This is a genomic window from Stenotrophomonas sp. 62841_Sma (assembly GCF_056482945.1).
This window is the reverse complement of sequence record NZ_CM151224.1, coordinates 4,363,239-4,477,187: the sequence shown is the minus strand read 5'-3', so window position 1 is coordinate 4,477,187 and position 113,949 is coordinate 4,363,239. Positions and strand designations below refer to the sequence as shown.

The 113,949-nt window shown below is 66.1% G+C and carries 99 protein-coding genes, 2 tRNA genes and 1 pseudogene (2 of these 102 running past the window's edge); 50 read left to right on the top strand and 52 right to left on the bottom strand.

Annotated features, from left to right (window positions below; genetic code table 11):
- The 3 genes in view from ACZK5G_RS20860 to ACZK5G_RS20850 are tightly spaced (each overlapping or abutting the next) and all read right to left on the bottom strand, a layout consistent with a single transcriptional unit that may run on beyond the window.
- Positions 1–992 carry the 5' portion of a sensor histidine kinase gene (locus ACZK5G_RS20860; RefSeq protein ID WP_478464649.1) on the bottom strand. It extends 328 nt beyond the left edge of the window, so 992 of the gene's 1,320 nt are visible here — the first part of the coding sequence; the start codon lies at positions 990–992; the stop codon falls past the left edge of the window.
- On the bottom strand, positions 989–1,648 hold the full coding sequence (locus ACZK5G_RS20855) for a response regulator transcription factor (RefSeq protein ID WP_478464647.1): 660 nt from the start codon (positions 1,646–1,648) through the stop codon (positions 989–991). The genes ACZK5G_RS20860 and ACZK5G_RS20855 overlap by 4 nt, the downstream gene beginning before the upstream one ends.
- Entirely contained in the window at positions 1,648–1,938 is a 291-nt protein-coding gene (locus ACZK5G_RS20850) for a PepSY domain-containing protein (protein WP_005411366.1), read from the bottom strand. Before ACZK5G_RS20850 ends, ACZK5G_RS20855 begins: the two co-directional genes overlap by 1 nt.
- 151 nt (positions 1,939–2,089) lie before the next feature.
- Here ACZK5G_RS20850 and ACZK5G_RS20845 point away from each other — a divergent pair, with 151 nt between their 5' ends.
- Complete coding sequence (locus tag ACZK5G_RS20845; RefSeq protein WP_032127132.1) at positions 2,090–2,524, top strand: PepSY domain-containing protein; 435 nt, start codon at positions 2,090–2,092, stop codon at positions 2,522–2,524.
- A 143-nt stretch (positions 2,525–2,667) separates the two neighbouring features.
- On the opposite strand, the gene ACZK5G_RS20840 is transcribed toward ACZK5G_RS20845, so the two are convergent.
- The 8 genes from ACZK5G_RS20840 to ACZK5G_RS20805 all read right to left on the bottom strand — a co-directional run bounded on the left by ACZK5G_RS20840 (position 2,668) and on the right by ACZK5G_RS20805 (position 12,369).
- On the bottom strand, positions 2,668–3,036 hold the full coding sequence (locus ACZK5G_RS20840; RefSeq protein ID WP_478464646.1) for a hypothetical protein: 369 nt from the start codon (positions 3,034–3,036) through the stop codon (positions 2,668–2,670).
- Positions 3,037–3,180: 144 nt separating this feature from the next.
- Complete coding sequence (locus tag ACZK5G_RS20835) at positions 3,181–6,384, bottom strand: hypothetical protein (protein WP_478464644.1); 3,204 nt, start codon at positions 6,382–6,384, stop codon at positions 3,181–3,183.
- Between the two features lie 8 nt (positions 6,385–6,392).
- A complete protein-coding gene (locus ACZK5G_RS20830; protein WP_107432605.1) occupies positions 6,393–7,832 on the bottom strand; it encodes a hypothetical protein in 1,440 nt (479 codons plus the stop codon).
- A gap of 24 nt (positions 7,833–7,856) precedes the next feature.
- Complete coding sequence (locus ACZK5G_RS20825; protein WP_478464642.1) at positions 7,857–8,912, bottom strand: helix-turn-helix transcriptional regulator; 1,056 nt, start codon at positions 8,910–8,912, stop codon at positions 7,857–7,859.
- Between the two features lie 591 nt (positions 8,913–9,503).
- A complete protein-coding gene (locus tag ACZK5G_RS20820; RefSeq protein ID WP_049400799.1) occupies positions 9,504–9,986 on the bottom strand; it encodes a hypothetical protein in 483 nt (160 codons plus the stop codon).
- Positions 9,987–10,112: 126 nt separating this feature from the next.
- Positions 10,113–11,321, bottom strand: a complete 1,209-nt coding sequence (locus ACZK5G_RS20815) for an NAD(P)/FAD-dependent oxidoreductase (protein WP_478464640.1) — start codon at positions 11,319–11,321, stop codon at positions 10,113–10,115.
- Positions 11,322–11,324: 3 nt separating this feature from the next.
- Positions 11,325–11,753 (bottom strand): SMI1/KNR4 family protein, encoded by a 429-nt coding sequence (locus tag ACZK5G_RS20810; protein WP_478464638.1) that lies wholly within the window; start codon positions 11,751–11,753, stop codon positions 11,325–11,327.
- 121 nt (positions 11,754–11,874) lie between these two features.
- Positions 11,875–12,369, bottom strand: coding sequence for a lipocalin family protein (locus ACZK5G_RS20805; RefSeq protein WP_478464636.1), 495 nt, complete (start codon positions 12,367–12,369; stop codon positions 11,875–11,877).
- Positions 12,370–12,551: 182 nt separating this feature from the next.
- On the opposite strand from ACZK5G_RS20805, the gene ACZK5G_RS20800 reads away from it, so the two are divergent.
- Both ACZK5G_RS20800 and ACZK5G_RS20795 read left to right on the top strand, forming a co-directional pair.
- Complete coding sequence (locus ACZK5G_RS20800) at positions 12,552–12,800, top strand: hypothetical protein (protein ID WP_006399378.1); 249 nt, start codon at positions 12,552–12,554, stop codon at positions 12,798–12,800.
- Positions 12,801–12,947: 147 nt separating this feature from the next.
- The gene (locus ACZK5G_RS20795) at positions 12,948–15,311 is read left to right on the top strand and encodes a DUF3772 domain-containing protein (RefSeq protein ID WP_478464635.1); all 2,364 of its coding nucleotides are present in this window, start codon (positions 12,948–12,950) and stop codon (positions 15,309–15,311) included.
- A gap of 541 nt (positions 15,312–15,852) precedes the next feature.
- Here ACZK5G_RS20795 and ACZK5G_RS20790 read toward each other — a convergent pair.
- Together ACZK5G_RS20790 and ACZK5G_RS20785 are read right to left on the bottom strand one after the other, a co-directional pair.
- Positions 15,853–17,958 (bottom strand): phosphoglycerol transferase I, encoded by a 2,106-nt coding sequence (locus ACZK5G_RS20790; RefSeq protein WP_412703564.1) that lies wholly within the window; start codon positions 17,956–17,958, stop codon positions 15,853–15,855.
- Between the two features lie 244 nt (positions 17,959–18,202).
- Positions 18,203–19,849: pseudogene (locus ACZK5G_RS20785) on the bottom strand (ABC1 kinase family protein); the annotation flags it as partial.
- Positions 19,850–20,057: 208 nt separating this feature from the next.
- On the opposite strand from ACZK5G_RS20785, the gene ACZK5G_RS20780 reads away from it, so the two are divergent.
- A complete protein-coding gene (locus ACZK5G_RS20780) occupies positions 20,058–20,984 on the top strand; it encodes a DUF808 domain-containing protein (RefSeq protein WP_049463103.1) in 927 nt (308 codons plus the stop codon).
- Between the two features lie 687 nt (positions 20,985–21,671).
- Here the strand turns inward: ACZK5G_RS20780 and ACZK5G_RS20775 are convergent.
- Positions 21,672–23,210, bottom strand: coding sequence for a GGDEF domain-containing protein (locus tag ACZK5G_RS20775; protein ID WP_478464633.1), 1,539 nt, complete (start codon positions 23,208–23,210; stop codon positions 21,672–21,674).
- 105 nt (positions 23,211–23,315) lie between these two features.
- Here ACZK5G_RS20775 and ACZK5G_RS20770 point away from each other — a divergent pair, with 105 nt between their 5' ends.
- The 3 genes from ACZK5G_RS20770 to ACZK5G_RS20760 all read left to right on the top strand — a co-directional run bounded on the left by ACZK5G_RS20770 (position 23,316) and on the right by ACZK5G_RS20760 (position 25,369).
- Positions 23,316–23,951, top strand: a complete 636-nt coding sequence (locus tag ACZK5G_RS20770) for a Rossmann-fold NAD(P)-binding domain-containing protein (RefSeq protein ID WP_478464632.1) — start codon at positions 23,316–23,318, stop codon at positions 23,949–23,951.
- On the top strand, positions 23,951–24,658 hold the full coding sequence (locus ACZK5G_RS20765; RefSeq protein WP_121504220.1) for a helix-turn-helix transcriptional regulator: 708 nt from the start codon (positions 23,951–23,953) through the stop codon (positions 24,656–24,658). The genes ACZK5G_RS20770 and ACZK5G_RS20765 overlap by 1 nt, the downstream gene beginning before the upstream one ends.
- A gap of 324 nt (positions 24,659–24,982) precedes the next feature.
- On the top strand, positions 24,983–25,369 hold the full coding sequence (locus ACZK5G_RS20760; protein ID WP_180846923.1) for a VOC family protein: 387 nt from the start codon (positions 24,983–24,985) through the stop codon (positions 25,367–25,369).
- A gap of 36 nt (positions 25,370–25,405) precedes the next feature.
- Here the strand turns inward: ACZK5G_RS20760 and ACZK5G_RS20755 are convergent, their stop codons facing one another.
- The 5 genes from ACZK5G_RS20755 to pdhA all read right to left on the bottom strand — a co-directional run bounded on the left by ACZK5G_RS20755 (position 25,406) and on the right by pdhA (position 30,540).
- Complete coding sequence (locus ACZK5G_RS20755; RefSeq protein ID WP_478464629.1) at positions 25,406–26,389, bottom strand: hypothetical protein; 984 nt, start codon at positions 26,387–26,389, stop codon at positions 25,406–25,408.
- A 271-nt stretch (positions 26,390–26,660) separates the two neighbouring features.
- The gene (locus ACZK5G_RS20750; protein WP_032127143.1) at positions 26,661–28,046 is read right to left on the bottom strand and encodes a dihydrolipoamide acetyltransferase family protein; all 1,386 of its coding nucleotides are present in this window, start codon (positions 28,044–28,046) and stop codon (positions 26,661–26,663) included.
- Positions 28,043–28,396, bottom strand: a complete 354-nt coding sequence (locus ACZK5G_RS20745) for an SH3 domain-containing protein (protein ID WP_005411349.1) — start codon at positions 28,394–28,396, stop codon at positions 28,043–28,045. The genes ACZK5G_RS20750 and ACZK5G_RS20745 overlap by 4 nt, the downstream gene beginning before the upstream one ends.
- Position 28,397: 1 nt before the next feature.
- Positions 28,398–29,465 (bottom strand): alpha-ketoacid dehydrogenase subunit beta, encoded by a 1,068-nt coding sequence (locus tag ACZK5G_RS20740; RefSeq protein WP_019338598.1) that lies wholly within the window; start codon positions 29,463–29,465, stop codon positions 28,398–28,400.
- A complete protein-coding gene (gene pdhA, locus ACZK5G_RS20735) occupies positions 29,458–30,540 on the bottom strand; it encodes a pyruvate dehydrogenase (acetyl-transferring) E1 component subunit alpha (RefSeq protein WP_478464628.1) in 1,083 nt (360 codons plus the stop codon). The genes ACZK5G_RS20740 and pdhA overlap by 8 nt, the downstream gene beginning before the upstream one ends.
- A 335-nt stretch (positions 30,541–30,875) precedes the next feature.
- On the opposite strand from pdhA, the gene ACZK5G_RS20730 reads away from it, so the two are divergent.
- From ACZK5G_RS20730 to ACZK5G_RS20715, 4 genes are all read left to right on the top strand, one after another.
- The gene (locus ACZK5G_RS20730) at positions 30,876–31,751 is read left to right on the top strand and encodes a tryptophan 2,3-dioxygenase (protein ID WP_478464626.1); all 876 of its coding nucleotides are present in this window, start codon (positions 30,876–30,878) and stop codon (positions 31,749–31,751) included.
- 181 nt (positions 31,752–31,932) lie between these two features.
- The gene (locus ACZK5G_RS20725; RefSeq protein ID WP_014038761.1) at positions 31,933–33,432 is read left to right on the top strand and encodes a peptide MFS transporter; all 1,500 of its coding nucleotides are present in this window, start codon (positions 31,933–31,935) and stop codon (positions 33,430–33,432) included.
- Positions 33,433–33,451: 19 nt separating this feature from the next.
- Positions 33,452–34,057, top strand: a complete 606-nt coding sequence (locus tag ACZK5G_RS20720; RefSeq protein WP_336685333.1) for a thioredoxin family protein — start codon at positions 33,452–33,454, stop codon at positions 34,055–34,057.
- A gap of 226 nt (positions 34,058–34,283) precedes the next feature.
- Complete coding sequence (locus ACZK5G_RS20715) at positions 34,284–35,423, top strand: hypothetical protein (RefSeq protein ID WP_478464624.1); 1,140 nt, start codon at positions 34,284–34,286, stop codon at positions 35,421–35,423.
- 31 nt (positions 35,424–35,454) lie between these two features.
- Here the strand turns inward: ACZK5G_RS20715 and ACZK5G_RS20710 are convergent, their stop codons facing one another.
- Positions 35,455–36,510, bottom strand: coding sequence for a PDDEXK nuclease domain-containing protein (locus ACZK5G_RS20710; RefSeq protein WP_478464623.1), 1,056 nt, complete (start codon positions 36,508–36,510; stop codon positions 35,455–35,457).
- Between the two features lie 382 nt (positions 36,511–36,892).
- A complete protein-coding gene (locus ACZK5G_RS20705; RefSeq protein ID WP_005411341.1) occupies positions 36,893–37,450 on the bottom strand; it encodes a MarR family winged helix-turn-helix transcriptional regulator in 558 nt (185 codons plus the stop codon).
- A 66-nt stretch (positions 37,451–37,516) separates the two neighbouring features.
- Between ACZK5G_RS20705 and hppD the strand changes: the two genes are divergently transcribed.
- Together hppD and hmgA are read left to right on the top strand one after the other, a co-directional pair.
- Positions 37,517–38,629 carry a 4-hydroxyphenylpyruvate dioxygenase gene (gene hppD / locus ACZK5G_RS20700; protein ID WP_014038757.1) on the top strand — a complete coding sequence of 371 codons (1,113 nt, stop codon included), beginning with the start codon at positions 37,517–37,519 and terminating at the stop codon, positions 38,627–38,629.
- 85 nt (positions 38,630–38,714) lie between these two features.
- The gene (hmgA, locus tag ACZK5G_RS20695) at positions 38,715–40,022 is read left to right on the top strand and encodes a homogentisate 1,2-dioxygenase (protein WP_478464621.1); all 1,308 of its coding nucleotides are present in this window, start codon (positions 38,715–38,717) and stop codon (positions 40,020–40,022) included.
- 81 nt (positions 40,023–40,103) lie between these two features.
- Here hmgA and ACZK5G_RS20690 read toward each other — a convergent pair whose 3' ends face one another.
- The gene (locus ACZK5G_RS20690; RefSeq protein ID WP_478464619.1) at positions 40,104–40,637 is read right to left on the bottom strand and encodes a hypothetical protein; all 534 of its coding nucleotides are present in this window, start codon (positions 40,635–40,637) and stop codon (positions 40,104–40,106) included.
- 125 nt (positions 40,638–40,762) lie between these two features.
- Here ACZK5G_RS20690 and ACZK5G_RS20685 point away from each other — a divergent pair, with 125 nt between their 5' ends.
- Together ACZK5G_RS20685 and ACZK5G_RS20680 are read left to right on the top strand one after the other, a co-directional pair.
- Complete coding sequence (locus tag ACZK5G_RS20685) at positions 40,763–41,416, top strand: hypothetical protein (RefSeq protein ID WP_478464618.1); 654 nt, start codon at positions 40,763–40,765, stop codon at positions 41,414–41,416.
- Positions 41,417–41,489: 73 nt separating this feature from the next.
- Entirely contained in the window at positions 41,490–42,455 is a 966-nt protein-coding gene (locus ACZK5G_RS20680) for a sodium:calcium antiporter (protein ID WP_478464616.1), read from the top strand.
- A 736-nt stretch (positions 42,456–43,191) separates the two neighbouring features.
- Here the strand turns inward: ACZK5G_RS20680 and ACZK5G_RS20675 are convergent.
- From ACZK5G_RS20675 to ACZK5G_RS20640, 8 genes are all read right to left on the bottom strand, one after another.
- Entirely contained in the window at positions 43,192–43,581 is a 390-nt protein-coding gene (locus ACZK5G_RS20675) for a Na+/H+ antiporter subunit G (protein WP_049401677.1), read from the bottom strand.
- On the bottom strand, positions 43,578–43,862 hold the full coding sequence (locus ACZK5G_RS20670) for a K+/H+ antiporter subunit F (RefSeq protein WP_005411334.1): 285 nt from the start codon (positions 43,860–43,862) through the stop codon (positions 43,578–43,580). Before ACZK5G_RS20670 ends, ACZK5G_RS20675 begins: the two co-directional genes overlap by 4 nt.
- Complete coding sequence (locus ACZK5G_RS20665) at positions 43,859–44,365, bottom strand: Na+/H+ antiporter subunit E (protein WP_032127154.1); 507 nt, start codon at positions 44,363–44,365, stop codon at positions 43,859–43,861. The genes ACZK5G_RS20670 and ACZK5G_RS20665 overlap by 4 nt, the downstream gene beginning before the upstream one ends.
- The gene (locus ACZK5G_RS20660; protein ID WP_049401675.1) at positions 44,362–45,897 is read right to left on the bottom strand and encodes a monovalent cation/H+ antiporter subunit D; all 1,536 of its coding nucleotides are present in this window, start codon (positions 45,895–45,897) and stop codon (positions 44,362–44,364) included. The genes ACZK5G_RS20665 and ACZK5G_RS20660 overlap by 4 nt, the downstream gene beginning before the upstream one ends.
- Positions 45,894–46,286, bottom strand: a complete 393-nt coding sequence (locus tag ACZK5G_RS20655) for a Na+/H+ antiporter subunit C (RefSeq protein WP_180845044.1) — start codon at positions 46,284–46,286, stop codon at positions 45,894–45,896. Before ACZK5G_RS20655 ends, ACZK5G_RS20660 begins: the two co-directional genes overlap by 4 nt.
- Positions 46,286–49,117: a monovalent cation/H+ antiporter subunit A gene (locus ACZK5G_RS20650; protein ID WP_329894204.1), complete on the bottom strand. Its 2,832-nt coding sequence runs from the start codon at positions 49,115–49,117 to the stop codon at positions 46,286–46,288. Before ACZK5G_RS20650 ends, ACZK5G_RS20655 begins: the two co-directional genes overlap by 1 nt.
- 333 nt (positions 49,118–49,450) lie before the next feature.
- A complete protein-coding gene (locus tag ACZK5G_RS20645) occupies positions 49,451–49,936 on the bottom strand; it encodes an Mpo1 family 2-hydroxy fatty acid dioxygenase (protein WP_032127158.1) in 486 nt (161 codons plus the stop codon).
- Between the two features lie 296 nt (positions 49,937–50,232).
- Complete coding sequence (locus tag ACZK5G_RS20640; protein WP_032127159.1) at positions 50,233–51,159, bottom strand: phosphoribosylaminoimidazolesuccinocarboxamide synthase; 927 nt, start codon at positions 51,157–51,159, stop codon at positions 50,233–50,235.
- A 141-nt stretch (positions 51,160–51,300) separates the two neighbouring features.
- Between ACZK5G_RS20640 and ACZK5G_RS20635 the strand changes: the two genes are divergently transcribed.
- From ACZK5G_RS20635 to yegS, 4 genes are all read left to right on the top strand, one after another.
- Entirely contained in the window at positions 51,301–51,630 is a 330-nt protein-coding gene (locus ACZK5G_RS20635; protein ID WP_005411327.1) for a J domain-containing protein, read from the top strand.
- Positions 51,631–51,660: 30 nt separating this feature from the next.
- Positions 51,661–52,335, top strand: coding sequence for a ribulose-phosphate 3-epimerase (gene rpe / locus ACZK5G_RS20630; RefSeq protein ID WP_478464614.1), 675 nt, complete (start codon positions 51,661–51,663; stop codon positions 52,333–52,335).
- Between the two features lie 59 nt (positions 52,336–52,394).
- Positions 52,395–52,877 (top strand): GNAT family N-acetyltransferase, encoded by a 483-nt coding sequence (locus ACZK5G_RS20625; protein WP_032127161.1) that lies wholly within the window; start codon positions 52,395–52,397, stop codon positions 52,875–52,877.
- Positions 52,878–53,157: 280 nt separating this feature from the next.
- Positions 53,158–54,093, top strand: coding sequence for a lipid kinase YegS (gene yegS / locus ACZK5G_RS20620; protein WP_032127162.1), 936 nt, complete (start codon positions 53,158–53,160; stop codon positions 54,091–54,093).
- Positions 54,094–54,108: 15 nt separating this feature from the next.
- Here the strand turns inward: yegS and ACZK5G_RS20615 are convergent, their stop codons facing one another.
- Positions 54,109–54,972 (bottom strand): ankyrin repeat domain-containing protein, encoded by an 864-nt coding sequence (locus ACZK5G_RS20615; RefSeq protein ID WP_230080636.1) that lies wholly within the window; start codon positions 54,970–54,972, stop codon positions 54,109–54,111.
- A 105-nt stretch (positions 54,973–55,077) separates the two neighbouring features.
- On the opposite strand from ACZK5G_RS20615, the gene ACZK5G_RS20610 reads away from it, so the two are divergent.
- The 7 genes from ACZK5G_RS20610 to ACZK5G_RS20580 all read left to right on the top strand — a co-directional run bounded on the left by ACZK5G_RS20610 (position 55,078) and on the right by ACZK5G_RS20580 (position 63,156).
- Positions 55,078–57,435: a Tle-like phospholipase domain-containing protein gene (locus ACZK5G_RS20610; protein WP_478464612.1), complete on the top strand. Its 2,358-nt coding sequence runs from the start codon at positions 55,078–55,080 to the stop codon at positions 57,433–57,435.
- A 178-nt stretch (positions 57,436–57,613) separates the two neighbouring features.
- Positions 57,614–59,089 carry an anthranilate synthase component I gene (gene trpE, locus ACZK5G_RS20605; protein WP_049401669.1) on the top strand — a complete coding sequence of 492 codons (1,476 nt, stop codon included), beginning with the start codon at positions 57,614–57,616 and terminating at the stop codon, positions 59,087–59,089.
- Positions 59,090–59,156: 67 nt separating this feature from the next.
- The gene (locus tag ACZK5G_RS20600) at positions 59,157–59,936 is read left to right on the top strand and encodes an SIMPL domain-containing protein (RefSeq protein ID WP_478464610.1); all 780 of its coding nucleotides are present in this window, start codon (positions 59,157–59,159) and stop codon (positions 59,934–59,936) included.
- A gap of 2 nt (positions 59,937–59,938) precedes the next feature.
- The gene (locus tag ACZK5G_RS20595) at positions 59,939–60,526 is read left to right on the top strand and encodes an anthranilate synthase component II (RefSeq protein WP_049401668.1); all 588 of its coding nucleotides are present in this window, start codon (positions 59,939–59,941) and stop codon (positions 60,524–60,526) included.
- Between the two features lie 16 nt (positions 60,527–60,542).
- Positions 60,543–61,574, top strand: a complete 1,032-nt coding sequence (gene trpD / locus ACZK5G_RS20590) for an anthranilate phosphoribosyltransferase (protein ID WP_049401667.1) — start codon at positions 60,543–60,545, stop codon at positions 61,572–61,574.
- Positions 61,575–61,648: 74 nt separating this feature from the next.
- Positions 61,649–62,443: an indole-3-glycerol phosphate synthase TrpC gene (gene trpC, locus ACZK5G_RS20585; RefSeq protein WP_049401666.1), complete on the top strand. Its 795-nt coding sequence runs from the start codon at positions 61,649–61,651 to the stop codon at positions 62,441–62,443.
- Positions 62,440–63,156, top strand: coding sequence for a haloacid dehalogenase-like hydrolase (locus ACZK5G_RS20580; RefSeq protein ID WP_032127168.1), 717 nt, complete (start codon positions 62,440–62,442; stop codon positions 63,154–63,156). The genes trpC and ACZK5G_RS20580 overlap by 4 nt, the downstream gene beginning before the upstream one ends.
- Positions 63,157–63,262: 106 nt before the next feature.
- Here the strand turns inward: ACZK5G_RS20580 and ACZK5G_RS20575 are convergent, their stop codons facing one another.
- Together ACZK5G_RS20575 and crp are read right to left on the bottom strand one after the other, a co-directional pair.
- Complete coding sequence (locus tag ACZK5G_RS20575) at positions 63,263–64,024, bottom strand: sulfite exporter TauE/SafE family protein (protein WP_014038735.1); 762 nt, start codon at positions 64,022–64,024, stop codon at positions 63,263–63,265.
- A gap of 62 nt (positions 64,025–64,086) precedes the next feature.
- Positions 64,087–64,776 (bottom strand): cAMP-activated global transcriptional regulator CRP, encoded by a 690-nt coding sequence (crp, locus tag ACZK5G_RS20570; RefSeq protein WP_010482649.1) that lies wholly within the window; start codon positions 64,774–64,776, stop codon positions 64,087–64,089.
- Between the two features lie 149 nt (positions 64,777–64,925).
- Here crp and speD point away from each other — a divergent pair, with 149 nt between their 5' ends.
- Together speD and ACZK5G_RS20560 are read left to right on the top strand one after the other, a co-directional pair.
- Entirely contained in the window at positions 64,926–65,720 is a 795-nt protein-coding gene (gene speD, locus ACZK5G_RS20565; RefSeq protein ID WP_006473908.1) for an adenosylmethionine decarboxylase, read from the top strand.
- A 168-nt stretch (positions 65,721–65,888) separates the two neighbouring features.
- Positions 65,889–66,209 carry a DMT family transporter gene (locus ACZK5G_RS20560; RefSeq protein ID WP_005411314.1) on the top strand — a complete coding sequence of 107 codons (321 nt, stop codon included), beginning with the start codon at positions 65,889–65,891 and terminating at the stop codon, positions 66,207–66,209.
- An 87-nt stretch (positions 66,210–66,296) separates the two neighbouring features.
- Here the strand turns inward: ACZK5G_RS20560 and coq7 are convergent, their stop codons facing one another.
- Complete coding sequence (gene coq7, locus ACZK5G_RS20555; RefSeq protein WP_049401665.1) at positions 66,297–66,941, bottom strand: 2-polyprenyl-3-methyl-6-methoxy-1,4-benzoquinone monooxygenase; 645 nt, start codon at positions 66,939–66,941, stop codon at positions 66,297–66,299.
- 197 nt (positions 66,942–67,138) lie between these two features.
- Between coq7 and rplM the strand changes: the two genes are divergently transcribed.
- Both rplM and rpsI read left to right on the top strand, forming a co-directional pair.
- Positions 67,139–67,567 (top strand): 50S ribosomal protein L13, encoded by a 429-nt coding sequence (rplM, locus tag ACZK5G_RS20550; RefSeq protein ID WP_005414692.1) that lies wholly within the window; start codon positions 67,139–67,141, stop codon positions 67,565–67,567.
- 2 nt (positions 67,568–67,569) lie between these two features.
- Positions 67,570–67,962 (top strand): 30S ribosomal protein S9, encoded by a 393-nt coding sequence (gene rpsI / locus ACZK5G_RS20545; RefSeq protein ID WP_005411311.1) that lies wholly within the window; start codon positions 67,570–67,572, stop codon positions 67,960–67,962.
- 280 nt (positions 67,963–68,242) lie between these two features.
- Here rpsI and ACZK5G_RS20540 read toward each other — a convergent pair.
- Positions 68,243–68,317 (bottom strand) — tRNA-Gln (locus ACZK5G_RS20540).
- A 55-nt stretch (positions 68,318–68,372) separates the two neighbouring features.
- Positions 68,373–68,449, bottom strand: a tRNA-Met gene (locus tag ACZK5G_RS20535).
- 120 nt (positions 68,450–68,569) lie between these two features.
- Here ACZK5G_RS20535 and ACZK5G_RS20530 point away from each other — a divergent pair.
- The 3 genes from ACZK5G_RS20530 (at position 68,570) to bfr (ending at position 70,122) form a co-directional block, all read left to right on the top strand.
- Positions 68,570–69,190: an RNA pyrophosphohydrolase gene (locus tag ACZK5G_RS20530; RefSeq protein WP_032127170.1), complete on the top strand. Its 621-nt coding sequence runs from the start codon at positions 68,570–68,572 to the stop codon at positions 69,188–69,190.
- Between the two features lie 108 nt (positions 69,191–69,298).
- Positions 69,299–69,508 carry a (2Fe-2S)-binding protein gene (locus ACZK5G_RS20525; RefSeq protein WP_005411309.1) on the top strand — a complete coding sequence of 70 codons (210 nt, stop codon included), beginning with the start codon at positions 69,299–69,301 and terminating at the stop codon, positions 69,506–69,508.
- 143 nt (positions 69,509–69,651) lie between these two features.
- The gene (gene bfr, locus ACZK5G_RS20520; protein ID WP_005419804.1) at positions 69,652–70,122 is read left to right on the top strand and encodes a bacterioferritin; all 471 of its coding nucleotides are present in this window, start codon (positions 69,652–69,654) and stop codon (positions 70,120–70,122) included.
- Between the two features lie 58 nt (positions 70,123–70,180).
- Here the strand turns inward: bfr and ACZK5G_RS20515 are convergent, their stop codons facing one another.
- The 3 genes from ACZK5G_RS20515 to ACZK5G_RS20505 are packed head-to-tail and all read right to left on the bottom strand — an operon-like array spanning position 70,181 to position 74,947.
- Positions 70,181–72,397, bottom strand: coding sequence for a hybrid sensor histidine kinase/response regulator (locus ACZK5G_RS20515; protein ID WP_478464608.1), 2,217 nt, complete (start codon positions 72,395–72,397; stop codon positions 70,181–70,183).
- Between the two features lies 1 nt (position 72,398).
- Positions 72,399–74,285: an EAL domain-containing protein gene (locus tag ACZK5G_RS20510; protein WP_478464606.1), complete on the bottom strand. Its 1,887-nt coding sequence runs from the start codon at positions 74,283–74,285 to the stop codon at positions 72,399–72,401.
- Positions 74,286–74,329: 44 nt separating this feature from the next.
- Positions 74,330–74,947 (bottom strand): DUF4126 domain-containing protein, encoded by a 618-nt coding sequence (locus ACZK5G_RS20505; protein WP_005411305.1) that lies wholly within the window; start codon positions 74,945–74,947, stop codon positions 74,330–74,332.
- A 179-nt stretch (positions 74,948–75,126) separates the two neighbouring features.
- Between ACZK5G_RS20505 and ACZK5G_RS20500 the strand changes: the two genes are divergently transcribed.
- From ACZK5G_RS20500 to ampE, 5 genes are all read left to right on the top strand, one after another.
- Positions 75,127–75,870: a DUF6776 family protein gene (locus ACZK5G_RS20500; RefSeq protein ID WP_019336613.1), complete on the top strand. Its 744-nt coding sequence runs from the start codon at positions 75,127–75,129 to the stop codon at positions 75,868–75,870.
- A 4-nt stretch (positions 75,871–75,874) separates the two neighbouring features.
- On the top strand, positions 75,875–76,339 hold the full coding sequence (locus ACZK5G_RS20495; protein ID WP_006398829.1) for a bactofilin family protein: 465 nt from the start codon (positions 75,875–75,877) through the stop codon (positions 76,337–76,339).
- A gap of 31 nt (positions 76,340–76,370) precedes the next feature.
- Entirely contained in the window at positions 76,371–76,763 is a 393-nt protein-coding gene (gene erpA / locus ACZK5G_RS20490) for an iron-sulfur cluster insertion protein ErpA (protein WP_005419789.1), read from the top strand.
- A gap of 146 nt (positions 76,764–76,909) precedes the next feature.
- The gene (gene nudC, locus ACZK5G_RS20485) at positions 76,910–77,815 is read left to right on the top strand and encodes an NAD(+) diphosphatase (protein WP_049424057.1); all 906 of its coding nucleotides are present in this window, start codon (positions 76,910–76,912) and stop codon (positions 77,813–77,815) included.
- A 134-nt stretch (positions 77,816–77,949) separates the two neighbouring features.
- Positions 77,950–78,837, top strand: a complete 888-nt coding sequence (gene ampE, locus ACZK5G_RS20480; RefSeq protein WP_032127176.1) for a regulatory signaling modulator protein AmpE — start codon at positions 77,950–77,952, stop codon at positions 78,835–78,837.
- Between the two features lie 509 nt (positions 78,838–79,346).
- Here the strand turns inward: ampE and ACZK5G_RS20475 are convergent.
- The 10 genes from ACZK5G_RS20475 to ACZK5G_RS20430 all read right to left on the bottom strand — a co-directional run bounded on the left by ACZK5G_RS20475 (position 79,347) and on the right by ACZK5G_RS20430 (position 96,027).
- Positions 79,347–79,772 carry a DUF2752 domain-containing protein gene (locus tag ACZK5G_RS20475; protein ID WP_006473646.1) on the bottom strand — a complete coding sequence of 142 codons (426 nt, stop codon included), beginning with the start codon at positions 79,770–79,772 and terminating at the stop codon, positions 79,347–79,349.
- A gap of 43 nt (positions 79,773–79,815) precedes the next feature.
- Positions 79,816–80,094: a CD225/dispanin family protein gene (locus ACZK5G_RS20470; RefSeq protein WP_049401660.1), complete on the bottom strand. Its 279-nt coding sequence runs from the start codon at positions 80,092–80,094 to the stop codon at positions 79,816–79,818.
- Positions 80,095–80,128: 34 nt separating this feature from the next.
- Entirely contained in the window at positions 80,129–80,416 is a 288-nt protein-coding gene (locus ACZK5G_RS20465) for a CD225/dispanin family protein (protein ID WP_005419784.1), read from the bottom strand.
- Positions 80,417–80,598: 182 nt separating this feature from the next.
- Positions 80,599–82,488 (bottom strand): MFS transporter, encoded by a 1,890-nt coding sequence (locus tag ACZK5G_RS20460; RefSeq protein WP_182266809.1) that lies wholly within the window; start codon positions 82,486–82,488, stop codon positions 80,599–80,601.
- A gap of 139 nt (positions 82,489–82,627) precedes the next feature.
- Positions 82,628–83,422: an SDR family NAD(P)-dependent oxidoreductase gene (locus ACZK5G_RS20455; protein WP_049461643.1), complete on the bottom strand. Its 795-nt coding sequence runs from the start codon at positions 83,420–83,422 to the stop codon at positions 82,628–82,630.
- A gap of 140 nt (positions 83,423–83,562) precedes the next feature.
- Positions 83,563–85,740 carry a YccS family putative transporter gene (gene yccS / locus ACZK5G_RS20450; protein WP_478464604.1) on the bottom strand — a complete coding sequence of 726 codons (2,178 nt, stop codon included), beginning with the start codon at positions 85,738–85,740 and terminating at the stop codon, positions 83,563–83,565.
- Positions 85,741–85,902: 162 nt separating this feature from the next.
- A complete protein-coding gene (locus ACZK5G_RS20445) occupies positions 85,903–87,960 on the bottom strand; it encodes a TonB-dependent siderophore receptor (protein WP_478464602.1) in 2,058 nt (685 codons plus the stop codon).
- Positions 87,961–88,323: 363 nt separating this feature from the next.
- Complete coding sequence (locus tag ACZK5G_RS20440; RefSeq protein WP_478464600.1) at positions 88,324–91,446, bottom strand: efflux RND transporter permease subunit; 3,123 nt, start codon at positions 91,444–91,446, stop codon at positions 88,324–88,326.
- Positions 91,447–91,477: 31 nt separating this feature from the next.
- Positions 91,478–94,711, bottom strand: a complete 3,234-nt coding sequence (locus tag ACZK5G_RS20435) for an efflux RND transporter permease subunit (RefSeq protein WP_100437674.1) — start codon at positions 94,709–94,711, stop codon at positions 91,478–91,480.
- 74 nt (positions 94,712–94,785) lie between these two features.
- Entirely contained in the window at positions 94,786–96,027 is a 1,242-nt protein-coding gene (locus ACZK5G_RS20430; RefSeq protein WP_478464599.1) for an efflux RND transporter periplasmic adaptor subunit, read from the bottom strand.
- Between the two features lie 186 nt (positions 96,028–96,213).
- Here ACZK5G_RS20430 and ACZK5G_RS20425 point away from each other — a divergent pair, with 186 nt between their 5' ends.
- From ACZK5G_RS20425 to ACZK5G_RS20375, 11 genes are all read left to right on the top strand, one after another.
- Positions 96,214–97,533 (top strand): M20 family metallopeptidase, encoded by a 1,320-nt coding sequence (locus tag ACZK5G_RS20425; RefSeq protein ID WP_111202799.1) that lies wholly within the window; start codon positions 96,214–96,216, stop codon positions 97,531–97,533.
- 551 nt (positions 97,534–98,084) lie between these two features.
- Positions 98,085–98,903 (top strand): NADPH-dependent 7-cyano-7-deazaguanine reductase QueF, encoded by an 819-nt coding sequence (gene queF / locus ACZK5G_RS20420; protein WP_478464597.1) that lies wholly within the window; start codon positions 98,085–98,087, stop codon positions 98,901–98,903.
- A 219-nt stretch (positions 98,904–99,122) separates the two neighbouring features.
- Positions 99,123–99,416, top strand: a complete 294-nt coding sequence (locus ACZK5G_RS20415; RefSeq protein WP_049401651.1) for a LysM peptidoglycan-binding domain-containing protein — start codon at positions 99,123–99,125, stop codon at positions 99,414–99,416.
- A gap of 45 nt (positions 99,417–99,461) precedes the next feature.
- Entirely contained in the window at positions 99,462–99,971 is a 510-nt protein-coding gene (locus ACZK5G_RS20410) for a hypothetical protein (protein WP_478464596.1), read from the top strand.
- Positions 99,972–100,334: 363 nt separating this feature from the next.
- Positions 100,335–102,557, top strand: a complete 2,223-nt coding sequence (locus ACZK5G_RS20405) for an NADP-dependent isocitrate dehydrogenase (RefSeq protein ID WP_478464594.1) — start codon at positions 100,335–100,337, stop codon at positions 102,555–102,557.
- Between the two features lie 308 nt (positions 102,558–102,865).
- Positions 102,866–103,831 carry a hypothetical protein gene (locus tag ACZK5G_RS20400; protein WP_049401648.1) on the top strand — a complete coding sequence of 322 codons (966 nt, stop codon included), beginning with the start codon at positions 102,866–102,868 and terminating at the stop codon, positions 103,829–103,831.
- Entirely contained in the window at positions 103,824–104,372 is a 549-nt protein-coding gene (locus ACZK5G_RS20395) for a GTP-binding protein (protein WP_032130283.1), read from the top strand. Before ACZK5G_RS20400 ends, ACZK5G_RS20395 begins: the two co-directional genes overlap by 8 nt.
- Positions 104,365–104,781, top strand: a complete 417-nt coding sequence (locus tag ACZK5G_RS20390; protein WP_006398057.1) for a roadblock/LC7 domain-containing protein — start codon at positions 104,365–104,367, stop codon at positions 104,779–104,781. Before ACZK5G_RS20395 ends, ACZK5G_RS20390 begins: the two co-directional genes overlap by 8 nt.
- A 53-nt stretch (positions 104,782–104,834) precedes the next feature.
- Entirely contained in the window at positions 104,835–105,194 is a 360-nt protein-coding gene (locus ACZK5G_RS20385; protein WP_005419760.1) for a hypothetical protein, read from the top strand.
- Positions 105,195–105,340: 146 nt separating this feature from the next.
- Entirely contained in the window at positions 105,341–107,071 is a 1,731-nt protein-coding gene (gene aceK, locus ACZK5G_RS20380) for a bifunctional isocitrate dehydrogenase kinase/phosphatase (RefSeq protein ID WP_049400768.1), read from the top strand.
- 61 nt (positions 107,072–107,132) lie between these two features.
- Entirely contained in the window at positions 107,133–108,023 is an 891-nt protein-coding gene (locus ACZK5G_RS20375) for an energy transducer TonB (protein WP_478464591.1), read from the top strand.
- A gap of 34 nt (positions 108,024–108,057) precedes the next feature.
- Here ACZK5G_RS20375 and ACZK5G_RS20370 read toward each other — a convergent pair whose 3' ends face one another.
- The 3 genes from ACZK5G_RS20370 to trxA form a co-directional block, all read right to left on the bottom strand.
- Positions 108,058–109,632: a sensor domain-containing diguanylate cyclase gene (locus tag ACZK5G_RS20370; protein WP_032130287.1), complete on the bottom strand. Its 1,575-nt coding sequence runs from the start codon at positions 109,630–109,632 to the stop codon at positions 108,058–108,060.
- Between the two features lie 210 nt (positions 109,633–109,842).
- Positions 109,843–111,585 carry a transcription termination factor Rho gene (rho, locus tag ACZK5G_RS20365; protein ID WP_029379723.1) on the bottom strand — a complete coding sequence of 581 codons (1,743 nt, stop codon included), beginning with the start codon at positions 111,583–111,585 and terminating at the stop codon, positions 109,843–109,845.
- 228 nt (positions 111,586–111,813) lie between these two features.
- Complete coding sequence (trxA, locus tag ACZK5G_RS20360; protein WP_005411275.1) at positions 111,814–112,143, bottom strand: thioredoxin; 330 nt, start codon at positions 112,141–112,143, stop codon at positions 111,814–111,816.
- Positions 112,144–112,653: 510 nt separating this feature from the next.
- Between trxA and rhlB the strand changes: the two genes are divergently transcribed.
- On the top strand, positions 112,654–113,949 hold the 5' portion of the coding sequence (gene rhlB / locus ACZK5G_RS20355; protein ID WP_032129537.1) for an ATP-dependent RNA helicase RhlB. Its footprint extends 429 nt past the window's final position; 1,296 of the gene's 1,725 nt are visible here — the first part of the coding sequence; it begins with the start codon at positions 112,654–112,656; its stop codon lies off the right edge, out of view.

The window sequence follows — 113,949 nt, the reverse complement described above, 5'->3', positions numbered from 1 at the left end:
AGTGCCGGATCGATACCAGCCGCCGTGAACGTGATGCCACGTTCGCCATGCACGCGTGCCATCAGCCGGCACATCGCCTGTGCGACTGCCGCCACGTCGGTGCGCTGGCGATGGTCGGCGGCCAACCCTGCGGCCAGGTAACGGTCGACGCTGGCCTGCATACGCGCACTCTGCTCGCGTACGGTGGCGCGCCAGTCCGCGCCGTCGCCGTCGGCCTCAGTGGCCAGCACGCTCAGCGGGGTTTTCAGCGCATGCGCCAGATCCTGTGCACTGGTGCGCGCGCGCGCGACCATGCGTTGCTGATGCTCCAGCAACGCGTTGAGCTCCTCGCCCAGCGGTGCAACCTCCGCACCCAACCTCCGTGTATCGATGCGCTGCGCGTCGCCGCGCCGCACCCGTTCCAGCTGTGCACCGAGGCGATGCAATGGACGCAATCCGAAGTGCACCTGGCTGGCCAGCACCGCCAGCCACGCCGCGACCAGCACACCCAGCGCGATGGCAGTACGCTGGCGGAACGCGGCAACGTCTGCATCCAGCGCGCTGCGATCGGTTGCGACCACGGCCACGAACGGTTCGTTGGCGCGTGGCAGGCGCACCTGCTGCACGCGTGCGCGCAGGGATTGCTGCAGCGGCCCACTCAGATTGCGCGTGGCCGGCCCGCTGGCTGTGACGGGCAGGGTTTCATCCCACAGCGAGCGCGATTGCAGCAGTACGCGGCCATCGGCGCCGGCGATCTGCCAATAGGCACCGGAGAACACACGCTGGAAGCGCGCGTCATTGGGTTCCTGGCGCAGGCGCAGCTGTCCGTCCGCATCCACTTCGGCCTGCGCCAGCAGGGTCAGCATGTCCTGCTGCAGTTCATGGTCGAAGCGATCGCGCGCGCTGCGCTTGAACAGCTCGCCCAGCAGTGCACTGGCCAGCAGCGAGACCAGCAGCAGGCCGACACCGCCAGCCAGCAGCAGGCGCCGTCGCAGCGAGGGTTGCCGGCTCACGGCGCGGCCAGCCGCCAACCCTGGCCGCGTACGGTCTGGATCAGATCGATGCCGAGCTTGCGGCGCACCCGCCCGAGCAGCACGTCAAGTGCGTTGGAGTCCGGGTCATGGCCGCAGTCGAACACCTGTTCACCCAGCCGGTCGCGGCCGATCACCTGGCCGCTGTGGTGGATGAAGTAGCTGAGCAGGCGGAACTCCTGCGGGCTCAGCGCCAGCGCCTGCCCATCCAGTTCAAAGCGGCCGGCGTTGACGTCCAGCTGCAGCGGGCCGCAGTGCAGGCGCGGGCTGGCGTGGCCGTGGCTGCGGCGGATCAGGGCGCGCAGGCGCAGCACCAGCTCATCGGCCTGGAACGGCTTGGTGAGATAGTCATCGGCACCGGCATCGAACCCAGCCAGCTTGTCGTGCCAGCGCCCGCGCGCGGTCAGCACCAGCACCGGGAAGCTGCGGCCGTTGCCGCGCCAGCGCTCGATCACGCTCAGTCCGTCCAATCCGGGCAGGCCCAGGTCGACGATGGCGGCCTGCAGATCTTCGATCTGGCCGATCTCCTCGGCCTGGCGGCCGTCGGCGACCACGTGCACCACGTAGCCGGCCTGCTCCAGCAGGGGCAGCAGGCGCTGTGCCAGCGCGGCATCGTCTTCGGCCAACAGGATGCGCATCAGTCGTCGAGCTCCGTCTTCAGCAGCTTTCCGCTGCGCGCATCATAGTCCAGCTCCACTACCACGCCGTCGCCGCGCAGGATCTCCACTTCGTAGACGCCGTCGTCCAGCTCCACTTCCAGCAGCTGGCCCGGAAAGCGCTTGAGCGCATCGCGCACCACGCTTTCCAACGGCACGTAGCGGCCCTGCTGCACGGCGCGGCGCGCGACCTGCTGCGCCGGGTCCTGTGCCGGTGCGGCGGCGGTGGGGGCGCTGGCCAGGGCCAGCAGCAGGGGCAGGGTGGAGAGCATCGGGGCGCAGGGCGGGCTGTAGGAACAGGCGTGAGTGTGCCGGGGCTGACTAACAGCTGGCTAACAGTGCCGGCTAAGGAGCTGTTAACCACGGGGTGCATTGTGGCGTTGCCGGGATGGTCCGGCCACGAACACGAACAGGAGAACCCCCATGTTGAAGTCGCTCACCCTCGCCACTGTTGCTCTGCTGGCCATCGCACCGGCCGCACAGGCTGCACCGCTGGGCATGGCCCAGGTCGAACAGACCCTGCGCAAGGCCGGCTACACCCAGATCCACGAGATCGAACGCGATGATGGCCTGTGGGAGGCTGACGTGAGCCGCGCCGATGGCCGCTTCAGCGAGGTCTACGTTGACCCCAAGACCGGCGAGATCTTCGACGAGCACAGCGGCCGCGCGCTGTTGACCACCGAGCAGGTGCTGGCACGGGCACAGGCGCATGGCCTGCGCGAGATCCATTCGCTGGAACGCGATGGTGCGACCTGGTCGCTGGAAGCCCGCAATGCCCGCAACCAGAAGGTGGACGTGCGCCTGAGCGGCTATGACGGCCGCATCCTGCACAGCGAGCGCGACGGCTGGCTGGATTGATTCGCGTGCCGGTAGGTGCCGGCCGCTGGCCGGCACACGGGGAGAAAGCGTGTCGACCAAGGTCGACACCTACCGGTCGGATGGCGTGGGTTGGAATATGCTAATTTTGGTCGGCGGAAAAGGTACATCCGGCCCAAGCCTTTTCAGCCATCGGCCTCCCCACGTTCAGCCTCGATGATTGGCAGTTGAGCCGCAAAGAAGTTCGCTGCTACAAGTGCATTGATGAGCACGTAGCTGCAGATGGCAGTGTCCAGCCAGGCTCCCGAAAACAGTGAGATCGCCAGGCCCATCGACGCGAGAATGACCGTGGCAAGGAAGTTGCCACCCCTGGCTGCGCGCGATCTGGCCAGAGCGGTGGCCTGACGCCACCAGAATCCATCGGCGTAGCGGCGGCCCTTTGCTATACCGAGATTGTAGCGCTGGACATTGATACCCCGGATAAGGGCGTACATTTCCAACGGCAGCAGGATGAGCAGATTGAAAGCGATCAACAGCGGCGATAGTTCTTCCACGTAGTTTCCTTACCAAGCTGCGGGATTGCAGCGACAAACCAAGCTTGCTGGGTCGCTGCGACACATCCTGTCGCTCGTTCGGAACCTATACGTGGTCCGGACGTTGACGCTGGCCGGAAGGCCAGCGTCTTGTCTTATGGTCGGTCAGTGCTGCGGCTGGACGCGCCAGCGTCCAGTACGCAGCCAGGTCTCATGCGAATTGGGTGAGTACACGCTCAGAAGTCCCTGGTCGTTGGCGCACAGGTAGTTCCAACAGCCGTCTTCAAGGGTCAGATCCGCGAACGTCCGGCCATCCTGGCTGAGCAGGAGCTTGCTGTGGCTTGTGTGCCAGAAGACGCTCATGTTCTCCAAGTGGAAGGCGTCTCGTACGGAAATACTGTCCTTGTCCCGGCTCCATTCGTAGGCTTTGGTAGCACGGAACAACTCGTTGGATCCAAAGCACAGCAGATGATCGGCCATCCGAGTGACCAATACACCGGAACCATGGTTCATCCGTCCCTCCCACGTGCAATTGCGCCATCCTTTGCCGGGCACGAAGTACTTTACAGCGGGCTCGAGTTCAGTCTTCTTCTTGTCATTGCCGTAGATCCAATTGTAGGTGCAGAAGATCAGCAATGAGTGATGGCCCGGAAGTGCACGCAGGGCGTCAACCTCCATACCCTCTGGCAAGTTGGGTGTGCCTTCCCAGCGGGACCAAGGGCTGTCCAACGACTGAGTGGCAAACAGCACCGTCTCGCGATAGCTGCCAGTCTCCTCTGAATCGAACACCAACCCCTTCTTGGTGTACTTGTAACTACAGTCGCGGAGGAATCGCCAGATCCAGATGCCTTCGAACTGTACGATGTCATCTGTAGGCGAACAGGAATAATCCCCTTCGTTGATGGGATACGACGTTCGATTCCAGTGACGGCCGTCGGACGAGTATGCAAAGCCTTCGCTGTACCCGGTGAGAATCCAGGTGCCGCTGACCACGAGGATATTCTTGGTCGAAGTGGTTTCCACGCCAAAGGGGTGGACCTCCTCCCACTGCACGCGGTCATCACTGAGGTAGTAGCGGCCTTCTTGCGTGGCAACCAGCCAGCGGTCACCGTTGGTCTTCATATCCCGGATCTGCTCCGGGTCGCAGGGTGGGGAGGTGATATCTTCCCAATCGATGCTGACAAGCAGCACCTGACCGTCCTTCTCCACCGTAGCCGAACGGCTGGCCAGGTTCTTCTCGCGCTGCTTCTGGAGTGCAAGCTCCCGTTCACGCAAGCGCCGTTCGAGTACAGGTGTGGAGAAGTCTCCTTCTGCGAACAGTCCCAGCTGGCAGTCGGCATCGTCGCAGGCGCTCGAGAAGCTATCCAGTGTTTTCTCCAAACGCCGCTGATAGTGCTCGAACTGATCGCTCCACTGCTCATTTTCTGCAGAGTTGTCGAGATCAAAGTCCGCGTATCCGGAATCGTTCTCGAAGTCGAATCTGGGGAGTCCGAACCGACTTACCAGCGCATTGGCTGAAGACAAGGCACCGGCGTGGGTGGCGAGCAGATCAACCACCTTGCCGCGCATCTGGTTCAGCGTATTGGCACAGGACTTTCGACCCACCGAGAAGGCCGTAGATCCCACCGCGTTGGTGAATTTGCTGAAAATCCCTTCATCAAAGGGAGAGGCGCCAAGGAAGTAGCTGTAATCGATGGCCTTCATGCCGGCCTTGCTCAGGTCACCGGAGAGGTTGATGGCCGCCAGGCTTGCTGCGTGGAGCTCTCGCCTGGCATCAGTGAAGGTGTCAACGAGGCTGAATTCACGATAGCGCAGAACGTTGGACCAGCCAGCAGTCAGCCGCGACAGCCGCGCGCCTGCCTGCAGCACACGTTCGTGATCCTCATCCGCGAGTACCGACTGGATGGCTGCAAGCTGCTCCTTGAACTGTGCTGGCTTGAGCACTCCGAGGATGCGCATTACCTGCGGACTCTCAATTTTTCGTCCTTCAATGGAGAGCAGGAAGAATGCATCCAACAGCCAGCAGTACACGCGATTGTCATCGGTCAGCAGCACGCGCAGCTCTTCCAGCTGTTCAGCCTGCATGTGGCCGCGGGTGTCCCTCGAGAGGAAGCGCGACACTGCCGTAGGCGTATCAGCCTTGGCGGCCAGGTGGTTGATGAAGTCGCGGCCGAGTGGTCCGCACTCCGAAGCATCCGGCAGGCAGAGCGACAGCAACTCGATGTAGGTGCGCCGCTGGTCTGCGTCCTCGGCTGCATCAAGGAAGCTGTGCTGCTTGATGTCCGGTAGCCGGGAAACCAGCGAGATCTGCTCTTGCTGCTCTTCAGGGGGCGGAAATACGTCGGCCTGGACGTCAAGCCCATTGATGTCGCGGTAAATGGCGATGGCCAGCAGGCCCCCGCCCACGATCTCTGCGACCAGGTCACGCAACGTGTACGTCGTTGCCAGGCCGTCGAACTCGTCACCAAAGATGCGGGAGATGATTTTCTCACGCGCGGCATCTGAATTGCACAGCTCATCGTCGCTGATCAGCGCCATGATCCTGCTGTGCTGGTCGGACAGATAGTAGAGCGCATTGAATCCGATGCCGGAAACATTGGACTGGATGAACGCGGACTCGATCTCAATGTCTTCGGTGACGATTTGGATGTTGCGTCGGTAAAGATCGATGCCAGTAACATCCATCTGGTCGATGAGGTCGATGATGAAGTCAAGCAGGCGGGCCTCGTCATCACAGTTGACGCCAAGATTCTCAAGCGTCACCACCAGGTGATTGATGTCCTCCAGCGTCAGCTCGATATCCTGGTGCTTGAGCATGAAGTCATAAGCGAGCTGTACGACAAGAAGCGAGCGCGGGAGTGAGCGATAGCGCCGCTTGTTTGCCTCGATGTTCAGCGACCACTTGTTGAGCCGGACATTGTTTTCAAGGGGGCGAAGCCGGTTGCCAATCCTGTCGATTGCCTCGTCGAGGAAACAGCGGGTTTCGATGATGAACTCATTCATCGTCCCGAGATTGTTGCGGATGACGGCGATGGCCTGAGCGTTGATCAGGTTCTGCTGCTGAAGCTGTTGGAGATAGTACCAGGCAATCTTCTGGATCTTCAGCGTGTCATGTTGGTTGGCAAGCGCATTGTTGCGGGTCGAGCCGCTGATGGCGCCGAGCAGACGTTTGCAGAAGCCGGCCCCAGCCTGCTTCTGCAGCCGGTCCTGGCTGCTGGTCAGCAGTCGGGACGCATCCAGCGCCAATCGCTGGGTCATGGCCGCATTGCCGCGGTGACGTTCAACAAGATCTGCGACTGCTCGCTGTTCGTCCGCGTCGAGCGACGAATGGAAAACGTCCATGGATGTGTCTTCGATGATGCTGTTCATGGCTGGCCTTACAGACGGTTGAGTTTTTCGCGAAGTTGACGACTTTGGGCTTTCAGGGTCGCTATCTGCCCTGAAAAGTGCTTTTCAGAGAGCACCAGTCCCTTGTGGAAATCGGCATAGAACAGTTGGGATTCCTGCAGCAGCTCAAGGGATTGCTGCAGTGACAGCCCGTTCTCAACGACCTCGCGGGTTCCTTCCAGCGTCAAGCGGAATGCTTTTTCGACGTGGTTGTCCACGGCGATGGTCATTGCCATCGAGGCAATGATGCCGCCGATGATGCCGCCGACAAGGGCACCCGGTGGCCCGCCCACCATGCCCAGCGTCGCGCCGATGGAGGAGCCCAGGACGCCCGCGCTGGTCTGCAGGATGTTGGTGCCGGTCCGTGTCTCCAGCTCTGCAAACGTCATGCGGCCAACCCCGACCATCACCAGGCACTGGACCAAGTCGACGGCGCACACGGCCGCGCCGGCGACACCACCGCGGGCAAGGACGCTGGTGAAGCCAGCACCTGCAAACAGGGCCGGCATGGCGCGGGTGGCCAGTGCAACGCTTGCGGTCGCCGTGCCGGCTTTGAGCGCCGCATCGCCAGCGGCTATGACGGTGTTCTGCAGGATCCGGTGTACGGCTTGTTCGGTAGTGATCTTTCCATCGCGGACGTGCTGCAGGTGCTGGAAGGTGTTGATGCTGCCGGCGATCACCGAGGTAACCAGTGCGGCGGAGCCAGCGGCACGCATGCTCTGCTGCAGCGTCGCCCTGTTCAGGTAGCCATCCTGCATCTGTTTGTGAGCAGCTTTCCCCTCTGCGCTACCCGTGCCAAGCTGTTCGGCATCGCGCTTGCTGAGTGGAGTTGAGGCGGCTCCATCGACCTCTATGCTGTCTGCAGCTTTGTCGCGGACCTTGGCCGCAGCCTCGGACACGGCGGGACGCTTCTGCTGGTTCTTCAACACGTCGCGCTGGGCGGACTGACGGATACCCTCTATCTGGTCGGACGGCCCTACGAACAGATCGCTGTCTTGGTAACGATGAATGCCGTCCTTGCTTGAGCGGAAGGCCTTCTGGGTTGCATCAGCATCTTTGAAGTACTTGAGCTGCGCACCCAGCAGCTGCTCATCCCCTTTCATCACAACGATATCGTGGGTCGTGTGATTGCGTGATAGTGGGCTGTTGCTGAACGTGTCGGTGAACGCACGGACATCCTTGTCTTTCAGGATCGCATCAAGATTGAACGTTTCGGCATGCCACGCTTCGGCCGCAAATCCGCCTTTGATCGCTTTATTCTGGGCAGTCGAAGCAATTCGTTGCATGAGCATGGTGCTCTGATCAATCTGGTGGATCATCTGGCCGACCTTCTCGGCAGCGGCTCCCGTCCAGATTGGACAGACACTGACAGCGGCCGGGATTGCTTTTCTGGTTTGATCTTCCATGGAATTTCTCTCGGTAATCAGCATGCTCTGTGCGGGATCGCACAATGATCAGTAAAGGGAAATGACGCGTTGGTTGCGGTCAAGAATGGCTTCGCGAAGCCCACTGGGCTCAAGGACCCGGATGTTGTCCCCCAGGCTGTACAGCCACCAGAAATTCTCCTGGTCGTCTGGCAGGTGTGCGTGGATACGGACCCAGTCCGTAGCCTCCAGCGCTTCAAGATGCTGGTCTTCGCACAGTGGTGTTTCCCGGAGCGTCCAAGCAAGCTGGGGATGGATGTCGGCAATCAGTTCGATGTTTCCCGAGCCTTGCCGCGGCGTGAACGCTGCACCAGGCAGATAGTGGTCCATCTCGAACCCATCATCATCGGAGCGAATATCCAGAAGCGACGCCTGAGCGATGCGATGCAGTGCAAAGTGGCGTACATCCTGGTAGCCGGACACGCTTGCTATCAGATAGCTCGCTGGTCCGCGCGAAACGAGACCCTTGGGATGAAGGGTCATGCGTTTGCTCTCGCCTTTTGTGCGACTGAGATAATCTACTTGTAGCTGGCGTTGATGCAGCAGTGCCTCGGCAACCGTGTTCCAGACGGTTCCATCCACCACCGCGGGCAGCAGCGCCTTGCCATTGGGTATGCTGCGCACTCGCTGGGCCCAGCGACCGTGACCACCCGATATCTGGCCATTGATACGAGAGTGTGCATCCGAGAAGTGCGGCCCGAGCAGGGCCATGACATCAGGGGGAAGAAGGTGCCGCAGGTGATTCTCAGACAGGCAAAGGGCCAGTGCTTCAGCCGAGCTCATTACTGGAGCTCCTGCCCGCGCATGCGGCTCGTATGACCAGCGATAGGGCCGTTTTCGCCTGATTGCTGCGTCCTCGTGGTCCTTCGAACACATGAGGTTGAAACGGCCATTGAGCATTCCTTCCAGGTCGCGCTGCAATGATCGTGGGCTGATATCGAAGTCAGGATCCTCCTGAAGCAGCGCATCACGCAGCTGCACCGTCGAGATGCTTGCGGGGTAACGGGGAATCAGACGTAGCAGCACGACGTTGCGTCGTGTTGGGTCTTTCTTCTTGCGGGAGCTCATTTTCTGATCGACGCTCATGGCGGTGGTGCGACGTTCAGCGACGCCGTTGCCTTGAGCTTGATCGATGAATGCGACACAACCTGTCGCACGCCACAGAAGCCGGTGCGACGCCGCGCTGCTTCGGCGGGGAAATCGCCCGCCATTCGAAGGCTTGTATTGATCGTGTCAGCAAAGACGCCGCAGACGGCGGTCGGCCAAACTGGAAATCGAGGGGGGCGGTGTCGGTCGAAAAGCGACAATGCTTCTTACGCCAACGGCTCTTCTGCCGCTGACGCAACAACCAGCGTGCGACGTGAGGCCTCGCGATGCCGAGTCCAATGCTCATTGAGCCGTGCTTCCTTGTACGGTACTTCGTCCAACCTCGCCCAGCTTCTGGCGAGCCCCTGATGGCGACGATGACCTGAGCCGCGCAGATTTGCAATACAACCCATAGCAAATCCATTGCCGTCAAATTAATGGCGTTGGTGGTCTGCCTTGCCCTTATCGGTCACTGCGCATTTAGATTCGCAGGTGCGGGTGATGACGGCCTGGATCTGCGTGAAACCCAGAGCGTGTCGACCAAGGTCGACACCTACCAGCCGAGGGATGTCCCAATCGATGGGTCGGCGCTTACCAGCCAAACGGCGGCGGGTAATCCCAGTAGCCCGGGCCGCGGCCGTAGTAGCCGCCGTACGGGCCGTAGAAGCCCGGGCCCTTGCCTTCGCTCACGTGGATGTTGACGTTGACCCCGTGGGTCTTGCCTTCATCGGTGGTGTAGTTCTTGCTCAGGTTCAGCGTGGCGGCGTTGTAGTGGCTGTTGCCACCGTTCTTGGAATAGCCGATGCCGGTAGTGAAGCTGCCGGACACTTTGACCTTGTCGTCGGTGACGTCGGCTATCTTCGCGTCGTCGTGCACGCGCGGGCCGCTCTTGTCACCGTAGTACGTGCCCGGCGGGTCCTGCTGCAGGGCCGGGTCGTTGAGGTAGCGCATCGGCGCCTGCGGCAGCGTCAGGTCCAGGCCGGCGGCCTGCGGCGCGGTGGCGCCAGCGGCGGACTGGGCCAGCACGGTTCCCGGCAGGGCCAGGCACAGCAGCAGGGTCAGGGGGCGGATCATGACGGCGCTCCAGCGGACAGGTGGCCACGCAACACGCGGCGGTACAGGCCGACGCTAGCAGGGGTTGCTTGAATGATGCCTGTCGGCGCCGGATTGGGGTAGAGCCAGGCCATGCCTGGCTGCAGGTCACAGCCGCCCGAACCCGAACAGCCCTTCCAGCGCATGCCTGCGCCGCTCGATCCGGGCCCGCAGCAGCTGGGCGCCGATCATCGAATAAGTGATGCCGTTGCCGCCGTAGGCCATGGCGAAATGCACCCGTGGCCCCCACTGATCGTGCGGGCCGAAGAAAGGCAGGCCGTCGGCGGTTTCGGCGAAGGTGCCGGCCCAGGAGAAGGCGGGCACCGGATCCAGCCGCGGGAACCAGTGCTGGAGCTGTTTCATCAGCTTGTCGGCCTTGCGCTCTACGCGCCGATCGCGGCGGGCGGGGATGTCGATGGCGTCGTCCAGCCCGCCCACCAGCAGGCGGCGGTCGCCGGTGGCGCGCAGGTAGAGGTACGGGCGTGCGCTCTCCCACACCATCGTGTTGCGCAGCCGGCCCAGCACGTCCGCATCGATCGGGTCGGTGATGAAGGCATAGCTGCTGCGGTTGCGTGCGACGCGCTGATGCAGCCAGCGTTGGTTGGCATAGCCCATTGCCAGCACCACGTGGCGGGCGTGGATCGTGGCGCCGTCCTCGGTGAGGGCGCTCACGCCGCGTGCGGAGGGAGTGAGCGTGTGCAGCACCGTGCGGTCATGCACCTGGCCGCCGCGCCGGCGCACGCGCTGCAGCAACCCATAGGTCAGGCGATAGGGATCGACCCGCGCCGCCTGGCGCGTGAGCAGGGCACCGCCGGCGTCCACGTCGAAGCGTTCCTGCAGTGCCTCCGAGCCGAGCCAGCGGGCATCCAGACCGATGCCGCGCCGCGCCTCACCCTCGGCCATCAGGCGCGGCACGTCGCGATGGCGGCTGGCCAGGTACAGGCTGTCCATGCGCTGGAAATCAACGTCTTTCAGGCCGCGAGCCACGTCGCCCAGGGCCGGAATCGCCTCGGCACACGCCCGATAGGCAAGCGCGGCGGCGTCCTGGCCATGGCGCTGCGCCAGTTCCAGCAGATGGGTATCGATCTCGTACTGCAGCAACGCGGTGCTGGCAGCGGTGCTGCCCCAGCCGATGTCGCGCTGCTCGATCACTGCCACGTCGTGGCCATGCCGGGACAGTTCGTTGGCAATCAGCGCACCGGTGATGCCGCCGCCGACCACCAGTACGTCGCAGCGCAGGTCCTTTTCCAATGGCGGAAACGCCTGGATCAATCCATTGCGTACCGCCCACCACGGGTAGCCACTCTTGAGGTCCATGCGTCAATTCGCCGGATCGATTTCATGCTCGTCCGCAGGCTGATCTACAAGCAATCGAGCGAACAGGTCGGGAAGGTCACTCGCTACCGGGATGGCGTACTGACGTTCCATGCCAATGAATGGAATCCGCACTACCGGCATTGCTGCGTCCAGTGTGTCGAATCCATAGCCCTCCCCGCCGCCGTCCGAAGCGAACAGGAATATGCCCGGCGCGTATGATTCAACCTCATACTCACGATTGAAGTCGATGACCTCTTCTGCTTCCCAGAAGACAATGTAGTTGTCACCAATAAATCCTTCGCCGCCGTTGTGCGCCCTAAGGAATTCAAGGTAATTCTCGGGAAGTGCCACTCCCACGCGGGCTGACAGACCAGCAGTGGCCGACATTTCAGCCGGGCCATTGAGCTGTCCCTCTGTCAGGTGATATTCCATGGCTGCTCTTCCATGTCTCTCGGGGACTGGTTAAACCAGAAGTTTGCCTGCTGCTGATGAATGTCGCGATGGGGGATAACGTCATTGGCGGAGTCGGTTGGCGTCCACCATTGCCCGTAGATCAGGCCGTGGGACGGCCGGTATGCGGGGTCTGGATCAGTTCGGACAGATCGAAGCCCTGCAGGCGGGCGGCCGCCAGATAATGGTCCTGCACGGTCGCGTCCAGGCGCGGCTCGCGGGCCAGCAGCCACAGGTACTTGCGATCGGGGCTGCCGACCAGTGCCACGCTGTAGTCCGGCGCGACCTGGATCACCCAGTAGTCGCCCTTGGCGAACGGCAGCCAGCGCAGGCCCTTGGGCAGGAAGCTCACCTCCAGGCGCGCGCTGTCGTTGTCGACGGCGCAGGCCTCGCCGGTGGCTTCCTCGACCTCGCCGTCCATACGGCAGCGGTTGGTGACGCCGACGTTGCCGTTGTCGAGCAGGGTGTAGTGCGCCGACACGTCGGTGCAGCCTTCCGGTTCATGGCGCATCGGCAGGCGCGCGATCTCGTACCAGGTGCCCAGATAGCGGGGCAGCCTGAGGTCGGCAACGGTCTTCAGCGGCGGGTGCTCGGTCATCGGCGGTCGTGGCAGGGGTGGGCCTCCACGATGCCGATGGCCTTGCCATGGGCGGGTGAAGCCGGGGCGATGGCCGTGTCCAGAACGTTCCGTCGCCCCGGCGGAGCGCCCGTTGTCACCGGCGTGGCGGTATCCTGCTGCCAGCGCCGTGTTTTCCTGATCTAACCGAGGTGGAGGTGCCGATGTACCAGGTGATCCTGTTGAAGAGTGAATCCGCGTTCGCACGCGAACAGTGGCCGCAGGTCGATGACCTGGTCGACTACGAAGGCGTGGCCTACAGCCTGCGTGCCGGCCCGCGCCAGCCGCTGCCGACCGACCACGACTGGCACCCGGTGGCGGTGTATGCGCCCGATGAGATTACCGAGGAAGAGTTCCAGGACTGGTACGCGCTGCAGCAGCCGACGGTGGAAGAGCTGCGCCTGAAGTACTGATGCTCGACGCTGCCAGGGCCGTCCATCCGCCCTTGACCGGCTCTGCCGTATAGTCGCGCGCAGGCGCGGTGGTCCGCGCGAACCGGTGTGGCTGGCTTGTCTTCTTTCCTGCGATCGATCCGTGCACGGGGGCCCTGGTGGGTCCTGATGCTGTGCACTGCCCTCCTGCTGTCCGCGCCGGTGCTGGCACAGGATGATGAGCCCACGCCGAAGCAGCAGCTGGCAGATATCGATGCAAGGCTGAAGGAGGTCGACCGCAAGCGTGGTGATGCGGCCGCCATCGAGACGCTGGCGATGCTGTCCGAGAATGCCTCGCAGGCGCGGCGGGATGCTGAGGCACTGGAAAAGGAGCTGCAGCCACAGCTGGTTCGCCTCGACGAACAACTGGCGCAGCTGGGCACACCTGCCGAAGGCACCACCGAGCCGCCTGAACTGGCGGCACAACGGCGCACCATCAACAAGCAGCGCGACGGCCTGGCCGCGTCCTTAGCGCAGGCCAAGACCAGTGCCGTGCGTGCCCAGCAGCTGGCAGCCGACATCGACCAGCAGCTCACTGCGCAACGCGCCGAAGACATGGGGAAGAAGGTCGCCTCGCCGTTGTCTCCAGCACTGTGGAGCAAGGTGGCCGAACGCCTGCCGATCGATATCGCACGCGTCGCGCCGTTGGCCGAGCAGGGGCGCGATACGTTTGTCGCTGGCGTCCGGGCCAATGGCTGGGGCACGCCGTTGCTGGGCCTGGTGGCCGCGCTGGTGATGATGTTCCCGCTGCGGCTGTGGCTGCGCAGGCTGGGGCGGCGCTTTGCGGAGTCCGAGCGCGCGCCGGACGGTCGCCTGCGCCGTTCCGGCCTGGCCATGTGGCTGCTGCTGGTGGGGACACTGCTGCCCGGCTATGCCGTGGTTGTACTGATGGCAGCGCTTGATGCGATCGATGCCATCGCGCCGCGCCTGCAGGTGGTGGCCGATGGGTTGGAGACCGCAACGTTCCGCGCTGCGTTCATTGCGGCACTCAGCGCCTGCATGCTGGTTCCCAAGCGGCCGTCGTGGCGGTTGCTGAATCTGGATGACACCGCCGCGCTCAAGCTGCGCAAGTACGCGTGGGGCGCGGCGGCGCTGGCCTGGCTGAGCACGGTGCTGGTGGCCCTCGATCAGGCCACGCGTACCAGCGACGTCACCACGGTGGCGCTGGATGGCCTGATTGCGCTGACTTACCTGGGCCTGATCATGGCCATGCTGGTGACCCTGGCGCGCCTGCATCGCCGGCAGACCGCCGAGGCCGAGGCCAAGCTGGAGGCGCAGGCCGATGGCGTGGGCGCGGCCACTCCGGTGCGCCGCAGCAGCTGGCTGGTATTGGCACGCGTGGCGGGCAACGTCGCGGTGGTGGCCGCCATCGTCGCGACGTTGATGGGCTACCTGAACTTCGCCAAATTCGTGAACCAGCAGCTGATCAACGGCAGCATTGTGGTGCTGGCCGCGACGCTGCTGTTCAAATTCGTCGATGACCTGAGCACGTGGATGCTCAATGCCGACAGCAAGGTGGGCCAGACCATTCTGCTCAGCACCGGCCTGAGCGTATCGCGGCTGGAGCAGGCCGGCGTGCTGCTGTCGGCGGCGCTGCGTACCGTGGTCGTGCTGCTCACGCTGCTTGCCCTGGTGGCACCGTTCGGCAACATCGGTGCGGTGGTGGAGCGATTCACTTCGCTGCTCACCACGGGCATTCCGTTGGGCGGAACCACCCTGAAGCCGATGCAGATCGTGCTGGCGGTTGTGGTGCTCCTGGCCGGCCTGGCGATCACCCAGCTGGTGCAGCGCTGGCTGACCGATACCTACCTGCCCAAGACCGAACTGGACCTGGGGGCGCGCAACTCGGTCAGTACCGTCACCCGCTACGTCGGCATCATCCTCGCCGTGATCTGGGCGTTGACGGCGATGGGGCTGGAGCTGACCAAGCTGGCGCTGCTCGTCAGTGCGTTGTCAGTGGGTATTGGTTTCGGTCTGCAGGTGATCACACAGAACTTCGTCTCCGGCCTGATCCTGCTGGCCGAGCGTCCGGTGAAGATCGGCGACTGGGTGAAGCTGGGCGACCAAGAGGGCGACATCCGCCGCATCAGCCTGCGCTCGACCGAGATCCAGGTGGGCGACAAGTCCACCCTGATCGTGCCCAACTCCGAGCTGGTCACCAAGACCGTGCGCAACATGACGATGGGCAACAACCAGGGCCGCATCCAGATCCAGTTCGCGGTGCCGCCAAGTACCGATGTCGGCAGCCTGCGTCAGGCGCTGCTGGATGCGTACACCGCGCACACCAACGTGCTGAAGCAGCCGGCCCCGACGGTTTACATCGACAGCATTGCCGGTGGCCAGATCACCATCAACAGCTTCGCGTACGTGGCCAGCCCGCGGCAGGTCTACGCGACCCGCAGCGATCTGTACTTCAGCCTGCTGCAGATCCTGGCGGAGCGGAACATTCCGCTGTCGACCCCGACCGACATCCACATCACCCGCGATCCGTAGGAGTAGGGGTTTTTTTGCAGGGCTGCGCCCTGCACCCGCTACGAGCAGAAGCAACGGCAACAGCAACAGCAACAGCAACAGCAACAGCGTGCATTCCGTGGATTGGCGGGGCGGTGTCGGAGTGCGGGGACGCCGTAAATCCGTCCATGGAGGCTTGGCAGCCGCATCCATGCGGCTGACACCCCGCACTCCGACACCGCCCCACCTCTGACAGATTCCTGCGGCTGTCAGTGGGTGTCGACCTTGGTCGACACTTCTGTCAGATATCGAAATCAATCTGGGGTCAGATCCGTTTTCCTCCGGAAAACGGATCTGACCCCATCGGCATGTCCAACAGACCGCAGCAAACTGTCGAAGGCGGGGTGGGTCCGGTTGCGGGGGCGTGAGCCGCATGGATGCGGCGACCGAGCTTACATGGACGTACTTGCAGCGTCCCCCGCAACCGGGCCCACCCCGCCAAACCACGGAATGCCCGCTGTTGCCGTTGCTGTTGCTTCGGCTGTTGCTTCGGCGGGTGCAGGGCGCAGCCCTGCAAAGAACCCTATCCTCGTGGTCGGCTGCGCGAGGGCACCAGTGCGAACGTATCCACCGCCAGCTTCTCGGCGTGGTTCAACCACGCGCGGATCTCCAGATCATCCACTTCGTGATCCAGCCCGAACGACACGTTGATCTTGCCGTTGGCATCGGGCTGCACCCACTGCTGCGCCAGCACCACCTTGCGCTGCGAGGACACCGCCTCGATCCAGAAACCACGATCCGGGCGCGTGCTTGCCACCAGCTGCAGCATGTACTGGCCGGCACGGGTACGGCGGCCCTTCTGCGTAATCATGTGCGCCTGGCGCACGCTCGGGCGCGGGCCTTGGAACGCGTCCAGCGGTGCATCCACCGCGATGCCGCCACGCAGGTCGTTGTCGCGGTACAGCTTGATGCCGTTGTCGCGGTTGACCAGCAGGGCGCACCAGTCACCGTCGGCCGAGCCGTCCTCGAACGCGGTGCACCGGTCGACGTAGGCCAGGGTGTTGTCCGGGTTGGCATCGTCGAACTGGCGCGAGGTGTTCTCCAGGTATACCGACTTCAACCCCCAGTCCTTGTCGTACTCCAGCAGCACCGGCGGCTGCACGTGCTGCAGGCCGACCACCACCTGGTCATCGCCGTCGATCTTCAGCTCGCGGGTCGGTTCGCCCAGCCACAGCGAACGGGCGAAGGCCAGGTACTGTGGGTAATCGCGGCCGCCATCACGCTGGGTGGCCACGCTGGCGCTGGGCGCGCGCTGGGTATCGATCAGTGAACGCCCGAAGCCCATCGTCTTCAGGTTCGGGTCCAGCAGGCTGAGCAGGGTCGCACCCGAATCCAGGGTGGTGCCGGCATCGGCGCTGAGCTGCTGCGGAGCAATGCCATCGCCCAGGAACAGCAGCAGGTTCTCGCGCTTCTGCCGGGTCAGGATGTGGGTGAGATCGTTGGGCATCGCCAGGTGGTCGGAGGCGATCACGATCAGCGTGTCCTTGCCGTACGGGCTGGCCTGGATGCGCTGCACCAGCTGCGAGATCAGCCGGTCGCTGCACTTGAGCGCGTTGAGCATGTTGATGTTGCCGTACTGGCTCTGGTAGCGCTCGCCCTTGCACGACACCGGCAGATGACCGGCCGGGTGGTGGGTGTCCATGGTCAGCGTGGTCAGCATGAACGGTGAGCCGGCGCGCGAGAGCTGCTCGAAGCGCTGGTAGGCGGTGTCAAGCAGCACGTCGTCGTGCACGCCCCAGGCCGAGTAGTGGATGCGACCGATCTTCTTCTGCTGCTTGAACCACGCAAGGTCGTGCACTTCGTCGAAGCCGTGGCTGGCCAGGAACTGGCCCTTGCCGGCGAACTGGCCGTTGGCACCGCCCAGATAGTGGTTGGTATAGCCCTGCTGCTTCAGGTAATCGCCCAGGCACACGGCCTTGGGCAGGAAGCTGCCCATGCGGTCCATGCTGTTCTCATCGCCCTGCGAGGTGGTCAGCGGCACGCCGCACATCGACGACACCAGGCCGGCGATGGTCCAGCCGCTGCCCTCGGCCGAGGCCAGGTTGCGCACGTCCAGTGACTCGGACGCCAGGCGGTTGAGGTTGGGCATCAGGCCGGGAAACACGGCCTCGTCCAGGTAGGTACGTTCCAGGCTCTCGCCGTAGATCCAGACGATGTTGCGCGGGCGCTGCAGCGGCTGCGTCGGCACCTGGTACTCGGGGGCGATGCGGGCGAAGTCGACCGGACGCAGCTGCTGGTAGAGGCGTTGGCCGTCGCGGGCCAGCGGACTGATCATGATCGTGGCCACCCACACGGCCGCGAAACCGGCGAACAACGCGCCACCGTGGCCGGGCCGGCGCCAGCGCTTCACCCGCGTGGCGAACAGCGGTAGCAGCGAGACCAGCGCCAGCACGATGAAGCCGGCGATATAGCCCTTGAAGTCGGAGACACCGGCGCCTTCCATGTCGGCGCCGAGGTGGTACAGGGTGGCGGCATTGAGCCCATCACCGGACAGCTTGTCGATCAGCCACCACGCGCTGAGCATGAGCAGCAGCAGCGAGAACGCACCAGCCTTCCACCACACCCACTTGTCGGACGCGAGGAACAACCAGCACAGCAGCAACAACGACAGCAGCAGTATCCAGAGCATAGGCAGCTTCGGCAGTGACGGGGTGGTGGTGATGGACGTCGTACCGACGCGTGTCCATCCGACCGACGCTGCCACAAGCACATGCACATGACAGGCCGATGACCCGATAGTGCATGCACGAACCTGACTGAAATGTTTGTTGAAACAACACGCGCGCAATCGCGCTCAGAAGGTAAAACGAGCGTGAAGGGCTTCGTTGGATTGCATTAAAAACCGCATGAATACGGCGGTTTTCGCTGATGCGCTAGCGATGCCCGCGTTCTTCGCGTGCCCGCGCACGACGGTCGAACAGCAATGCACTGGTCACGATGCCAAGGCCGAGCACCACGCCGATGAACAGCAGAATCAGCGCAATGAGTGGGTAGCCGAACAGGTGCCAGCCGGTGTCGATCTTCATCATCATCGCCGCAGCCATGATCAATGCGGCGCTGATGATGCCGGCAGCCACGCGGTTGGCGATCTTCTGCAGGTTCTCCATCAACCGCGATTCTTCCAGGCCGGTTACCTTCATCTGCAGGCGGTTCTCGGCCAACAGCGCCATGATGTCCGACAGCTTGCGCGGCCCATCGCGCAGCAGCTGCTGCAGCTCCATCGCCTCGCTGGCGAGGTTGGCGGCTGACAGCGATTTCTTCAGGCGCGCACGCATCACGTGCTGCAGCTGGCGCTCGACGATGCGGCGGGTTTCCAGCTCGGGTGCCAGCAGCCGGCACACGGTTTCCAGGTTGAGCAGGGCTTTGCCCAGCAGGCTCAGTTCCGGCGGCGTGCGCAGGCCGCAGGCGGTGGCGATGCGCACCATGTCCAGCACCACGCGGCCTTCCGAGAAGCTGCCACTGGCGGCGTAGCGCGCGATCAGCTGGCCGGTCTCACGCAGGTAGCGCTCTTCGTCGAAGGCTTCCAGCCGCGTGCTGATGCTGATCAGGTCGTCGGCCACTTCTTCGCCACGGCCATCGACCGCGGCGAAGAGAATCTTCAGCAGTCGCTCGCGCAGGCGCGGCGGCATGTGCGCGACCATGCCCAGGTCGAAGATCGCCAGCCGTCCATCTGGCATCACCCGCAGGTTGCCCGGGTGCGGGTCGGCATGGATCTCGCCATGCACGAAGATCTGGTCCAGGTAGCCGCGGATCAGCGCCGCCGCCAGAGGATCCATCGATTGCTCGGTGCGGCGCACATCGGGAATCGCATCCACGCGCACGCCGGTGGCCAGTTCCATGGTCAGCACGCGCTGGCTGCTGTAGTCCCACAGCGGCTGCGGAATCCACAGGCGGCGGAACGGCTTCAGGTGCCGGCCGAAACGGGCCAGGTTCTCGGCCTCGGCGTGGTAGTCCAGCTCCTGCATCAGGGTCTTGGCGAACTCGTTGAGCCAGTCGCGCAGGCGCACGCGACGGCCCACCTGGGTCAGGTGGTCGGCGGCCAGCGCGAAGCTGCGCAGTGCCTCCAGGTCCGAGCGCAGCTGCGCGGCGACCTCGGGTTTCTGCACCTTCACCGCCACTTGGCGGCCATCGTGCAGCACCGCGCGATGCACCTGCGCGATCGAGGCACAGCCCAGTGGCTCGGGATCGAACGCGGCGAACAGCTTGTTCACCGGCGCGCCCAGCTCCTGTTCGACGATGGCATGGATGCGCTCGACCGGAATCTCGGCCACCTTTTCCTGCATGCGCTCCAGCGCCGTGGCGAACTCCACCGGCACCATGTCCGGGCGGGTGGACAGCATCTGGCCCAGCTTGACGAAGGTCGGCCCCAGCGCCTCCAGGTCGCTGACGAACTGTTCCGGGTTGCCATCGGCGGGGACGTCGGCCTGATTGCTGGCGGCATCCAGGTTCATGCCCGAGAACACGCCCGAATGGCGGTAGCGCATCAGCAGGCGCAGGATCTGGCTGCGCCGGTTCATGCCCTTGACCAGCGGGGGATTGCCATTGGCGGTGGGCGGATTGCTCAAGCGACACTCCCATGCGACGAATACAGGTAGTGCCGGCCGCTGGCCGGCAATGTCCGGATTCCGCAGTGTCGCCGGGGGGCGGTAGGCACGCGGTGAATCCGACCGCTTCCGCAGCTGCCCCGGTATCGTTCAGAATCCGCTCATTCCCTCACTTGGACGCCCCATGGCCGGTGCCAGCCTGTTCGCCCTGCTCGACGATATCGCCTCCCTGCTGGACGACGTCTCGGTCCTGACCAAGGTTGCGGCGAAGAAGACCGCCGGTGTGCTCGGCGACGACCTGGCGCTGAACGCGCAGCAGGTCACCGGGGTCAACGCCAACCGCGAACTGCCGGTGGTGTGGGCGGTGGCCAAGGGCTCGCTGGTCAACAAGGTGATCCTGGTACCGGCGGCGCTGGCGATCAGTGCACTGGAAGCCTGGCTGCACAGCCGTGGCTGGAACGTGCCGTTGATCGTGCCATTGATGATGATCGGTGGTGCCTTCTTGTGCTTCGAGGGCGTGGAGAAGCTGGCGCACCGCTTCCTGCATTCGGCTGATGACGATGCCGAGCATCAGGCCGAGCGCCGCAAGGCGCTGGCCGATACCCAGGTGGACATGGTGGCGTGGGAGAAGGACAAGGTAAAAGGCGCGATCCGCACCGACTTCATCCTCTCGGCCGAGATCATCGTGCTGACCCTGGGCGTGGTCGCCACCGCACCGTTCACCAATCAGGTGGTCACCCTGGCCGTGGTTGCACTGGCGATGACGGTCTTCGTCTATGGGCTGGTCGCGGGCATCGTGAAGCTTGATGACGTCGGCCTGTACCTGTCGCGCAAGGGCGGGGCTGTGGCCGCCTTCGGTCGCGGCCTGGTGGCCTCGGCGCCGTGGCTGATGAAGTTCCTGTCGGTGGCCGGCACCATCGCCATGTTCCTGGTGGGCGGCGGCATCCTGGTGCACAACGTGCCGGCACTGCACCACGCGGTGCAGGCGCTGGGCGGCGAAGGGCAGTGGGGCTGGCTGATCAGCGCTGCGGCCAACATGGTGGTGGGCATCATCGCCGGCGCCATCGTGCTGGCGGCGGTGACCGGGTTCCAGAAGCTGCGCGGGAAGTAAGCGGCGGCCCATTGCCCGGTAGAGGCCGACCTTGGTCGGCGCTTTGCCCCGGCGTGTGCCAACCAAGGTTGGCACCTACCAAAGCGCTGTCCCTTGCGTTGGTAGAGGCCGACCTTGGTCGGCGCTTTGTTCCGGCGTGAGCCAACCGAGGTTGGCACCTACCGAAGCGCTGTCCTTGGCGTTGGTAGAGGCCGACCTTGGTCGGCGCTTTGTTCCGGCGTGTGCCAACCAAGGTTGGCACCTACCAAAGCGCTGTCCTTTGCGTTGGTAGAGGCCGACCTTGGTCGGCGCATTGTTTCCGCGTGTGCCAACCAAGGTTGGCACCTACCAAAGCGCTGTCCTTGGCGTTGGTAGAGGCCGACCTTGGTCGGCGCTTTGTTTCCGCGTGTGCCAACCAAGGTTGGCACCTACCGAAGCGCTGTCCTTGGCGTTGGTAGAGGCCGACCTTGGTCGGCGCTTTGCTTCCGCGTGTGCCAACCAAGGTTGGCACCTACCAAAGCGCTGTCCCTTGCGTTGGTAGAGGCCGACCTTGGTCGGCGCTTTGTTCCGGCGTGTGCCAACCAAGGTTGCCACCTACCGAAGCGCTGTCCTTTGCGTTGGTAGAGGCCGACCTTGGTCGGCGCTTTGCCCCGGCGTGTGCCAACCAAGGTTGGCACCTACCGAAGCGGTTTGCGGTGGGCCGGGCGATCAACCCGCCTGTACGCGGTTCTTGCCCTGACGCTTGGCGGCATACAGCGCGTCATCGGCGCGCCGCAGCAGGGTTTCGGTATCGTCGCCGGGCTGCCATTGCGCCAGCCCGGCACTGAAGTGCACCGGCACGCGCTGGTCCTGTACGGTCAGCACGCGGTGCGCCAGTGAACGCTGCAGGCGCTGCACGGTGGCCATGCTGTCGGCACCCTGGGTCTCCGGCAGCACCAGCACGAACTCGTCGCCACCCAGCCGCGCGATGCCATCGGTGGCGCGCAGCAGCAGCTTGCACACGGCTACCAGGTGCTGCAGCAGCGCATCGCCACCGGCATGGCCGTGCGCATCGTTGGTCTGGTGGAAATCATCCAGGTCGATCACCGCCACGCCCAGTGGTGAGTTGTTGCGCGCGGCGCGCGCCAGCTCGCGCTGCAGCAGTTCGTCCAGGCCACGGCGGTTCAGCGCCTGGGTCAGTGGATCGATGCGCGCCAGGTCACCGGCCGCGCGCAGTTCCTGCTCAAGCTCGGCGATGCGCTGCTCGGCACGTTCCACTTCCTGGCGCGCGCTGGCCAGATGATCGCGCGCCTGCGCGGCCTGCTGCTGCACCTTGCCGGTATCGCGCATCACGTCCTGCAGCAGCTGATTGAGGTCGGCGATGCTGCGCGCTTCGCGCAGCTGCAGCGCATAGCTGCCAATGCGGTCGTGGTATTCGCCGGTGCTGGTGGCCATGCCGTCCATACGCTCGATGAACTCGCCCATCAACCCGCGCATCGCCGCCTTCGAATCGTCGATGCCCTGGCGCAGCAGCCCCTGCTTGTAGATCACTTCGCGCAGTTCGGCGCGGGTGCGCTCGACCGCCTCAGCTTCCAACGGCCCGTCCAGCAGCTGGCGTACTGCGGCGATCTGGCCCTGCAGCCAGCTGCGGTCATCCAGCAGCTCGCTCACGTTCTCCAGCAGCAGCGCGAACAGCTCAAGCAGCAGCGCCTGCTGCTCCTGCCAGCTCTCGGCACGCACGCCGACCTGGTGGCCGAGCTCGCGCACGCCCTGTTCGATCGGCTCCAGTGCGGTACCCGGCTGCCACTGGCGCAGGCGCGTGGCCAGCGCTTGGGCCTGCTCGCGCAGATCCGGGTCGTGCTGCAGCAGGGCCACCACCGCGCCGCCCAGCAGCAGGCGCAGCTGCTCGGACAGGCGCAGGCTTTCCGGCTGCCCGTCCGGTGAATGCTGCTCGATGGTGCGGATGTACTTGTCGATCAGCTGCCGCATCGCGCGCCCATAGCGCGGCCAATCGGCGCTGGCCTGCGCCGACTGCAGGCGGTCGCCCATGTCGCCCAGTTCGCCGGGCAGGGTGGCCATGCCATTGGCGAACGCGGCCAGCAGCGGCTCCGGTGCGTCGGCCCCGGCGAACAGCTGCTGCAGCGCCACGCCACCGCCACCCTGCAGCACCACCCGGTCACCCAGGCCATCGTCCACCACCGCGCGCACGCGTGCCGGCGGCCCAAGGGCGGTACCGGGGGCAGGGCGGTGGTCGGGCTGGTCCGTCATCGAGCAAATCCTGGGGCTGGCAGGGACTGGTTCCAGCATATCGGCGCGGCCGCCGACGGCTTGAACGGCTAGGATGGGCGACAGGATGCCGCAGTGGAGGTGGTGATGCGCGTGATGTTGCTGGGGGCGACCGGCCTGGTTGGCGGGCTGACCCTGTCCAGGCTGCTGGACGACCCGCGCTGCAGCGCCGTGATTGCGCCGACCCGTCGCCCGTTGGCTGTGGCCCACGCCAAGCTGGAGAATCCGGTGCTGGCCTTCGATGCGTTGCCTGGCGCGCCCGAGTGGGCACGCGTGGATGCGGTGATCTGTGCGCTCGGCAGCACCATCGCCCAGGCCGGCAGCCGCGAGGCCTTCCACCGTATCGACCATGACTACCCGCTGGCGTTCGCCCGCCTGGCGCAGGCGCAGGGTGCGCAGACCTATGTGCTGAATTCCGCAGCCGGCGCCAACCCGCAGTCGTCGATCTTCTACAGCCGGGTGAAGGGCGAGCTGGAGCATGACCTGCGCGCGCTGGGCTTCAACTCGTTGACCCTGGTCCGCCCCGGGCTGATCGGCGGCGAGCGCACCGAGGTGCGACGTGGCGAGCGCCTGGCGCTGACGGTGTTGGGGGCATTGGGGCCGCTGCTGCCACGGGCGTGGCGGATCAACCCGGCCAGCGAGATCGCCAAGGCACTGGTCGAGGCCGCGCTGGCCCCGCAACCGGGTGAGCATGTGGTGGCATCGAGCGCGCTGGTCGGCTGATGTCGCGTGCGCTGCGCCTGACCCAGCTTCAACAGCTGCTGCGCCGCCATCGACGGCCGGTGGCCGGGCAGGTGCTGGCCGAAGCGCTCGGCATCAGCCTGCGCACGCTGTACCGCGATATCGAGACGCTACGCGAACAGGGTGCCGACCTGCGCGGTGAGGCTGGCGTCGGCTACCAGCTGGCACCTAGCGATACGCTGCCACCGATGACCCTGCCGCCCGCAGAGATCGACGCGCTGGTGTTGGGTCTGCGCTGGGTTGCGGCCCGTACCGAGCCTGCGCTGGCCGAGGCCGCACGCGATGCTTTGGCGCGCATTGCGCATGTATTGCCTGCCGCGCGCCGCGAAGCGCTGCGTGACAGCGGCCTGCGCGTGGGTCCCTCGCGTGCGGCAGCCAAGGTGCCGGCGGCACGCCTGCAGGCCGTGCGTGAGGCTGTGGGGTCGCAGCAGCGCCTGAAGTTCGGCTACCAGGATGCACAGGGCCAGCGCAGCGAGCGCATTGTCTGGCCGTTCGCACTGGGCTACTTCGATGAAGTGCCGATGCTGGCGGCGTGGTGCGAAGGCCGCGAGGACTTCCGCCATTTCCGGCTGGACCGCATCCGCCAGGTGCGCGTGCTGGAGGATCGCTACCTCGTGCCGCGCGCCACCCTGCTGCGGCGCTGGCAGAAGGCGCAGGGCATCGCCCCGGACTGGCTGGACCGTTCGTAGCGTCGAGCGTGCTCGACTGCTTCCGTGCATCGCTTCCTGCTTCTGGGGACGGCGGCCTTCGCTCTTCGCTCCTGGTAGAGGTCGAGCTTGCTCGACCGCCTTTGATCTTCGCGAACAGCAGTCGAGCAAGCTCGACATCTACCAGAGCAACGGCAACAGCAGTCGAGCAAGCTCGACATCTACCAGGGCAGAGGCAACAGCAGTCGAGCAAGCTCGACATCTACCAGGGCGGGGGCAACAGCAGTCGATCACGCTCGACGCTACTGACAGAATCTGTCAGTAGGGCCGTACCACCATGAACGCTCCCAACAACGGAGGTTTCCCATGTTCACGCCCAGCACCCTGCTGCAGTACGTGCGCGACGTCGCCACCAGCGCCACCTTCTACAGTGGGATTCTCGGCAAGCCACCGGTCGAGCAGTCGCCCGGTTTCGCCCTGTTCCTGCTCGGCGATGGCGCCGCACTGGGCCTGTGGCAACGCGATGACGTGCAGCCACCCGTGTCTGCGCAGGCCGGTGCCGCCGAACTGGCGATGGTGGTCGCCAACCCGGATGCCGTGCAGCAGATGTACGATGCGTGGCGCGGGCTCGGCGTGCGGATTCTGCAGGCACCGGTGACACTGGAATTCGGCCACACTTTTGTCGGGGCAGACCCGGATGGCCACCGTCTGCGTGTGTACAGCCGTGCCGAAGGCATGGTCGCGCGCGATTGATTCAGAGAGGGAGCCGGCATTTGCCGGCTCCTGGACCTACCCTTGCTTCTGCGCTGCTTCGATGACGATTGAAAATGTCTCGTCGTCTTCCGAATCCCACTCAATGGCCAGCTGGGCCAGCTCTGCGACCACATCGCGGTCGGGATTGCATCGCCTGAGTTCCCTGATGAACTGCCGTATCTGACGGGGCGTCAGTTCACAACCTGGATAATCAAACAGATTGAGCGCGGCATCTGAAGAACGGTCCAGCAGTTCAGGTGCGAGGATGGAGTAGGCTTTGATGTAGCGGGAGAACGGAATATCCGACAGGAAGTTGTCCGTTGCAGTCATGATCGACGCATCATGTGGTGGGTCGCGAAGAAACTCCCTCATGACTGCCAGGACGACTTCCAATGACGGTGGTTTTGTCAGAGGTCTGTAGAAGTGGTCGGCGTATGCACAGCAGCCTTCGTGGGTGACCGCAGCATCCGATAGCGTTGCCAGCGTTGAGATCCAGACGTCAGCGTCCAGCGGCGTAGCCGGTTCGGCGTCCCCTTGTTGATCGGTTCTGGCGATGAGCGCCCGGACGATGGGCTCGCCATTGCGCCATGACTGCAGACGAGAATCGATAATCGCGTAAACCTGCTCCTGCTTGTCCCACATGGCGTCCGGTGAAGGCATTTCGCTTTGCGGAAAAAGGGAGAAGAAATCCGAGGAATAGGGTGCGCGTTTGCAGAAGTAGCGAACGGTAAACTCCAGCAGTTCCGGGGCGAACGCCGCGCCGGGGATTTCGTCCTGGAAAGCAGCTTCGATGCATGCCAAGGCATCTTCCGGCGAAAGAGCGGCCGCCACCGCAGATCCGATCGATGCGTCAAGGAACGCGCTATTTCGGGAGAGCCAACGCAGGAAGATGATGTCCAGAACCCAACTCGTGCTCGATGGATCCTCATCCCTCGGCAGCAGTGTGCTGAACGGGGAGGCGCGGAAAAAGTCATCGCCCGCCTTCAGGAATTCTTCGAGTGTGGGTGGTGTCTCGAACATGGAAACTCGACGTCTGCAGAGAGGCTCAATGCTATCGAGCTACTCTTGGGAATCCATGCAACTATTCTCAAAATGCTCCCTTGCGCTCTCGTCCGACCGTCGGAGAGCCCAGTAGATCCACGCCATGCGTAGATGGGGCGCGACGGAGCGGGCACAAAAAAACGCCGGGCATTGCCCGGCGTTTCTCCACTTCATGTGCCAACCAAGGTTGGCACCCACCAATCAGTTTCATGTGCCAACCAAGGTCGGCACCCACCGATAAGGTGGCCGATCAGCTGGCCAGCGCCAGATCGTCCATCATCGCGCGCAGGAAGCGGGCCGCTTCACCACCGGTGGCCGCGCGGTGGTCGAAGGTGACCGACAGCGGGATCACCTTGTGCGCTTCCACGCCGCCCATCACCGGGGTCATCTGGTGGCGGGCACGGCCGGCACCAACGATGGCCACACACGGCGGCACCACGACCGGGGTCGCGTAGCGGCCGGCGAACATGCCGAAGTTGGACAGCGAGATGGTGTAGCCGCTCAGTTCCGAGGCGGCGATCGAACGCGATTCCACCTGCTCGCGCAGGCGGTTGACGCCTTCGCGGATGCCGCGTGCGTCGAGCATGTCGGCGTTGCGCAGCGCCGGCACGAACAGGCCGTCGTCGGTGTCCACGGCGATGCCGATGTCCACCTGCGCGTGCAGGGTGCGGGTCAGCGCTTCACCGTCGAACCAGGCGTTCATCGCCGGCACCTTCTGCGCAGCGACCACGATCGAACGCACCAGGCGCGCGGTGACGTCGTTGCCCGGCAGCCAGGCGTGGATGTCGGCATCGTCGTTCAGCGTGGTCGGCACGACCTTGCTGTGCGCATCGGCCATCACGCGCGCCATGTTGCGGCGAACGCCCTTCAGCGGTTCCGGCTGGCCCTTGGCGACCACGCCCGGCGGCTGGGTACGCATCGGCTTGCCGGCAGCAGACAGCGGGGTGCGCGCTTCGCTCTGCACCGGGGCAGACACCTGCGCCGGGGCCGGCGCGGCATAGGCAGCAGCGGCCGGAGCCGGAGCGGCACCGATCTTGGCGCTGCCATCCGCAGCCGCCTGCTTGACGTCGGCCATGGTCACCGCGCCATCGGCGCCGGTGGCGCGTACGCGGGACAGGTCCACGCCCAGCTTGCGCGCGGTGGCACGCACGGCCGGTACGGCCTTGACGCCACCGACGGCCAGCGCCTGTTCGGCGTGCACGGCGTTGGAGCTCTGCATCGCGCCGACCACGGTACCGGCGTCATCACGCTCGGCGGCGGCGGGCTTGGCCGCTTCGGCGGCCACCGGTGCGGCAGCGGCCGGCAGCGGCGGCGGGGTCGGTGCCGCGGCCGGTGCCGCATGGCCGTGGCTGTGGCCGGTGTCCTGGCCATCGGCACGCTGCGGCAGGTTCGGGTCCAGTTCGAAGCTGGCCAGCACCGATCCGGTCGGGATGATGTCGCCGGCAGCGCCTGACAGCTTCAGCACCTTGCCGGAGAACGGCGACGGCACCTCGACGACGGCCTTGGCGGTCTCCATCGAGACCAGTGGCTCGTCCAGCTTGATCACATCGCCTTCCTTGACGAACCACTCGACGATGGTCGCGTCCGGCAGGCCTTCGCCCAGGTCGGGCAGGTTGAAGTTCTTGGTCTGGCTCATTTGCAGTTCTCTTCCAGCAGTTCCAGTTCGCGGGCCGGCAGCCAACCCGTCGCGCCATTGGCGCGCTCGGACCACCACCACCCGCCGTGTTCGTGATGAAGCTTCACCATCTCGCCGCTTTCCACATCCAGCTCGCGGGCGTCGTAGTCGCACAGCGCTTCGGCGCGACCCTCGTCCAGCAGCTGCAACCAGGCGATGGGCGCCCATCCAGCGCGCCCATCGTTGGTGCGTACCCAGGCAAACGCCGGCCATTCCTCGTCACGGACACCTACTTCGACGATCTGGCCGGTGTGGAACCGGAGCGGGTTGGGATACTGGCTGCGGTAAGCCCCCAGAAGGCGGGCCCGCATGTCAGCCGGCCGCCACCGCGCGCTTGGCCGCAGCCACGATCCGCTCAACGCTCGGCAGGTACTTCATTTCCAGGCGGAACAGCGGAATGTGGGTGTCGTAGCCAGTGACGCGCTCGACCGGGGCCAGCAGGTCGTAGATCGATTCCTCGGCCAGACGCGCAGCGATTTCGGCGCCGAAGCCCGCGGTCTTCGGGGCCTCCTGCACGATCACGCAGCGGCCGGTCTTGGCCACCGATTCGGCGATGGTGGCGAAGTCCAGCGGACGCAGCGTGGCCACGTCGATGACTTCGGCACTGATGCCTTCACCGGCCAGCTTGTCGGCCGCTTCCAGCGCTTCCTTCACCTGCGCGCCCCAGGTCACCAGGGTCACGTCGGTGCCGTCGCGCAGCACGAAGCAGACGTCCAGCGGCAAGGCTTCGCCGTCGTTGACGACCACTTCCTTGTACTGGCGGTAGATGCGCTTGGGCTCCATGTAGATCACCGGATCCGGCTCGCGGATCGCGGCCAGCAGCAGGCCGTAGGCGCGCTGCGGCGACGACGGCAGCACCACGCGCAGGCCCGGCACGTTGGTGAAGATCGCCTCGTTGGCTTCGCTGTGGTGTTCCGGTGCGCGGATGCCACCACCCCACGGCACGCGCAGCACCATCGGGCAGTGCAGGCGGCCACGCGTGCGGTAACGCAGGCGTGCGGCGTGGCAGACGATATGGTCGACCATCGGGTACATGAAGCCATCGAACTGGGCCTCTGCCACCGGCTTCATGCCCTGTGCCGCCAGACCGATGGTCAGGCCGGCGATGGTGGTTTCGTCCAGCGGGGTGTCGAGGATGCGTTCGGAGCCGAAGCGCTGCTGCAGGCCGGCAGTGGCGCGGAACACGCCGCCGTTGACGCCCACGTCCTCGCCCAGCACCAGCACCGACGGGTCGTGCTCCAGCTCCCAGGCCAGTGCCTGGGTGATGGCTTCGATCAGGGTGATGGGGGTGGTGGTCATGCTCTCTTCTCCGCGCGCGACGGCAGCGCTGTCGGCGGCGTTGGTGTGCGCGCCGGGCGCGCCGTTCTTGATCTCATCCATGGCGCTTCTCCAGGGCGATCGCCTGGGCACGCTGGGCCAGCAGGTCCTGCGGCGGATCGGCGTAGAGGAAATCGAACATCGCCTCAACCGGCTGCACCGGCGTGTTGAGGTACAGGTTCACTTCCTCGTCCACGCGCGTGCCGCATTCGGCGACCCAAGCAGTTTCCTCTTCTTCGCTCCACACACCGGCGTTGATCAGGTACTTGCGCAGGCGCAGCATCGGCTCGCGCTGCCAGGCATCCTTCACCTCGGCGTCGTCGCGGTAGCGGCGCGCGTCATCGGCGGTGGTATGGTCGGACAGGCGGTAGGTCATCAGTTCCAGCACGGTGCCACCGTCGCCGGCCAGCGCACGTTCGCGCGCCTGCTCCATCGCCGCCAGCACTGCGATCAGGTCGTTGCCGTCCACCTGCAGGCAGTGCAGGCCGCCGGCCAGGCCCTTCTGCGCCAGCGTTTCGGCACCGGTCTGGGCCGAACGCGGAACCGAGATGGCCCAGCCGTTGTTGACGATGCACAGGATCAGCGGCAGCTTGTAGGCGCCGGCCGAATTCAGTGCCGCATAGAAGTCGGTCTTGGAGCTGCCACCGTCACCGCACACCGCCACGGCGATCTGCGCTTCCTTGTTGAGCTTGAACTTCAGCGCCGCGCCTGCGGCATGCAGGCACTGGGTGGAGATCGGCACGCAGAACGGGAAGTCCCTGGCCGCGTTGCCGCCGTAATCGTTGCCGCGTTCGTCGCCGCCCCAGTACATCAGCACGTCGTGCGGGCGCACGCCACGCATGAACATCGCGCCATACTCGCGGTACGAAGGTGCGAACACGTCGTCCTTCTGCATCGCAGCGCCGATACCCACGTGCGCGGCTTCGTGGCCCAGGCAGGCGGCATAGGTGCCGAGCTTGCCGGTGCGCTGCAGCGCGATGGATTTGCTGTCGAACGTACGTACGAACAGCATCTGCTTGAACAGCGGTACCAGGACCTTGGGGTCGCGCAGCGACGCGGGTAGGTCATCGCGGACGAGCTTGCCGTCCGTATCCAGGTACTGCAGGTATTCGATCTTGAATTCAGCGGCAACCGTCATTGCGTACTGCACCTTCGACAGAGAAGTTACAAATGATATGAATCGCCATGTTAAGGAACGCGTACGGAATAGCCTTCCTGCGCCGCAACACGGCGATTCCCCGTTTTACCCCTGCCGGCGGGTGGGGGGCCAATAACAACAACGTATTCAGTCGTTGCTGCAAAGCATCAGAATACGCCTCTGGCTGACCGCCAGTACAACGGCGCGGACGGTTCCACGCGCAGCCCCGGCATCAGCCGATGCTCCACGACCAACCGCACGCCCCGGTATGGACCCGGCGGCTGCCAGCGCGGCGGCAACGCGCTACCCTTGCCGCCCCCGATCTGGTCCCGCCCATGTCCGTCGACAACAACCAACGCGATCTCGAAGCCGGCATCCACACCGACCTGCAGGGACGCCTGACCTATGGCGGCTACCTGCGGCTGGACCAGCTGCTCAGCGCGCAGCAGCCGCTGTCCAACCCGCCGCACCACGACGAGATGCTCTTCATCATCCAGCACCAGACCTCGGAGCTGTGGCTGAAGCTGCTTGGCCATGAGCTGCGTGCCGCAATCGGCTTCCTGCAGCGCGATGAAGTCTGGCAGTGCCGCAAGGTGCTGGCGCGCAGCAAGCAGGTGCTGCGCCAGCTGACCGAGCAGTGGTCGGTGCTGGAAACGCTGACCCCGTCCGAGTACATGGGCTTCCGCGACGTGCTGGGCCCGTCGTCGGGCTTCCAGTCGCTGCAGTACCGCTACATCGAGTTCCTGCTGGGCAACAAGAACGCACAGATGCTGCAGGTGTTCGAGCACGATGCGGCCGGGCAGGCGCAGCTGCGCACCGTGCTGGAGGCGCCCAGCCTGTACGAGGAATTCCTGAAGTACCTGACCCGTTTCGGCCACGCCGTCCCGGCGGTGTACGAGGCCCACGACTGGACCCAGCCGCATGTGGCCGATGACGCACTGCAGCCGGTCTTCGAACGCATCTACCAGGACACCGACCGCTACTGGCGCGAGTACTCGCTGTGCGAGGACCTGGTGGACCTGGAGACCGCGTTCCAGCTGTGGCGATTCCGACACATGCGCACCGTGATGCGGGTGATCGGCTTCAAACGCGGCACGGGCGGCTCGTCCGGCGTGGGCTTCCTGGCCAAGGCGCTGGAACTGACCTTCTTCCCTGAACTGTTCCAGGTGCGGACCAGCCTGCAGGCCGGGCCCCCGGCAGAACAGGGCTGATCCGTATTCAGCTTGGATCCCGGCCGGCGGCTGGATCGTTTCAGATGCAAGTTCAGGGAGCAGGCTGGCACCTGCCTCAAACGGCGTGTATTTGACGTGAACGCCAGAAGTCGGTGATCCTCGCGCGTTGCTCCAACTGCACATCGGACGTGCTCGTCATCCACCGAACCAGGAAATCCGCATGAGCGTAAACGCCACTGCGAACACCCCAGAGCCGGCGCTGCCGGACTTCAAGACCACGCTGGGCCACCCGCGCCCGTTGTGGATGCTGTTCATGACCGAGTTCTGGGAGCGCTTTGCGTTCTACGGCATCCGCTGGGCCTTGGTGCTGTACATCGTCGCCCAGTTCTACAACGGCAGCGCTGCCGGTGAAGGCGACGCCAGCCGCATCTACGGCGCCTACCTGGCCCTGGTGTATGCCGCAGCGATCTTCGGTGGCTACGTGGCCGACCGGGTACTGGGTTATCAGCGATCGATCCTGACCGGCGCGATCATCATGGCCGCCGGCCTGTTCATGATCTCGCTGCCGCAGGAGCACATCTTCAAGCTCGGCCTGGCCACGATCATCGTCGGCAACGGCCTGTTCAAGCCCAACATCTCGACCATGGTCGGCAAGCTGTACGGCCTGAAGGACGAGCGCCGCGATTCGGGCTTCACCATCTTCTACATGGGCATCAACATCGGCGCGATGATCGCCCCGGTGCTGACCGAGTACCTGGCCCGCAAGGTCTTCGGTACCGACGCGATGCCGTCCTACAAGGTCGTGTTCATCGCCTCGGGCGTGGGCATGCTGATCTCGCTGGTGTGGTTCTACATCGGTCGCGCCGGCCTGAAGGGCATCGGTGCACCGCCGGCCGGCGCTGAAGGCTTCGGCCGCATCATCATGGTGCTGGCCGGTGCCGTGGTCGCCATCCCGGTCGCCTACTTCCTGCTGGCCACCGGCGCCACCGCACTGGCCTGGATCCTGGGCGCGATGTTCACCGCGCTGGCCATCCTGCTGCTGGTCGAGGGCATCCGCGAGGGCAAGGTGCAGCGCGACCGCGTGATCGCGATGCTGATCATCTTCGCCTTCAATGTGATGTTCTGGATGTTCTTCGAACAGGCCGGCAGCTCGTTCACCTTCCTGGCCGAGAACATCGTCAACCGCCAGTTCGGTGACTGGACGTTCCCGACCGCGTGGTTCCAGTCGGTCAACTCGGTGGCCATCATCACCCTGGCGCCGATCATCGCCTGGATCTGGGTGGCCATGGGCCGCGCCAATCCGTCCATCCCGCGCAAGTTCGGCCTGGGCCTGCTGTTCAACGGCGCCGCCTTCGCGCTGCTGATGTTCGCCCTGTCGCAGATGGTCGTGGACGGCAAGATCCCGTTCTGGACCCTGTTCATGGTCTACGTCATCCAGTCGGTGGGTGAGCTGTGCCTGTCGCCGATCGGCCTGTCGATGGTGACCAAGCTGGCCCCGGTGCGCCTGGTCGGCTTCGGCATGGGTGGCTGGTTCCTGTCCACCGGCATCGGCAACAACCTGTCGGGCATCTTCGCTGGCGTGGTCAGTGGTGAAGGCGGCATGACGGTCGAGTCGGCCCTGAAGGGGTATACCTTCGGGTTCTGGGCCCTGATCGGCTCCGGCGTGGTGCTGTTCCTGGTGGCCCCGCTGATCAACAAGCTGATGCACGGCGTCAAATGATGATGAGAGGGTAGTAGGCATGCGCAGCAAGCTCGGTGGTGCAGTGGTGGTGGTCTGTGTGGCGCTGATCGGCGCCTGTTCCCAACCGCAACCGCCTGCCGCCGCCGAGCCTACGCAGCCTCTGGATACCCGACCCACCGAGCCACCGGTCGCTGACCCCAGCGAACCGGTGGCCTCGGGCAACACCCCGGTGGCGGCGGACATCGCCGCCATCGCAGGGCTCGGCGCGCAGTTCGACCCGGCCCGCAACCCCGCCGACGATCTGGCCACCGCCAAGGTGGAAGCCCAGCGCGGCAAGAAGCGCATCCTGCTCGAGGTCGGCAACGCCGCCTGTGAGCGCTGCCGGGCGCTGGACGAGGTGGTGGAAGGCAACGGCGACCTGCGCCGCTTCCGCGATGCCCACTACGTGTGGGTGAAGGTCAACACCAGCGACGAACAGCCCAACACCGCTTTCTTCGCCCAGTTCCCGATGATGGAACGCGACTACCCGTACCTGCTGGTACTCGATGCCGATGGCGGACTGCTGGTGTCGCAGGCGACCGGCGAGCTGCGCAAGGGTGAAGCCTTCCAGCCCGCGCGCGTGACCGCGTTCCTCAAGCAGTGGGCACCTGACAAACCGGAATAGGGTAGTGCCGGCCGCTGGCCGGCCGCTTCGGTGGATGCCGACGGCTGACCGCCACCCCCGGTGGGTGCCGACCGTTGGTCGGCACTGAGGCACATCCACGCATGAAGTGGGTCGATTGCGCGCGCCGTCACACTCTCTGAATCGGCGTCTCAACTTCACCGCACGTACGCCGTTACCGGCAAGGACCTCAGTCGACATCCCGTCGATGCAACCTTCCGGAACGCCCATGCACAGCGACCACGCCGAACGACTGCCCGAACCTGCCAGCGACCTGGCCGAGGCTGGGGCAGGCGAGGGCGTGACCCTGCCGCCGCAGGAGGCGTTGCTGGATGACGCCGGTACCGGCGAGGACACCGTTGAACTGGCACCGCCGCGTCACCGCCTGCCGCAGATCGCGCTGCCCGACAACGTGGTGCTGAAGGGGGCGGTGCAGAAACTGGTCGAGCAGAAATCACGGCTCGATGCATTGGCCGCCGACGGCCAGCTGGCCGGGCTGCTGCCGCCGGAATGGCAGGGCCATGGCGTGCGTGCGATCGAACTGTCCACGTTCATCCAGGGCGTGCTGCCGTTCCTGCAGCCGGGCGAACGCGGCGAAACCGCGCCCGCGCGCCTGCCGGTGCGCCATGTGCTGGGGGACGACAGCCGCTGGGGCCTGGAGGACGTCTCTGAACCAAAGTCGCTGGCCTGGTACCTGGCCAGCGACGAGCGCGCCACCGCCGGCAGCAAGGACGTGGCGGAGGCCTATCTGGTGGGTGCATTGGGGCTGGCGTGGATGCAGGAAGGGCGCAGCCGCCCCGGCTTCCTGCGCGCGATGGGCCAGGACAGCCTGGCGGCGCGGGTGACCATGCTCGGCTACCCGCCGGCCAACGAACTGGCGCTGTACAGCGTCACCGCGCACGGCCAGCCGCAGATCTGGTGCGTGCATGGCCGCCGCCGCATGCGCCCACTGGTGGCGCCGTGGCTGAGCGTGCCGCTGCTGACCGCCTATGGCGTGCCGGCGCCGGTTGCGTGGCCGTCCAGTTTCCCGCCGGTGGAGGCGGTGGCCGAACTGCTGGCGACTACACGGCAGGGGCGTGCGCTGCCGGAGGTGGACCTGGGCAAGGTCGTGGCGAAAATCGCCGAAGACACCGCGTCTGACGCCTGGCAGCCGGTCAGCCTGCTGCAGCTCAACACCTGGTCACCGCGTTGGCACTTCTTCCTGGGCACCTTCGTCGGCCTGCCGTCGCTGCTGCTGGTGGCTGCCGCGCTGGCGCTGCCGGGCGCGGTTGAAGCGGCCACGGTTGCCGCATCGCTGGGCTTCGCCGGCGGTGCCATCGCTGCGCTGGCGGTGCCGTGGATCCATGCGCGGCGCAAGCATCTGAGCTGAAGCATGAGCGCCATCCACGCGCGGCGTGGATCTACAGGGGGCCGGGTGCCGCGGTCTGCAGCTTTTGCCGGGCCCGCTCCATGGCGGTCTGCAGTCTTTGCTTGAGGACCTCACGAGAGGGCAGCGTGGTCAGGTATTCCGCAACATGGATGCCTGAGCGATCCAGCTCCAGCAATTCGATCTGACCCGCCTTTTTCCCCGTGCAGAGGATGATGCCCAACGGCGCCTGCTCGCCGTCCTCACGTTCGTAGCGGTCCAGCCAGCGCAGGTAGAGTTCCATCTGCCCTTTATAGGCGGGCTTGAACTCGCCGATCTTCAGCTCGATGGCGATCAGCCTGCGCAGACGCCGGTTGTAGAACAGCAGGTCCAGGTGGAAGTCATCGCCGTCGATCTGGATGCGCTTCTGGCGGGCGACGAAACTGAAGCCCGTGCCAAGTTCGAGCAGGAAGCCCTGCATCTCGCGAAGGATCGCGCTTTCAAGGTCTTGCTCGTCCCAGCTGTCCTTCAGGCCAAGAAAGTCCAGTACGTAGGGATCACGCAGTACCAGCCCTGGAGACAGCTGCTGGTTGCCACGCAGTGCCGCCAACTCATCGGCGATGGTCTGCTCGGGTTGACTGGAAAGCGCCGTGCGCTCGTACAACATCGAATCGATGCGCTGGCGCAGCATGCGCACACTCCAGCCCTCGGTGGCGGCCATCTGCGCATAGAAGTCACGCTTGAGCGGATCCGCCAGGGGGATCAGTGCGATGAAGTGGGTCCAGCTCAATTGTCGTATCAGCGATACGACAATCTGCTCGTCCGCAAATGCGGTGGAGAACTGCACCATCCGGCGCAGGCTCTTTTCACCGAAGGAGGTACCGAATTCGGTCGTCAGCGCCTTGGCTATCCGGGTGAAGACAAGCTCTCCGTAGCGGGCCCGTCGGCCCCTCAACTGATCAGCGTGGATGCGCCGCCCGATCCGCCAGTACAACAGCGTGAGCTCGCTGTTGATGGTTCTGTGCATCCTGTTGCGCGCAGCGCAGATCAGCTCTCTGAGATCGGCCAGCAATTCCTGGCCATGCGGCAGCGTTGAATGCGAGTCATCCATGAGGGGGCCCGTCCGATGTGGATCCGTGGCCGGGCTGATACCCGTTGAACGTTTACCGTCAGGCCGCACACGTGAGCAGTCCAATAGGAGAATTCACTGGATCAGCCCGTTTCGATACACCACCCTGGCGGAAACGGGCCGTATCGGGCCAATGCGGAAATGTCGCCGGGCGAGGGCGACACTTCAGGACGGGACCTGCGGGGGGGGTAATGCGTCCGATGGCATCGTTTGCGGTCGGTCCGCAGTCCGCCAAAGAGCGGGTCCCGTCAGATCAAAGGGGGCGGACGACAATCGCCCAGCCACTGTTCCGCTGCCGGTCGGGGTCGGAACCCGCGATCTGGGGGGCCAAAACGACTTAATCCCCTCCGTCCCCTTTTTTCTTTCAGACCCCTTCGCCCATCCGCTCCAGGCCTTCGCCGGCCAGGCGCAGGATCAGTTTTTCCAGCACCTGCTCTTCCTCTTCGCTCAGCACCGACATCAGTTTGCGGGTGATCTCGATCACCATCGGCGCGATGGTCTCGTAGACCTCGAAGCCGGCTGCCGACAGCGCCAGCACCGAGCGGCGGCGGTCGTCGCCGTGGGTCTCGCGCTTGATGAAGCCGCGCTCCAGCAGGCGGGCCACGGCACGGCTGACCGCCACCTTGTCCATCGCCGTGCGGTCGGAGACCTCGCTGGCTGAGGAGCCCGGGTACAGCGCCAGGATGGTGATCACCCGCCACTCGGGAATCGCCAGACCGTAACGATCGCCGTATAGCTTGGCGATGTTGCCGCTGACCCGGTTGGACAGCACGCTCAGCCGGTACGGCAGGAACTGTTCCAGGTCGAGCAGGACGTGCGAGGAACGCAGGCGGGTCGAAACGGGATCGGCGGGGCTCATGTTGCGGTGCACCTTGCTGGTGGTTTCAAGTGTAACTATAAGGGGTAGGTCCAGACCCTGCATTCTCGCCGGGTCCCTACCTGCCCGCACCTGGTTTGTACCGATGCGGTACCGATTCGGAGCCACGCCATGAATACCGCAGTCCCGACCGCCTCGCACCCCAACCCCGGCATGCAGGTCACCACCTTCGAGAACCCGATGGGCATCGACGGCTTCGAGTTCGTCGAATTCGCCGCCCCGGCCGGCCGTGGCCAGGAGCTGCACGAGTACTTCCGGAAGATGGGCTTCAGCGCGGTGCTCAAGCACAAGCAGCGTCCGATTACCGTCTATCGCCAGGGCGACGTCAACTTCCTGGTCAATGAAGACCCGGATTCGTTCGCCTCGGACTTCGCCGAAAAGCACGGCCCGTGCGCCTGCGGCTTCGCCATCCGCTTCAAGAAGCCGGGCGCGGAGGTCTACCAGACCGCGCTGGGCAACGGCGCCGAAGCCATCGCCTTCAAGCCGGACAGCAAGGCGGTCAGCGCGCCGGTCATCAAGGGCATCGGCGACTGCATGCTGTACCTGGTCGATCGCTATGGCAGCGCCGGCAGCATCTTCGATGGCGATTACGAGCCGATTGCCGGTGCCGACCTGCACCCGGTGGGCTTCGGCCTGACCTTCATCGACCACCTGACCCACAACCTGTACTTCGGCAACATGCAGCAGTGGTCGGATTACTACGAACGCCTGTTCAACTTCCGCGAGATCCGCTACTTCGACATCAAGGGGCTGAAGACCGGCCTGGTGTCCAAGGCGATGACCGCGCCGGACGGCATCGTGCGCATTCCGCTGAATGAATCGTCCGACCCGAAGAGCCAGATCAACGAGTACCTGGACGCGTACAAGGGCGAGGGCATCCAGCACATCGCCTGCTTCACCGAGAACATCTACGAGACCGTCGAAGCGATGCGCGCGCAGGGCGTGGACTTCCTCGACACGCCGGAGACCTACTTCGACGTGATCGACCAGCGCGTGCCGAACCACGGTGAAGACGTGGCGCGCCTGGCCAAGAACAAGATCCTGATCGATGCCGATCCGGAAACCCACCAGCGCAAGCTGCTGCAGATCTTCACCCAGAACTGCATCGGCCCGATCTTCTTCGAGATCATCCAGCGCAAGGGCAACGAAGGCTTCGGCGAAGGCAACTTCACCGCGCTGTTCGAAAGCATCGAGCGCGACCAGATCCGCCGCGGCGTGCTGTAAGGTCTGCAGGCAATGTCGGCCTCCCGCCGACATTGCCTGTCCGAATGGTAGTGCCGGCCGCTGGCCGGCAATCTCTGGAGTTTCCATGTCCACCGCCATCACCGCCCGCGGCTACCAGTCCGGTTTCGGCAACGAATTCGCCACCGAGGCCGTCGCCGGCGCGCTGCCGGTCGGGCAGAACTCGCCGCAGAAGGTGGCCCACGGCCTGTACGCCGAACAGTTGACCGGCACCGCCTTCACCGCGCCGCGCGGCAGCAACCGCCGCAGTTGGCTGTACCGGATCCGCCCGGCGGTGACCCATGGCGAGTTCACCCCGTTCGCGCAGTCGCGGTTGCAGTGTGATTTCGGCGCACAGCCGGCCTCGCCGAACCAGCTGCGCTGGAGCCCGCTGCCGCTGCCGGAATTGCCGACCGACTTTGTCGAAGGCCTGTACACGATGGGTGGCAACGGCTCGCCCGACGCGCATGCCGGCGTGGGCATCCACCTCTATGCCGCCAACCGCGACATGGTCGGCCGCTACTTCTACGATGCCGATGGTGAACTGCTGATCGTGCCGCAGCTGGGCGCGCTGCGCCTGCTGACCGAGCTGGGCGTGATCGAGATCGAGCCGCAGCAGATCGCGGTGATTCCGCGTGGCGTGCGCTTCCGCGTCGAACTGCCCGATGGCCCGAGCCGTGGCTACATCTGCGAGAACTACGGCGCGCTGCTGAAACTGCCGGACCTCGGTCCGATCGGGTCCAACGGCCTGGCCAACCCGCGCGACTTCGAAACCCCGCACGCGGCGTTCGAGGATGTCGACGGTGATTTCGAACTGATCGCCAAGTTCGAGGGCCGCCTGTGGCGTGCGCCGATCGACCATTCGCCGCTGGACGTGGTGGCCTGGCATGGCAATTACGCGCCGTACCGCTACGACCTGCGCCGCTTCAACACCATCGGTTCGATCAGCTACGACCACCCGGATCCGTCGATCTTCCTGGTGCTGCATTCGCCCAGCGACACGCCCGGCACCAGCAACATGGACTTCGCGATCTTCCCGCCACGCTGGCTGGTGGCGCAGAACACGTTCCGTCCACCGTGGTTCCATCGCAACATCGCCAGCGAGTTCATGGGCCTGGTGCATGGCGCCTACGATGCCAAGGCCGAAGGCTTCGTGCCGGGTGGCGCATCGCTGCACAACTGCATGAGCGGCCACGGCCCGGACGCGCCGACCTTCGACAAGGCCTCCAATGCGGACCTGTCCAAGGCCGATGTGATCAAGGACACGATGGCTTTCATGTTCGAGACCCGCGCAGTGATCCGCCCGACAGCACAGGCGCTGGCCGCCGGCCATCGCCAGGGCGATTACCAGCAGTGCTGGAACGGCCTGCGCAACAACTTCCGGTCGTCCCGCTAGCTTGGTGGGTGCCGACCTTGGTCGGCACGGATCCTGATCGCATCCACGCCATGCGTGGATGCTCTCCGCCGGAACCTGCGCTTACGCCACCTCCGCGAACGCGTCGCAATGCTCCAGCGGCAGCGCTTCCAACAGGCGCTGGCGTACGCGCTGGCAATAGCCGTCCGAGGTCAGCCCGGGCAGCATCTGCATCGCCGACTGCAGCCGCTGCAGCACCTCGTCTTCCGCACGCGCCTGCTGCAGGTCGCGGAACAGTGCTGCCGCCTGCGGGTGGCGCTGCATCTCCAGGATGCCCAGCACATAGATGCGCGCGGCCACCAGCGAGCGGCGGCGTTCGACCGCGGATGCAGCAAGCGCTGCAGGTGCGCCTGCCGGCGGTGTGGGCACCGGCGCTACCGCGGTTGCGGGCGACGGTGCTGGGACGCCAGTGCTCAGGTACCCCGCCTGCACAAGCTGGATGACCATCGCAGGTGCGTCCTGGCCGAGCAGGCCGGTCAGGTCGGCAATGGTGCGCTGGCCGTCGCACAGGATCAGCAGCCGTCGCTGGCGCATGTCCAGCGGCGCGCGGTGGGCCTGCAGCGCGGTTCGGGCGAGATCGGTCTTGCGCGGTTGCATGGAAGGGACGGCCAGATCGGTGCTCGCCGAGCCTGAACGAAGGCGATGAAACCGCGATGACAATGCAGCGCCTGCACACAGGATGGGCTAGCGTGCAGCCACCTTCGTGCCAGGGAACCGCACCGATGAAGCACCTTCCGCTTGCTGGTCTGTTGCTCCTTTCGCTCACCGCCTGCGGCGGCCAGGACAAACAGGGGGCGGCCGGCAGCGGCAGCGATACCCCGGCCGAAACCGCCTCGGCGACGGGGCCCGCGCAGTCGACGGATCCTGATCTGGCAGCCCGTCCAGCCAATGACCGCCGCGAGGACAGTCCCGCGCACCTGGAGGGCTTCGCCGGCGCGAAGCTGGGTGCCGGCATCGCTGAGGTCCGCAGTGGCTTCGGCGCGCCGTTGCAGGGGCTGGGCACCGATGCCAGTGGCAAGCCGCTGCCGGTCGACGACAGCAACGATGGCTGCTATTTCCTGCGACCGCAGGATGCCGAAGACCCCCGCCTGATGATCGAAGGCCGCAAGCTGGTGCGCTACGACGTGCGCAGCGCCGACATCATCGCACCGGGCGGCGGCAAGGTCGGCATGACCCTGGGCGAGTTGCAGGTGCTGTACCCCGAGCGCGGTGACGTCGGCCCCGACAAGTACGACGAGAAGGCCCAGCACCTGCGCGTGCGTCCGGCGCAGGAGGGTGGGGCGGTGATCGACTTCGCGCTCGGTGCCGATGGCCGGGTCAATGCCTGGCGCGTCGGGCAGACCCCGCAGGTCGATTATGTGGAAGGCTGTGGCTGATCCTTGATCCACGGCCCAGCCATGCGCGCGGGGCCAGCGTAGAATCGCGCCACGACCGCTGGGGGAGTGCTCGATGATCGCCATTGCCATTGCCTGGTTCCTGCTCGGCCTGCTGCTGCTGGCGCTGGGCGGGGACTCCATCGTCAAGGCCGTGTCCGGCCTGGCGCAACGTTTCGGGGCCAGTCCGTTCACGGCTGGCCTGTTGCTGCTCGGGGTGACCACTTCGCTGCCGGAACTGGCGGTCAACGCGCGCGCGCTGGCGGTCGGTCAGCCGGAGCTGGCGCTGGGCAACGCGGTGGGCAGCAGCATCGTCAACCTGGGCCTGACCCTGGCCGTGGCGGCCATGGCTGCGCCACTGCTGCTGCGCGCGCGCCTGCAGACGGTGCTGTGGTGGTCGCTGCTGGCGGCCGGCGTGCTGCTGATCCTGTTCGGTCTTGATGGTGGCCTGGCACGCTGGGAGGGCGGCGTGCTGCTGGCCGGCTTCATCGTGGTGCAGGTGCTGCTGCTGCGCCGTGGTCGCAGCGAGAGTGCGGAGGTGCAGGCGGTCATCGCCGAGTCCGCACTGAGCCGCACCAGCCTGCCGTTGAATGTACTGCGGGTGCTGATCGCCGCGCTGGCCCTGTACTGGGGCGCACGCCTGGTGGTGGGGGCCGCAGCGGACTTCGGTACTGCACTGGGTTGGACACCGCTACTGGTCGGTCTGCTGCCGGTCGCGATCGGTACCGCGCTGCCGGAGGTGGCAACCGCGATTGCTGCCGCACGCCGTGGTCATGGCGACATGGTGCTGGGCCACGTGCTGGGTTCCAGCGTGGTCAACCTGTTGCTGGTGATTGGTGCGATGGCCGTACTGCAGCCGCTGGCCCTGCCGGCCTCGTTCGTGCGCCTGGAATTGCCGGCGCTGCTGGCCTTCGCACTGGTGCTGTACCCCATGCTGCGCGGCGACCTGAAGATCAGCCGCGGCGAAGGCGCGATCCTGCTGGTCGCGTTCGCGGGCTGGTTCGTGCTGGAGCTGCTGTTGGTGGGTGCCCCGGCGTTGTAAATCCAGGCCATGCGTGGATGCGGTTGGTTCTGTGCTGACCAACGGTCGGCACCCACCACCGATCACCCGGTAGCTGCCAACCTTGGTTGGCACTCGGGGAAACAGAGCGCCGACCAAGGTCGGCCTCTACCGGGCATTGCAGTCGGTAGATCCACGCCATGCGTGGATGCGGTTGGTTCCGTGCCGACCAAGGTCGGCACCCACCACCGGTCACCCGGTGGGTGCCAACCTCGGTTGGCACTCAGGGAAACAAAGCGCCGACCAAGGTCGGCCTCTACCGGGCATTGCAGTCGGTAGATCCACGCCATGCGTGGATGCGGTTGGTTCCGTGCCGACCAAGGTCGGCACCTACCGGTCACCTCGCCGATGATGCGGTAGCTGCCAACCTTGGTTGGCACTCGGGGAACAAAGCGCCGACCAAGGTCGGCCTCTACCGGGCATTGCGGTCGGTAGATCCACGCCATGCGTGGATGCGGTTGGCTCCGTACCGACCAACGGTCGGCACCCACCACCGATCACCCGGTGGGTGCCAACCTTGGTTGGCACTCGGGGAAACAGAGCGCCGACCAAGGTCGGCCTCTACCGGGCATTGCAGTCGGTAGATCCACGCCATGCGTGGATGCGGTTGGTTCCGTGCCGACCAAGGTCGGCACCCACCACCGGTCACCCGGTGGGTGCCAACCTCGGTTGGCACTCAGGGAAACAAAGCGCCGACCAAGGTCGGCCTCTACCGGATTCACCGGTTCTGCGTGGTTTCTTCTTCCCGCACCGGTTCCGGCGGCGGCAGCTGCTCTTCAGCAGCCGGCTCGTTGCCGGGCAGGCTGGGGCGGGTTTCCATCAGCAGCGACAGCGCGGCCTTGGCCATCATGTGCGCGCTGATCGGTGCGGTGATGAACAGGAACACGGTGATCAGCAGCTCGCGCGGCTGCGGGTCCTGGCCGAGAAAGATGTGGTAGCACACCGAGCACACCAGCACGCAGCCCACGCCCAGCGTGCTGGCCTTGGTCGGTGCGTGCAGCCGCTTGAAGAACGTGGACAGCTTCACCAGGCCCAATGCACCGACCAGGATGAAGAAGCAGCCGAACAGCAGCAGGATCGACAGGCCGATCTGGATCGCGGTGATCATTCGACGATGTCCCGGCGCAGCACGAACTTGCTCAGCACCACGGTGCTGCCGAAGCCGAGCATGGCGATGATCAGCGCCGCCTCGAAGTAGATCGGCGAGTTGAGGTACATGCCGAACAGCATCAGCTCGGCAATCGCGGTCACCGACAACGTGTCCAGCGCGAGGATGCGGTCGGGCACGGTCGGCCCGCGCAGCAGGCGCCAGGTGGCCAGCAGCATGGCCAGGCCGACCACGTGCATGCACACCACCAGGGTGGTCTGGATGACTTCAAAACCGGTCATGGGAAGATCTCCATCAACGGCGCCTCGTAACGGCGCTTGATCGTATCGATCAGGTCCTGTGGGTCCTCCAGGTGCAGCACGTGCACCAGCAGGAACTTGCGGTCGTCACTGAGCGCGGCCGAGACCGTGCCCGGGGTCAGCGTGATCATGCTGGTCAGCGCGGCGATGCCGTGGATGTTGGCGATGTCCAGCGGCAGCCAGATGAAGCCCGGATGGATGTTCTTCTCCGGGCCCAGCACCTGCACGGCGACGCGGATGTTGGACATCAGGATGTCCCACAGGGTGACGCACAGCAGCTTGGGCAGCGGGCGCAGGGTACCGATGCGGGCGAACTCGCGGTCCAGACGCGCGGCGAACAGCGGCACCACCACGCCCAGCACCAGCCCCAGCACGAACTGGCCGAGGGTGAAGCTGTCGGACATCAGCAGCCAGAACGCCACCACCATGATGCTGAGCATCGGCGAGGGAATGATGCGGCGGAACAGGGAACGCTGGGCGGTCATGGCTGGCGGATCTCCGGCGTGGTCGCGCGCAACTGCTGCACGTACTCGCTGGGGTGCAGCAGCTGTGCGGCGGTGGCGTCGGTGTAGCGCATCAGTGGCGCGGCGGCCAGGGTCATGCCGATGCCGTAGGCCAGCAGGATGCAGGCCGCGTACAGCTCGACCCGGCGCAGGCGTGCCTTGCGCGGCTTCGGTGCATCGGCCTCGACCGGCGGCACGCGCCAGAACAGGCGGATGCCGCCACGGGTCAGGCCCATGATCACCAGCAGGCTGCTCACCAGCACCGCGGTCCACACCGGGGCGGTGTACTGCGCCGGCATTCCGGCCAGCAGTGCGGCCTTGGCCAGGAAGCCGGACAGCGGCGGCAGGCCGGCCACGGACACCGCGCCGATCAGGAACAGCACCGCCGGCGTTTCCTTGCCCGGCATCGGCGCGACCACTTCCTTGCGGTCGCTGGCGCCACCGCGGCGGCGGCGGATCAGGTCGGCAATCAGGAACAGTGCGGCGGCGACGAAGCTGCTGTGCGGCAGGTAGTACAGGCCGGCGGACAGCACCTGCGGCGTGCCTACCGAGAAGGCGATGAACAGCGTGGCTGCCGAGACGATCACCAGATACGAGATCAGCACGCGCAGGCGGGTCGCGGCCAGCGCACCGAGGCCGCCAAGTACCAGCGTTGCCACGCCGGCCCACAGCAGCCAGTCGCGGCCGTAGCCGGCCATCGCACCGGCATCGTCGCCGAACCACAGCATCTGGATGCGCAGCACCGAGTACAGGCCGACCTTGGTCATGATCGCGAACAGGGCGGCCACGGCGGCCGGTGCGCGCGAATAGGCTTCCGGCAGCCACAGGTACAGCGGCATCAGTGCAGCCTTGGCGCAGAACACCAGCAGCAACAGGCCCATCGTGGCCTTTACCAGGGTCAGCTGCGCCGGCGGCACCTCGGCAATGCGCTGCGACAGCTCGGCCATGTTCAGCGAGCCCAGCGAGGCGTACAGCAGGCCCAGTGCGATCAGGAACAGGGTCGAGGCGGTGACGTTGAACACCACGTAGTGCAGGCCGATGCGCATGCGCAGGCCGCGGCCGCCACTGAGCAGCAGGCCGTAGGAGGCGATCAGCATCACCTCGAAGAACACGAACAGGTTGAAGATGTCGCCGGTCAGGAACGCGCCATTCAGGCCGACCAGCTGGAACTGGAACAGTGCATGGAAGTGCGGTGCGCGCCGGTCCCAGCCCGAGCAGGCATGCAGCAGGCAGGGAATGGCCAGCAGCAGGGTGGTCAGCAGCATCCACGCCGACAGCCGGTCGGCCACCAGCGCGATGCCCAGGCGCGACGGCCAGTCGCCGAGCAGGTAGACGTTGATCTCACCAGTGGCGGTGGCGGCAAACAGCAGGCCCACCGCCAGCGCCAGCGCCGACAGCGCAGTCCAGGCCACCGCGCGCTGCACCTTGGGGCCATAGCGGCGGTGTTCGACGAACAGCGACAGTGCAGCACCCAGCAGCGGAATCAGGATGGGCAGGATCACCAGGTGGTTCATGCGCGGTCCTCGCCCTGGCGCGGCAGCACGCTCTCATCCTGCAGGTCGTCATCCGGCTCGTGGGCGTCCACATGGTCGCTGTGGTTGTCGCTGCGGCTGCGCATGGCCAGCACGATGCTGACCGCGGTCATCGCGAAGGCGATCACGATCGCGGTCAGCACCAGCGCCTGTGGCAGCGGATCGGTGTAGTTGCCCAGGTGACTGTCCACGCCTTCCTGCAGCACCGGTGCCTTGCCCAGCACCACGCGGCCACCGGCGAAGATCAGCAGGTTGGTGGCGTAGGACAGGAAGGTCATGCCGAGGATCACATCGAAGCTGCGCGCACGCAGCAGCAGGTAGATGCCGATGGCGGTCAGTACGCCGATCGCGGTAGCCAGGGCCAGTTCCATCAGTGCATCTCCCCGGTGCGTGCCGAACGGCGTTGCAGGTCGATCTCACCCTTGCGGGCAGTGCGGGTACGCGACGGCTTGATCGTGCCCATCATCGACAGCATCAGCATGGCGCCACCGAACACCACCAGATAGACGCCGATGTCGAAGCCGATCGCACTCGCCAGCGGCACGTCGCCGATCAGCGGCAGGTGCAGGTCGAGGTGGCCGCTGGTCAGGAACGGCACGCCGAACAGCATCGACGCGCTGCCGCTGAGCAGGGCGATCAACAGGCCCATGCCGATGCAGCGGATGTAGTCGAAGCCGAAGCGCGACTCCACCGACGCGGTGCCCTGGATCACGTACTGGATCAGCAGCGGCACCGCCAGCACCAGGCCGGCGATGAAGCCACCGCCCGGCGCGTTGTGGCCGCGCAGGAACAGGAAGATCGATACGGTAAGCGTCAGCGGGAACATGATCTGCGCCAGGTCGGCCGGCACCGGCAGCTTGATCGGCGGGCCGGGCATGATCTGCTCCGGCGCCATCCGCGTGCGACGCAGCAGCGCATGCACCACCAGTGCGGCGATGCCGAACACGGTGATCTCGCCGAAGGTATCGAAGCCGCGGAAGTCGACCAGGATCACGTTGACCACATTCTGGCCGTAGGCCTCGGGCAGGGCACGGGCGAGCAGCTCGCCGGCCATGGTGTTCGGCGGCAGCGTCATCGCCGAATAGGCCAGCGCACCCAGGCCGGCGCCGGCGATGATCGCGATCACCGCATCGCGGCGCTTGCGCCAGCGCGGCCGCTCCGGCCCGGACTGCGCGGGCAGGTAGTTCATGCCCAGCAGCATCAGCACCAGGGTCACCATCTCCACCAGCAGCTGGGTCAGCGCCAGGTCCGGTGCGGACAGGAACACAAAGGTCAGCGCCACCATCAGGCCAACGCCGCCGACCAGCAGCACCGCCAGCAGGCGCTGCTTGTAGACACGGAGGGTGGCAACGGCGCAGGCCATCATCACCAGCCACAGCACCCAGCCCAGCAGCGGGATCGGCTGCGGCGCGGTCCAGTTCGGCGAGGCCGGGTTGGCCACGAACGGCGCGGCGGCGACCGCGATCGCCACCAGCACCAGGCCCAGCAGCATGCGCTGCAGGCTGCCATTGGCGATGCCGTTGGTCAGGCGCATGGCCAGCGCGGAAAGGGCATCCAGCTGCGCATGGAACACGTTGCGGCCGGTGGTGCGGGTTTCCACCCCGTGCAGGTTGATCAGCTTGCGCAGGCCGAAGTACAGCGCCACGCCACCGACCACGCCGATCGCGCTCATCGCCAGCGGCAGGTTGAAGCCGTGCCATACGGCCAGGCTGTACTCGGGCATGGCGTTGCCGAGGATCGAGGCCGCAGCGGCATGCAGCACTGGCGCCACGGTCAGTGCCGGGGCGATGCCCACCGCCACGCAGATCACCACCAGCAGTTCCACCGGCACCTTCATCCAGCGCGGCGGCTCATGCGGCACGCGGTCGAGGTCGTGCGGGCCGGGGCCGAAGAAGGTGTCGTGCACGAAGCGCAGGCTGTAGGCCACGCCGAACACACCGGCCAGCAGCGCCGCGATCGATACGGCCGTGCGCATCGCGCCCGGGCCGCCACCGGCGGTCAGCGCTTCGGCGAACAGCATTTCCTTGGACAGGAAGCCGTTGAGCAACGGGATGCCGGCCATCGCCAGCGAGGCGATGATCGCCAGCGCGCTGGTGAATGGCATCAGTTTGCGCAGGCCACCCAGCTTGCGCATGTCACGGGTGCCGGTTTCGTGGTCGATGATGCCGGCGGCCATGAACAGCGAGGCCTTGAAGGTGGCGTGGTTGAGGATGTGGAACACGCCGGCCACCACCGCCATCGGCGTGGACAGGCCGAACAGCAGGGTGATCAGGCCCAGATGGGAAATGGTCGAGTACGCCAGCAGGCCTTTCAGGTCGTGCTGGAAGATCGCATTCCAGGCACCGATCAGCAGGGTCAGCGCGCCGATGCCGCTGACCGTGTAGAAGAACAGGTCGCTGCCGGCCAGTGCCGGGTGCAGCCGCGCCAGCAGGAACACACCGGCCTTCACCATGGTGGCCGAGTGCAGGTAGGCAGAGACCGGGGTCGGCGCCGCCATCGCGTGCGGCAGCCAGAAGTGGAACGGGAACTGCGCGCTCTTGGTGAAGATGCCGGCCAGCACCAGGAACAGTGCGTACGGGTACAGCGCGCTGGCGCGGATCTGCTCGCCGGCGGCCAGCACCACGTCCAGGTCGAAGCTGCCGACGATGCGGCCGATCAGCAGCACGCCACCAAGCAGCGCCAGGCCACCGCCGCCGGTGATCACCAGCGCCATGCGCGCGCCCTCGCGGGCGTCCTGGCGGTGCGACCAGAAGCCGATCAGCAGGAACGAGCTGATGCTGGTCATTTCCCAGAAAATCATCAGCAACAGCAGGTTGCCCGACAGCACCATGCCCAGCATGGCGCCCATGAACAGCAGCAGGTAGCAGTAGAAGCGGTGGGCGTTGTCCTGCTGGCTCAGGTAGTAGCGCGCATACAGCACCACCAGCGCGCCGATGCCGAGCACCAGCCCGGCGAACATCCAGGCCAGCCCGTCCAGGCGCAGGGTGAAGTCCAGACCGATCTGCGGCAGCCAAGGGACCATCGTCCGCACGACCTGGCCGTCGAGCACCGACGGGGTCAGCCAGCCGAGGATGGCCAGTCCGCCCAACGGCGCCAGCGCCGCCAGCCAGGCAGCAGTCGAGCGCGAACTACGGGGGAAGGCCGCAACAGCCGCTGCCATCAGGAACGGCAGGGCCAGCAGCAGGGGCAGGCTGGGGAGCATGCAGGGAATCCATGATTCACGAGCAGGTCAGGGAGGATAACAGGCTGCGAAATGTCGCCGAAACCCATCGAACAGCGATCAATTGCATGTAACGTCCGCTGATTCATTTTTTCTGCAGTGCAGCATCACGTTGCTGCGGTCCCTCCCCGGTTGCTCTCGGGGGACACCCTACGCCCACGCAGGGAGACCGCAGGCCCTGTCGCACAGGGGCTGCCGTCGACGGGCGGGAGGTGGGGAACGGATCACCGGTGCAGGCTGGCAGGGCCGTCGTGGAGTGCGGGTGACGGAATCTGCCCGTTCAGGAAACGAGGGGCACCGTCGGCCACGGGCAGGTCAGTAGCGCCAGTCGAGCTTGCGGTAGAACTTGGCCATCACCCAGGCCGGGCCGATCAGCAGGTAGGTCAGGTCGGTCAGGAAGCTGGGCTTGCGGCCCTCGAACTTGTGACCGATGAACTGCGCGATCCAGGCCACAACGAATACACCCACCGCCAGCCAGAACAGGTTGTGCAGGCCGATCTCGGCCTCCAGCAGCCTGCACAGGCAGCCGAATACGAAGAACTGGATGAGCATGCCGATGCCCAACGGGCGCGACAGCTTGTTGTAGAAGCACCAGGCGCTGAACATCGCGAACGCCGACCAGATGCCGTACTGGAACCAGGTGATCAGCGGCGGCAGGCACCACAGCAGGGCCACCACCGACCACAGGATCGCCGGCACCGCCACCACGTGGATGCGCTGGTTGATCAGATTGCGGTGGTCGTCGGAGTAGCTGGCGAAATAGCGGTCGATCGGCCGCGCAAGCTCGGTGGATGTCTGCATGCTGCGTTGCTTCCTCGGACAACGGTAGTGCCGGCCGCTGGCCGGCAATCCAGAGCATAGCCGAGTTCGCGAGGTTGCCGGCCAGCGGCCGGCACTACCCCCAGGCAACCGTCAGTAGAGCCAGGCCATGCCTGGCTGCAGGTTCGCGAGGTTGCCGGCCAGCGGCCGGCACCACCCCAGGCAACCTGCAGTAGAGCCAGGCCATGCCTGGCTGCAGGTTCGCGAGGTTGCCGGCCAGCGGCCGGCAGTACCGCATTCAGAACGCCCCCAGCCAGACCGGCGGGGGGCGCAGGGCATCAGTCGACGCTGATCCCGGCCAGGCGCTGCAGCGCCTCGGCGTACTTGGCGCGGGTGCGCTCGATGATCTCGGCCGGGATGGTCGGGCCCGGGGCGGTCTTGCCCCAGTCCAGCGTCTCCAGGTAATCGCGCACGAACTGCTTGTCGTAGCTCGGCGGGCTGGTGCCCACTTCGTACTCGTCGGCCGGCCAGTAACGCGAGGAATCCGGCGTCAGCATCTCGTCCATGATGTACAGGCGACCATCGGCGTCGGTACCGAACTCGAACTTGGTATCGGCCAGGATGATGCCGCGCTCGCGGGCGTATTCGGCGGCGAACTTGTAGATGCGCAGGGTGGCATCGCGCACGCGCTCGGCCATCTCGGCACCGACCTGCTTCACCATCGCATCGAAATCGATGTTCTCGTCATGGTCGCCCACGGCGGCCTTGGTCGAGGGGGTGAAGATCGGCTCCGGCAGCTGCTCGGCCTGGCGCAGGCCGTCGGGCAGGTCGATGCCGCTGACCTTGCCGGTGCGCTGGTAGTCCTTCCAGCCGCTGCCGATCAGGTAGCCGCGGGCGATCGCTTCCACCGGCACCGGCTTCAGCTTGCGGGTGACCACCGCGCGCTTGGCGTACAGGGCCGGGTCCACGCCTTCGGGCAGCACGCTGGCCACGTCGATGCCGGTCAGGTGGTTGGGCATCAGGTGCGCGGTCTTGGCGAACCAGAAGTTGGAGACCTGGCAGAGCATCTCGCCCTTGCCCGGAATCGGGTCGGGCAGGACCACGTCGAACGCCGACAGGCGATCGGTGGCCACCATCAGCAGGTAGTCGCCCGGCGGGGTCCCTGCTGGCAGCCGCTCGCGCGGGATATCGAACACATCACGCACCTTGCCGCGATGGCGCAAGGGCAGGCCGGGGAGATCGGATTGCAACAGCGTGGTTGGCACGGGCACTCCTGGGGCGTTGTCGATACGGCTGCCCAGCGGACCCGGCGGGCCCGCTGACCAGCGGGCGGCCTAGTGTAAAGCCGTCCGGGCCCGCTGTGACGTAAAATGAGCGTCCATTTCGTCGGTCGACCCCGGAGCGCCATGCGCTGGTACGGAAAACTGCTCGGATTCATTGCCGGCGCCCTGCTGTTCCGGCCCAATCCGCTGTTCGGCGCGGTGGTCGGCCTGTTGATCGGCCACGCCTTCGATTCGGACTGGTTCCGCCTGAACAAGGAGAACCCGTACCGGGAGCTGGGGCTGACCTCCGAGGCCACCGATGCCGAGGTCGAGCGCGCCTACCGCAAGCTGATTTCCCAGTACCACCCCGACAAGCTCGGCGGCGCGGCCCCCGAGCTGCAGCAGCAGGCCGAGCAGAAGTCGCGGCGGATCAACGCCGCCTACGACCGCATCAAGACCCTGCGCAAGCGCTGACCCTCTTTCCTACCGTTGCAAGGCCCGGCCATGTCCAACTGCCTCATCGCCCCCTCCATCCTGTCCGCCAACTTCGCCCGCCTCGGCGAGGAAGTCGACAACGTCCTCGCCGCCGGCGCGGACTGGGTCCACTTCGACGTGATGGACAACCACTACGTGCCGAACCTGACCATCGGCCCGATGGTCTGCCAGGCGCTGCGCAAGCACGGCGTGACCGCGCCGATCGACGTGCACCTGATGGTCGAGCCGGTGGACCGCATCATCCCGGACTTCGCCGAAGCCGGTGCCACCTACATCAGCTTCCACCCGGAAGCGAGCCGCCACGTGCACCGCACCATCCAGCTGATCCGCTCGCTGGGCTGCAAGCCGGGCATCGTGCTCAATCCGGCCACCCCGGTGGACATCCTCGACTGGGTGCTGGACGACCTGGATCTGGTGCTGCTGATGTCGGTCAACCCGGGCTTCGGCGGCCAGGCCTTCATTCCCTCGGCGCTGGACAAGCTGCGCGTGGTGCGCAAGATGATCGATGCCAGCGGCCGCGACATCCGCCTGGAGATCGACGGCGGCGTGAAGGCCGACAACATCGGCGAGATCGCCGCTGCCGGTGCCGACACCTTCGTTGCCGGTTCGGCCATCTTCAACGCCAAGACCAGTTACCAGGACGTGATCGCGCAGATGCGCGCGAATGTCGCTGCGGCACGCTGACAAAAAAGGGACGGAGGGGATTAAGCTCGCCTGATTCCCTCCGTCTCCCTTTTCCGCCCATGGCTCTGTTGAACATCCGTCCGGCCACTGTGGCCGATGCCGGCCTGATCCTGCATTTCATCCGCGAACTGGCCATCTACGAGAAGGCCGAGCATTCGGTGCAGACCGATGAGATCGGCATCGCCGAGAGCCTGTTTGGCGCCGATGCCACGGCGCGCGCGCTGATCTGCGAAGCCGACGGCGAGCCCATTGGTTACGCCGTGTATTTCTACAACTACTCCACCTGGTTGGGCCGCAAGGGCATCTACCTGGAAGACCTGTATGTCAGCCAGGAAAAGCGCGGCGCCGGTGCCGGCAAGGCGCTGCTGAAGTACATCGCACGCCAGGCCGTGGCCGAGGGTTGCGGTCGTTTCGAATGGTCGGTGCTGGACTGGAATACCCCGGCCATCGAGTTCTACACCGCCGCTGGCGCCACGCCGCAGGACGAGTGGACCGTGTACCGGCTGCAGGGCCAGGCATTGCACGATTTCGCCAACGGTTGAAGCGAAGTGCATCTACGCATGGCGTGGATCTACCCACCGGGTGGGTGCGAACCGCGACCCGGTGGGTGCGAACCTTGGTTCGCACTCCCTACGCACCAAAAAAAAGCCACGCCAATCACTGGCGTGGCCTCGCTGCATGCGTGGGAGGCTGATCCTGCCTCCATCCGTCGTCCCTGCTATGGCCTTCCATTCTCCAGCAGCTGAATGACACCTGCGTGACATTCACTGCGGACAAACGGCGCATTGCTAGCCTGTGCCACCCCCGTCCTGGAAGCACCGCATGACCACTCCGCGCTGGCGCCTGATCCTCAACGGAAAATCCGCAGGCAATGACGAGCTGCGCGACGCGGTCGGTCATTGGCGTGGGCAGGGCGTGCAGCTGGAAGTGCGGGTGACCTGGGAAGACGGTGACGCCGAACGCTACGTGGCCGAGGCGATCGATCATGGCGTGGACGTGATCGTGGCCGCCGGTGGCGACGGCACGCTCAGCGCGGTGGCCGAGACGCTGGCGCATCGTGAGGAGCCGGCAGATGCGTTGCCCTCGCTGGCGCTGATCCCGATGGGGACCGCCAACGACTTCGCGACTGCGGCCGGCATCCCGACCGAGCCGAAGGCGGCCTTGGCCTTGATCGGGCAGGCCACGCCGCATGCCATCGATCTGCTGCGCGTGGACGCCGATGGCACGCAATGGTGGTGCGCCAACCTCGCCAGCGGTGGCTTCGGCACGCAGGTGACGGTGGAGACCGATGCCGGCCTGAAGAAGATGCTGGGCGGGCTGGCCTACGTGATCACCGGCATTGCCAAGCTGGGGCGGATCGAGCCGATCCATGCGCGCCTGTCGGGCCCGGATTTCGCGTGGGAAGGCGACTTCATCGCGCTCGGCATCGGCAATGGCCGCCAGGCCGGTGGTGGCCAGCAATTGTGCCCGCAGGCGCTGATCGATGATGGGCAGCTGGACGTGACGGTGCTTCCGGAGCTGGAAGGTGAAGTCACCGCCACGCTCGGCCAGATGTTGAAGTCGGGCACCCAGGCCGCACTGGAACAGCTGGCAACGCGCGCGCGCCTGCCGTGGCTGCAGGTGGAATCCGAGCGTCCGTTGACGCTCAACCTGGACGGCGAACCGGTACAGGCGCGCCAGTTCCGCATCGCGTGCGTGCCGGGCAGGGTGCGGATGCACCTGCCCGTGGGCTGTGCCCTGTTGTCCGAGCCGCGCTGAGCCGGACCGGAAGTCCTACAACGGGGGGATGTCCTGCTCCTTCGCCGGGAACCCGAATGCTTCACGCTTCTCGCGGATGTACTGCGGCAGCGGCGGCCGGGCAATGCCGTGATCGATCAGCCACTGCTGGCACTTCTTCTGCCAGGGCAGCAGGTCCGGTGTGGTGATTTCCCAGTAGATGGCTTCGACCATGGCCATCCGATCGGGCGCGCCCGGTTGCGCCGATGACGGCGATGCAATCGTGGGGTCCGCGCCATGCTCAAGCAGCCAGTAAGCCTGCTCGAAGCCGCCACGGCCGGTGTACCAGCTGAGAACGGTATCGGCCTGGCCGATGTTGGATTCGTTGACGTGCGCGCCTCGCTCCACCAGCAGCTGGATGTTCTTCCACAGGTTGCCGGAAATGAAAGCCTGGAACAGCAGCGTTTCGGTGTTGGAGGTGCGCGTGTCCGGGTCGCCGCCATGATCCAGCAGCAGGGCCAGGTAGCGCGGATCGTCCATCTTCGCGGCATAGACCATGGCGTTGTTGTGGCGGAACGTCTCGCCGTCCAGCGTTTCAATACGCCGTGCATTCGGGTCGGCGCCGTTGTCGAGCATCGCGCGCAGGCCTTCCAGGTTCTGTGCGCGCAACGGCCACGCGATGAGCGGAATGCCATCCTGCTTCGAGAACTCCTTGTCGGGGTTCACGCCTTCGGTCTTGATCAGGCGCGTGATCGTCGCTGCATCACCCTGTTCGGCGGCGATGGCCAGTTCAAGTGCCTTGCCCTCGAAATAGCGCTCCGCGCCATGTGAAGACGTGCGCGCGCAGGCGCTCAGCAGCATCAGCAGCATCAGCGCCAGGCAGGAAAATGGCGTAAAGGAACTGTGAGGGTGACGGTGCATGTGATCCCTTGACATGGACGCGTTCGGGGGATGATAGCGTTGGCCGTGGTCATTCCAGCAGGTCCTGGATGACCGTGTCTTCACTGATGAGCAATGGAGTCTGCCATGAGCGGTCACGATCCCGAGCAGCAGGAACGCCTGTTGCAGGCCCGCGCCAAGAGCGTTCAGGCGCAGCAGCACCTGGTCGAGCAACTGCAGGGAGGTGGACATGCCACCGAGGCGGCGCGCTTGCGCGAGACCTATCACGCCCGCGAGCTGGGTTCGCTTGCTGATGATGTGTATGCCTCGGCAAAGGGCAAAGGTGAGCCGCCGGTCGGGTGGACGCGGGCCAGTGCCGTGACCGACCCGGACACGCTCAAAGCGGCGGGCATCAACCTGGGGGCGGCCGACCTGAAGAAGCTGATGCGGCCGAACGACTCGGGCTTCCGCGCAGAGATCTACATTCCGGACAAAAGGGTGTTCGGTGATGACGCCAAGCCGGTGCTGGTGTTCAAGGGCTCAACGGGCGAAATCATCGATCCCCGGGCGAAAGGCGGGCGGCGTGAGTCCGGAGGCGAGGATTTCCTCAACAATGGACGCCAGGGCGTAGGCATGCAGAGTGATTACTACGATCGGGCCATGGCACTGGCGAGTCGCTTGAAGACCTCTGGTACCCAGTTTGAACTCGCCGGTCATTCGCTTGGCGGCGGCATGGCCTCTGCCGCTTCGGCGGTTACCGGTGTACGTGCGACCACCTTCAATTCGGCCGGGCTGCATCCGGCCACCGCCGATCGCTACGCGAAATCCCACGGATTGCCGGTGTTCAACACGCGCGACACGGTGCACACCTACCAGACGTCGGGTGAAGTGCTCAACGATGTGCAGAATGGATTGAAGCGGCTCAACGAGCATCACCGGCAGGGCTTTGGCCTGTTGGCCAGCGAGACCAGCCAGCTGCTGCGTCAGCCCGGCGTGCAGCAGATGGTTACCCGCAAGCTGCAGGAGATGATGCCGGCGGGTGCGCAGACGGCCACGGCCCAGCTGGTTGACCAGCTGGCGTCGAAATCCGGGGCAGAGGCATTGCGCAATGTTCCGGTGGCCGCGGGCAGGATGGAACTGTTGCTGGACGCCAAGACCGAAGTGAACGGAAAGGTGGTGGACCGCCGCCATCGAGAAGCGCCAAGCCAGCTTGCCGAATACGGTGGCCCGCTGGCCGAGGTGCTGATCGCAGGTGCGCGCGGCATGCGTGCCGGACGGGTTGCCGGTGAACATGTCGAGCAGGTCGGCGCGCTGGCGGGCCGGGGCATGAGCCTGTCCGGCGTGGCCGTCGAGCGTGCGTCGACCCTGCAGGGAAATGCGATCGGCACCGTGGTCGACTACGGTGGCAAGAGCATGCGGGTGGGCATCGAAGGCGGTGCGACGGTCATTGCCAAGGGTCGCGAGCTGCAGGGTCTGGTCGAATCGGTCAGCCACCGCGTGCAGGCCAAGGGCAGTTACGGCTGGAACATCGGGGCCAGCGTGCTGGGTGCGCTCGGTGCCGACGACATGGCCAGACAGATGCGTGAGCACGGTGATGCGGCGCGCAATCAACACGAAACCAAGGCCCGTGAAGCCACCCGTGAAGCGGCGGCGGATGCCGGCCGCATCCGTGCCGGCGGCCATCATCTGGGCGGCCAGCTGCAGCAGGGCGTGCATGGCGTGGCCAATGGGCTGCGCAACGGCTATGCCGTGTACGGCGCGACTTTCCACATGGGCATGAACTGGAGCAGCCATCAGATCACCGGGCTGACCTCGCAGGCGCCGGCCGTGCTGGCCGGCACCGTCGGGCTGGGCGCGATGGCCAACAAGGGCATTGCCACGCACCTGCCCACGCCGGCACTGCCGCAGAACCTGGTCAACCTGGCCAAGACGTCGTGGGTGATCGGGCGCGGCAGTGCGACCATGGGGGAGTCGGTGGACCGGCATGGCATGAGCGAGACGATGAACCCCAGTCTCGACGCGGCAATCGCGAGCCAGGAGGCGGCCGCGCGCAAGCTGCTTGGACGGCCGCATGCGCAGCTGCAGGAGGGGGGCGCGAAGATACCCGCGCTGAACGATCCGGGGCACATCGATTTCCATCTGTTCAAGGGCGCGCAGACCGGCGTGCACGGCCTCGATGTGGCACATGGCCGCATCCCGAACCTGCAGAGCGATCAGCTGGCCGGGGCGTTGGCTGCGCAGGCCAAGCGCGAAGGGTTGCAGGCCATCTCCCATGTGCTGCTCAGTGACGACCGCACGCGGGCATTCGCGATCGACACCCCGGATCTGCAGGCGGCCCACCGCCGACATGCGCATGTGGACGTGGCGGCCGGCATGGCCCAGCCGCTGGCCGTGAGCACGGCGCAGGTTGACGCCCTGAACACCGGTCGCGAACAGGCGACGGCAGCCGGACTGGCCCAGCAACAGGGGCTGGAGGCCCAGGAGAACGCCCGGCGGATGGGCTAATGGCCGAATGAACCGCGACGCCGCGACGGGGTTCCCCTCCCGCCCCGGCTGCGATACAGTCAAGGGGTGTCCAGCCTGACGACCCCGCATACCCTTTCTTCCGCACGCCGTTGGTGGCGATGGTGGCCCGTTGCCGTCGTCCGCCCCCATAACGCTGTGTCCCGGAAGGAAAGTCGTCTTGAACTCGCACGCTCAGTTTCTGCAGCAGGCCGCTGAAGGCCACACCCATATTCCCGTCGTCCGTGAAGTGCTGTCCGACCTGGACACGCCGCTTTCGGTCTATCTGAAGCTCGCCGACGGCCCCAATACCTACCTGTTTGAATCCGTCGAAGGCGGCGAGCGCTTTGGTCGTTACTCGATCATCGGCCTGCCGGCGCGCCGCGTGTATGCCTTCCATGGCCACACGCTGACCGTGCGCGAAGACGGCCAGGTGGTGGACACCCGCGAGGTGGCCGACCCGTTCGCCGAAGTCGAGGCGCTGCGCAGCGCCCACTCGGTGCCCAAGCTGGAAGGCCTGCCGGGCTTCACCGGTGGCCTGGTTGGCTGGTTCGGCTTCGAGTGCATCGGCTACATCGAGCCGCGCCTGGCCCCGCCGGCCGGCCGCGATGAGCTGGGCACGCCGGACATCCTGCTGCTGGATTCCAACGAGCTGGCGGTGTTCGACAACCTCAAGGGCCGGCTGTACCTGATCGTGCATGCCGACCCGCGTGTCGAGGGTGCGTTCGAGCAGGCCCAGGCACGCCTGGATGCATTGACCGCCAAGCTGCGCGCACCGGGGGCCGGCTATCCCGCACCGCTCAACAGCGATGTGCTGGACGAGTCCGATTTCGTCTCCGGGTTCACCCGCGAAGGCTTCGTCGATGCGGTCCAGCGCAGCAAGGAATACATCCGTGCCGGCGACATCTTCCAGGTGGTGCTGAGCCAGCGCCTGAGCGTGCCGTTCAAAGCGCGCCCGGTGGATGTGTACCGTGCGCTGCGTGCACTGAACCCGTCGCCCTACATGTATTTCCTTGATGTCGGCGACCTGCAGGTGGTCGGTTCCTCGCCGGAAATCCTGGTGCGTTTGCAGGATGGCGAAGTGACGGTGCGTCCGATCGCTGGCACCCGGCCGCGCGGTGCCACTGTCGAACAGGACCTGGCGCTGGAAGCCGAGCTGCTGGCCGATCCGAAGGAGCGCGCCGAGCACCTGATGCTGATCGACCTCGGCCGCAACGATGCTGGTCGCGTGTCCAAGGCCGGCACCGTGGAAGTGGGCGAGCAGTTCGTGATCGAGCGCTACAGCCACGTCATGCACATCGTCAGCGAAGTGACCGGGCAGCTGCAGCCGGGCCTGAGCTATGCCGACGTGCTGCGTGCCACCTTCCCGGCCGGTACGGTCAGCGGTGCGCCGAAGATCCGCGCGCTGGAAGTGATCCGCGAGCTGGAACCGATCAAGCGTAATGTCTACGCCGGCAGCATCGGCTACATCGGCTGGCACGGCGATGCCGATACCGCGATCGCGATCCGCACCGCGGTGATCAAGGATGGCCGCCTGTACGTGCAGGCCGGCGCCGGCATCGTCTACGACTCGGACCCGGACAAGGAATGGGACGAGACGATGAACAAGGGCCGCGCGCTGTTCCGCGCCGTCGCCCAGGCCGCCAAGGGCCTGTAAGCCTGCCTCGCCACGGCCGCTGCGCCGTGGTCGTTCCGCCGTTCCCGTTCAAGACAAGGAGTACCGCATGAAGCTGCTGAGCGCATTGCTGTGGTCGTCACTGCTGGCCACGATGGCCCCGTCTGCGTGGGCGCAGGCCAACACCATTCCCTCGCAGCCGCACCTGCTGGTGAAGGGCGAGGCGCGCCGCGAGGTGATGCCGGACCGGTTCGGCCTGCAGTTGAACATCGAAGAGACCGACATGGATGCCGATGCCGCGCGCCGCCGCGTGCAGGACAATGTCGCCCGCGTGCTGGCGCTGTTCAAGCAGTACAAGGCGGTGGAAGGCAGCGTACGTGCGGACAACCTGCGGATCGGCCCGGCAACCCGCTATGAGCAGAACCGGCAGGTCTTCGTCGGCACCCGCGTGTCGCGCCAGCTGCGTGCCAGCTTCGCCAGCGTGAAGGCGATGCAGGACGTGCTGGGTGCACTGAAGGCCAACGAGAACCTGCAGGTCAGCAGCGTGGCCCCGACCTACTCGGGCGAAGTGGCGCTGCGGCGCGAACTCAAGGGTGAGGCCGCCGCGTCGACGCGCCAATCCGCGCAGGGCCTTGCCAATGCCTACGGCACGAAGCTGCGCGGGCTGTACAGCATCTCCGATGTGGCGCCGAACTTCGCCTATGGCGTGCAGGCGGGCAATTGGCCCAGAAGCGACGACATGGTGACACCGCCATCGCCGCCGTCACCTGCGGCGCAGATGGACATGATCGAGACCACTGGCTCACGCCTGCGCGAATCCATCGAAGCCGGCCCCATCACCTACACCGAAAACGTATACGCCATTTTCCTGATAAGCGACGGAACCTGACCATGTTGTGGATGATCGACAACTACGACAGCTTCACCTACAACCTCGTGCAGTACCTGCAGACGCTGGGCGCCGAGGTGAAGGTGGTGCGCAACGATGCGATGAGCGTGGATGAGATTGCCGCGCAGAAGCCCGAACGCATCGTCATCTCGCCCGGCCCGTGCACGCCCAACGAAGCGGGCGTGTCGCTGGAACTCATCCAGCGCCTGGGCCCGACCACGCCGATCCTCGGCGTGTGCCTGGGCCACCAGGGCATCGGCCAGGTCTACGGCGGTACGGTCATCCGCGCCGGCAACATCATGCATGGCAAGACCTCGCCCATCCGCCATCAAGGCAAGGGCGTGTTCGCCGGCCTGCCGGACCGTTACCAGGCCACCCGCTACCACTCGCTGGTGGTGGACAAGAACAGCCTGCCCGAGGTGCTGGAAGTGACCGCCTGGACCGAGAACGACGACGGCTCGATCGAAGAGATCATGGGCCTGCGCCACCGCCAGTTCCCGGTGGAGGGCGTTCAGTTCCACCCCGAATCCATCCTCACCGAACACGGCCATGCCCTGCTGCGCAATTTCCTGCAGCGTCCGGCCGCCTGATCCCAGGAGCATTCCCATGAGCTTCTCCCCCCAGGAAGCCCTGCAACGCACCATCGAGCACCGCGAAATCTTCTTCGACGAAATGGTCGACCTGATGCGGCAGATCATGCGCGGCGATGTCTCGCCGATGATGACTGCCGCCATCCTCACTGGCCTGCGCGTGAAGAAGGAAACCATCGACGAGATCGCCGCTGCGGCCACGGTCATGCGTGAATTCGCGCTGGCGGTGCCGGTGGCCGATACCACCCACCTGGTCGACATCGTCGGCACCGGCGGCGATGGCTCGCACACCTTCAACATCTCCACCTGCGCGATGTTCGTCGCGGCCGCGGCCGGTGCGCGCGTGGCCAAGCATGGCAACCGCAGCGTATCGTCCAAGTCCGGCAGCGCCGATGCAGTCGAAGCACTGGGTGCGGCCATCGAGCTGCAGCCGGCGCAGGTGGCCGCGGCCATCGAACAGACCGGCATCGGTTTCATGTTCGCGCCGATCCATCACCCGTCGATGAAGGTCGTCGCGCCGGTCCGCCGCGAGATGGGTGTGCGTACCATCTTCAACATCCTTGGCCCGCTGACCAACCCGGCCAGCGCACCGTCGGTGCTGATGGGCGTGTTTCACCCGGATTTAGTGGGTATCCAGGCACGCGTGCTGCGCGAGCTGGGCACCGAGCGCGCCATGGTGGTCTGGGGCCGCGACAACATGGACGAGATCTCGCTGGGCGCCGGTACCCTGGTGGGCGAGCTGCGCGACGGCAAGGTACGCGAGTACGAGATCCACCCGGAAGACTTCGGCATCGCCATGTCGGCCAGCCGCAACCTGCGCGTGGATGGCCCGGAGCAGTCCATTGCCATGCTGCGCGCCGTGCTGGACAACCAGCCCGGTCCGGCGCTGGACATCGTGGCCCTGAACGCCGGCGCCGCGCTGTACGTGGCCGGCGTGGCCAGCGACATCGGCGACGGCCTGGCCCGTGCCCGTGCCGCCATCGCCAACGGCAGCGCCCGCCAGCGCCTGCAGCAGTATGTAGAGACCACCCGCGCGCTGGTTGCCTGAGCGCGCGGTTCAGCCTGACCCTCTTGATGGCCGATAATGGCCGTCCTCACCGCCCCCGCACCGAATCGAAGACGATGAGCGACATCCTGCAGACGATCCTGGCCCGCAAGGCCGAAGAAGTGGCCCAGCGCCGTGCCCAGCGTCCCCTCGAGGACCTGCAGGCCGCCGTGGCCAGCGCCCCGCCGGTACGTGGCTTCGTGCGCGCGCTGCAGGCGGCAGTGGCCAACGGCGATCCGGCGGTGATCGCCGAGGTGAAGAAGGCCAGCCCGTCCAAGGGTGTGATCCGCCCGGATTTCCGCCCAGCCGACATCGCCGTCAGCTATGAGTTCGGCGGCGCCAGCTGCCTGTCGGTGCTGACCGATGTGGACTTCTTCCAGGGTGCTGATGCCTACCTGCAGCAGGCCCGTGAGGCCTGCACGCTGCCGGTGCTGCGCAAGGACTTCGTGATCGACGCCTACCAGGTGTACGAGGCGCGCGTGCTGGGTGCCGACTGCATCCTGCTGATCGTCGCTGCGCTGGACGACACGCAGTTGGCCACGCTGTCCGAACTGGCGATGTCGCTGGGCATGGACGTACTGGTGGAAGTGCACGACATCGACGAGCTGGAGCGTGCGCTGCAGGTACCGGCACCGATGATCGGCATCAACAACCGCAACCTGCGCACCTTCGAGGTGTCGCTGCAGACCACGCTGGACATGCAGAAGGCGGTGCCGCGCGATCGCCTGCTGGTCACCGAGAGCGGCATCCTCGGTCCGCAGGACGTGGCGCTGATGCGCGATGCCGGCATCCACTCGTTCCTGGTGGGCGAAGCCTTCATGCGCGTGGAAGAGCCGGGCGAGGGCCTGCGTCAGCTATTCTTCGCGGCATGAAAACGCACTATCCGACGCCGCGCGACGATGCGCCGCTGGTGGTCTTCGATTTCGACCACACCCTCTACGATGGCGATTCGGGTACTCACCTGTTCGCTTCGCTGATCAAGCGCAACCCGCTGCGCATGCTGGCGGCGCTGCTGGTCACGCCGATCGCCGGGCCGATGGTGGCGCTGCTGCCGACCCGCCGTACCGGCATTTCGGTCTATGTGTGGATCGGCAGCTTCGGCCTGCACCGTGCGCGCGATTTCAACAAGGTGATCGACGCCTATGTGCTGCGCAACGAGGCGCAGATGCGCGCCAAGCTGCTGCCACAGGCGCTGGAGGTGTTCGCCGCGCACCGGGCCAAGGGTGACCGCGTGGTGGTTGCCACGGGCGCGCCACCAGAGCTGGCACGCGCGATCCTGGCCTTCGTCGCCCACCAGGACGTACCGGTGATCGGCACCGAGGTCGGCCCACGGCTGGGTGGCGTCGGCCCGACCCGCCACTGCCACAACGAAGAGAAGATGCGCATGCTGCGCGAGCGCGGCTACGGCGACATCGATATCGCCTACTCCGACAGCACCGCCGACCTGCCGTTGCTGCTGGCCGCCAAGGCGCCGGTGGTGGTGAACCCGAAGCCGGGCAGGGTGGACTTCTTCCGCCGCGTGCTGCCGGCCGGCACCCGCATCCTCAACTGGGGCTGCGTGGACCGCGGCGGCGACAAGGCCTGACCTCGCCGCACGGTGACGGATCTGCCGGCCAGCGGCCGGCACTACCCTTCTCCGTCCCGGTAGTGCCGGCCGCTGGCCGGCAAATGGTCCTGCGCCCGGTGAGCAGTCAGCGCGCCAGATACCCGGTCAGCGCATGCCCGATCTGGAACAGGCTGATGCCCAGCACCAGCACGCCCACGGCCACCAGCACCCAGCGCTCCTTCAGGCGCTTCACCAGCAGTGCGGCCACCGGCGCGGCCATCATGCCGCCGATCAGCAGGCCGGCCACGATCTGCAGGTGATGCAGCCCCATCGACAGCAGGAACGTTGCTGAAACTGTCAGGGTGACCACAAACTCGGCCGCGTTCACCGTGCCGATGGTGGTGCGTGCCTGGCCGCCGCGGGCCAGCAGGGTGGAGGTGGCCACCGGCCCCCAGCCGCCCCCGCCGCTGGCATCCAGGAAGCCGGCGACGAAGCCCAGCACGGGCACCCGCTTGACCTCGCCCTTGGGCATCAGGCGGCCGGCGGCACGTGCCAGGATGATGATGGCCAGCACCAGCAGGTACAGGTAGATGAGCGGGCGGATCACCTCGCCGGGCAGCTGGGTCAGGCCGTAGGCACCCACGGCGCCGCCTACGGCGCCGGGCAGCGCCAGGCGCAGGAACAGGCGCTTATCGACATTGCCGGCGACCAGATGCGACACGCCGGAGGCGCCAGTAGTGAACACCTCGGCGGTGTGGATGGCTGCACTGGCCTGCGCGGGCGGAATGCCCATGGCCAGCATCACCGACGACGACACCAGGCCGAACGCCATGCCCAGCGCGCCGTCCACCAGCTGGGCGCCCAGGCCGATGAGGATGAACCACCAGAATGCGCTGCTCAGTTCCATGCACCGAGCCTAGCGCGTGAAAGAGTGCGGACCAAGGTCCGCACCCACCGGCTGCTCAACGATCAACGGGTGCCGTACAGCACCACGGTCTTGCCGCGGGCGTGCAACAGGCCATCGGTCTGCAGCTTCTTCAGCACGCGGCCGGCCATTTCGCGCGAGCAGCCGACCAGGCGGGCCAGTTCCTGGCGCGAGACGCGCAGCTGGCTGCCCTGCGGATGGCTCATCGCCTCCGGCTCCTGCGCCAGGTCGTGCAGGGTGCGCACGATCCGGTCGGTAACGTCCAGGAATGCCAGGCGGCTGGCCTTGCGGCTGGTGTCGAGCAGGCGCTTGGAGATCTGCTGGCCCAGCGCGTAGAGCAGGCGCGGGGCATCGGCCGACAGCGGGCCGAGGAACAGCTGGTGCAGGCGCTCGTAGCTGATTTCGGCCAGCTCGCAGGCGGTACGGGTCCTCAGGATCACCTCGCGGCGGTCCGATTCAACGAACAGGCCCATCTCGCCGACGAACTCGCCGGCACCGAAGTAGCCCAGCACCAGCTCGCGATCGTCATCTTCCTCGGCCATGATCGAAACCGAGCCGCTGATGACGTAATACAGGGTTCCCGCCGGGTCACCGGGTCGGAAGACGTCGGTACGGGTGGGGTATCGCCGCCTGTGGCTGTGCGCCAGGAAACGATCGATTGTGGCGATATCCAGGGCCAGTGGACTGCTAGCTAGGCGCACGGTTGACACGATAGGAGCGCTCCCTCTGCGCATGAACGGATTCACGGGGTCGATAGCGGAGCTTAACCAGCGCAATTGTTAAGGGCAAACAGTGTGCCAGATGTGAGCGCTCTTCACGTTCCCCCCGGGGACAGTTTGCCCCATAATTCCCCCTTTCCCTTCTTACACAGGAATCGACCGCCGTGGTCAAGCCGTTGCCTCGCCTGAGGCTGCAGGGTTTCAACAACCTCACCAAGGCGCTGAGCTTCAACATCTATGACGTGTGTTACGCGCGCACCGAAGAGGAGCGTCAGCGTTACATTGAATACATCGATGAAGAGTACAACGCCGACAGGCTGACTCAAATCTTGACCGATGTCGCCGAGATCATCGGCGCCAACATCCTGAACGTGGCCCGCCAGGACTACGATCCGCAGGGTGCCTCGGTGACCATCCTGATCTCCGAAGAACCGGTGATCGACAAGAAGCAGGCCGGCAAGGAGCTGATCTCCGATGCCGTGGTCGCGCACATGGACAAGTCGCACATCACCGTGCACACCTATCCGGAAACGCACCCGCAGGAAGGTATCGCCACCTTCCGCGCCGACATCGACGTGGCCACCTGCGGCGTCATTTCGCCGTTGAAGGCGTTGAACTACCTGATCGAAAGCCTCGAGTCGGACATCGTGATCATGGACTACCGCGTCCGTGGCTTCACCCGCGATGTGAAGGGCAAGAAGCACTACATCGATCACAAGATCAACTCGATCCAGAACTTCCTGGCCAAGAACATCAAGTCGCGTTACGAGATGTTCGACGTCAACGTCTACCAGGAAAACATCTTCCACACGAAGATGCACCTGAAGGACTTCGACCTGGACCAGTACCTGTTCGAGGAAAAGGCCAAGAACCTGTCGTTCAAGGAACGCATGAAGATCGAAGCGCTGCTCAAGCGCGAGATCGAAGAGCTGTTCCACGGCCGGAACCTGTCCGAGTAAGCCCCATGTGCGATGCCCGCAGGCATCGCCGCCCAGGCGGGACGACCCGCCCCGTGGAACCAGTGCCCCGCACGCGTTACAGTTCCACGGTGATGTACCGACCCACGGCCCGGTGTGAAAACACCGGGCCGTTTCGTTTTTCTCAAAAAAGGTAAGGAGCCCCCACCCATGCCCTGGATCTACCTGCTGCTGGCCGGCCTGTTCGAGATCGGTTTCGCCCTCGGAATGAAGTACTCCGAAGGCTTCAGCAAGCCCCTTCCCACCGCTGCCACGGTCGTGTCCGCGCTGATCAGCCTGTACCTGATGAGCCAGGCGATGAAGAGCATCCCGGTCGGTACCGCCTACGCGATCTGGACCGGTATCGGCGCCATGGGCGTGGCGGTGCTGGGCATCTACCTGTTCAACGACAGCGCATCGCCGGCCCGCCTGGCCTGCGTGGGCCTGATCGTGGCCGGTGTGATCGGCCTGAAGCTGGTCTCGCCCAATTAACTGGTAGTGCCGGCCGCTGGCCGGCAACCTCCGGATCTTCTGCGGCGTCTGCGTGGTTGCCGGCCAGCGGCCGGCACTAGTTGGCGGTCACAGCCGGTAGGCGATGGTCTTCATGACCTTGGAAGCCAGCGCCATCGCGCCCGGGATCGGGAACGGCAGGCGGCGTGCGCCGGCCTGCTCGGCGTGGTCCGCATGGCGGGCCTCGTCTTCCTTCATCACGGCGATGACCGCGCGGCTGCGCAGGTCGCCGGCCGGCAGGTCGACCAGGTGCTCGTCCAGATGGGCTTCCACCTGGCGCTCGGTCTCGACCACGAAGCCCAGGTTCCAGCCGTCGCCGCGCAGCCCGGCCAGGGTGCCGATGGTGTAGCTGCCGGCGTACCAGAGCGGGTTGAACAGGCTCGGACGGCTGTCCAGTTCGCCCAGGCGGGTGGCGCACCAGGCCAGGTGGTCGGTTTCTTCCTGGGCCGCTTCCAGCAGGTGTTCACGCGTGGCCGGGTCGCGGGCCACGGCCGCCTGGCCGAAGTAAAGGCCCTGTGCGCAGACCTCGCCGACGTGGTTGATCCGCATCAGGCCGGCCGCGTGGCGGCGTTCGGTGCTGTCCATGCCCGGCTCGTCGGTGTCCGCAGCCGGATAGGGGCGGGCCGCCGGCGGGTTGCCGAACACCGTGTCCAGGGCGCGCTGCGCCTCGGTCAGCAGGTGGTCCAGCGGGGTGATCTGGCGGAGCACGGTCATGGCGGTACACGGTGGGGCGGAAGACCCCGCGATTCTCGCCCGACCCCGTCCCCCTGCCAACCCGGTCAAGGGCCGGCTTGCAACGGGGGGCTGACCTGCGTACAATCCCGCCTCTTACGCTTCACCTTTTCACAACGCGTGGCAGAGTTCCGGCGAGCCTTTCGCCGCAATGAGCCCGACCTAACCTAGAGTTCTTCATGAGCACTTTCACTGCCAAGAACGAGACCGTCCAGCGCGACTGGTACCTCGTCGACGCCGAGGGCAAGACCCTGGGCCGTCTCGCCACCGAGCTGGCCCGCCGTCTGCGTGGCAAGCACAAGCCGGTCTACACCCCTCACGTTGATACCGGCGACTACCTGGTCGTCATCAATGCAGAAAAGATTGCCGTCACCGGCAAGAAGCTGCAGGACAAGATGTATCACCGTTTCACCGGTTACATCGGCAACCTGAAGACCGAATCCCTGGCACAGGCGCTGGAGCGCCACCCGGAGCGCGTGATCGAGATCGCCGTGAAGGGCATGCTGCCGAAGGGCCCGCTGGGTCGCCAGATGTACCGCAAGCTCAAGGTCTACGCCGGCACTGAGCATCCGCACGCCGCACAGCAGCCGCAGGTTCTGGATATCTAATCATGGCTATCACTCAAAACTACGGCACTGGCCGCCGCAAGTCCTCCACCGCTCGCGTGTTCCTGCGCAAGGGTTCGGGCAACATCACCGTCAATGGCCGTCCGCTGGACGAGTTCTTCGGTCGTGAGACCGCGCGCATGATCGTGCGCCAGCCGCTCGAGCTGACCAAGAACACCGAAAGCTTCGACATCCTGGTCACCGCCGCTGGCGGCGGCACCACCGGCCAGGCCGGTGCGATCCGTCTGGGCATCGCCCGTGCTCTGGTCGAGTACGACGAAACCCTGAAGTCCGAGCTGCGCAAGGCTGGCTTCATGACCCGTGACGCCCGTGAAGTCGAGCGTAAGAAGGTCGGTCTGCACAAGGCCCGCCGCGCCACCCAGTTCTCCAAGCGCTGATCTACCGCGCCTGGTTGGGCTCCTCCGGGAGCCCGCTGGTTGGACAAGCAAAAGCCCGGCTTCGGCCGGGCTTTTGTCGTTCTGGGGTCGTGGATTTCCTGGTTGCCGGCCAGCGGCCGGCACTACCCGTGGTCCGCATGCCTGACCCCGGTCTCTGTCTGGAGAAGAGCCCCCTTGTTGTTCAAGGGGGTGCGCCGACAGGCGCGGGGATAAGGTGGAATGCGCGACCAAATTAAAAGCAAAAGGCCAGATCTTTCGATCTGGCCTTTTGCTTTTAATTTGGCTGCCCCGGATGGATTCGAACCACCGAATGCCTGAGTCAGAGTCAGGTGCCTTACCGCTTGGCGACGGGGCAAAACGTGCAACTATTTTCTCACTTTTCACGCTGAAAAACAACTTGATTTTCAGTGTGGTGGCTATGGGTGGACTCGAACCACCGACCCCAGCATTATGAGTGCTGTGCTCTAACCGGCTGAGCTACATAGCCTTGGTGAGCCCGCTATTCTGCGGATGTGTATCGCCCCTGTCAACACTTTTGTATCGTGCTTGTGGGCCGACAGGCGGCATGGGATAGTCCCGACCAGTAGATTTTTTAGGAGTCCGCATCGTGATCGATCCGGACGGCTATCGACCGAACGTCGGCATTGTGCTGATGCGGCAGGACGGCCAGGTGTTCTGGGCACGACGTGTGCGCCGGGACGGCTGGCAGTTCCCGCAGGGTGGCATGAATACCGACGAGACGCCTGTCGAGGCCATGTATCGTGAACTGCAGGAAGAGACCGGCCTGCTGCCTGAGCACGTGGAAGTGCTCGGGGCAACGCCCGGCTGGCTGCGTTACAAGCTGCCGGCGCGGGCCATCCGCCGCAACGAGCGGCAGGTCTGCATCGGCCAGAAGCAGGTCTGGTTCCTGCTGCGCCTGACCGGCGACGAATCCCACGTGAAGCTGGACCACACCGACTCCCCCGAGTTTGACCACTGGCGCTGGGTGGACTTCTGGTACCCGGTGGAGCACGTGGTGATGTTCAAGCGTGGCGTCTATGCGCGCGCCTTGCGACATCTGGCGCCGTTGGCGCGCGGGGTGGCCGGGCAGGGCGTGACCGCCATGCCCAAGAGCGCTGCGGAGGCCTGGATGCCGGGCCATACCGCCGGGCATGACCGCCCACGCAAGCGCCCACGGACCCGCGGCTACTGGCCGAAGAAGGCCACCGGCGATGGTCCGGCCACGTGACCGGCTGAACCGTATCGAGAATGGTTCAGGTCTCTGATTGACAACCATTCTCGTTTCCATTGGAATAGCCAACAGGCCACTCTTGGCCTGCCAGCCCGGTTCACGCCTGTGTACGTCTGCATCTGCAACGGAGTCACCGACCACCAGATCCGCGAAGCCGCCAGCCATGGCGTCAGCACGGTGGCCGAACTGACCATGCGTACCGGTTGTGGTGCCACCTGCGGTTCCTGCCTGGACATGGCCGGCGATCTGCTGGCCAAGGCGCGTGCCACCCACGATCTGCCGCTGCCGGTCCTCGGTCTGGCCCAGGTCGCCTGATCGTCTCTTTCGCGGCGCGTTGACGCCGCGCTTTCGCATCCTTCACGTGCGGCCGCACAGGCCAATGCGCACGATTCGCGTTCCTTCACGGCCGCGCGCAAGGCGTTAAAGTGCCTGCGTTTTCAGCGTGCAGGAGCACCCCCATGAAGGGCGACACCAAGGTCATCGAATTCCTCAACAAGGTCCTCTACAACGAGCTGACCGCGATCAACCAGTACTTCCTGCACGCCAAGATGCTGAAGAACTGGGGCATCAAGGAGCTGGCCGAACACGAGTACAAGGAATCGATCGACGAGATGAAGCATGCCGACATGCTTGCCGACCGCATCCTGTTCCTCGAAGGCCTGCCGAATTTCCAGGCGCTGGGCAAGCTGCGCATCGGCGAGAACCCGACCGAGATCCTGCAGTGCGACCTGTCGCTGGAGCGCGACGGCGTAGTGACCCTGCGCGAGGCCGTGGCCTACTCCGATTCGGTGGGCGACTACGTCAGCCGCCAGCTGTTCGTGAAGATCCTCGACTCGGAAGAAGAGCACATCGACTGGCTGGAAACCCAGCTCGACCTGATCGAGCGTATCGGCGAGCCGAAGTACCTGCTCAGCAAGCTGGAAGAGTGACGTAGCGTCGAGCTTGCTCGACTGTGATCAGCATGGCGATGGTCGAGCAAGCTCGACGCTACCGATGCTGTGCCAGGTAGCCCGTCAGCGCCACGCGCGCCCGGGCGAATTCGGCAACCAGCAGCGCCACCGCCACTGCGGGGCGCTGCAGGCTGCCACTACGGGCTTCGTGCTCGATCCGCTGCGCGATTGCCGACAGCGACAACGCCCCCACGTTCGCACTCGATGATTTAAGGCTGTGGGCGATTGCCTGCAGTCGCGGCTCGTCGCTGCTCTGCGCGGCCTGCTGCAGCTGCTGCACCATCGCCGGCGCATCCTCCAGGAACACCGAGACGATCTGGAGGGCGGTATCGCCGATCACCGCGTGCAGTTCGTCCAGCACATCACGGTCCAGCACCGGCTGTGGCTTGGAGCCGACTCGGCTGTCATCGTCTTGTAGAGCCGAGCCATGCTCGGCTGATGGAGCGCGACTGCTATTGGCCGTCAGCCGAGCATGGCTCGGCTCTACAGAAGGCCGTGCAGGTGATGCAGCTCTACCGCCCCCCCAGCGCTTCAACAGCGCATGCAAGGTGGCGCGCGCGATCGGCTTGGACAGGTAATCGTCCATGCCGGCCTGCAGGCAGCGTTCGCGGTCACCGGCCATGGCGTTGGCCGTCATCGCGATGATCGGCAACCGCGAGCGCCCGGTTTCCGTTTCTTCCGCACGCCAGCGGCGCGTGGCGGCGTAGCCGTCCAGCACCGGCATCTGGCAATCCATCAGCACCACGTCCACGCCGCCCTCGCGAAGGGCGGCCAGTGCCTGCTCGCCGTCGGCGGCGTTGCGCACCTCGCACTGGAACACGCGCAGCAGATGCTCGGCCACCATCCGGTTGACCGTGTTGTCTTCCACCAGCAGCACGCGCAGGTGCAGTGGCGGCAGCGTCGGTGCGGGCAAGCCGTCTTCGGCATTGGCCAGCAGGGCGGCAGGGCGGGCAGGCGTGGCAGGCGCCGCCAGCAGTGCATGCAGGGCTGCATCATCGAAATGCGGGAGCAGCTGGCGTTGGCGCGGGCGTTGTGCAGGCGTGTCTTCCTGCAGCCACAGTACCTGCAGTGCATCATCGTCGCCGCGCTCGGCCAGCGCCTGCTGCAGCGTGACCTCGCCGTTGCGGCGGGTGCGGGAATCGACAATCAGCCATGCCGGTGCTGGTTGTCCGGGCCGCGCGGGAGCGCGCAGGCGCTCGACCACGGCATCCAGCTGTGCCAGCACCTGCACCTGCAGCCCATGGTGGGCGGCGATGCGCTCGATGCGTGCCTGCAGCGTTGCATCGGCGCTGAACAACAGTAGCGCTGCGGGGGCGCGCGCCATCGCAGGCAGGTCGCCGGGTACTTTCAGCAGCGGGATCTCGAACCAGAACGTTGCGCCCTGGCCGGGCGTGGACTGCACGCCGATCTGCCCGTGCATCAGGTCGATGATGCGCTTGCAGATGGCCAGGCCCAGGCCGGTGCCACCGTAGATGCGCGTGGTCGAGGCATCGGCCTGGCTGAAGGACTGGAACAGGCGTGCCTGCAGTGCCTCATCGATGCCGATGCCGGTGTCGATGATCTCGAAGCGCAGCTGGTGCTGGGCCGCACCTTCGCCCAGGCGCTGCACGCGCAGCTGCACCTGGCCGCGGGCGGTGAACTTGATGGCGTTGGCCAGCAGGTTGCTCAGCACCTGGCGCAGGCGTACCGGGTCGCCGCGCACCGGCAGGCGCACCGATGGGTCAAGCTGCAGGGCCAGGGACAGGCCCTTGGCATCGGCGGCGCGCTGCATCAGCTGCACCACGCCATCGAGCAGGTCGCGCAGGTTGAAGCTGGTGATCTCCAGTTCCAGCGCCTGCGCTTCCAGCCGGGAGTAGTCGAGGATGTCGTCGACGATGCGCAGCAGCTGCTGTGAACTGGCCGAAGCGGTGGCCAGCATCTGCCGCTGGTCTTCACCCAGCGGCCCGCGCGCGATCAGCTCCAGCATCGGCAGGATGCCGTTGAGCGGCGTGCGGATCTCGTGGCTCATCGTGGCCAGGAACTCGCCCTTGGCCAGCACGGCCGCTTCGGCGGCCTGCTTGGCCTGCAGCAGCTGCTGTTCCAGCTGGCCCTGGCGTTCGGTGGTATGGCGCAGCTGGTCGCGCTCGGCGGCCAGCGCGCTGTGCTCGCGCTGCAGCTGGGCCAGTGCCCGGTTGCGCGCGCGCAGGCGCAGGCCCAACAGCAGCAGTGCGACGGCCGCAGCAAGGGCAACCAGCAGCACGCCCCACAGCGGCACGTCAGAGCACCGCGTTGTGGAAGTCGAAGTTCAGGTCACTGCCGGCCGACTGCACCATGTTGCCCTGGATGTAATCGACGCCGCCGACCCACATCGCTGCCGCGGCCTGCGGGTCCTCGATCTGCTGGCCGATGATCTGCAGCCCGGCGGCATGCGCCTGTTCGATCGCCTTGCGCAGTTCCTCGCGCGTGGCCGGGTTGGAATGGCTGCTGGAGAAGCGCGCGGCCATGCGCACGAACGACAGCGGCAGCTGGGTCAGCAGTGCATCGGCTTCGCCACTGGGTTCGAACTGGCTCAGGCAGAAGCGCACGCCGGCGCCGGCCATGCGCTGGCAGAACTGCTGCAGCGGCACGGTGTGGATCAGCGCGTCGGGCAGGCGCACGTCGATCACCAATGCACTGCCGGGCAGGTCACGCTGCTGCAGCGATTCCAGCAGCCAGTCGCCAAAGGCATCGCGCTGCAGGGTGCGCAGCGACTGCGAAACGAACAGGTGCAGCGGTTGCGTTGCGTGCCGGTACAGGTCCAGCAGGCCCAGCGCATGGTCCATCACCTGCTGGTCGAGGTCGGCGATGCGGCCTGCCGCTTCGGCGGCGGGAATCACCTGGCCGGCCGCCAGCACCGTGCCGTCGGCCTGGCGCAGGCGCAACAGCAGCTGGTACTGCGCGGTGTTGCCACCGGCGACGGCGACGATCGGCTGATAGGCCAGCTCCAGCTGGCCCTCCAGCAGTGCCAGGTGTTCCTGTTCGGTGACGGCCTGGCGGTGCACATGGCCTGCCACGCCGGCGCTGAGCAGGCGTGCCTGCAGGGTGGTGCGCTCGACCGCTTCCAGTGCAGCGTTGGCATCGTCGAAGCCCGGCGACAGCGGCGCGTAACCCACCACGCCGCGCAGATGCACCGATTCATCATCGCGGATCACGAAGGCGCGCGCCGAGAGCTGCTCACGCAGGGTCGCGGCGATGCTTTCCAGGCTGTCTTCATCGGTATTGCGGGCCAGTAGCAGGAAGCTGTTGTCGTTCAGGCGTGCCAGCAGGTGCGGATGGCCGGCCTCGGCCAGGCGCTGCCCGGCCTGCACCATCAGGCGCTCGAAGGCGGCGTAGCCATAGCGTTCGCGCAGGCCCAGCGCGCTGGCCACTTCAATGAAGAACACGCCGCCCCGGTCGCGATGGGTGAGGGTGGCGTTGAGTTGCTGCAGCACGTGGTGACGTGTCGGCAGGCCGGTTTCCGGATTGCTGGTGGCCGGTGCGCCGGTAGCACCAGGCAGGGTCGCTGCCTGCGCACGTGCGCGGCGGATGCGGTTGGCCACGGCGGCGATCAGGTGGCGGGGGCGGATCGGCTTGCTCAGATAATCGTCGGCGCCGCTGTCGAGCACCTCGAACTGGCGTTCCGGGTCCGGATCGCCGCTCAGGAACACGATCGGCAGCAACTGCAGGCCAGGCTGCTGGCGGATCAGCGCGGTCAGGCGCATGCCGTCCAGGCCGGGCAGGTGCAGGTCCATCAGGATCAGGTCGGGCCGATGCTCCTTGATCGCCTGCAGCGCGCCGTCGGCATCGCTGTGCACGATCGCCTGCATGCCGGCGCCATGCAGCACGCTCTGTGCGAACAGGGCCTGCGCGCGGTCGTCCTCGACGATCAGCACGCGGTAGGGCGAATCGGAGGGCGGCGGCGCCTGGTCGTTGTTGCCAGCCTCGGCCAGCACGGCCGGGGCCGGCAACGGCGGCGGTGCGCTGCCGATCGATGCGGGTGCGTCGGAGGCGGCCAGCGGCGGAACCGCGGCCGGCGCTGCGGCGACCGCGCTCGCCGGTTCAGCGGTCCAGCGTTGCCAATGATCGGCCGGAGGGGTTTCAGCGCGTCCCGGGCGGGCGCCCGCGGGGGATTCGTTTGCGGCCATCGGTGCTCCTGGTGTTCGCGTCCATTATGCGACAAGCCCGGCGATCAACCGGTACCGGGCTGGCGTGGACTGTCGGGCGACGCACTGCGTGCCAGCCAGCGCACGCCCTTCCACAAGGTGCGCCAGACCAGCCACACCAGCAGCGCGCCGGCCAGGCTGCAGGCCAGCACCACGATCAGCGCGATCCACGGGTGTGCCAGGGCCAGGGCCAGGCCACCGACCACCACGGTGTCCTCGGCGGCGGAGGCCACCCAGTTGCTGGCAGGCTCGGGCGAGGTATTGAGCAGGGCGCGGGTGCCGGCCTTCAGGCCATGGCTGGCCAGCGCGACACCGGCACCGGCAGCAAGTGCGCCGGTGCCCAGCTGCCCATCCGGCGACAGCGTGGCTGCGGCAAGGAAGGCACCTGCGGGTACGCGTGCCAGGGTCTGCACCAGATCCCACGCCGAGTCGACGCCGGGAATCTTGTCGGCGAAGAATTCGGTCACCGCCAGCGCTGCCGAGGTGCCCAGCACCCACCACGATTCGGTGGCCTGCAGGGCCGGCGGCAGGTCGACCCAGCCGAGCAGGCCGGCCAGGCCGACACCGAACACGGTGAGGTAGACGCGGATGCCGGCCAGCCAGGCCAGCAGGATGCCGATCACGAACAGGTGGGCTTCGGTCATGGCGATGCTCCGGCGACGGAACTGTGCAGGGGACCACACTATCGACGATGGCATGCCTGAACGCCACAGACGGTGGCTCGCCACTGCGCAGGAAACCCACCCGTCCTGTCATACACTAGCCCGTCGTTTGCCACAGGGGCCGTACCGGTGTCGCCCTCGCGATGCCCCGGAATCCACCCATGACCAACCGTCCTCCCATGCGCGTGCAGGTTCGCCTGCCCGGCGCGCCGCAACCGCCGGCCGACCGTCGCCGCCTGCTGGTGATCGGCGGCATCTGGCTGCTCAGCCTGGTGCTGGCCGTGCTGGGTGGCTGCTGGATGGCCACGCCGCGCGATGCACAGGGCCAGCGCCTGCAGGCCGCCGAGAAGCGCGCCGAGACGTTGCAGGCGCAGCTGACCGAACTGCGCCAGAAGCAGGCCACGCTGGAAGCCTCCGACCGCATCAGCCGCGCCGCCAACACCGAGGTGCAGTCCTCGCTGGCCGAACGCGATGAGGAAATCGCCGGCCTGCGTGCCGACGTTGCCTTCTATGAGCGCCTGGTGGGTTCGACCAGCCAGCGCAAGGGCCTGAACACCCATTCGATCGAGTTCAGCCCGGAAGCGGCCGGCACCTGGCAGTACACCGCCGTGCTGACACAGAACCTCAACCGCGGCGCCATCAGCCAGGGGCAGATGCGTTTCACCGTGGAAGGCGTCAAGAACGGCAAGCTGGCCACGATCAGCTGGGATGATCTGCACCAGCGCAGCAAGGTACCGGGACAGGATTACTCGTTCCGGTACTTCCAGCAGCTCACCGGCAGCGTGATGCTGCCGGCTGACTTCACCCCGCAACGCGTGCGGGTGACATTGGGGAGTGGTACGGGGGGTACCACCCAGGTATTCGACTGGAAACAGGCCGGTGCGCCGGCCGCCAAAGGGGAGTAGGCAGATGTTCGGAAGCAGCAAATCCAACCGTGAAGGCCAGCTGGTGGTGGATGCCCTGATCGGCAACCAGGTGGTGATCCGCGGTGATGTGGAATTCAGTGGTGGCCTGTATGTGGAAGGCCGCATCCATGGCAAGGTGATCGCCGCCGAAGGCGCCAGCGGCGCGACCCTGACGGTCGCCGAGCATGGCGTGATCGAAGGTGAGATCCGTGCCCAGGTGGTGGTCATCAGTGGACGCCTGGACGGCGACGTGCATGCCACCGAGAAGGTCGAACTGACCCCGAGCGCGCGGGTCAATGGCAACGTCCATTACCAGGTGGTGGAGATGAATGCGGGTGCCCAGCTGAACGGCCGCCTGATCCATGCCAGCGCCCCGATGGCGGCCCTGCCGGCCCCGGAAGGTGATGAGGCCAATGGCGGCAAGGGTGACACCGCCGCACGCCGCAAGCTGGCCGAGGCGATGGCTTGAAAGCCATCGTCGGCACCCCCATGCTGACACCATGAGCACGCTAGTCTCCCTGCCCGGCGCCACCCCGGTTGCCGCGCCCGATTACCAGTCGCTGGAGCGCCCGCTGAACTTCACCGAGTCGGCGGCCGCCAAGGTCAAATCCCTGATCCAGGAAGAGGGCAACCCCGACCTGGCCCTGCGCGTGTACATCGAAGGCGGTGGCTGTTCGGGCTTCCAGTACGGGTTCGAGTTCGACGAGAACCGTGCCGAGGATGACCTGGCAGTACAGACCAGCGGGGTCACCCTGCTGGTCGACCCGCTGAGCCTGCAGTACCTGATGGGCGCCGAGGTGGACTACACCGAGAGCCTGACCGGTGCACAGTTCGTGATCCGCAACCCGAACGCAAAGACCACCTGCGGCTGCGGCAGCAGCTTCAGCATGTAAGAGGCCTGTGGCCGGAATGTGCCAACCAGGGTTGGCACCTCCGTAGATCCACGCCATGCGTGGATGCTGTGCCTGCACGCCCACACCGGCAGATTGCGCACAGCGCCGAACTTGCCACCTGCATCGATTGGCGGCACGCTTGCCGGATGCCCAATACTCCTTCGCCGCTTTCCGGTTTCGCCTTCGTTGGCGAACCGCTGGAGCGCGCCGATGCCCTGCGCGACGATGCCGATGCACTGGCGCGCCTGTGGCCGGGCGCGCGCATTCTCGTGCTCGATCAGGACGGCAGCGCCTTCACCGGCGATGACGACCAGCCGCTGGCGCTGACCGGCGCCGACATCGGCGGCGGCCCCGGTGCCGCGATCTTCCTCGGCCTGCGTGGCGAGCAGGCCTGGTTCTCGGTCGAAGCCGCCAACGTTACCGTCACGGCCCCGCGCCGCCTCGACCTGCGCCAGGCCGCACTGCTGTGGCCGATGGCCGATGCGACCGCCTTCAGTTATGCCCGCGGCATGTCCTACTGGCACTCGCGCACCCGCTTCTGCGGCGTGTGCGGCGGTGCCGTGGCGTTTGCCCGTGGCGGCTTCGTCGGCCGTTGCGCGCAGTGTTCCACCGAGCATTACCCGCGTGTCGATCCCGCCGTGATCGTCGCCGTGGAAAACCAGGGCCGGCTGCTGCTGGGCCGGCAGTCGAACTGGGCACCGCGGCGTTACTCGGTGCTGGCCGGCTTCGTCGAACCCGGCGAGACCTTCGAGCAGACCGTGGTGCGTGAAGTGCACGAGGAGAGCAAGGTACGGGTGACCGCCTGCCAGTACCTCGGTTCGCAGCCGTGGCCGTTCCCGGGCGCGCTGATGATCGGTTTCCGTGCACAGGCGCAGGATGACCTGCCGACCGTGGATGGCGAGCTGGAAGATGCGCGCTGGTTCAGTGCCGACGAGGTCGGTGCTGCACTGGCACGCGATGTGGAGGACGATGGCCAGGGCATCCGCCTGTCGCCGCCGATCTCGATTTCGCGCGGCCTGATCGAACACTGGTACCGGCAGCAGAAGGGCTGAGCGGGGCTGACGGTGGCGCCTGTATTGCCGCCACCTGAACACGGCCCGGGTTACAGTCCGGTTCACCGCTGAGGGCGCCGCTGCGACAGGTAAGGTAGCGACGCCGAGCGTTCTGTTTCGTAGGGAGACCTGCCATGTTCACCACTCTGGCCGCCGTGCTGGTGGCACTGGCCCTGGGCCATGTTGCCCCGGCCGCTGCCGCCTCGCTGCGCCGTTTCGACGGCTTCCGGCGTTGGCTGGGCTGGCTGGACGCGCGCGGTGGCAAGGCCTGGCAGGGGCCGGCCGGCGTTGCCCTGGCACTGCTGCCGCCGCTGCTGCTGATGGCGCTGCTGGCGTGGTTGCTGCGTGGGGTGCTGTTCGGCCTGCCGTCGCTGCTGCTGGGCGTGGCGGTGCTGGCGTGGTGCTGGGGCCCGCGCGATCTGGACCGCGATATCGAAGCGATCATCGATGCCGATGACGCGGCGACGCGCCAGGCCGCGGTGCGTAACCTGCAGGCGGCCGGTGGCAGCCTGCGCGAGGACATTCCGTCACTGGTCGAGGCAACCGTGCTCAACGCCTTGCGGCGCTGGTTCGCGGTGCTGTTCTGGTTCCTGCTGCTGGGCCCGGCCGGTGCTCTCGGTTACCGGCTGCTGGCGCTGATGGCGGAAAGCCCGATGCGCGCCCGCGTGCCGGTGGAGCCGCTGGCGCTGGCGCAGCGCCTGCTGGGCTGGATCGAGTGGCCGGTGGCGCAGCTGATGGCATTCTCGATGGCGCTGGTGGGCAACTTCGATACGGCGTGGAAGGCCTGGCGCCAGGCCCACGGCGAGCGCCTGGCCGGCAACATCGGCTTCCTGGGCGCGGTGGCGCGGGCCAGCGTCAATGCTGAGCTGCGCGAGGATGCGCACGATTACACCGAGGCGGGGCTGTTGCCGGTGTGGCAGCGGTTGCCGGACCTGCGGGATGCGATGAGCCTGGTGTGGCGGATGCTGCTGCTGTGGCTGGCGATCCTCGCCCTGCTGGTGATTGCAGGCTGGGTGACGTAGTTGCTTTGCAGGGCTTGCAGCCCTGCACCTGCAGAGGCAACAGCAACAGCAACAGCAGCTCTGGATTGGTGATGGTTGGGCGGGGCGGTGTGGGGCTGCAGGACACGCCGTAAACCCGTCCTTGGGGGCTCGATGGCGCCATCCATGGCGCCAACGGTCCTGCAGCCCCACACCGCCCCACCCCCGACACATTCCCGGTGACGGTGGATGAACTGCGATTGCCGGTAGGTGTCGACCTTGGTCGACACGGTAGATCCACGCCATGCGTGGATGCAGAGCGAAGCGATCCGCTTCCGCTTTTGATCTTCTCTTTCTTTCCCGTGGTGGACGCGCACGGAAACTGTCCGTGGCCGGGCGGGATGGGTTTGCGGGGGTGTCCGCGGCATGGATGCCGCGGCCAAGCCTCCACGGAGGGATTCACGGCGTCCCCCGCAAACCCATCCCGCCCGGCCAACCCCATGATCGACAAACGTCGCCCACCACGAGGGGCTGCGCCGTTGGCTGGAAACCTAGATCGGTGCCAGTGCAGTGAACGGCGCCCACGGCAGGTTGCGCAGCAGCGCATACCCGGGCAGCACCCAGAGCCAGAACACGGGATTGGCCAGCACCCGCATCAGCGGGTCGAGCACACGCGGGCGGATGCCGGCGATGTTCAGCAGCATCAACAACAGGAACGGCAGGCTGATGACCAGCAGCGGGTTCATCGCCATCGCGCCGGGCAGGTCGAAGTGGACCAGGGAATACAGGCAGCGCGTGCTGCCACAGCCCGGGCAGTACAGGCCGGTCAGCGCGTACAGCGGGCAGCTCGGCAGGGGATTGCCGGCGACATACGGATTGACGTTGCGCAGCACCACCGTGGCACCCACGGCCAGGCCGGCGGAAACCAGCAGCGGTGCCCAGCGGGCGAGTCGGGAACGAGCGGGAAGCGCGGACATGCAACAACGGATCCGGCGCAGGCGCCGGATCCGTCCAGGCGTATCAGTAGTTGCCGTTGCTCATCGCGCCCATGCCGCCGAGCACAACGAAGAACAGCACGTACAGCACGACCAGCACGACCCAGGCGATGGCCGACCACATGGCCCACTTCTTGGCCTTGGCGGCGGAGTCCTGGGCGCCGGCGATGTCGCCGGCCGCCAGCTTGCCGTTGACCTGGGCGGCGTAGACGATCGACACGATGCCGGCCGGCAGGCAGCAGAACAGGGTGCTCAGGATGGCCCAGACCAGATTGTTCGGGACCTGCGGAGTGGCGGTGTTCATGGGTTCAAGCTCCTTGATGGGTGGTGGTGGTGAATCATTGGTCGGAAAGAGCGCCCAGTACGGCCAAGCCGCCGAACAGCCCGAACCACAACAGCAACAGGACCGGCAGGGCCACGGCCGAAGCCACCGCCCACCAGCCCGCCTTGCGCGACGCACTGTAGGCCCCCGGCAGGTCGCCGGCCGCGCGGCGGCCATCGACCTGGGAGGCGTACACGATCGACACCACGCCCAACGGCAGGCAGCAGAACAGCGTCGTCAGGATCGCCCAGACCAGATGGTTGGGGATGTAGACCGGACGGCTGAGCGGTGGTGGTTGATTCAAAGCGAGACTCCATTCCTTGGTGGCCGGCCATGATGAATCGGCCGGACCTCCCCCCTGTGGGTGCGTAATCTACCGCAACCTGCGTTGCATGTATGCGTTTACAGTCACGACATGTCGCGTACACCACTGGACGGTGACGTATGTGGGGGAGTCCGCTGGGCCCGCTCAGCGGGCCCATCTCGTCAGGCGTGATCGCCGCGCAGGGCTCGCACCTGGGCCTCCAGCACCGGTGCGCTGGTGCTGTGGCCATCCACGGCCGCTGCCGCCACCACCTCGACGGTGGCGCGGAAACGGCGCGGCACGCGCATGCGGCCCAGGCGGCTGTCGCGCCGGCTCCACATGCTCGACCACATGCCGCGCAGCGCCATCGGCACCACTGGCACCGGCCGCCGTTCGAGGATCTTCTCGACGCCGGACTTGAACGGTGCCATCGCGCCATCCTTGGTCAGCGCGCCTTCCGGGAAGATGCAGACCAGCTCGCCTTCGGCCAGCGCAGCGTCGATGTCATCGAACGCGCGCTGCATCAGCGCCGGGTCTTCGCGCGCACCGGCGATCGGGATCGCCTTGGCGGTCCGGAAGATCCAGCGCATCACCGGGATGTTGAAGATCTTGTAGTACATGACGAAGCGCACCGGGCGCGGGATCGTCGCCGACAGGATCAGTGCGTCCATGTAGCTGACATGGTTGCAGACCAGCAGCGCGGCGCCCTCGTCGGGCACGTTGGCCTCGATACCGTGCGGGCGCAGGCGGTACAGGGTGCGCACCATCAGCCAGCTGAGGAAGCGCATCAGGAATTCGGGGACGATGGTGAAGATGTAGATCGCCACCAGTGCGTTGGCGATGGCCAGCGCCAGGAACTGCTGCGGGATGGACCAGTGCAGCAGCTTGTGCGCGGCCAGCGACAGCAGGGCTGCGCCGACGATGAAACCGGAGTTCTGGATGTTCAGCGCCGCAAACACGCGCGACATCTGCGCCTTCGGCGTGCGGCTCTGGATCAGCGCGAACAGCGGCACCACGAAGATGCCGGTGAACAGGCCGATGCCGATCAGGTCGATGACGATCCGGATGCTGCCCGGCTGCTGCAGGAACGTCCCGATGGTCAGTCCGTGCACGGTCGCTTCGCCACTGCGGGCGAAATACAGGTCGAGCAGGAACGCGGTCATGCCGAACGCACCCAGCGGCACCAGGCCGATTTCCACCGTGCGTGCCGACAGCTTCTCGCACAGCAACGAGCCAACGCCGGTGCCGACCGAGAACAGGGCCAGGGCAAAGATATACAGGGTCGGCTCACCGCCGAGGTTGGTCACGGCATAGGCCGGCAACTGCGAGGTCAGCACGGTGCCGACGAACCAGAACCAGGACACGCCCAGGATTGAATTGCGCACCGCCTTCTGCTGGCGCGCCATGCGCAGCACCGCCAGTGATTCGGGCAGCGGGTTCCAGTTGATCTTCAGGTTCGGGTCGCCGGCATCGACCTTGGGAATCAGGCGCGCGGCGATGTTGCCGCAGATCGCCAGGCCGATGATCGCGCAGGCCGCCACCACCGTACCGTGGCTGCCGGCGACGGTGAACACCAGGCCGCCGACGATCATGCCGGACAGGATCGACATCGAGGTGCCCATTTCAACCAGGCCGTTGCCACCGGTCAGCTCTTCGGGCTTGAGCACCGACGGCAGCACCGAGTACTTCACCGGGCCGAACAGGGTCGACTGCATGCCGGTGCAGAACAGGGCGACCAGCAGCACCGGCAGGCTCTGAGTGAGGAAGCCGGTGGCTGCCAGCGACATGATCACGATCTCCATGGTGGTGGTGATCACGATCAGCCGCGATTTTTCCAGTTTGTCGGCGATCTGCCCGGCCAGCGCCGAGAACAGGAAGTACGGCAGGATGAAGATGGCCGGTGCCAGCGTGGCGTACAGCCCCAGTTCTTCCTCCGGTACGGCCATGAACAGCAACATGCTGATGATCGCCTGCCGGTACACGTTGTCGTTGAACGCTCCGAGCGCCTGGACGACGAAGAACGGCAGGAAACGGCGCTGGCGCAGCAGGGCGAACTGGTTGTGACCGGACATGGAGCCTCCTTGACCGGCGCAGCCTAGCATTCCTGCCTATCCGCCGGGACCATGGCGGGATGCATCCACGCATGGCGTGGATCTGCTGAAGCCCCACAACTGTGGGTGCGGACCGTTGGTCCGCACACCTTGATAGGTCTCAGACGATATCGTCGACCACGCCGCCATCCACGCGCAGCGCCGCACCCGAGGTCGCCGAGGCTTGCGGCGAGGCCAGGTACACCACCATGTTGGCCACTTCCTCGACCGTGGCGGTGCGCTGGATCACCGAAGACGGCCGGTGTGCCATCACGAACTCGCGGCCGATCTGCTCCAGTGGCTTGCCGCTGCGCTGGCGTTCATCTTCGAACATCGCCGCGAAACCGTCGGACAGGGTCGGGCCGGGCAGCACCGCGTTGACGGTGACGCCGCTGCCGGCCACGCGCTTGGCCAGGCCGCGCGACAGCGACAGCTGCGCGGTCTTGCTGACACCGTAGTGGATCATGTCGGCCGGAATGTTGCGTGCCGATTCGGATGAGATGAACAGTACGCGACCCCAGCCGGCATCGACCATGGCCGGCAACAGTGCCCGCGACAGGCGCACGCCGGACATCACGTTGGTCTGCCAGTAGCGTTCCCAGGTCGCGTCTTCGGTCTCGAAGAAGTCCTCGGGGCCGAAAATGCCGGCGTTGTTGACCAGGATGTCGACCTTGGGCAGGCCTGCCAGCAGCGTGTCGACGCCGGCCGCATCGGAGAGGTCGGCGGCCACGCCGAGCACGTCGGCACCCGGAACGGCGGCGAGCAGGCGCTGGCGGGCGCGTTCGACGCTGTCGGTGCTGCGGCCGTTGAGAATGATCCGCGCGCCCGCGTTGGCCAGGCCCTGGGCAATCGCCAGGCCGATGCCGGCGGTGGAGGCGGTGACCAGCGCGGTACGGCCGGTGAGTTCGATCTTCATGGAGGAATCCGGGGCAGGGGATCACCCAGTATCCGCGCGGGAACGTGATCGGGATGCATCGCCATACGCAACGCACGGTTGCACGCGGTGCAGTAGATCCACGCCATGCGTGGATGGAATGTCCGAGCAGCGATGAGGGATCAGGTCAGGCTGGTCACCGCCTCATTCGCCGCCGCCCGCACCTTCGGCAGCATCCGCAGCACAAGCGCCATCTGGGTGCGGATCAACTGCAGCTTCGCCGGCATCGTCTCGTCGATCTGCTCCAGTTCGGCCGCCACCGCGCGATCAGCGTCGTTGTCGTCCTCGCTGACCGGCTGCCGTGCGGTCAGGGCCGAGGCCAGCTGCTGCAGTGCCTTGCGCACGCGTTCACCGGCTGCCAATGCCAGCGGGTCGCCAGCATAGCTGTCCACCTGGTCACGATGCGCGCCCAATGCCGACAGATGGCCGAGCAGCGTGTTGGACAGCGCCAGGAAGTGGAAGCCGGCATCCAGATTGCGGCGCACATGTCCGGGCTCACGCAGCATGTTCGACAACGCGGTGGATAGCGCGGCGTCGGCGTTGTGCATGTCGCGGCGGGCGATGCGGTAGGCCAGATCGTCACGCATGCCGCTGCGGTACTGGCCCAGTACCGAATCCAGGTAGCGCGCGGCGGTGTCCAGCACGCGCGCCAGCACAAGGTGCAGCTGGCGGCCCTGCCAGTCGGGCAGGATCAGGAAGGCGGCCGCGGCGGCGATTGCACAACCCAGCAGCGTATCGACCATGCGCGGCACGATCAGCACGAAGCCGTCGCCGATCAGGTTGAAGCAGGTCAGTGCCATCACCGTGATCGCCGCCGAGGCCACCAGATAGCGGTCGGTGCGGGTGAAGAAGAACAGCAGCGCCGACAGCAGCGCGATCAGCAGCTGTACGTGCAGCTGTGGGAACAGCTGCAGCAGTGCCCAGGTCAGCACCAGGCCGGCCACGGTGCCGACGATGCGTTGTGCAAGGCGCTGGCGGGTCGCGCCGAAGTTGGGGCGGCACACGAACACGATGGTCAGCAGCACCCACGAGCCGTTCTGTGCATTGAACAAGCGGATTGCCGCGAAGCCGGCGATCAGGGCCAATGCCATGCGCAGGCCGTGGCGGAACAGGACCGAGCCGGGCGTGAGCTGCTGGCGCACGCGCACGCCCATCTCGCGCAGGGTGTGCGGGTTGCTGTCGCGCAGGCGGGTATCGACGTTGTCCAGGCTGGCCTCGGAGCGCTCCGCATCCAGCAGGCGGCGCTCGATGCTGCGCAGGTTGTGCACCAGCAGATCCAGCGAGCCAAGCAGTCGCTGCCACTGCGGCCGCTGCTGGTCGCGCAGATAGGCCAGCGCATCGGCCAGGTCGCGCCCGGCCTGCTGGTTGCTTTCGCCATACACGAACGGACGGCGCAGGCGGATCGCCTCGCCCAGCCGTGCGCAGGCCTGCCCCTGCAGGTCGAGCAGGCGCTGGCAGCGGTACAGCACATCGCTGTGGAAGAAGGCATCGACCAGCGCACCGTACGGGTAGTGCGAGGAGCTGGCGCGCTCGTGGAAATCCTGTGCCATGTAATAGAGGCGCAGGTACAGGCCGGAGTTCACGCCGGGCCGCCCGGAACGGCCGAAGCGGGCCAGGATCGCGGTCTTGGCTTCATTCAATGCACCAACCACGCGCCGGTTCTGTTCGGCCAGGTCGAGCTGGCGACGCTGCAGGTCGGCCTCGCGCACCGGCTCGAACAGTGTTGCCTTCAACTGCAGGTAGCGGCCCAGTTCAACATACAGTCGCGCCACGCGTTCGCGTACCGGACGGTTGGCGAACAGTGCGGTCCACAGGATCGACAGCAGGCCGTACCAGACCGCACCGGCCAGCAGGTGGCTGACCGCGTCCAGCGCGCTGTGCAGGTCGCTGGCGCCATGCTGCTCCAGCCCGATCATGGTGTAGATCGCCAGCGTTACCGTGGCCTGGGCGATGGACGCATAGCGCTCGCCGAGCGCACCCAGCAGGGTCAACCCGAAGGTGGACAGCGCCAGCGCGCCGATGAAGATCCATGGCCAGGGGAACAGCCAGATCACCGAAGCGGCGGCGAGGCAGAAGCACAGCAGCGACAGCAGTACCGCCTTGGTACGGCCCCACCAGTTGTCATCGGTCTCGGCGATGGCGCTGGCAATGATGCCGAGGAACACGCCGGGCAGGGCAGTGAGCGCGTCCAGCTGCCAGCACACGGCAAGCGCTGCGGTCAGGGCGATGAACACCCGAAGGCCATAACTGGCCTTTTCGTGGGCCCACAGGCGGCTGAGGCGGGATTCGCGGGCGGGCATGCAGGCTCGGTGGAAGGGTCTCCCACCATTATTGCGGGTGCGGGGTGAAGGGGACAGCCCGCGAGGGAATACCCGGTAGTGCCGGCCGCTGGCCGGCTCTCATGCGCCCGGACGGAGGTGCAAGGAGCCGGCCGAAGGCCGGCACTACCGGTTTGCCGGGCATTACATGTCGAACCGCACGCTCACCGCGAACGTGCGCGGCAGGCCGGCGCCGGCGTTGGACCAGTACTTCCGGTTGGCCAGGTTCTCGACGCTGGCACGCAGAGTCACCGGATGGCCGGACGCCAGCAGGCGATAGCCGATGCCTGCATTCACCAGCGTGTAGTCAGGCAGCTTCAGGGTGTTGTCGGCGTCGTACCAGACATCGCCGTAGTAGCGCACGGCGGCATAGGTCTCCAAGCCGTCTACCCACGGCAGCTGGTAGGTGGCGTGCAGTACGCCGCTCCAGCGCGCAGCACCGGCGGTACGGTTGCCTTCCTGTGCGGCGCTGCCCGGGGACAGCTTGTCGTAGGTCGGATCCAGCCAGGTGACGCCGCCGCCGACGGTCAGTGCATCGTTGAGGTGCAGGTCGGCACTGGCTTCAATGCCTTCGTACAGCGTGATGCCGTCCTGCACCAGGCGCTTGCCGGCCGGCGTGAGCTCATCGATGTTGGCACCACGTTCCAGCCGGAACGCGGCCACGTTCGCATTCCAACGCGCCGCTTCGACCTTGGCCCCGATCTCGTACTGCTTGCTGATGGTGGGATCGAGCACGTCACCGGCGTTGATGTAGCTGTTGCCTACGCGGCTGCCCGCTTCGAGCGACTCGATGTAGCTGGCGTAGAGGGTGACCGCCTCGCTGGGCTTGAACATCACGGCGTAGGTCGGGGTGACCGGGTAGGTGTGGTACCGCCCCTTGGTTTCGAAGTCGTTGTAGCGCCAGCCCGCCAGCACCGACCAGCCGCTGCCGAGGTTCACCGTATCGCTTGCGAACACCGCCTGCTGCACCGTCTCGTCGCCGCGGGCCATCACCCGCGAACCAACGGCGTCGTGGCGGATGGCATGGCGCTGGTACAGGTTGGCGCGGCCAATCAGGTTCCACTCGTAGGGGCGGTCCCAGCCCAGTCCGGTCTGGTGGCTGATGCCCGTCACCACCTGATGCTGAAGGGGGCCGGTGCGGAAGCTGCCCTGCAGCATCGCCTGGGCCAGCTTCCACTCGCTCTTGCCACCCAGTTCGTAGACGTTGACGTCGTAGTCGCCGTTGAGATCGTCGATGTAGGCGAAGATCTTGTTGACGTCATTCCACGAGGTGGTGACGCCGTAACTCAGGCTGGCTTTCCAGTCGCTGTTGATCTGCCAGTTCAAGCCGGTCGACAGCAGGCTGGAGCGTGTGTCGTAGTAGGTGCCGGGCACGCTGTTGTCGGTATCTCCGGCGATCGGCCGCGGCAACGAGGTCAGGCCACGGAAGTAGTACTGCGGTGATTCCTCGCGCAGGTCGCGCGACTGGAACACTCCGTCGAAGGTCCAGGTGAGCGCATCGCTCAGGCGCGCGTCCAGCGACAGCGCGCCTACCTTGCGATCGACATGCCCGCCGTTGAAGGTCTCACCCTTTTCCTGGAAGGCGTTGAAGCGGTAGCCGAACATCTGCTCGTTGCCGAAGCGGCCGCCAACGTCGATGCCGCCGCTGACGATGCCCTGTTCGCGCCAGCCCAGCTGGGCGGAGAAGGTGGGCGTGTCCGTCGGCTTCTTGGTGATGTAATTGACGATGCCGCCGGGGGTGCCGAAGCCATACAGGAATCCGCCCGGGCCTTTCAGCAGATCGACCTGTTCCATCACTTCCAGCGGCCATTCGGTGCCCCAGGAAGAGACCTGCAGGCCATTGACCCGGTAGCTGTCGTAGTTCAGCTCCAGACCGCGGTTGCGGATGGGCGAGCTCCAGCCACTGGCATAGGCGCTGACCTGGGTGCTGACCGAAGGGTCGAGCAGGAAGGCTTCGCCCAGCGAGACCACCTGGCGCTGCTCGATCTGCTCGCGGCCAACAGCGGTGATCGCGAACGGAGTGTCGCGCAGGGCGCGGTCGCCCAGTGCGCCAGCGTCGGTATGGGTGCGTTCGGCGGTGACCTTCACCGCATCCAGATCGGTGGCGTTACGGCTGACGGCCGGCGCTTCGGCATGGGCAGCGCAGGCGGCTGACAGGGCGATGGCCAGCAGGGCCAGGCGGGGAGAACGGGAAGGCAGCATCGATGGTGGTCCTCGACGGACGGCCACAGGCCATCCGCCCACGGGTGGGGGAAGGGGCAGTGGCTGGGATCACGCAGGCTGGCCGGAGATGGCAGCGGGGCGCCGCGAAGGGGCGCAGGACCATGGCTGGATGAGAATTGTTCTCTTTTCGTTACCGTGCGTCAAACCCGGAGGTATGCGGACCAACGGTCCGCACCCACCATCCGTGCCCACGGTTCGTACCCACCATCCGCTCCCACGGTTCGTACCCACCATCCGCTCCCACGGTAGTGCCGGCCGCTGGCCGGCAGATTGGCTGTACGGAGAACGCCGGCCAGCGGCCGGCGCTACCAGTAGATCCACGCCCTGCGTGGATGGGCCCTTCTACGCCCGCTGTGCGCGCTTGAGCAGCTTCGCTTCGCGCCTGCGTGCGCGACGTGCGCGCCAGCGCTCGGCCAGGCAGGAGAAGATCACGTACAGCGCCGGCGTGCTGAGCAGGGTCAGGCTCTGCGAAAACAGCAGGCCGCCGATCATCGCGATACCCAGCGGACGCCGCAGCTCGGACCCTTCGCCGAGGCCGATCGCCAGCGGCACAGCAGCCAGGATCGCCACCATCGTGGTCATCATGATCGGGCGGAAGCGCACGATGCTGGCCTCGCGTGCCGCTTCGCGCGGTGCCAGCCCATGTTCGCGCTGCGCCACCAGCGCGAAGTCGATCATCATGATCGCGTTCTTCTTGACGATGCCGATCAGCAGCACCAGCGCGATCATCGAGATCACCGACAGTTCGGTATTGGTGCCGAACAGCGCCAGCAGCGCGCCCACGCCGGCCGCCGGCAGCGTGGACAGGATGGTGACCGGGTGGATCAGGCTCTCGTACAGCATGCCCAGCACCAGGTACACGGTCAGGATCGCGGCAAACACCAGGATCAGCATGTCGCTGGGGTCGGAGTTGAAGCCGAAGCCGGCGTCATCAGCCAGGCGGATGTCGCCGGGCATGCGCATGCCGGCCACGGTCGCGTCGATGATCGCCTTGGCCTCGCCCATGCTCACGTTCGGCGCCAGGTTGTAGCTGAGGTCCATCGTCGTGTACTGGTTCTCATGGGTGATCTGCGAAGGCGCCAGCCCCGGCACCTGCTTGGCCACCGCCGTGAGCGGCACCATGTCGCCGTTGCGCGCACGCACATGCACCTCGTCCAGCGCCGCCGGAGTAGCGGTCTGCGAGGGCAGGGCGTTGACCACCACGCTGTACTGGTTGATGTCCGAATAGATGGTCGAGATCTGGCGCTGGCCGAACGCACCGTACAGGGCGCCGTCGATGGCGCCGACCGAAACACCCAGGCGGGCGGCCTTGGCACGGTCGATCTCGATGTTCTGGCGCAGCCCGGCATTGTCCACATCGGTGCCGACGTCGCGCAGCTTCGGGTTCTTCTTCAGCTCCGCCTGCAGCTTGGGCAGCCATTCCTGCAGTGACGCCAGGTCATTCCCCTGCAGCGAGATGCGGTACTGCGCGCCCTGGCTGGAGCCACCGCCATCGTTGCTGGGCAGGTCCTGGATCGCGCGCAGGCGCAGCTGCAGGTCGGGGTAGCGGTCGGCCTTGGCGCTCAGTCGCGCCAGGGCATGTGCGGTGGTTTCGCGGCGGCCTTCCTTGCGTGATTTCAGCTCGACGTTGAACTGTGCGCTGGAGCCCTGGCGACCGCTGCCCAGGCGCACACCCACGGTCTTCACCGCCGGGTCGGCCATCAGCATGTCGGTGATGCGGCGCTGGCGGGCGACCATGTCCTCGAAGGAGACGGTGGCGCTGGAGTTGGCGCGGCCCCAGATCAGACCGGTGTCCTGCGGCGGGAACGCGCCCTTCTTCACCGCGCCGAACAGGAAGACGGTGGCACCGATCAGCAGCAGCGGCGTCAGCGACAGCAGCAGCGCATGGCGCAGCGAGAAATCCAGGAACACGGTGTAGATGCGCAGCATGCGCTCGTGGCCGGCATCCAGCCAACGGCCGAAGCGCGACGGCGGCGCCGTGTGGTCGTGGGCGCTGAGGAAGCGGCTGCACAGCGCCGGGGTCAGCGTCAGCGAGACGATCATCGAGACCACGATGGCCGCGACCAGGGTGACGGTGAATTCGCGGAAGAACGCACCCATCATGCCGCTGGCGAACAGCAGCGGGATGAACACCGCCACCAGCGAGGCGGTGATCGAGACGATGGTGAAGCCGATCTCGCGCGCGCCGGTCAGCGCTGCCTGCATCCGCGGCATGCCTTCGTCGAGGTGGCGCATGATGTTCTCGATCACCACGATCGCATCGTCGACCACGAAGCCGATCGCGATCACCAGCGCCAGCAGGCTCAGGTTGTTGAGTGTGAAGCCCAGCGCGTACATCACCAGCGCGGCGCCGGCCAGCGACAGCGGCACGGTGACTGCGGCGATCAGCGTGGGTGCCAGCCGGCGCAGGAACAGCGCCATGGTCAGCACCACCATCGCCAGGCTGATCAGCAGAGTGATCTGCACTTCATGCAGCGACGAGCGGATGGTCGGCGTACGGTCGAAGTACGGTGTCATCGTGGTGCCCGGCTGCAGGTAGTCGCGCAGCGCGGGGATCTGTGCCTTGACCCGGTCCACGGTCTCCACGATGTTGGCGCCGGCGCGGGTGAACACGTACATCACCACCGCCGGCTTGTGGTCGAACCACGCCGCCTGGTAGGCATCCTGCTGGCCGTCGTAGACGTTGGCGATGTCCTTCAGCCGGATCACCCGGCCATCGCCCTGGGTCTTGACCACCAGGTCGGCGAAGTCGGCGGCGCGTGCCACCGAATCGTTGGCGATGATCGCGGTGGTGGTGTTGCCATCGCTGAGGAAGCCGGTGGGCGAGGTCACGTTGGCCGCGCGCACGGCGTTGCGCAGGTCGTCGGCGGTCAGGCCGAGTGCGTTCATCAGGCGCAGGTTGACGTCCACGCGTACCGCCGGCGTCGAAGCACCGGCGATGTCGACCGAGGCGACGCCGCTGATCTGGCGGATGCGCTGCGCCAGCAGCGAGTCGGCCACGTTGTACAGCTCATCGGCCGACTGCGTCTGCGAGGTGAGCGCGATGGCGATCACCGGGTCGTCGTTCGGGTTCGCCTTCTGGTACATCGGCGAGCCCATGCCCGAAGGCAGGTCGGCCTGTGCCGAGTTGATCGCGGTCTGTACGTCCAGCGCGGCCGAATCGATGTTGTGGCCGCTCTGGAAGATCATGAACACCAGCGAGCTGCCTTCCGAGCTCGACGAGCGCATGCGGTCGATGCCCGGCAGCTGGCCGAGATGACGTTCCAGCGGCGCGGTGACCGTGGAGGCCATGGTTGCCGCATCGGCACCGGACTGACTGGCGTGCACGAAGATCACCGGGATCTCGATGTTCGGCAGCGCCGACACGCCCAGCCGCAGGTAGCAGATCAGGCCGACCATGAACAGGCCGATGGCCAGCAGCGCGGTGCCGATCGGGCGGCGGATGAAGGGGCCGGACAGGTTCATCGTGCGGCCCCCCGCGGCAGCGGGGCGTGGATCATGCCTGCGGCTCCTGCAGCGAACCGTCGCGCAGTGCGCGCTGCTCGCGGCGGCGGGCCAGCCATTCGGAGAAGCGCTCCATATACAGGTAGATCACCGGCGTGGTGTACAGGGTCACCAGCTGCGACAGCAGCAGGCCGCCGACGATGGCGATGCCCAGCGGGCGGCGCAGTTCCGAACCGATGCCGGTACCCAGTGCCAACGGCAGCGCGCCGAGCATGGCCGCGGCGGTGGTCATCATGATCGGGCGGAAGCGCAGCAGACAGGCGCGGCGGATCGCTTCATGCGCGTTGGCGCCGGCGCGGCGCGCCTCGATCGCGAAGTCCACCATCATGATGCCGTTCTTCTTGACGATGCCGATCAGCAGCACGATGCCGACGATGCCATCCACCGACAGGCTCAGCCCGCACAGCATCAGTGCCAGCAGCGCGCCGACACCGGCCGGCGGCAGCGTGGAGATGATCGTGATCGGGTGGATGTAGCTCTCGTAGAGCACGCCCAGCACGATGTAGATCACCACCAGCGAGGCCAGCAGCAGCCACACCACATCGGTCTGGCTGCCGGTGAATTCGGCGGCCTTGCCGATGAATTCGGCATGCAGGTGGGTGGGCATGTCCAGGCTGTCCTTGGTCTCCTGGATCGCCCGCACCGCTTCGGACAGCGAATAGCCCGGCGCCACGTTGAACGAGACCGTCACTGCCGGCAGTTGCTGCTGGTGGCTGACCACCAGCGGCGCACTGCTGACCTTGCCTTCGGCCAGTGCCGACAGCGGAATGATGCTGCCCGCGCCGACGGTGATGCCGGTGTTCTGCGCGCCGATGCCGGTAGCCGTCGATGAGTTCGACGAGGTGACCTGGCCGAAACTGGTGGCATTGGTGCCGGTCAGTGCACCGGCACCATTGGAGGCAACGGCCAGCTGTTCCATCAGCGCGGTGCTGGTGCGGAACTCCGGCGCCACTTCCAGCACAACCCGATACTGGTTGAGTTCGGTGAAGATGGTCGAGATCTGGCGCTGGCCGAACGCATCGTAGAGGGTGTCGTCGATGGTCTGCATCGGCACGCCCAGCACGCTGGCCTTGTCGCGGTCGATGTTCAGTTCAAGCGCGCGGCCCTGGTTGGACAGGTTGTTGTCGACGTCGGCCAGTTCCGGGCGCTTGCGCAGCGCTTCGGTCAGGCGTGTGGCCTGGGTGGCCACGGTCGCCGGATCCACGTCCGACAGCGAGTACTGGTACTCGGTGGCGGCCACGCGGGTATCCAGCGTCACGTCCTGGACCGGCTTCAGGTACAGGGCCACGCCCGGAATACCGGCGACGGCCTTCTGCAGGCGCGGCAGGATCTTGTCCAGGCCGTCGCGCTCGCCGCGTTCCTTCAGCACGATCGACAGCTGGCCCTGGTTGAGCGTGGGATTCATGCTGCCCGCGCCGATGAAGGCTGACACGCCGGTCACGTCCGGGTCCTGGCGCAGCGCTTCGGCCACCTGCTTGGTGCGCTGCTCCATCTGCGGGAAGGCGATGTTCTGGTCAGCCTGGACCACGCCGGTGATCAGGCCGGTGTCCTGTTCGGGCAGCAGGCCCTTGGGAATCAGCACGTACAGCAGCACGGTCAGCACCAGTGCGCCGCCGGCCACGGCCAGGGTCAGGCGCTGGTGGTCCAGCACCCAGTCCAGGCTGCGCTCGTACAGGCCGACGGTGCGCGTCCACAGGTTCTGCTTGCCGGCCGCCGCCGCACGCTCATGTGCGTCCTCGCCTTCGGGCAAGGCGTCGGGCTTGAGCAGGTAGGCGCACATCATCGGGGTCAGCGTCAGCGAGATCAGCATCGACAGCACGACGGCGATGCTCAGCACCCACGCGAACTCGTGGAACAGGCGGCCGGTGACGCCGGGCATCAGCAGCAGCGGCAGGAACACCGCCACCAGCGAAACGGTCAGCGACAGCACGGTGAAGCCGATCTGGCGCGCACCGATTTCGGCCGCTTCCTTGCCACTCTTGCCCTGCTCGATGTAACGCACGATGTTCTCGATCATCACGATCGCATCGTCGACCACGAAGCCGGTGGCCACCACCAGCGCCATCAGCGAGAGGTTGTCCAGCGACATGCCGGCAAAGGCCATCACCGCGAAGGTGCCGGCCAGCGACAACGGCACCGCCACCGAGGGAATGATCGTGGCCCACAGGCGGCGCAGGAACACGAAGATCACCGCCACCACCAGGCCGATGGTCAGGATCAGGGTGAACTGCACCTCATGCACCGAGGCGCGGATGGTCTCGGTACGGTCGTTGAAGATCTCCAGGTGCACGTCGGCTGGCAGCACGCCCTGCAGCTGCGGCAGGATCGCGCGGATGCGCTCGACGGTCTGCACGATGTTGGCGCCGGGCTGGCGGCGCACTTCCAGCAGCACCGCCGGCTTGCCATCGGCCCAGGCGGCCAGCTGGTCGTTCTCCACGCCATCAACCACTTCGGCCACGTCGGACAAACGCACGGGACGTCCGTTCTTGTAGCTGATGATGGTGTCGCGGTACTCGGCGGCACTGGTGAGCTGGTCGTTGGTACCAATGCTGTAGGACTGGGTCTTGCCGTTCAGCGAACCCTTCGGCGCGTTGACGTTGGCCTGGGTCAGCGCGCTGCGCAGCTGCTCCAGGGTCAGGCCCATGTTCGACAGCTGGGCCGGATTGACCTGGATGCGCACGGCCGGGCGCACGTTGCCGGCGATCGAGACCAGGCCCACGCCCTGCACCTGCGACAGTCGCTGGGCCAGGATCGAGTCGGCGTAGTTGTTGACGTCGCGCAGCGGGCGCGTGTCAGAGGTCAGTTTCAGGGTGACGATGGCCGCGTCGGCCGGATTCACCCGGTTGTAGACCGGCTGGTAGGGCAGCGACGAGGGCAGCGTGGCCTGGCGGATCGCCGCCTGCACGTCCTGCGCGGCAATGTCGATGTTCCGGTCCATCGAGAACTGCAGGATGATCGTGGACAACCCGGCCGACGAGTCGGAGGTCATCAGCTCCAGCCCGGAGATCTGCCCGAACTGGCGCTCCAGCGGCGTGGTGACCAGCGAGGCCATGGTGGTGGCGTTGGCGCCGGGGTACTGGGTGGTGACCACCAGGCTGGGCGCATCGATTTCCGGCAGCGCCGACACCGGCAGCTTGCGGTAACCGAGGATGCCCAGCAGCAACAGGCCCGCCATCAGCAGCGAGGTGGCGATGGGGCGGCGGATGAAGATCGTCGAAAAGCCCACGGACTGATCCTTGCTGGCACTTCAATGTCGGCGCCGGCAGGCTTGCCGGCGCGAGGGAGGTCGGTAGCCTGCGCTCAGCGCGGGCCGCCGCCACGACGGCCACCGCCGCCGTTCTTCTGCTCGGCGGCCTTCAGCTCGGCTTCGGTCGGCACCGCCGGGGTTTCGCCCGGCTTCAGCGCGGTGACCTTGCTGCCCGGCTTCAAGCGGAACTGGCCTTCACTGACCACCCGCTCGCCGCCCTTCAGGCCCTCGGCGATCTGCACCTGGCTGTCACCCACTTCCACGCCGCTGCGCACGGTCTGCATCTTCACCGTGTTGTCGCCCTGCACCACATAGACGTACTCGCCGTCCGGGCCACGCAGCACCGCCTGGGTCGGAATGACCACGCCACCGGCAATCGTGCGCAGCTGCATGCGCACGTTGACGAACTGGCCCGGCCACAGGCCGTTGTCGGTGTTGTCGAAGATCGCGCGCGCCTTGAACGTGCCGCTGTCGGCACTGATCAGGTTGTCGACCACGTCGAGCCTGCCGTCGCCGGACAGCACGTGCGAATCGGCGCGGTCCAGTGCCGCGACGGGTACCGCACCGGCGGCCTGTGCCTGGCGCACATCGCCGAGCTGGCGCTCGGGCAGGTTGAACAGCACGTGGATCGGATGGATCTGGGTCAGCGTGACCAGCGCGGTGCCGGCGTTGACCACGTTGCCGGCGTCGACCGCGCGGATACCGGCGATGCCGGTGATCGGCGCGGTGACCTTGGTGTACTGCAGCTGCACCTGCGCCGAGCGCATGCTGGCCTCGTTCGCCGCGACTGCGCTTTCGTACTGTGCCACTTGGTTTCGCTGTGTATCCAGATCGGTCTTGGCGACGAACTGGCGATACTCCGGCGCGTTCGAGCGCTGGTAGTTGGAACGCGCGGTGGCCAGCAGCGCCTCGTTCTGGCGCTTGGAGGCCACGGCCTGGTCATAGCTGGCCTGGGCGGTGCGCGGGTCGATCACCGCCAGCACATCGCCCTTCTTCACTTCCTGGCCTTCGCGGAAATTCAGGCTCATCAGCTGGCCGCCAACCTGCGGGCTGACGGTGACGGTGTTCATTGCGGTCACCGTACCCAGCGCACTGGCATAGACCGGCACGTCCTGGCGTGCCGCATCCACCACGGTCACCGGCACCGGGCCGGCATCCGGGTCTTCACCGCCCTGGCGCGCAGCTGCCGCCGGGCTACCGGCCTTGTCCTTGCCCCCGCCGAGTACGCGCAGGCCGACCACGGCCAGCACCAGTACCGCCACGACCAGCAGCACGATCTTCCAAACACGTGACATTCAAGGACTCCAAGAGGGCTGGACGGGGCACGGCCCCGGTTGGCAATGCGCAAAGCATACCTGCGCCACATCACGTTTCCTGCATGACGGATGGGACGGGCGCTAAGACCGGATCCGGCCGCGGAGGTTCCCGTAGCGGCGGTGTTGCCCTACATTCAGCTGGAACCCCCTGCCGTGGAGATCGTGATGCGCCGTTCGTTGCTGCTGTCCGCCCTGCTGCTGGCCTTGCCGGCTCTTGCCCACGCCCAGGACGGGCAGCGCCCGGAGGTGACCGCTGCCGCCCAGCGGCTGCAGGCCAAGGTGGTGGAATGGCGGCGCGATTTCCACCAGCACCCGGAACTGTCCAACCGTGAGGTGCGCACCTCGGCCGAGGTCGCCAAGCGCCTGCGTGCGATGGGCCTGAAGCCGAAGACCGGCATCGCCCACCACGGCGTGGTGGCGATCATCGAAGGCGGCAAGCCCGGGCCGAAGATCGCGCTGCGCGCGGACATGGACGCGCTGCCGGTGACCGAGCAGACCGGCCTGCCGTTCGCCTCCAAGGCCACCGACCAGTACCGCGGGCAGACCGTGGGCGTGATGCATGCCTGTGGCCATGATGCGCACACCGCCACCCTGCTTGGCGTGGCCGAAGCACTGGTGTCGATGAAGAAAGACCTGCCGGGCCAGGTGATGCTGATCTTCCAGCCGGCCGAGGAGGGCGCACCGCCGCCGGAGGAGGGCGGTGCCGCGCTGATGCTGAAGGAAGGGCTGTTTGCTGACTTCAAGCCGGAAGCCGTGTTTGGCTTGCATGTGTTCTCCAGCGTGCAGGCCGGGCAGATCGCCGTGCGTGGTGGTCCGTTGATGGCTGCCTCGGATCGTTTCGGGATCAAGGTGATCGGTCGCCAGACGCATGGTTCGGCGCCGTGGAACGGTGTTGATCCGATCGTCGCCACCGCTGACCTGGTCGGCACGGCGCAGACCATCGTCAGCCGCCGCGCGAACCTGTCCAAGCAGCCGGCGGTGCTGACCTTCGGCGCGATCAACGGTGGCATCCGCTACAACATCATTCCGGATGAAGTGGAAATGGTCGGCACCATCCGTACCTTCGACGAAGGCATGCGGCAGCAGATCTTCGCCGACCTGCGCAACGTGGCCGAGCACACCGCCGCCGCGCACGGTGCCAAGGCAGTGACGGACATCTACGAGTCGGAGGGCAATCCGGCCACGGTGAACGACCCGGCGCTGACCGCGAAGATGCTGCCGAGCCTGCAGGCGGTGGTGGGCAAGGACAACGTGTACGAGCCACCGCTGCAGATGGGTGCGGAGGATTTCTCGCTGTACGCGAAGGAAGTGCCGGGGATGTTCTTCTTCGTCGGTTCGACCAGCGTGGGCATCGACCCGGCGACGGCACCGGCGAATCATTCACCGAAGTTCCTGCTGGATGAGAAGGCGCTGGATGTCGGGTTGCGGGCGTTGCTGCAGGTGAGCCTGGATTACCTGCACGGTGCAGGTACTCCCGCGGGGTGAGGGTTTCCGGCAGGGCTTGCAGCCCTGCACCCGCAGAGGCCAAGGCAACAGCCGGAGCAACGGCAGAAGCCGGCTATCTGTGGGTTGGCGGGGCGGGTCCGGTGGCAGGGGACGGCGCAAGTACGTCCCTGTAGCCTCGGTCGCCGCATCCATGCGGCTCACGCCCCTGCCACCGGACCCACCCCGCCTTCGACGGTTTCCCGCGAACTGTCGGAACGACATTCTGCTTCTGGTGGGTGTCGACCTTGGTCGACACGGCGGACGTCATGAATGTCTGAAGCATCTGCTTTTGATTTTGATTTTCTGATCTTTCCCGTGGTGGATCGGCGGCAGAAATGTGTCCGGGGGCCGGGCGGGTGGGGATGGCGGGGTATCCGCGCCATGGATGGCGCGGCTAAGCCTCCAGGGACGGATTCACGGCGTCCCCGCCAGCCCCACCCGCCCGGCCCGCATCCGGGAGTCGGGGCTTCCCGCGACCCACCCACCACGGAGGGGCTCCGCCGTTGGCCGGCCCGGCCGAAGGCCCGCCGTCCGCGCGATACAATGCCCCCATGAACACCCCACAGGATTCCAGCCTCGGTCGCGAGGTCAGTTACCCGTCGCAGTACGATCCCGGCCTGCTGTTTCCCATCCCCCGCAGCGGTGCCCGCGCCGAGATCGGCCTCGATGACGCCGCGCTGCCGTTCATCGGCCATGACCGCTGGCACGCCTTCGAGCTGAGCTGGCTCGACACGCGTGGCAAGCCGCAGGTCGCCGTCGCCACCGTGCAGGTGCCGTGCACCTCGCCGCGGCTGATCGAATCGAAGTCGTTCAAGCTGTACCTGAATTCCCTCAACAGCACCCGTATCGACAGCGCCGAGGCACTGCGCGCGCGCATCGTCGACGACCTGTCTGCCTGCGCCGGTGCGCCGGTCCAGATCGCGTTCGGCCTGCCGGGCCTGCGTGAGACGCCGCTCGGTGAATCCATCGACGGGCTGGACGTGGAGATCGACTGCTACGGCCCGCCGCAGGCGGACTTCCTCGCCGCTGATGCAGGCGAGGTGGTGGAGGAGACCCTGGTCTCGTCGCTGCTGAAGTCCAACTGCCCGGTCACCGGCCAGCCGGACTGGGCCACGGTCAGCCTGCGTTACCGTGGGCCGAAGATCGACCGCGCGGGCCTGCTGCGCTACCTGGTCAGCTACCGCGAGCACGCCGAGTTCCACGAGCAGTGCGTTGAGCGGATCTTCAGCGAAGTGTCCGCCCGCTGCCAGCCGCAGTGGCTGGAAGTGGAGGCCCGCTATACCCGCCGTGGTGGCCTGGACATCAACCCCTGGCGCGCCAGCCCTGGCATCGCCGCCCCGGCCGCGACCTACCGCGAACTGCGGCAATAACCGCCGCAGGCGGTTACGGGTAGTGCCGGCCGCTGACCGGCAACCGCAAGGAACCCGCGTCCCGGGCCAGGGCAAGCCGGCGAGCGGCCGGCACTACCGGGCACCGGCTCTCCCGATTGTTCAGCCGCCCCCGGGGGTGGCTTCACATCTGCACCATCCCCATTTAACAACCGCCATGGCACCGTGCGAACCACGTAGTCATGCAGACGGGAGTTGTGGATGAGTACCGAGAAGAAAGCCGATTTCTCCGGCGTCAGTGCCAGCGTCGACAGTACCGCCGAACAGGTGCCGAAGGCGGACTTCTCCGGCGTGAGCGCTTCGGTGGACAGCACCGCCGACGTTGTGAGCGGCGGCACCTACACCGTGCAGAAGGGTGACTCGCTGTCGAAGATCGCCAAGCAGCACCTGGGCGATGCCAACGCCTGGAAGAAGATCTTCGAAGCCAACCGCGATGTGCTTGATGACCCGGACAAGATCTTCCCGGGCCAGACCCTGAAACTGCCGCCGAAGTAAGCCGGCGATCGAACGCCGTCCGACAATCCCTGGGAGGAACCCCGAATGATCAAGACCACCCCGCTCCAGACCGCCCTCATCGCCGCCCTGCTGGGCAGCGTTGCCCTGGTTGGTTGCAAGAAGAAAGAAGAGTCGACCGACAACAACGCCGCGCCCGCCGCAACCGCGCCGGCCGAGCCGGCACCGGCGCCGATGACCGGCGCGCCGCCGCCGATGGCAGAAGCCGCTGCCGTCAGCGTCTCGGCCGTCACCGTCGGCAAGACCGCAGCCGCCGACAAGTCGGTTGCGACGACAGCATTGTTCGCACCGAAGGATGACGTCATCGTCTCGGTCAAGACCGACGGCGCTGCCAACAACGTCACCGTTGGCGCGAAGCTGACCTACCAGGACGGCCAGGTGGCCGGCGAACAGAACGCCACCCTGAACTCCAGTGGCGCGGAAACCACCAACGTCACGTTCAAGAATGCAAAGGGCTGGCCGGCCGGCAAGTACCGCGCCGAAGTCACCGTCGATGGCAAGGCGGCCGGAACGCCGCAGGAGTTCGAGGTCAAGTAAGTCCTGCCGACTCTCTCCCGGCAGGGCTCACGATGGACGCAGCCGCGAGGCTGCGTCCTTTTTTGTTGGGCGACGGTTGGCGCTATCCACGCATGGCGTGGATCTACTGACAACCGGGCTGTGCTTCATCCACACCGTGCGTGGATGGATCACAGCGTTGCCGGCACGCAGTACCGCCGCGTATGGCGCGGCTTTGCCCCGCGCGGCTGAAAACGCGACAATGCAGGGGTTTCCCCGCCGCGCGCCCACCCTGACGGCGACGGGGGAAAGCGCGGGGCCCGGCCTCGCGCGCGACACGGTTGCACGTGGCCCGGCGCTGGCGCCGGCCTTCCCCTGAGCATTGCTACAGAGTCCAAGTCCCCCATGTCCAAGATCCTCTACACGCTGACCGACGAAGCACCGTTCCTGGCCACCCAGTCGCTGCTGCCGATCGTCGACGCCTATACCTCCACTGCAGGCATCGCGGTGGAAACCCGTGACATCTCGCTGTCCGGCCGCATCCTGTCGCTGTTCCCGGAACTGCTGAGCGACGCGCAGAAGGTCAGCGACGACCTGGCCGAGCTGGGCCAGCTGGCGACCACCCCGGACGCCAACATCATCAAGCTGCCGAACATCTCCGCTTCGGTGCCGCAGCTGAAGGCGGCCATCAAGGAACTGCAGGACCAGGGCTATCCGCTGCCGGATTACCCGGAAACCCCGGCTGACGACCAGCAGCGCGAGTACAAGGCGCGCTATGACAAGGTCAAGGGCAGCGCGGTGAACCCGGTGCTGCGCGAAGGCAACTCCGACCGCCGCGCACCGCTGTCGGTGAAGAACTATGCGCGCAAGCACCCGCACCGCATGGGCGCCTGGGCCTCGGATTCGAAGTCGCACGTCGCGCACATGGCCGCCGGTGATTTCTACGGCAGCGAAAAGTCGGCCACCCTGGCCAACGCCGGTTCGCTGAAGATCAGCTTCCACGGCAAGGACGGCAGCACCGTCGTGCTGAAGGAAAAGACCGCGGTCAAGGCCGGCGAGATCGTCGACGCCGCCGTCATGAGCCGCAAGGCATTGGCTGCCTTCATCGGTGAGCAGATTGCCGATGCCAAGGCCCAGGGCGTGCTGTTCTCGCTGCACCTGAAGGCGACCATGATGAAGGTCTCCGACCCGATCATGTTCGGCGTGGCGGTCAACGAGTTCTACAAGGACGTGCTGGCCAAGCACGCCGACGTGCTCAAGCAGGCGGGTTTCGATGCCAACAACGGCATCGGTGACCTGGCCGCACGCCTGCCGTCGCTGCCGGAAGCCACCCGCGCTGCGATCGAAGCCGACCTCGCCGCCGAGTACGCACAGCGTCCGGGCGTGGCCATGGTCAACTCGGACAAGGGCATCACCAACCTGCACGTGCCGAGCGACGTGATCGTCGACGCCTCGATGCCGGCGATGATCCGCGACTCCGGCAAGATGTGGAACGCCGAAGGCAAGCTGCAGGACACCAAGGCGGTCATTCCGGATCGCTGCTACGCCGGTGTGTACCAGGCCGTCATCGACGACTGCAAGGCGCACGGCGCCTTTGACCCGGCCACCATGGGTTCGGTGCCGAACGTCGGCCTGATGGCGCAGAAGGCCGAAGAGTACGGCTCGCACGACAAGACCTTCCAGATCGCTGCCGATGGCGTGGTCAAGGTCACCGACGATGCCGGCACCGTGGTGTTCGAGCACGCCGTGGAAGCCGGTGACATCTGGCGCATGTGCCAGACCAAGGACGCGCCGATCCAGGACTGGGTCAAGCTGGCCGTCGAACGCGCCCGCCTGAGCAGCACCCCGGCCGTGTTCTGGCTCGATGCCGCCCGCGCCCACGACGCGCAGGTCATCGCCAAGGTCGAGCAGTACCTGAAGAACCACGACACCAGCGGCCTGGATATCCGCATCCTTCCGCCGGTGGAAGCCACCGCGTTCTCGCTGGACCGCATCCGCAAGGGCGAGGACACCATCTCGGTGACCGGCAACGTGCTGCGCGACTACCTGACCGACCTGTTCCCGATCATGGAGCTGGGCACCAGCGCCAAGATGCTGTCGATCGTGCCGCTGATGGCCGGTGGCGGCCTGTTCGAGACCGGCGCCGGTGGTTCGGCCCCGAAGCACGTGCAGCAGTTCGTTGAAGAGGACTACCTGCGCTGGGATTCGCTGGGCGAATTCCTGGCCTTGGCCGCGTCGCTGGAACACCTGGGCAACCGCTACGACAACGCCGCAGCCCGCGTGCTGGCCAAGGCGCTGGACGAAGCCAACGGCCAGTTCCTGGACAACGACAAGTCGCCGTCGCGCAAGCTGGGTGGCATCGACAACCGCGGCAGCCACTTCTACATCGCGCTGTACTGGGCGCAGGCGCTGGCCGCGCAGGACGAAGACGCCGCACTGAAGGCACGCTTCGCCCCGCTGGCCAAGGCGCTGACCGACAACGAGCAGAAGATCGTTGACGAGCTGATCGCGGTGCAGGGCAAGGCCGTGGACATCGGCGGCTACTACCGTCCGGATGTGGCCAAGGCCAGCAAGGCGATGCGCCCGAGCGCGACCTTCAACGCCGCGCTGGAGCAGCTGCGCGGCTGATCCATCGCCGCTCGGCCGTGACACCGGAACCCGCGCTTCGGCGCGGGTTTCTTTTTGGGCCAGGATTACTGCGGCCCTTCATCCACGCATGGCGTCGATCTACCGGGGACCAGAACCGTGACATCCATCGGCTGTCGGAATGCCGTCAAAGGGGCATGAAACTTGCCCGCGATGGCCGTCGCAGAACGGATAGGAGACAGCCTGCAACCGCCCTCGATCTGAGCAGTCGATCACGACGGCTGCCGCTGGCGATGCCCTAGCCTTGGCGACGCGAGGCCACCGGGGAGGTGGCCGCACGGGGAACACGGATGGCACGCGTGCTGGTAGTGGGAACCGACATCCAGGGCGAGCAGGCCCTGCTGCAGCGGCTGCGCGTGGCATCGGCCCTGCCGGACGGTCAGATCCGCCGCAGCCAGGACCTGGATGATTGCGATCTGCTGGTCATCCGCGATACGCCGGCGCTGCGCAACGCGGCCCAGCGCATGCGTCAGCAGCGTCCGCGACTGCAGTGCTGGATCGAAGATCTGGGCGGCCAGCTGCGTGACGGTGATGGGCACCAGGACGTGCTTGACGATGGTGCCATCGGCCGCGCGCTGCGCCGCATGCAGTTGGCACCGGAGCCCATGGCCATGCACGCACCCGCACCGATCCGTCTGGCTGATGGTGCACACGCCATCACCCGCCTGCTGCGCGAGCGGCTGCCGCTGCGACAGGGGCAGGCACTGTTGAGTGATGCGAGCGAGCCTCTGCTGCTGATGGATCTGGAGCACGACCAGGCCGTGCTGCTGCAGGAACCGGCTGCGGCGCTGGTGGAGCGTCTGGCCGATGCCTTCGAACACCTGCAACTGGATGCGCTGACACCCGCACGCCTGCAGGCGCTGGCCGGTGAGCGGCCACGCCAGCCACTGCGACCGCTGCTGTGGCAGTGGGCACAGCGCAGCCGCCATTGGCAGGCATTGGACGAACGCCTGCGTGGCGCTTCAGTGAAGCTGCTGCGCTGGCCGGACTTCCGCGTACTGGGCCACGACCATGATGGCTTCCGCCTGTGTTCGCTGCTGCTCAAGCGCGCGTGCACGGTTGACGAGTGCGTGATGCTGCTTGAGTTGCCGGCTGCGGCGGTGCGCGATTTCATCCATGCCGCCTACCTGTGCGGCTACGCGCAGCTGCAGACTGCACCGGCGACGCCGCTGATGGCGACAGGTGGCACCCGCACCGACAACGGCCTGCTTGCCCGCCTGTGGCGGCACCTGCGCGGGAGCGAACGCAATGCGTGAGCACAAGGTGGTGGTGCTGGGCGGCATGGGCAGCGGCAAGTCGACCCTGGTACGCAGCATCGCGGCTGGCGCGGTGGTCGACACGGATGTGGCCAACAGTGATCGCCTTGGCGCCGACAAGGCCTCCACCACCGTAGCGCTGGACTACGCAGACATCGACCTGCCCAATGGCGAGCGCCTGCGCCTGTACGGCACGCCGGGCCAGCAGCGTTTCGATTTCCTCTGGCCGATCCTGCTGCAGGGCGCCCGCGGCGCCGTGCTGCTGCTGGATGCGCGGCGCGCCGGTCTGGCCAGCGAACTGGAAGGCTACCTGCAGGTGCTGCAGCCGTTCGCTTCATCCCTGGCACTGGTCGTGGCGGTCACCCACCTGGACCAGGCACCGCAGGCCGCACTGGACGACTGGGCCGCCCGTGCCTGCCTTGACGAGCAGCCGCTGCCGCTGCTCGCCGTGGATGCCCGTGACCGCGAACAGGGACTGCTGCTGATGGATGTACTGATGAGCGAAATGGAAGCGCACGCACTGGTGGCGGCGCATGGCTGACGGGCAGGCGGCGGTACTGCCTGATGCCGGCCAGCGAGAGCGCCTGCAGCCCTTGCTGCAGGATCTGCTGCAGCGTGTTGAAGGCGTGCGCACGGTCGTGCTGGCCAGCGTCGATGGCTTCGCCCTGGTCAGTGCCGGGGCCGAAGGGCGCGGTGAGCGGCTGGCGGCGATGACCAGCGCGATGCTGGCGCTGGCCGCGGCAGTGGGCCGCGAACTGCTGCTGGGCGATCTGCAGACGCTGATGCTGGAGGCCGCGGGCGGCAAGGTGCTGATGCTGGCGATCCAGGCCGAAGGGCGCGCACCGCTGCTGCTGATGGCGGCCTGCGACCAGCGCAGCGTGATCGGCCAGGTGCTGTGGCAGAGCAGGGAATGTGGCCAGGCGATCCTGGCCGAACTCGGCGGATCGTGAGCCCGTCCGCAGGGGAACGAGGGGCTCGAACCAACATCGACAAGGGGTGCGACGTGGCTGGATTGAATGAATCGTTGAACGCACTGATGGGCATCGACGGCGCGCAGGCAGTGGCGCTGGTCGACTACGAAAGCGGCATGCTGCTGGGCGAAGCCGGTGCCGGCATGGACATGGAAGTGGCCGCCGCCGGCAACACTGAAGTGATCCGCGCCAAGATGAAGACCGCCGCGTCGCTGAACCTCAACGACAGCATCGAGGACATCCTGATCTCGCTGGGCAAGGCGTACCACATCATGCGCCCGGTGGCGAAGAAGAAGGGCCTGTTCTTCTACATCGTGCTGGACCGGACCAAATCCAACCTGGCGCTGGCGCGGCGCAAGGTGCAGGACGTGGAGGCCGAACTGGCGATCTGAGCCGGTAGTGCCGGCCACTGGCCGGCATCTGCATGGATCCATCGGCGGTCCAGGGGCTGCCGGCCAGCGGCCGGCACTACCTCTGCGCTCGACGGCATCACACACGCCAGCGTATGGTGAAGCCGGTCCTCCCGGATGAGCCCTGCATGTCCACGCCTGACATCGTTGCCGAGCTGGCGCCGCGTATCGCCGGTGCCATCCGCGATGGTTTCGAGCAGTACCATGCCCGCTTCGCGGCGATCACCGCGCGGGCGCGGCAGCGCTTCGAGCAGCGCGATTGGGCTGGTGCGCGACAGGATGCGGTCGAGCGCATCGCCCTGTACGACCTGTGCATCGCCGAGCAGATGGATGCGTTGCGCCGCCTCGCCGATGACGCGATCGGCGAGCGCGCGCTGTGGCTGCAGGTGCACGCGCAGTACAGCGCGCTGCTGCAGGGCCTGATCGACGCCGAGCTGTACAAGACCTTCTACAACACGCTGTCGCGGCGCCTGTTCGCTACCCGCGGCGTGGACCCGGCGCTGGAATTCATTGCTTTCGACGTCGAGCCCTCCGATGCAATCACCCATCCTGTCGCGCGGCATACCTACGCGGTCTCGCCGACGCGGCCGGTGGAGGCCCTGCAACGCGTTCTGGCCGACTACCGCTTCGACATCCCCTATGCGCACCAGCTGCGTTGTGCGGCGGCCATCGCCGTGCGCCTGCAGGACGACCTCGCCCATTGGGGGGACACGCCGGTACGCAGCATCGAACTGCTCGACACGGTGTTCTACCGCGAGCGCCGCGCTTACCTGGTTGGCCGCGTGTTCGGCGAGCATCGCTTTTCGCCATGCGTGATTGCCCTGGTCAACGATGCGCGCGGCCTGCGTGCCGATGCGGTGCTGACCCGGCGCCGTGATGTCGCCCATCTGTTTGGCGTGTCGCGCAGCTACTTCCAGGCTGACCTGGGCACCGTGGGCGACGCGGTGGTGTTCCTGCGCAGCCTGCTGCCGGGCAAGCCGATCGACGAGATCTACACGGTGCTGGGACGTGCCAAGCAGGGCAAGACCGAGCGCTACCGAACCTTCTTCCGACACTTCAACGAGCATCCGCAGGAACGGCTGGTGCATGCCGAAGGCACGCCGGGCATGGTCATGGCGGTGTTCACCCTGCCCAGTTATCCATTGGTGTTCAAGCTGATCCGCGACCGTTTCGCCTGGCCCAAGGCAATGTCGCGGCAGCAGGTGGAAGAGAAGTACGCGCTGGTGTTCAATCTCGATCGTGTCGGCCGCCTGCTTGATGCGCAGCCTTATCGCCACCTGCGTTTCCCGCGCGAGCGCTTCGCGCCGGCCCTGCTGGAAGAGCTGCTGCAGCAGTGCGCGCAGAGCGTACGTGTCGATGGCGACGAGGTTGAAGTCGCACTGTGCTATGTGCAACGTCGTTTCCGTCCTTTGAATCTGTACCTGCGCGAGCAGTCCGGCGAGGCGGTGCGTGCGGCGGTGCTCGACTACGCGCAGGCGATCACCGACATGGCGCGCAACAACATCTTCCCCGGCGACATGCTGCCGAAGAACTTCGGTGTGTCACGGCACGGCCGGGCCGTGTTCTATGACTATGACGAGCTGTGCCTGGTCAGCGACTGCGTGTTCCGCGCCTGGCCGCAGCCACGCACGCCAGAGGAAGCGATGGCCGACGAGCCGTGGTTCCATGTCGGCCCGCGCGACGTGTTTCCCGAGCGCTTCGGTCCGTTCATGGGCCTGCCTGCTGCGGAGCTGGCAGCCGTGCGCGAGCACTACCGGCACCTGTTCGACCCGGGCTGGTGGCAGGGCCTGCAGGAACGCTTCGCCCGGGGTGATTATCCGGACACGCCACCCTACGCGGGCGCACACCGGCTGGCGTGAACCGGCTGTCATCGCGGCTGGGACTGGGATAGGCTCGCCGTTCATCACCAAGGATCCGGCAATGATGCGTTCCCCACTGTTTCTCGCCCTCGCGCTGGCCGTAGGTGCCGGCGCCCCCCTGCTTGCAGGCGATGCAACTGCGCAGACCGCACGTGCTGTACGTGCGACTGCGGAAATGAGCATGGTGCTGTCCGGTCATATCGAGGTCACGCCGGAGGGCGCGGTCCGTTCGCTGGTGCTGGACCAGAAAGCCATGGTGGCCCCGAGCATCGCCTCCTTCGTGGAAGGTATCATCGGTGGCTGGCGCTTCGAGCCCACGCTGCGCGATGGCCAGGCAGTGGCCACGCGGGCCCCTTTGCGCGTTCGCCTGCGTGGCAAGGCTGCGGCCGATGGCGGTTATGAAATCAGCATGACCAGTGTCGACTTCAGCGAGTACGATCCGAAGGCTACCGATTCGGTGACCCAGCTGCACATGACGCCGCCGCGCTACCCGGAAGCGGCCTACCGTAACGGTGGCCAGGGTGAGGTGCTGCTGTTGGTCAAGGTGGCCCGTGACGGAACAGTGGCCGATGTGGCCGCCGAGCAGGTGAACATGGCCGTGGTCGCACCTGAGCGGACCCTGGCCAAGATGCGTGACATCCTGGCCAGAGCCAGTGTCAGTACCGCCCGCACGTGGACCTTCAAGCCGCCGACCACCGGCGAGGACAGCACCCGGGACAGCTGGACGGTTCGCATCCCGGTGAACTTCGCCCTGAACAATGATCCCAATGCAGTGGCGGAACGCTATGGCCGCTGGCGCGCCTTCATTCCGGGGCCGCGGCAGACCGTCCCGTGGCGCGAGGCGGACCCGGTCGAGCAGGTCGGCAGCGATCTGCTGCCGGAAGGCGGCGTCTACATGGTGGACGGCGCCAAGCGCGGCCTGCGCCTGCTGACCCCGCTGGCGCAGGGCTGAGAACCGCTGCGGAGCCGGGCAGCCCGGCTCCGCGTCAGTCGGCGTACGGGTAGACCACCACCCGGTTGCGGCCCTGTTCCTTGGCCATGTACAGGGCCTTGTCGGCCAGCCGCAGCGCCTGTTCTGCGTCGACATGGAAGCTGGGGAAGTGGGCCACGCCCAGCGATACGGTGATGGTGCCGACCGGTTCGAACGGATGGTCGGCGATGTGCTGGCGCAGGCGTTCACCGGCCTGGCGGGCCGATTCAGTACTGATGCCCGGCAGCAGCAGCAGGAACTCCTCGCCGCCGGCGCGGCAGAGGATGTCGCTGTCGCGCGAGTAGCGGCGCATCTGGTCGGCGATGTGGACGATGGCGTTGTCGCCGACGTCATGCCCGTAACTGTCGTTGATCGACTTGAAGCGATCGATGTCCAGCGCCAGGATCGCGAACGGAATGCCCTGCACCTGCAGCGCATCCAGCGCCTGCTGCAGCCCGCGGCGGTTGAGCAGTCCGGTCAGCGGGTCGGTGCGGCTGGCACGGTTGAGCGTGCCGATACGATCCTGCAGCGCATTGAAGCTGTGCAGCACCGCCTGTTTGAGCTGGGCGACCTCGAAGTACCAGGCGCGGATGCCGCTGACGTGGTTGATCGCGTTGCCGGTGTCCTCGCCGCCCTGCACGTTGCGCGCCAGTTGCCACAGCGGCATCGAAATGCGGCGCGCGAACCACCAGGTGACCAGCAGCGACAGCAGGCCGAGTGGAATCGCATTCCAGATCACTGCGGTCATCAACCGCGACAGCGGCTGCAGGGTGGCCTCGGTCGGGCGCTGCGCGATGATGCCCCAGCCGGTGGCCGCCACCGGTGCATAGCCGGCCAGCATCGACACGCCGCGGTTGTTGCGTACCTGTTGTGCGCCCCGTTCTCCGCGCACCACGGCCTTCACCGCCGGGTTGCCGACCACGTAGTCACCCACCCGCTTGCCATCTGCGTGGTACAGCAGGCGGCCATTGCGGTCCACCACGTACAGGTAGGAACCGTCGCGGTAGTAGTGCTTGCCCAGCAGCGTGTGCAGTGCACTGCGCTGGCGCAGGTACAGGGTGCCGCTGACATAGCCGCGATAGCGGCCCTGGCGGTCGAAGATCGGGTGCGACAGCGACACCAGCAGCTTGCCGGTGGCCGATTGGTACGGATCACTGATCATCGGCTGGCGCGCCGCCAGTGCCGCGTTGTTGCCGACACTGTGCAGCACCTCACCCTGCAGCTGCAGGGTCTGCGGCGAGGTGGCGATCACCAGGCCGTCGGCGTCCACCACCAGTGAGGAGTTGAAGCTGCTGGACTGCAGCTGCAGGCGGCTGGCTTCATCCTGGGCCTGCTTCGGATCAAGGTCGTCCTCGCCCAGGCGGGTCGCGGCATAGGCCAGCTGCTGCTGCGCGGCCAGCAGGAAGTTCTGGGTGGTCTCGGCCAGCTTGGTGGCGTAGACGCGGTTGGCTTCCAGGGTATTGCCGACCAGCTGGTCGCGCTGCACCCGGTAGCTGGCCAGCAGGGTGTTGGCCAGCGCGATGATGGCGCTGAGCAGGGCCAGGGCGAGGATCAGCTTGCCCAGGTTGAGGCGGGGAGACAGCGTTCGCATGCGTCGACGGATCCGGCAGGAGGCTGGACCCGACCGGTTCTCCGGAAGGGGCGACAGCGGGAATCGGTGGCAGGGCCCACGGGGGCCGGGCAGGGTATCGCGCGGATTATCGCCAAAAGCGGGCGCGAACGAAGTGAAGTGCGTCGCCCTGCAGGCAAAAAAAAACCTGCCGCAGCGAGCGGCAGGTTTCTTCTGATGCAGCGCCAGGGATCAGCGCTTCATCGAACCGAAGAACTCGTCGTTGGACTTGGTGTTCTTCATCTTGTCCAGCAGGAACTCCATCGCGGCCATTTCATCCATCGGATGCAGCAGCTTGCGCAGGATCCAGATCTTCTGCAGCAGCTCCGGTTCGATCAGCAGGTCTTCGCGGCGGGTGCCGGAACGGTTGATGTCGATGGCCGGGAACACGCGCTTTTCAGCGATACGGCGGCTCAGGTGCACTTCGCTGTTGCCGGTGCCCTTGAACTCTTCGTAGATCACCTCGTCCATCTTCGAGCCGGTATCGACCAGCGCGGTGGCGATGATGGTCAGGCTGCCGCCTTCTTCCACGTTGCGCGCGGCACCGAAGAAGCGCTTCGGGCGGTGCAGGGCGTTGGCGTCGACACCACCGGTCAGCACCTTGCCCGAGCTCGGCACCACGTTGTTGTAGGCGCGGGCCAGGCGGGTGATCGAGTCGAGCAGGATCACCACGTCCTTCTTGTGCTCGACCAGGCGCTTGGCGCGCTCGATGACCATTTCGGCCACCTGCACGTGGCGCGCGGCCGGCTCGTCGAAGGTCGAGCTGATGACCTCGCCGCGCACGGTGCGCTGCATCTCGGTCACTTCTTCCGGGCGCTCGTCGATCAGCAGCACGATCAGGTGCACGTCCGGATGGTTGGTGGTGATGGCGGTGGCGACCTGCTGCATCATCATGGTCTTGCCGGCCTTCGGCTGCGACACGATGAGCGAGCGCTGGCCCTTGCCCTGCGGGGCCATCAGGTCGAGGATGCGGCCGGTGATGTCTTCCGACGAACCGTTGCCGCGCTCCAGGGTGAAGCGGCGGCGCGGGAACAGTGCGGTCAGGTTCTCGAACAGCACCTTGTTCTTCGACGCTTCGATCGGCTCGCCGTTGATGGTGTCGACGATGTTCAGCGCGAAGTAGCGCTCGCCGTCCTTCGGGAAGCGGATGCGGCCGGAGATGTGGTCGCCGGTGCGAAGGTTGAAGCGGCGGATCTGGCTGGGCGAGATGTAGGTGTCGTCCGGGCCGGCCAGGTAGCTGGCTTCGGCCGCGCGCAGGAAGCCGAAGCCGTCCGGCAGGATTTCCAGCACGCCGTCGGCGGCGACGCCGTCACCGTGGCGGGTCAGCACCTTCAGCAGGGCGAAGATCACGTCCTGCTTGCGGGCACGGGCCACGCCTTCGGAGATCTGCAGCTGCTCGGCGATTTCCAGCAGCTTCTGTGCCGGCATGCGCTTGAGGTCGCTCAGCGAGTAGACCGGGAAGCCCTCGGGCACGTTGGCGTGCGGGCGCGGCACGAACGGCTGCTGCTCGCCGCCGTCGTTGGGCAGGCCATCGTCGCGGAAGCGGTTGTTGCGGTCACGGTCGCGGCGGTTGCGGAAGCGGTCACGGCGGTTGCCCTGACCTTGCCCCTGGCCCTGCTGGCCGTTCTGGTTGTACGGGTTCTGGCCCTGGTTCTGGCCGCCCCCCTGGTGGTTCTGCTGGCGCGGCTGGCCGGATTCGCGACCCTCACCGCCTTCGCCACCGCCACTGCTGGCAGGGGCCTCGGCGGCGGGCGCGCTCGGTGCAGGGGCAGCAGCCGGTGCCTCGGGCGCGGCGGCCAGCGGCAGGGTCGGCTGCGCCGGCGCGGCGCTGGTTTCGGCGGCTGCCGGAGCGGCGGCCTTGCTCACGCGGGGCTTGCGCACGCGCTTTTCGGCGGGCGCATCGGCGCTGCCGGTTTCGGAAGTGTTATCGGACAAGAGCGTTATTCCTCGCTTGAAGGTGCGAGCGCCCGGCTGGGGCGGCGAACGTTGGGAATGGGTCTGGAAGAAACTGCGTCCAGAGGGTGCGGCACGCGAACGCGGCCGGATATGCCGACACTATCATCGGCCTGCGGCGCCACGCAAGGGTCGCCGGGAACAGCATTCATCATGGGCGCGGGGCGCCCGCCGGCAGCCGCGGTCGGCGGCTGCCGGAGAACAGCAGGATCAGGCCAGGGCCTTGTCCAGCAGTCCGGCCAGCTGGGCCTTGCCCACCGCACCGATCTGCTCGCCGACCTTCTCGCCGTCCTTGAACACGACCAGGTACGGAATCGAACGCACGTGGTACTTGGCGGCCAGCGCACGGTTGTGGTCGACGTTGACCTTGGCGATCTTGGCGCGGCCCTGGTAGGCATCGGCCAGTTCGTCCAGCGCCGGGGCGATCATCTTGCACGGGCCACACCACTCGGCCCAGAAATCGACCAGCACCGGTTCCTTGGAATTCAGCACTGCGCTATCAAAGTCGGCGTCGCCGACATGTACAACCTTGTCGCTCATCTTGGTTTCTCGTCTTGGATTGCACCCGGCCATGCCGGAGGTGGGTGAACTGGGCCATGCCCGGTGGCGCGACCCTCGTCGTTGCCTCGCGGCGCACTGCCGCGGTGCGTTCGGCGGGATGCCTGGACGCTCACGGCCGGCAGTGTACCCCTATCGCAGGGCGGGGACAGGCGCCGGCTGGAACCCAGCGTATCGTGATCGCTTCGATGCCTGGTATGTGTCGGATTTCACTGTCTTCCTGTACATGGGGCTGGCAGCGGGCGACACCAGCGGCCCTGGCAGGGCCGTTCAAGTCCGGTGTGGCTGGGTGAAGGGTGCCGTCTCTTGACTTTATGAGACAGCTCATTCCGGTTTGCCGGCCCGAGTGCGTTAAACTGGGGCATTGTGCGGCGCGCGGACCGGGTGGTCCCAGCCTGCCAACCCGCCGCAGGGGCCGCAGTTTGCGACGGTGCCCCTAGACGATGAAGTGCCAGCCGCCCCACGGGCCGGCGGCCATACCAAGACGGACTCATGAGCGACAAACCGCTGACCGATTTGACCTTCTCCTCCTTCGAGCTGCATCCGGCCCTGCAGGCCGGCCTTGAAGGAGCCGGATTCACCCGCTGCACCCCGATCCAGGCGCTGACCCTGCCGGTCGCGCTGCCCGGTGGTGATGTTGCCGGCCAGGCCCAGACCGGCACCGGCAAGACCCTGGCCTTCCTGGTCGCTGTGGTGAACCGCCTGCTGACGCGTCCGGCCCTGGCCGACCGCAAGCCGGAGGATCCGCGCGCGCTGATCCTCGCCCCGACCCGCGAACTGGCCATCCAGATCCACAAGGATGCAGTGAAGTTCGGTTCCGACCTGGGCCTGCGTTTCGCTCTGGTCTACGGCGGCGTGGATTACGACAAGCAGCGCGAACTGCTGCAGCAGGGCGTGGACGTGATCATCGCCACCCCGGGCCGCCTGATCGACTACGTGAAGCAGCACAAGGTGGTCTCGCTGCACGCCTGCGAGATCTGCGTGCTGGACGAAGCCGACCGCATGTTCGACCTGGGCTTCATCAAGGACATCCGCTTCCTGCTGCGCCGCATGCCCGAGCGCACCACCCGCCAGACCCTGCTGTTCAGTGCCACCCTCAGCCACCGCGTGCTGGAGCTGGCCTACGAGCACATGAACGAACCGCAGAAGCTGGTGGTTGAAGCCGAGACCATCACCGCCGCGCGCGTGCGCCAGCGCATCTACTTCCCGGCGGACGACGAGAAGATCCCGCTGCTGCTGGGCCTGCTGTCGCGCAGCGAAGGCGCGCGCACCATGGTCTTCGTCAACACCAAGGTGTTCGTCGAACGCGTCGCCCGTTCGCTGGAAAAGGCCGGCTACCGCGTCGGCGTGCTGTCCGGCGACGTGCCGCAGAAGAAGCGTGAGAGCCTGCTCAACCGCTTCCAGAAGGGCCAGCTGGAAATCCTGGTGGCCACCGACGTGGCCGCGCGTGGCCTGCACATCGATGGCATCAAGTACGTCTACAACTACGACCTGCCGTTCGACGCCGAAGACTACGTGCACCGCATCGGCCGTACCGCGCGCCTGGGCGAAGAGGGCGATGCGATCAGCTTCGCCTGCGAACGCTATGCGATGGGCCTGCCGGACATCGAGGCCTACATCGAGCAGAAGATTCCGTCCGAGCCGGTCACCAAGGAACTGCTGACCCCGCTGCCGCGCCCGGAACGCCCGGCCCCGGCTGCGGGCGAGGAAGGCGAGGACAACGAAAGCGTCGGCCAGATCTTCCGCGAAGCGCGCGAAGCCCGCGCTGCCGAGGAAGAGCGCCGTGGC

Coding starts and splice junctions, on each gene's coding strand:
- ACZK5G_RS20855 (WP_478464647.1), bottom strand. CDS start 1,648: ATGCGCATCCTGTTGGCCGAAGACGATGCCGCGCTGGCACAGCGCCTG.
- ACZK5G_RS20850 (WP_005411366.1), bottom strand. CDS start 1,938: ATGCTCTCCACCCTGCCCCTGCTGCTGGCCCTGGCCAGCGCCCCCACC.
- ACZK5G_RS20845 (WP_032127132.1), top strand. CDS start 2,090: ATGTTGAAGTCGCTCACCCTCGCCACTGTTGCTCTGCTGGCCATCGCA.
- ACZK5G_RS20835 (WP_478464644.1), bottom strand. CDS start 6,384: ATGAACAGCATCATCGAAGACACATCCATGGACGTTTTCCATTCGTCG.
- ACZK5G_RS20830 (WP_107432605.1), bottom strand. CDS start 7,832: ATGCTGATTACCGAGAGAAATTCCATGGAAGATCAAACCAGAAAAGCA.
- ACZK5G_RS20825 (WP_478464642.1), bottom strand. CDS start 8,912: ATGAGCGTCGATCAGAAAATGAGCTCCCGCAAGAAGAAAGACCCAACA.
- ACZK5G_RS20820 (WP_049400799.1), bottom strand. CDS start 9,986: ATGATCCGCCCCCTGACCCTGCTGCTGTGCCTGGCCCTGCCGGGAACC.
- ACZK5G_RS20815 (WP_478464640.1), bottom strand. CDS start 11,321: ATGGACCTCAAGAGTGGCTACCCGTGGTGGGCGGTACGCAATGGATTG.
- ACZK5G_RS20810 (WP_478464638.1), bottom strand. CDS start 11,753: ATGGAATATCACCTGACAGAGGGACAGCTCAATGGCCCGGCTGAAATG.
- ACZK5G_RS20805 (WP_478464636.1), bottom strand. CDS start 12,369: ATGACCGAGCACCCGCCGCTGAAGACCGTTGCCGACCTCAGGCTGCCC.
- ACZK5G_RS20800 (WP_006399378.1), top strand. CDS start 12,552: ATGTACCAGGTGATCCTGTTGAAGAGTGAATCCGCGTTCGCACGCGAA.
- ACZK5G_RS20795 (WP_478464635.1), top strand. CDS start 12,948: ATGCTGTGCACTGCCCTCCTGCTGTCCGCGCCGGTGCTGGCACAGGAT.
- ACZK5G_RS20790 (WP_412703564.1), bottom strand. CDS start 17,958: ATGCTCTGGATACTGCTGCTGTCGTTGTTGCTGCTGTGCTGGTTGTTC.
- ACZK5G_RS20780 (WP_049463103.1), top strand. CDS start 20,058: ATGGCCGGTGCCAGCCTGTTCGCCCTGCTCGACGATATCGCCTCCCTG.
- ACZK5G_RS20775 (WP_478464633.1), bottom strand. CDS start 23,210: ATGACGGACCAGCCCGACCACCGCCCTGCCCCCGGTACCGCCCTTGGG.
- ACZK5G_RS20770 (WP_478464632.1), top strand. CDS start 23,316: ATGCGCGTGATGTTGCTGGGGGCGACCGGCCTGGTTGGCGGGCTGACC.
- ACZK5G_RS20765 (WP_121504220.1), top strand. CDS start 23,951: ATGTCGCGTGCGCTGCGCCTGACCCAGCTTCAACAGCTGCTGCGCCGC.
- ACZK5G_RS20760 (WP_180846923.1), top strand. CDS start 24,983: ATGTTCACGCCCAGCACCCTGCTGCAGTACGTGCGCGACGTCGCCACC.
- ACZK5G_RS20755 (WP_478464629.1), bottom strand. CDS start 26,389: ATGTTCGAGACACCACCCACACTCGAAGAATTCCTGAAGGCGGGCGAT.
- ACZK5G_RS20750 (WP_032127143.1), bottom strand. CDS start 28,046: ATGAGCCAGACCAAGAACTTCAACCTGCCCGACCTGGGCGAAGGCCTG.
- ACZK5G_RS20745 (WP_005411349.1), bottom strand. CDS start 28,396: ATGCGGGCCCGCCTTCTGGGGGCTTACCGCAGCCAGTATCCCAACCCG.
- ACZK5G_RS20740 (WP_019338598.1), bottom strand. CDS start 29,465: ATGGATGAGATCAAGAACGGCGCGCCCGGCGCGCACACCAACGCCGCC.
- pdhA (WP_478464628.1), bottom strand. CDS start 30,540: ATGACGGTTGCCGCTGAATTCAAGATCGAATACCTGCAGTACCTGGAT.
- ACZK5G_RS20730 (WP_478464626.1), top strand. CDS start 30,876: ATGTCCGTCGACAACAACCAACGCGATCTCGAAGCCGGCATCCACACC.
- ACZK5G_RS20725 (WP_014038761.1), top strand. CDS start 31,933: ATGAGCGTAAACGCCACTGCGAACACCCCAGAGCCGGCGCTGCCGGAC.
- ACZK5G_RS20720 (WP_336685333.1), top strand. CDS start 33,452: ATGCGCAGCAAGCTCGGTGGTGCAGTGGTGGTGGTCTGTGTGGCGCTG.
- ACZK5G_RS20715 (WP_478464624.1), top strand. CDS start 34,284: ATGCACAGCGACCACGCCGAACGACTGCCCGAACCTGCCAGCGACCTG.
- ACZK5G_RS20710 (WP_478464623.1), bottom strand. CDS start 36,510: ATGGATGACTCGCATTCAACGCTGCCGCATGGCCAGGAATTGCTGGCC.
- ACZK5G_RS20705 (WP_005411341.1), bottom strand. CDS start 37,450: ATGCAGGGTCTGGACCTACCCCTTATAGTTACACTTGAAACCACCAGC.
- hppD (WP_014038757.1), top strand. CDS start 37,517: ATGAATACCGCAGTCCCGACCGCCTCGCACCCCAACCCCGGCATGCAG.
- hmgA (WP_478464621.1), top strand. CDS start 38,715: ATGTCCACCGCCATCACCGCCCGCGGCTACCAGTCCGGTTTCGGCAAC.
- ACZK5G_RS20690 (WP_478464619.1), bottom strand. CDS start 40,637: ATGCAACCGCGCAAGACCGATCTCGCCCGAACCGCGCTGCAGGCCCAC.
- ACZK5G_RS20685 (WP_478464618.1), top strand. CDS start 40,763: ATGAAGCACCTTCCGCTTGCTGGTCTGTTGCTCCTTTCGCTCACCGCC.
- ACZK5G_RS20680 (WP_478464616.1), top strand. CDS start 41,490: ATGATCGCCATTGCCATTGCCTGGTTCCTGCTCGGCCTGCTGCTGCTG.
- ACZK5G_RS20675 (WP_049401677.1), bottom strand. CDS start 43,581: ATGATCACCGCGATCCAGATCGGCCTGTCGATCCTGCTGCTGTTCGGC.
- ACZK5G_RS20670 (WP_005411334.1), bottom strand. CDS start 43,862: ATGACCGGTTTTGAAGTCATCCAGACCACCCTGGTGGTGTGCATGCAC.
- ACZK5G_RS20665 (WP_032127154.1), bottom strand. CDS start 44,365: ATGACCGCCCAGCGTTCCCTGTTCCGCCGCATCATTCCCTCGCCGATG.
- ACZK5G_RS20660 (WP_049401675.1), bottom strand. CDS start 45,897: ATGAACCACCTGGTGATCCTGCCCATCCTGATTCCGCTGCTGGGTGCT.
- ACZK5G_RS20655 (WP_180845044.1), bottom strand. CDS start 46,286: ATGGAACTGGCCCTGGCTACCGCGATCGGCGTACTGACCGCCATCGGC.
- ACZK5G_RS20650 (WP_329894204.1), bottom strand. CDS start 49,117: ATGCTCCCCAGCCTGCCCCTGCTGCTGGCCCTGCCGTTCCTGATGGCA.
- ACZK5G_RS20645 (WP_032127158.1), bottom strand. CDS start 49,936: ATGCAGACATCCACCGAGCTTGCGCGGCCGATCGACCGCTATTTCGCC.
- ACZK5G_RS20635 (WP_005411327.1), top strand. CDS start 51,301: ATGCGCTGGTACGGAAAACTGCTCGGATTCATTGCCGGCGCCCTGCTG.
- rpe (WP_478464614.1), top strand. CDS start 51,661: ATGTCCAACTGCCTCATCGCCCCCTCCATCCTGTCCGCCAACTTCGCC.
- ACZK5G_RS20625 (WP_032127161.1), top strand. CDS start 52,395: ATGGCTCTGTTGAACATCCGTCCGGCCACTGTGGCCGATGCCGGCCTG.
- yegS (WP_032127162.1), top strand. CDS start 53,158: ATGACCACTCCGCGCTGGCGCCTGATCCTCAACGGAAAATCCGCAGGC.
- ACZK5G_RS20615 (WP_230080636.1), bottom strand. CDS start 54,972: ATGCACCGTCACCCTCACAGTTCCTTTACGCCATTTTCCTGCCTGGCG.
- ACZK5G_RS20610 (WP_478464612.1), top strand. CDS start 55,078: ATGAGCGGTCACGATCCCGAGCAGCAGGAACGCCTGTTGCAGGCCCGC.
- ACZK5G_RS20600 (WP_478464610.1), top strand. CDS start 59,157: ATGAAGCTGCTGAGCGCATTGCTGTGGTCGTCACTGCTGGCCACGATG.
- ACZK5G_RS20595 (WP_049401668.1), top strand. CDS start 59,939: ATGTTGTGGATGATCGACAACTACGACAGCTTCACCTACAACCTCGTG.
- trpD (WP_049401667.1), top strand. CDS start 60,543: ATGAGCTTCTCCCCCCAGGAAGCCCTGCAACGCACCATCGAGCACCGC.
- trpC (WP_049401666.1), top strand. CDS start 61,649: ATGAGCGACATCCTGCAGACGATCCTGGCCCGCAAGGCCGAAGAAGTG.
- ACZK5G_RS20580 (WP_032127168.1), top strand. CDS start 62,440: ATGAAAACGCACTATCCGACGCCGCGCGACGATGCGCCGCTGGTGGTC.
- ACZK5G_RS20575 (WP_014038735.1), bottom strand. CDS start 64,024: ATGGAACTGAGCAGCGCATTCTGGTGGTTCATCCTCATCGGCCTGGGC.
- crp (WP_010482649.1), bottom strand. CDS start 64,776: ATGCGCAGAGGGAGCGCTCCTATCGTGTCAACCGTGCGCCTAGCTAGC.
- ACZK5G_RS20560 (WP_005411314.1), top strand. CDS start 65,889: ATGCCCTGGATCTACCTGCTGCTGGCCGGCCTGTTCGAGATCGGTTTC.
- coq7 (WP_049401665.1), bottom strand. CDS start 66,941: ATGACCGTGCTCCGCCAGATCACCCCGCTGGACCACCTGCTGACCGAG.
- rplM (WP_005414692.1), top strand. CDS start 67,139: ATGAGCACTTTCACTGCCAAGAACGAGACCGTCCAGCGCGACTGGTAC.
- rpsI (WP_005411311.1), top strand. CDS start 67,570: ATGGCTATCACTCAAAACTACGGCACTGGCCGCCGCAAGTCCTCCACC.
- bfr (WP_005419804.1), top strand. CDS start 69,652: ATGAAGGGCGACACCAAGGTCATCGAATTCCTCAACAAGGTCCTCTAC.
- ACZK5G_RS20510 (WP_478464606.1), bottom strand. CDS start 74,285: ATGGCCGCAAACGAATCCCCCGCGGGCGCCCGCCCGGGACGCGCTGAA.
- ACZK5G_RS20505 (WP_005411305.1), bottom strand. CDS start 74,947: ATGACCGAAGCCCACCTGTTCGTGATCGGCATCCTGCTGGCCTGGCTG.
- ACZK5G_RS20500 (WP_019336613.1), top strand. CDS start 75,127: ATGACCAACCGTCCTCCCATGCGCGTGCAGGTTCGCCTGCCCGGCGCG.
- ACZK5G_RS20495 (WP_006398829.1), top strand. CDS start 75,875: ATGTTCGGAAGCAGCAAATCCAACCGTGAAGGCCAGCTGGTGGTGGAT.
- erpA (WP_005419789.1), top strand. CDS start 76,371: ATGAGCACGCTAGTCTCCCTGCCCGGCGCCACCCCGGTTGCCGCGCCC.
- nudC (WP_049424057.1), top strand. CDS start 76,910: ATGCCCAATACTCCTTCGCCGCTTTCCGGTTTCGCCTTCGTTGGCGAA.
- ampE (WP_032127176.1), top strand. CDS start 77,950: ATGTTCACCACTCTGGCCGCCGTGCTGGTGGCACTGGCCCTGGGCCAT.
- ACZK5G_RS20475 (WP_006473646.1), bottom strand. CDS start 79,772: ATGTCCGCGCTTCCCGCTCGTTCCCGACTCGCCCGCTGGGCACCGCTG.
- ACZK5G_RS20470 (WP_049401660.1), bottom strand. CDS start 80,094: ATGAACACCGCCACTCCGCAGGTCCCGAACAATCTGGTCTGGGCCATC.
- ACZK5G_RS20460 (WP_182266809.1), bottom strand. CDS start 82,488: ATGTCCGGTCACAACCAGTTCGCCCTGCTGCGCCAGCGCCGTTTCCTG.
- ACZK5G_RS20455 (WP_049461643.1), bottom strand. CDS start 83,422: ATGAAGATCGAACTCACCGGCCGTACCGCGCTGGTCACCGCCTCCACC.
- yccS (WP_478464604.1), bottom strand. CDS start 85,740: ATGCCCGCCCGCGAATCCCGCCTCAGCCGCCTGTGGGCCCACGAAAAG.
- ACZK5G_RS20445 (WP_478464602.1), bottom strand. CDS start 87,960: ATGCTGCCTTCCCGTTCTCCCCGCCTGGCCCTGCTGGCCATCGCCCTG.
- ACZK5G_RS20440 (WP_478464600.1), bottom strand. CDS start 91,446: ATGAACCTGTCCGGCCCCTTCATCCGCCGCCCGATCGGCACCGCGCTG.
- ACZK5G_RS20430 (WP_478464599.1), bottom strand. CDS start 96,027: ATGTCACGTGTTTGGAAGATCGTGCTGCTGGTCGTGGCGGTACTGGTG.
- ACZK5G_RS20425 (WP_111202799.1), top strand. CDS start 96,214: ATGCGCCGTTCGTTGCTGCTGTCCGCCCTGCTGCTGGCCTTGCCGGCT.
- queF (WP_478464597.1), top strand. CDS start 98,085: ATGAACACCCCACAGGATTCCAGCCTCGGTCGCGAGGTCAGTTACCCG.
- ACZK5G_RS20415 (WP_049401651.1), top strand. CDS start 99,123: ATGAGTACCGAGAAGAAAGCCGATTTCTCCGGCGTCAGTGCCAGCGTC.
- ACZK5G_RS20410 (WP_478464596.1), top strand. CDS start 99,462: ATGATCAAGACCACCCCGCTCCAGACCGCCCTCATCGCCGCCCTGCTG.
- ACZK5G_RS20405 (WP_478464594.1), top strand. CDS start 100,335: ATGTCCAAGATCCTCTACACGCTGACCGACGAAGCACCGTTCCTGGCC.
- ACZK5G_RS20400 (WP_049401648.1), top strand. CDS start 102,866: ATGGCACGCGTGCTGGTAGTGGGAACCGACATCCAGGGCGAGCAGGCC.
- ACZK5G_RS20395 (WP_032130283.1), top strand. CDS start 103,824: ATGCGTGAGCACAAGGTGGTGGTGCTGGGCGGCATGGGCAGCGGCAAG.
- ACZK5G_RS20390 (WP_006398057.1), top strand. CDS start 104,365: ATGGCTGACGGGCAGGCGGCGGTACTGCCTGATGCCGGCCAGCGAGAG.
- aceK (WP_049400768.1), top strand. CDS start 105,341: ATGTCCACGCCTGACATCGTTGCCGAGCTGGCGCCGCGTATCGCCGGT.
- ACZK5G_RS20375 (WP_478464591.1), top strand. CDS start 107,133: ATGATGCGTTCCCCACTGTTTCTCGCCCTCGCGCTGGCCGTAGGTGCC.
- ACZK5G_RS20370 (WP_032130287.1), bottom strand. CDS start 109,632: ATGCGAACGCTGTCTCCCCGCCTCAACCTGGGCAAGCTGATCCTCGCC.
- trxA (WP_005411275.1), bottom strand. CDS start 112,143: ATGAGCGACAAGGTTGTACATGTCGGCGACGCCGACTTTGATAGCGCA.